94 protein-coding genes (2 of these 94 cut by a window edge) are annotated in these 115343 nt (G+C 49.9%); 40 read left to right on the forward strand and 54 right to left on the reverse strand.

Annotated features, from left to right (window positions below; translation table 11 throughout):
• From J3999_RS01930 to J3999_RS01975, 10 genes are all read right to left on the reverse strand, one after another.
• Positions 1–579: the 5' portion of a response regulator gene (locus J3999_RS01930; protein ID WP_208126298.1), read on the reverse strand. 3654 nt of this gene lie to the left of the window's left edge; the window shows 579 of its 4233 coding nt (coding positions 1–579); its start codon is at positions 577–579; its stop codon lies off the left edge, out of view.
• A gap of 21 nt (positions 580–600) precedes the next feature.
• Positions 601–1701: an HD domain-containing phosphohydrolase gene (locus tag J3999_RS01935; RefSeq protein WP_243755238.1), complete on the reverse strand. Its 1101-nt coding sequence runs from the start codon at positions 1699–1701 to the stop codon at positions 601–603.
• A 180-nt stretch (positions 1702–1881) separates the two neighbouring features.
• On the reverse strand, positions 1882–4440 hold the full coding sequence (locus J3999_RS01940) for a methyl-accepting chemotaxis protein (protein WP_208126299.1): 2559 nt from the start codon (positions 4438–4440) through the stop codon (positions 1882–1884).
• 258 nt (positions 4441–4698) lie between these two features.
• Positions 4699–5763, reverse strand: a complete 1065-nt coding sequence (gene fba / locus J3999_RS01945; RefSeq protein WP_208126300.1) for a class II fructose-bisphosphate aldolase — start codon at positions 5761–5763, stop codon at positions 4699–4701.
• Between the two features lie 152 nt (positions 5764–5915).
• Positions 5916–7361, reverse strand: coding sequence for a pyruvate kinase (gene pyk, locus J3999_RS01950; protein WP_208126301.1), 1446 nt, complete (start codon positions 7359–7361; stop codon positions 5916–5918).
• Positions 7362–7581: 220 nt separating this feature from the next.
• Positions 7582–8760, reverse strand: a complete 1179-nt coding sequence (locus J3999_RS01955) for a phosphoglycerate kinase (RefSeq protein ID WP_208126491.1) — start codon at positions 8758–8760, stop codon at positions 7582–7584.
• A gap of 258 nt (positions 8761–9018) precedes the next feature.
• The gene (gap, locus tag J3999_RS01960) at positions 9019–10020 is read right to left on the reverse strand and encodes a type I glyceraldehyde-3-phosphate dehydrogenase (protein WP_173286431.1); all 1002 of its coding nucleotides are present in this window, start codon (positions 10018–10020) and stop codon (positions 9019–9021) included.
• 218 nt (positions 10021–10238) lie between these two features.
• Entirely contained in the window at positions 10239–12227 is a 1989-nt protein-coding gene (gene tkt / locus J3999_RS01965; protein WP_208126302.1) for a transketolase, read from the reverse strand.
• Positions 12228–12676: 449 nt separating this feature from the next.
• Positions 12677–15874, reverse strand: coding sequence for an efflux RND transporter permease subunit (locus J3999_RS01970; RefSeq protein ID WP_208126303.1), 3198 nt, complete (start codon positions 15872–15874; stop codon positions 12677–12679).
• Positions 15871–17103 (reverse strand): efflux RND transporter periplasmic adaptor subunit, encoded by a 1233-nt coding sequence (locus tag J3999_RS01975; RefSeq protein WP_208126304.1) that lies wholly within the window; start codon positions 17101–17103, stop codon positions 15871–15873. Before J3999_RS01975 ends, J3999_RS01970 begins: the two co-directional genes overlap by 4 nt.
• Positions 17104–17356: 253 nt before the next feature.
• Here J3999_RS01975 and J3999_RS01980 point away from each other — a divergent pair, with 253 nt between their 5' ends.
• The 5 genes from J3999_RS01980 to J3999_RS02000 all read left to right on the forward strand — a co-directional run bounded on the left by J3999_RS01980 (position 17357) and on the right by J3999_RS02000 (position 22093).
• Positions 17357–17926 carry a DUF3365 domain-containing protein gene (locus J3999_RS01980; protein ID WP_208126305.1) on the forward strand — a complete coding sequence of 190 codons (570 nt, stop codon included), beginning with the start codon at positions 17357–17359 and terminating at the stop codon, positions 17924–17926.
• 199 nt (positions 17927–18125) lie between these two features.
• Positions 18126–18833, forward strand: coding sequence for an ABC transporter ATP-binding protein (locus J3999_RS01985; RefSeq protein WP_208126306.1), 708 nt, complete (start codon positions 18126–18128; stop codon positions 18831–18833).
• A complete protein-coding gene (locus J3999_RS01990) occupies positions 18830–20071 on the forward strand; it encodes an ABC transporter permease (RefSeq protein ID WP_208126307.1) in 1242 nt (413 codons plus the stop codon). Before J3999_RS01985 ends, J3999_RS01990 begins: the two co-directional genes overlap by 4 nt.
• Before the next feature lie 19 nt (positions 20072–20090).
• On the forward strand, positions 20091–20840 hold the full coding sequence (locus J3999_RS01995) for an outer membrane lipoprotein-sorting protein (protein ID WP_208126308.1): 750 nt from the start codon (positions 20091–20093) through the stop codon (positions 20838–20840).
• Positions 20837–22093, forward strand: a complete 1257-nt coding sequence (locus tag J3999_RS02000; protein ID WP_208126309.1) for a hypothetical protein — start codon at positions 20837–20839, stop codon at positions 22091–22093. The genes J3999_RS01995 and J3999_RS02000 overlap by 4 nt, the downstream gene beginning before the upstream one ends.
• Positions 22094–22104: 11 nt before the next feature.
• Here J3999_RS02000 and J3999_RS02005 read toward each other — a convergent pair whose 3' ends face one another.
• The 4 genes from J3999_RS02005 to J3999_RS02020 form a co-directional block, all read right to left on the reverse strand.
• A complete protein-coding gene (locus tag J3999_RS02005) occupies positions 22105–22437 on the reverse strand; it encodes a multidrug efflux SMR transporter (protein WP_208126310.1) in 333 nt (110 codons plus the stop codon).
• 32 nt (positions 22438–22469) lie between these two features.
• Positions 22470–24143 (reverse strand): cation:proton antiporter, encoded by a 1674-nt coding sequence (locus tag J3999_RS02010; RefSeq protein WP_208126311.1) that lies wholly within the window; start codon positions 24141–24143, stop codon positions 22470–22472.
• 52 nt (positions 24144–24195) lie between these two features.
• Complete coding sequence (locus tag J3999_RS02015; RefSeq protein ID WP_208126312.1) at positions 24196–25446, reverse strand: multifunctional CCA addition/repair protein; 1251 nt, start codon at positions 25444–25446, stop codon at positions 24196–24198.
• Between the two features lie 87 nt (positions 25447–25533).
• A complete protein-coding gene (locus tag J3999_RS02020) occupies positions 25534–26490 on the reverse strand; it encodes an NAD(P)H-binding protein (protein ID WP_208126313.1) in 957 nt (318 codons plus the stop codon).
• Positions 26491–26641: 151 nt separating this feature from the next.
• Between J3999_RS02020 and J3999_RS02025 the strand changes: the two genes are divergently transcribed.
• On the forward strand, positions 26642–26938 hold the full coding sequence (locus J3999_RS02025; RefSeq protein WP_208126314.1) for a YcgL domain-containing protein: 297 nt from the start codon (positions 26642–26644) through the stop codon (positions 26936–26938).
• A 90-nt stretch (positions 26939–27028) separates the two neighbouring features.
• On the forward strand, positions 27029–27640 hold the full coding sequence (locus J3999_RS02030; protein WP_208126315.1) for a superoxide dismutase: 612 nt from the start codon (positions 27029–27031) through the stop codon (positions 27638–27640).
• Positions 27641–27728: 88 nt separating this feature from the next.
• Here the strand turns inward: J3999_RS02030 and J3999_RS02035 are convergent, their stop codons facing one another.
• A complete protein-coding gene (locus J3999_RS02035) occupies positions 27729–28595 on the reverse strand; it encodes an SMP-30/gluconolactonase/LRE family protein (protein WP_208126316.1) in 867 nt (288 codons plus the stop codon).
• A 205-nt stretch (positions 28596–28800) separates the two neighbouring features.
• Here J3999_RS02035 and J3999_RS02040 point away from each other — a divergent pair, with 205 nt between their 5' ends.
• Positions 28801–29427: a LysE family translocator gene (locus J3999_RS02040; protein ID WP_208126317.1), complete on the forward strand. Its 627-nt coding sequence runs from the start codon at positions 28801–28803 to the stop codon at positions 29425–29427.
• A gap of 90 nt (positions 29428–29517) precedes the next feature.
• Positions 29518–30075, forward strand: a complete 558-nt coding sequence (locus J3999_RS02045; RefSeq protein ID WP_208126318.1) for a thioredoxin family protein — start codon at positions 29518–29520, stop codon at positions 30073–30075.
• Positions 30076–30125: 50 nt separating this feature from the next.
• Here J3999_RS02045 and J3999_RS02050 read toward each other — a convergent pair whose 3' ends face one another.
• A complete protein-coding gene (locus J3999_RS02050; protein WP_208126319.1) occupies positions 30126–30962 on the reverse strand; it encodes a DUF2726 domain-containing protein in 837 nt (278 codons plus the stop codon).
• Between the two features lie 269 nt (positions 30963–31231).
• On the opposite strand from J3999_RS02050, the gene J3999_RS02055 reads away from it, so the two are divergent.
• Positions 31232–33436, forward strand: a complete 2205-nt coding sequence (locus J3999_RS02055) for a TonB-dependent receptor (RefSeq protein WP_208126320.1) — start codon at positions 31232–31234, stop codon at positions 33434–33436.
• A gap of 124 nt (positions 33437–33560) precedes the next feature.
• Here the strand turns inward: J3999_RS02055 and J3999_RS02060 are convergent, their stop codons facing one another.
• From J3999_RS02060 to J3999_RS02075, 4 genes are read right to left on the reverse strand one after another with little or no spacing between them, the layout of a single operon-like run.
• Complete coding sequence (locus J3999_RS02060; protein WP_208126321.1) at positions 33561–34691, reverse strand: glycerate kinase; 1131 nt, start codon at positions 34689–34691, stop codon at positions 33561–33563.
• 21 nt (positions 34692–34712) lie between these two features.
• Complete coding sequence (locus J3999_RS02065) at positions 34713–36506, reverse strand: sugar phosphorylase (protein WP_208126322.1); 1794 nt, start codon at positions 36504–36506, stop codon at positions 34713–34715.
• Positions 36507–36545: 39 nt separating this feature from the next.
• On the reverse strand, positions 36546–37757 hold the full coding sequence (locus J3999_RS02070; RefSeq protein WP_208126323.1) for a glycosyl transferase: 1212 nt from the start codon (positions 37755–37757) through the stop codon (positions 36546–36548).
• A gap of 2 nt (positions 37758–37759) precedes the next feature.
• Positions 37760–38641, reverse strand: coding sequence for a mannosyl-3-phosphoglycerate phosphatase (locus J3999_RS02075; protein WP_208126324.1), 882 nt, complete (start codon positions 38639–38641; stop codon positions 37760–37762).
• A 315-nt stretch (positions 38642–38956) separates the two neighbouring features.
• On the opposite strand from J3999_RS02075, the gene J3999_RS02080 reads away from it, so the two are divergent.
• The 5 genes from J3999_RS02080 (at position 38957) to hisI (ending at position 43887) form a co-directional block, all read left to right on the forward strand.
• Entirely contained in the window at positions 38957–40213 is a 1257-nt protein-coding gene (locus tag J3999_RS02080; protein WP_208126325.1) for a DUF3419 family protein, read from the forward strand.
• A gap of 24 nt (positions 40214–40237) precedes the next feature.
• The gene (locus tag J3999_RS02085) at positions 40238–41332 is read left to right on the forward strand and encodes a GNAT family N-acetyltransferase (protein ID WP_208126326.1); all 1095 of its coding nucleotides are present in this window, start codon (positions 40238–40240) and stop codon (positions 41330–41332) included.
• 24 nt (positions 41333–41356) lie between these two features.
• Positions 41357–42247 carry a UDP-2,3-diacylglucosamine diphosphatase gene (locus J3999_RS02090; protein ID WP_371811838.1) on the forward strand — a complete coding sequence of 297 codons (891 nt, stop codon included), beginning with the start codon at positions 41357–41359 and terminating at the stop codon, positions 42245–42247.
• A 105-nt stretch (positions 42248–42352) separates the two neighbouring features.
• Positions 42353–43432 carry a 3'-5' exonuclease gene (locus J3999_RS02095; protein ID WP_208126327.1) on the forward strand — a complete coding sequence of 360 codons (1080 nt, stop codon included), beginning with the start codon at positions 42353–42355 and terminating at the stop codon, positions 43430–43432.
• A gap of 53 nt (positions 43433–43485) precedes the next feature.
• Entirely contained in the window at positions 43486–43887 is a 402-nt protein-coding gene (gene hisI, locus J3999_RS02100) for a phosphoribosyl-AMP cyclohydrolase (protein WP_371811849.1), read from the forward strand.
• A 63-nt stretch (positions 43888–43950) separates the two neighbouring features.
• Here the strand turns inward: hisI and truD are convergent, their stop codons facing one another.
• The 4 genes from truD to J3999_RS02120 all read right to left on the reverse strand — a co-directional run bounded on the left by truD (position 43951) and on the right by J3999_RS02120 (position 48236).
• Entirely contained in the window at positions 43951–45093 is a 1143-nt protein-coding gene (truD, locus tag J3999_RS02105) for a tRNA pseudouridine(13) synthase TruD (RefSeq protein WP_208126329.1), read from the reverse strand.
• Positions 45094–45181: 88 nt separating this feature from the next.
• Complete coding sequence (locus J3999_RS02110) at positions 45182–45634, reverse strand: hypothetical protein (RefSeq protein WP_208126330.1); 453 nt, start codon at positions 45632–45634, stop codon at positions 45182–45184.
• 112 nt (positions 45635–45746) lie between these two features.
• On the reverse strand, positions 45747–46715 hold the full coding sequence (locus J3999_RS02115) for a Tim44 domain-containing protein (RefSeq protein ID WP_208126331.1): 969 nt from the start codon (positions 46713–46715) through the stop codon (positions 45747–45749).
• Between the two features lie 114 nt (positions 46716–46829).
• Positions 46830–48236, reverse strand: a complete 1407-nt coding sequence (locus J3999_RS02120; RefSeq protein WP_208126332.1) for a diguanylate cyclase domain-containing protein — start codon at positions 48234–48236, stop codon at positions 46830–46832.
• A 231-nt stretch (positions 48237–48467) separates the two neighbouring features.
• Between J3999_RS02120 and J3999_RS02125 the strand changes: the two genes are divergently transcribed.
• Together J3999_RS02125 and J3999_RS02130 are read left to right on the forward strand one after the other, a co-directional pair.
• Complete coding sequence (locus J3999_RS02125) at positions 48468–49514, forward strand: hypothetical protein (RefSeq protein ID WP_208126333.1); 1047 nt, start codon at positions 48468–48470, stop codon at positions 49512–49514.
• A complete protein-coding gene (locus J3999_RS02130; protein WP_208126334.1) occupies positions 49514–50314 on the forward strand; it encodes a hypothetical protein in 801 nt (266 codons plus the stop codon). The genes J3999_RS02125 and J3999_RS02130 overlap by 1 nt, the downstream gene beginning before the upstream one ends.
• Positions 50315–50431: 117 nt before the next feature.
• On the opposite strand, the gene J3999_RS02135 is transcribed toward J3999_RS02130, so the two are convergent.
• Positions 50432–51016 carry a methyltransferase gene (locus tag J3999_RS02135; RefSeq protein WP_208126335.1) on the reverse strand — a complete coding sequence of 195 codons (585 nt, stop codon included), beginning with the start codon at positions 51014–51016 and terminating at the stop codon, positions 50432–50434.
• A 155-nt stretch (positions 51017–51171) separates the two neighbouring features.
• Here J3999_RS02135 and rep point away from each other — a divergent pair, with 155 nt between their 5' ends.
• The 7 genes from rep to J3999_RS02170 all read left to right on the forward strand — a co-directional run bounded on the left by rep (position 51172) and on the right by J3999_RS02170 (position 61338).
• Entirely contained in the window at positions 51172–53208 is a 2037-nt protein-coding gene (gene rep / locus J3999_RS02140) for a DNA helicase Rep (RefSeq protein WP_208126336.1), read from the forward strand.
• Between the two features lie 16 nt (positions 53209–53224).
• Positions 53225–54430: an iron-containing alcohol dehydrogenase gene (locus tag J3999_RS02145; protein WP_243755239.1), complete on the forward strand. Its 1206-nt coding sequence runs from the start codon at positions 53225–53227 to the stop codon at positions 54428–54430.
• Between the two features lie 186 nt (positions 54431–54616).
• Positions 54617–55339, forward strand: a complete 723-nt coding sequence (locus J3999_RS02150) for an OmpA family protein (protein WP_208126337.1) — start codon at positions 54617–54619, stop codon at positions 55337–55339.
• Positions 55340–55627: 288 nt separating this feature from the next.
• Complete coding sequence (locus tag J3999_RS02155) at positions 55628–57826, forward strand: type I secretion system permease/ATPase (protein WP_208126338.1); 2199 nt, start codon at positions 55628–55630, stop codon at positions 57824–57826.
• Positions 57826–59211 (forward strand): HlyD family type I secretion periplasmic adaptor subunit, encoded by a 1386-nt coding sequence (locus J3999_RS02160; protein WP_243755240.1) that lies wholly within the window; start codon positions 57826–57828, stop codon positions 59209–59211. The genes J3999_RS02155 and J3999_RS02160 overlap by 1 nt, the downstream gene beginning before the upstream one ends.
• 379 nt (positions 59212–59590) lie before the next feature.
• Positions 59591–59980 (forward strand): response regulator transcription factor, encoded by a 390-nt coding sequence (locus J3999_RS02165; protein ID WP_173286531.1) that lies wholly within the window; start codon positions 59591–59593, stop codon positions 59978–59980.
• 38 nt (positions 59981–60018) lie between these two features.
• Positions 60019–61338, forward strand: a complete 1320-nt coding sequence (locus tag J3999_RS02170) for a TolC family outer membrane protein (protein ID WP_208126339.1) — start codon at positions 60019–60021, stop codon at positions 61336–61338.
• Positions 61339–61464: 126 nt separating this feature from the next.
• On the opposite strand, the gene J3999_RS02175 is transcribed toward J3999_RS02170, so the two are convergent.
• A complete protein-coding gene (locus J3999_RS02175; RefSeq protein WP_208126340.1) occupies positions 61465–62571 on the reverse strand; it encodes a TRAP transporter substrate-binding protein in 1107 nt (368 codons plus the stop codon).
• Positions 62572–62728: 157 nt separating this feature from the next.
• Here J3999_RS02175 and J3999_RS02180 point away from each other — a divergent pair, with 157 nt between their 5' ends.
• Positions 62729–65422 carry a methyl-accepting chemotaxis protein gene (locus J3999_RS02180; RefSeq protein WP_208126341.1) on the forward strand — a complete coding sequence of 898 codons (2694 nt, stop codon included), beginning with the start codon at positions 62729–62731 and terminating at the stop codon, positions 65420–65422.
• A 77-nt stretch (positions 65423–65499) separates the two neighbouring features.
• On the opposite strand, the gene J3999_RS02185 is transcribed toward J3999_RS02180, so the two are convergent.
• From J3999_RS02185 to J3999_RS02195, 3 genes are all read right to left on the reverse strand, one after another.
• The gene (locus J3999_RS02185) at positions 65500–66429 is read right to left on the reverse strand and encodes a DnaJ C-terminal domain-containing protein (protein ID WP_208126342.1); all 930 of its coding nucleotides are present in this window, start codon (positions 66427–66429) and stop codon (positions 65500–65502) included.
• A 439-nt stretch (positions 66430–66868) separates the two neighbouring features.
• Positions 66869–69052 carry a TonB-dependent receptor gene (locus J3999_RS02190; protein ID WP_208126343.1) on the reverse strand — a complete coding sequence of 728 codons (2184 nt, stop codon included), beginning with the start codon at positions 69050–69052 and terminating at the stop codon, positions 66869–66871.
• Positions 69053–69145: 93 nt separating this feature from the next.
• Positions 69146–69394 carry a hypothetical protein gene (locus J3999_RS02195; RefSeq protein ID WP_208126344.1) on the reverse strand — a complete coding sequence of 83 codons (249 nt, stop codon included), beginning with the start codon at positions 69392–69394 and terminating at the stop codon, positions 69146–69148.
• 446 nt (positions 69395–69840) lie between these two features.
• Between J3999_RS02195 and J3999_RS02200 the strand changes: the two genes are divergently transcribed.
• On the forward strand, positions 69841–71004 hold the full coding sequence (locus tag J3999_RS02200; protein ID WP_208126345.1) for a hypothetical protein: 1164 nt from the start codon (positions 69841–69843) through the stop codon (positions 71002–71004).
• Between the two features lie 154 nt (positions 71005–71158).
• Entirely contained in the window at positions 71159–72151 is a 993-nt protein-coding gene (locus J3999_RS02205; RefSeq protein WP_208126346.1) for a hypothetical protein, read from the forward strand.
• A 29-nt stretch (positions 72152–72180) separates the two neighbouring features.
• Here J3999_RS02205 and J3999_RS02210 read toward each other — a convergent pair whose 3' ends face one another.
• From J3999_RS02210 to uvrD, 4 genes are all read right to left on the reverse strand, one after another.
• A complete protein-coding gene (locus J3999_RS02210) occupies positions 72181–73443 on the reverse strand; it encodes a TlpA disulfide reductase family protein (protein ID WP_208126347.1) in 1263 nt (420 codons plus the stop codon).
• On the reverse strand, positions 73444–74253 hold the full coding sequence (fetB, locus tag J3999_RS02215; RefSeq protein WP_243755241.1) for an iron export ABC transporter permease subunit FetB: 810 nt from the start codon (positions 74251–74253) through the stop codon (positions 73444–73446).
• A gap of 2 nt (positions 74254–74255) precedes the next feature.
• Positions 74256–74879, reverse strand: coding sequence for an ATP-binding cassette domain-containing protein (locus J3999_RS02220; RefSeq protein WP_243755242.1), 624 nt, complete (start codon positions 74877–74879; stop codon positions 74256–74258).
• Between the two features lie 280 nt (positions 74880–75159).
• On the reverse strand, positions 75160–77418 hold the full coding sequence (gene uvrD, locus J3999_RS02225; protein WP_208126348.1) for a DNA helicase II: 2259 nt from the start codon (positions 77416–77418) through the stop codon (positions 75160–75162).
• 391 nt (positions 77419–77809) lie between these two features.
• Between uvrD and trxA the strand changes: the two genes are divergently transcribed.
• The 5 genes from trxA (at position 77810) to hemE (ending at position 82042) form a co-directional block, all read left to right on the forward strand.
• Positions 77810–78124, forward strand: coding sequence for a thioredoxin TrxA (trxA, locus tag J3999_RS02230; protein WP_173286553.1), 315 nt, complete (start codon positions 77810–77812; stop codon positions 78122–78124).
• A 118-nt stretch (positions 78125–78242) separates the two neighbouring features.
• Positions 78243–79499 carry a transcription termination factor Rho gene (rho, locus tag J3999_RS02235; protein WP_173286555.1) on the forward strand — a complete coding sequence of 419 codons (1257 nt, stop codon included), beginning with the start codon at positions 78243–78245 and terminating at the stop codon, positions 79497–79499.
• A gap of 133 nt (positions 79500–79632) precedes the next feature.
• Positions 79633–79887 carry a type B 50S ribosomal protein L31 gene (locus J3999_RS02240; RefSeq protein WP_208126349.1) on the forward strand — a complete coding sequence of 85 codons (255 nt, stop codon included), beginning with the start codon at positions 79633–79635 and terminating at the stop codon, positions 79885–79887.
• Positions 79888–80037: 150 nt separating this feature from the next.
• Positions 80038–80868, forward strand: a complete 831-nt coding sequence (locus J3999_RS02245; protein ID WP_208126350.1) for a thermonuclease family protein — start codon at positions 80038–80040, stop codon at positions 80866–80868.
• 109 nt (positions 80869–80977) lie between these two features.
• Positions 80978–82042 carry a uroporphyrinogen decarboxylase gene (gene hemE, locus J3999_RS02250; RefSeq protein ID WP_173286561.1) on the forward strand — a complete coding sequence of 355 codons (1065 nt, stop codon included), beginning with the start codon at positions 80978–80980 and terminating at the stop codon, positions 82040–82042.
• Between the two features lie 109 nt (positions 82043–82151).
• Here the strand turns inward: hemE and J3999_RS02255 are convergent, their stop codons facing one another.
• Together J3999_RS02255 and mutY are read right to left on the reverse strand one after the other, a co-directional pair.
• Positions 82152–82421: an oxidative damage protection protein gene (locus J3999_RS02255; protein ID WP_208126351.1), complete on the reverse strand. Its 270-nt coding sequence runs from the start codon at positions 82419–82421 to the stop codon at positions 82152–82154.
• A 21-nt stretch (positions 82422–82442) separates the two neighbouring features.
• Complete coding sequence (gene mutY, locus J3999_RS02260) at positions 82443–83522, reverse strand: A/G-specific adenine glycosylase (RefSeq protein ID WP_208126352.1); 1080 nt, start codon at positions 83520–83522, stop codon at positions 82443–82445.
• 83 nt (positions 83523–83605) lie between these two features.
• Between mutY and trmB the strand changes: the two genes are divergently transcribed.
• Positions 83606–84352 (forward strand): tRNA (guanosine(46)-N7)-methyltransferase TrmB, encoded by a 747-nt coding sequence (gene trmB / locus J3999_RS02265; protein WP_208126353.1) that lies wholly within the window; start codon positions 83606–83608, stop codon positions 84350–84352.
• Between the two features lie 44 nt (positions 84353–84396).
• Here the strand turns inward: trmB and J3999_RS02270 are convergent, their stop codons facing one another.
• The 13 genes from J3999_RS02270 to rph form a co-directional block, all read right to left on the reverse strand.
• Complete coding sequence (locus J3999_RS02270) at positions 84397–85749, reverse strand: O-antigen ligase (protein WP_208126354.1); 1353 nt, start codon at positions 85747–85749, stop codon at positions 84397–84399.
• A gap of 195 nt (positions 85750–85944) precedes the next feature.
• Positions 85945–86655 carry a hypothetical protein gene (locus J3999_RS02275; RefSeq protein ID WP_208126355.1) on the reverse strand — a complete coding sequence of 237 codons (711 nt, stop codon included), beginning with the start codon at positions 86653–86655 and terminating at the stop codon, positions 85945–85947.
• A 22-nt stretch (positions 86656–86677) separates the two neighbouring features.
• Complete coding sequence (locus J3999_RS02280; RefSeq protein ID WP_208126356.1) at positions 86678–87409, reverse strand: tyrosine-protein phosphatase; 732 nt, start codon at positions 87407–87409, stop codon at positions 86678–86680.
• 11 nt (positions 87410–87420) lie between these two features.
• On the reverse strand, positions 87421–89802 hold the full coding sequence (locus J3999_RS02285; protein ID WP_208126357.1) for a polysaccharide biosynthesis tyrosine autokinase: 2382 nt from the start codon (positions 89800–89802) through the stop codon (positions 87421–87423).
• 45 nt (positions 89803–89847) lie between these two features.
• Positions 89848–90612 carry a polysaccharide biosynthesis/export family protein gene (locus tag J3999_RS02290; protein ID WP_208126358.1) on the reverse strand — a complete coding sequence of 255 codons (765 nt, stop codon included), beginning with the start codon at positions 90610–90612 and terminating at the stop codon, positions 89848–89850.
• Positions 90613–90690: 78 nt separating this feature from the next.
• Complete coding sequence (locus J3999_RS02295; protein ID WP_208126359.1) at positions 90691–91830, reverse strand: outer membrane beta-barrel protein; 1140 nt, start codon at positions 91828–91830, stop codon at positions 90691–90693.
• Positions 91831–91927: 97 nt separating this feature from the next.
• Positions 91928–92461, reverse strand: coding sequence for a hypothetical protein (locus J3999_RS02300; RefSeq protein WP_208126360.1), 534 nt, complete (start codon positions 92459–92461; stop codon positions 91928–91930).
• A gap of 172 nt (positions 92462–92633) precedes the next feature.
• Positions 92634–93788: an AsmA family protein gene (locus J3999_RS02305; RefSeq protein WP_208126361.1), complete on the reverse strand. Its 1155-nt coding sequence runs from the start codon at positions 93786–93788 to the stop codon at positions 92634–92636.
• A gap of 103 nt (positions 93789–93891) precedes the next feature.
• On the reverse strand, positions 93892–95091 hold the full coding sequence (locus J3999_RS02310) for a hypothetical protein (RefSeq protein WP_208126362.1): 1200 nt from the start codon (positions 95089–95091) through the stop codon (positions 93892–93894).
• An 88-nt stretch (positions 95092–95179) separates the two neighbouring features.
• Positions 95180–96328 carry a radical SAM family heme chaperone HemW gene (gene hemW, locus J3999_RS02315; RefSeq protein ID WP_208126363.1) on the reverse strand — a complete coding sequence of 383 codons (1149 nt, stop codon included), beginning with the start codon at positions 96326–96328 and terminating at the stop codon, positions 95180–95182.
• Between the two features lie 8 nt (positions 96329–96336).
• Positions 96337–97572, reverse strand: a complete 1236-nt coding sequence (locus J3999_RS02320) for a multidrug effflux MFS transporter (RefSeq protein ID WP_208126364.1) — start codon at positions 97570–97572, stop codon at positions 96337–96339.
• Positions 97569–98174 (reverse strand): RdgB/HAM1 family non-canonical purine NTP pyrophosphatase, encoded by a 606-nt coding sequence (rdgB, locus tag J3999_RS02325; RefSeq protein ID WP_208126365.1) that lies wholly within the window; start codon positions 98172–98174, stop codon positions 97569–97571. The genes J3999_RS02320 and rdgB overlap by 4 nt, the downstream gene beginning before the upstream one ends.
• 21 nt (positions 98175–98195) lie before the next feature.
• Complete coding sequence (rph, locus tag J3999_RS02330; protein WP_208126366.1) at positions 98196–98930, reverse strand: ribonuclease PH; 735 nt, start codon at positions 98928–98930, stop codon at positions 98196–98198.
• A 91-nt stretch (positions 98931–99021) separates the two neighbouring features.
• Between rph and J3999_RS02335 the strand changes: the two genes are divergently transcribed.
• The 5 genes from J3999_RS02335 (at position 99022) to adk (ending at position 104768) form a co-directional block, all read left to right on the forward strand.
• Positions 99022–99915 carry a YicC/YloC family endoribonuclease gene (locus tag J3999_RS02335; protein WP_243755243.1) on the forward strand — a complete coding sequence of 298 codons (894 nt, stop codon included), beginning with the start codon at positions 99022–99024 and terminating at the stop codon, positions 99913–99915.
• A 240-nt stretch (positions 99916–100155) separates the two neighbouring features.
• Positions 100156–100371: a hypothetical protein gene (locus J3999_RS02340; protein ID WP_208126367.1), complete on the forward strand. Its 216-nt coding sequence runs from the start codon at positions 100156–100158 to the stop codon at positions 100369–100371.
• Positions 100372–100618: 247 nt separating this feature from the next.
• Positions 100619–103129: a penicillin-binding protein 1A gene (locus J3999_RS02345; RefSeq protein WP_243755244.1), complete on the forward strand. Its 2511-nt coding sequence runs from the start codon at positions 100619–100621 to the stop codon at positions 103127–103129.
• A gap of 12 nt (positions 103130–103141) precedes the next feature.
• The gene (locus J3999_RS02350; RefSeq protein ID WP_208126368.1) at positions 103142–104026 is read left to right on the forward strand and encodes a fructosamine kinase family protein; all 885 of its coding nucleotides are present in this window, start codon (positions 103142–103144) and stop codon (positions 104024–104026) included.
• 94 nt (positions 104027–104120) lie between these two features.
• The gene (gene adk, locus J3999_RS02355; protein WP_208126369.1) at positions 104121–104768 is read left to right on the forward strand and encodes an adenylate kinase; all 648 of its coding nucleotides are present in this window, start codon (positions 104121–104123) and stop codon (positions 104766–104768) included.
• Positions 104769–104852: 84 nt separating this feature from the next.
• Here the strand turns inward: adk and J3999_RS02360 are convergent, their stop codons facing one another.
• The 6 genes from J3999_RS02360 to J3999_RS02385 form a co-directional block, all read right to left on the reverse strand.
• Positions 104853–105155: a DUF3240 family protein gene (locus J3999_RS02360; RefSeq protein ID WP_173286588.1), complete on the reverse strand. Its 303-nt coding sequence runs from the start codon at positions 105153–105155 to the stop codon at positions 104853–104855.
• 3 nt (positions 105156–105158) lie between these two features.
• Complete coding sequence (locus J3999_RS02365; RefSeq protein WP_208126370.1) at positions 105159–108260, reverse strand: efflux RND transporter permease subunit; 3102 nt, start codon at positions 108258–108260, stop codon at positions 105159–105161.
• 3 nt (positions 108261–108263) lie between these two features.
• Positions 108264–109403 (reverse strand): efflux RND transporter periplasmic adaptor subunit, encoded by a 1140-nt coding sequence (locus J3999_RS02370; RefSeq protein WP_208126371.1) that lies wholly within the window; start codon positions 109401–109403, stop codon positions 108264–108266.
• A 54-nt stretch (positions 109404–109457) separates the two neighbouring features.
• Positions 109458–110678, reverse strand: a complete 1221-nt coding sequence (locus J3999_RS02375; protein WP_208126372.1) for a TolC family protein — start codon at positions 110676–110678, stop codon at positions 109458–109460.
• Between the two features lie 97 nt (positions 110679–110775).
• The gene (locus J3999_RS02380; protein ID WP_208126373.1) at positions 110776–112131 is read right to left on the reverse strand and encodes a sensor histidine kinase; all 1356 of its coding nucleotides are present in this window, start codon (positions 112129–112131) and stop codon (positions 110776–110778) included.
• A gap of 1 nt (position 112132) precedes the next feature.
• A complete protein-coding gene (locus J3999_RS02385) occupies positions 112133–112819 on the reverse strand; it encodes a response regulator transcription factor (protein WP_208126374.1) in 687 nt (228 codons plus the stop codon).
• 637 nt (positions 112820–113456) lie between these two features.
• On the opposite strand from J3999_RS02385, the gene J3999_RS02390 reads away from it, so the two are divergent.
• Positions 113457–114566 carry an efflux RND transporter periplasmic adaptor subunit gene (locus tag J3999_RS02390; protein WP_208126375.1) on the forward strand — a complete coding sequence of 370 codons (1110 nt, stop codon included), beginning with the start codon at positions 113457–113459 and terminating at the stop codon, positions 114564–114566.
• A 1-nt stretch (position 114567) separates the two neighbouring features.
• Positions 114568–115343: the 5' portion of an efflux RND transporter permease subunit gene (locus tag J3999_RS02395; RefSeq protein ID WP_208126376.1), read on the forward strand. Its footprint extends 2326 nt past the window's final position; 776 of the gene's 3102 nt are visible here — the first part of the coding sequence; its start codon is at positions 114568–114570; its stop codon lies off the right edge, out of view.

A 115343-nucleotide genomic window follows, 5' to 3' on the forward strand; every position in this document is an offset into this window, starting at 1 on the left:
CAGCAAGCGGTGCAGTTGATTATTCCATCTCAGAAGATGGGCGATAAACTGCATCTTAACGGTAATCGAACGCTCGTTAATCGGCAGATTTAAAAACAAGCGCTCCATGCGGTTGATCAAATCACTGCGCAGAATATCGCTATGATAGTGAAGCGATTCAATTTCGCTGAGACAAGGATCGGTTATCGGACAATCCCATATCAGATGACGGATAGCGATAAAGTCCAGAAAATACCTTTCCAGAGCCATCAGATCAGCGGTCTCATAACTATAGTCACGAGTGCTATCCAGAAACGCCTGATAGCTTGTATCCGTTTGATCCATAAGACGCTGCAATTCGCTTTTCGGAACACTGCTGCGATTTAACAGATAGGTTGTACTGCGACCATCCTCAAAGGAAATCGTTTGATTGAGGTTTAGAAGAGCGTCAATCGTGTGATACTTGCGGTCAAACTCAGCCTGCTGAATTAGTCCTTTCCCCAAGAACCAGACCGCAGCGCCACCCATCACCAAGGTCAATACCACAATCATGAACAGGCCCGACTGTATCTGCTTTTGTGTATCCTGCAAATAACTCATCTATTTATTCCGTTCCAGCATTCAAAGCAACTCTTCGGTAATCGCTGCAACCTTCTCACCGATATTCTTAAAACACTCCGTCAGTCGCGGATCAAAATGTGCTCCGGCGCCCTCTTCGATAATCGCCAACGCCTCCTGATGGCTAAAGGCTTTTTTATAAGGCCTTTCTGAACGTAAGGCATCATAGACATCGGCAAGCGCCATCAGCCGACCGCTGATAGGAATAGATTCGCCCTGCAGACCCTGAGGGTAACCGCTACCATCCCATTTTTCGTGGTGCGTCAACGCAATCTCCTGAGCGACTTCAAGAAAACCGCCATAAGAGCCCATCTCACTTGTAGCCGCTTTGAGGATATCCGCGCCGCTCTGGGCATGCTGTTTCATAATATCGAATTCTTCCGGCGTCAGTTTGCCCGGCTTGAGCAGGATATGGTCGGGGGTTGTTATCTTGCCGATATCATGCAGCGGGGCCGCCTGAACGATCAGATCGCGAGTATTCTGATCCAATCCCATATGCGGGTACGTTCGCTCCACTTCTTCAGCCAGCATCTGCACATAGGACTGAGTTCGCTTGATATGATTGCCTGTATTCTCGTCACGGAATTCGGCCAAGGAGATCATCACCGTCAAGGTTGCCTGTTGCAGTTTGAACAGATCTGTCAGCCGTTGATTCAACTTCTGCTCCAGCATCTGATTCTCATCGCGCAGTTTCCGATGATAATCACCCAGTTCCAGATGCGTTTTGATTCTCGCCAACAGGATATCGGGATTGATCGGTTTTGGAATGAAATCGCTTCCGCCTTCCTGAAGTGCCCGCTTCTCGTCTTCAGCCGAAGTCTTTGAGGTAATGAAAATAACCGGAATATCCCGCCACGCCTCATGTTCCTTAATACGACGGCAGACCTCATAACCGTCTATATCCGGCATCATTACGTCCAACAGAATCAAATCCGCCAATGCCTTTTCCGGAGACTTCTCAAGCAGGCTCAATACCTTTTGGCCGCTGTTAGCCAGCTTAACCGTGTAGTGCCCCTTGAGACACTCATTCAGCAATGTAAGGTTGGCCGGTGTATCGTCAACACAAAGCAGGGTTTTTGTGGAGGCCAAAGGAGCGCTTCCCATAAAAGTTTTCTCTCTAAACCTTAGTAAATCAATACAAATCCTATCACAACCTTAAACTCTACAGGGGTGTTGATTGAGGTTGCTCACCCGGTAAAACCGGGTTGCAAACAGACAAAATGCCGGTAATCGCGATTACCGGCATTTTGTCTGCAGAACCATGAACCTTTGCAGGATAGTTCGTTAAAACTCACTCCATTCGGCACCGTCATCGGCTACCGGCGCAATCACTTTTTGAGCGGAAGCTGTCTCGACCGGTTTCACCCGTTTATCTTCAACTAATGCCGGCTGCGGTTTACGTTTCTCGATTGCTGGCGGAGCCAGCATTTTCAATTGCTGCGAGTCGATTTTGAAGAACGCCATATCCTGGCGCAGAATCTCCGACTGTTCGGTCATACTGGCTGCGGCGGCAGATGTTTCTTCCACCAGAGCCGCATTCTGTTGCGTTACCGAATCGATCTGACCGATGGCGCTATGCACCTGATTAACGCCCTGCGCCTGTTCTTCGGACGCCTGAGCAATATCCGAAATCATTTTCGAGAATGATTCAATTTCCTGATTGATCTGATCCAGCATCTCGCCCGACTGTTTCGCCAAATGACTCCCCTGATCGATTCGATTGACGCTTTCTTCAATCAGCGACTTGATCTCTTTGGCCGCTTCGGCGGATTTCTGCGCCAAGGAACGCACCTCTCCGGCCACAACGGCAAAACCTCGCCCGTGTTCTCCGGCACGCGCCGCTTCAACTGCGGCATTCAGCGCCAGCAGGTTCGTCTGGAAAGCAATACCGTCAATCAGATTGACGATATCGCCGATTTTATGACTTGAATCCTGAATCTCGCCCATAGCCTCAATGGTGCTTTGCATGACCTGGGAACCGGCATTCGCCTTATTCTGCACTTCGACCGCAACCTGACTGGCCTGCTGGGCGTTCTTGCTGTTGCCCTGAACCGCGGAATTCATCTCGTTCATGGTCGCAGAGGTTTCTTCCAGAGCTGAGGCCTGCTGCTGAACGCGATCGCTCAGATCCATTGAGCCTTTTGCGACTTCATCCGCCGCGCCGGCGACAATATGCGTTGCATTCAACGCCTGTGCCACCACATCCGCCAAACGGCTGATCGAGCTGTTAATCGCCTGCTTGAGGGTATCCAGCTGGCCGTGATACTCATTGGTAATCTGGTGCGTCAAATCCCCTTCTGATTGCGCGACGACCAGGCGGGTAATGTCGTTGATCGCTTTTTCCAAAGCATCCATCGACAAATTAATGCTGTTCTTCAATTCATCCAGCTGGCCTTGCGCATCGGCATTCACACGAACCGTAAAGTCACCCTGCTGCATTTGATGCATAACGTGTGAAATATCCGAAATAATTCGGTTCATACGCTCCATAGTCTGGGCGGTGTTATCCATAATCTGTTTGAACTGGCCCTGAACATTGGCATTAACCTCAATGTCAAAATGACCGCGATTCATCGCATCAAGTGCGCCGTTGATTTCCTGCATGGTGCTTTCAATCGAGTTGACCGAGGTATTGACGCCTTGCTTCAGGTTGTCCAGATCACCCGAGACATTGACCTGAATGCGTTTAGAGAAATCACCCATGGCCAGTGCCGAAACAACCTGATTAGCCTCGTGCAACGCTTCCTGAATCGCCATTAGCGTCATATTCAACTCTTTGGAAATCTCGCCGATCTCATCATTTCTCGACTCATCCGCGCGAATATCGAATCGACCGGTTGTAGCAATCTCTTTAAGCGTGTTTTGGATAGATGCAATGCCGGTACCGATCAAACGCGGGATCACAATCGAGATCATAATCGCGAAGGCCGTAATCAGCAGAGCAACCCAGATGGTGATATTAAGAATATTTTCATTGTTTTTCTGGATCTGCGGGCCAAGACGATCCTGATTCTGCTTCGAATGCTGCTGGATCGCTGCCGCATCTGCGCCTACCATTTCGCCCAGACGCGTCAGCTGATTATGACGAATTTCATTGCGTTTATTGATGGTCGCATAGAGGTCGTTCACACCTTGACTGTAAACCTTGATCGTGGCAATAAGCCCTTCTAGTTTTTCTTTGCCGATCGGAGAGGCAATCTCGGAGATCAAGTTCTCGATCTGTCCGGATAAGACCGCAAATTCCTGCTGAACTCGATCCATATCCGCTTGTGAGTTCGATTTAATGAATTTCGCCGTATAAAGACGAGCCAGCAGCAAAGTTCGCAAACTTTCCGCAGAAGCGCCCTGAACTTCAAAAACCATATTCTGGTAAGAAGAGCGCATAATCGCAGTCAGCGTCTGCTCCATTGTCTTACCGTTCGCATCCAAGACATTGTCGACGATGTCATTTCGCTTCAACATCAACTGATGCACCTGTTCAAACGAAGCCTTAAAAGAGTCGACATCGCTTCTAAGCTTGTCGAACTCCTGTAATTGCTGTTCTGTAGCCGCGACCGCTTTCGCATCGTCAATGGCCTTACTGACCTTCTGATAAGCCTGCTCGAATGTCTCTATATCGCGATGCTCATCCTGCAACAGGTAATCTTTGGTGGTCATGCGCATTTCAAGAACATTGGAAGCGATAATCCCGCTGTTCACTGATGTTCTTGCCATTTGGCGATAGTCGGCAAAGGCATCGGAACTTTCCGAAACTTTAGTGTAGTTAAAAATAGAGTTGGCAATAATGACCAGATTAATGGTGATAAAACCTGCAATCAATTTGCCTCTTAATGTTTTCAACATAAGCTTCCTAAAGGTTATCAATTTAAAACTTCAAGTATGCTATCTTCCCGAAACGGGCGGATACAGCTTTTCAGTGAAGAGATGAATGCAAAATAAACTCACATCAACTTTTAAAGCATGCGCTATTTTGGCATGTCTTTCGCCGTTCTTCACCCAATACCCCTACATTTTGTATAAATATTTTTTGTAGGCATAAAAAAACCCGGCAAATACTGCGTATTTGCCGGGTTCTTACAAGAACTAATTAAATAATTTTAATTAGTTTACTTTCTGATCAAGAGAACCAGAAGCGTAACGAGCTTGCATCTCTTCTAGACCAAGAGACTTGATCTTAGACGCGTGACCCGCACAACCGAATGCTTCGAAACGCGCTTTACAGATTTCCATCATCGCGTTTTCAGCCGCATTGTAGAACTTACGAGGGTCGAAGTTAGATGGGTTCTCAGTTAGGTGCTTACGGATCGCACCAGTAGATGCCATACGTAGGTCAGTATCGATGTTTACTTTACGAACACCGTGCTTGATACCTTCGACGATTGCTTCAACAGGAACACCGTAAGTTGCACCCATATCACCACCGTAGTTGTTGATGATTTCTAGCCACTCTTCTGGAACAGAAGAAGAACCGTGCATTACGATGTGAGTATCAGGGATACGTGCGTGGATCTTAGCGATCTGGTCGATCTTAAGAACATCAGCAGATGGCTTAGAAGTGAACTTGTAAGCACCGTGAGAAGTACCAACCGCAACCGCAAGAGCGTCAACGTTAGTATCTTTAACGAACTGAGCCGCTTCTTCAGGATCAGTCAGAAGCATAGAGTGATCTAGCTCTTCATCAGAACCGTGACCGTCTTCTTCACCCATCTTACCAGTTTCAAGAGAACCTAGGCACCCTAGCTCACCTTCAACCGATACACCACCTGCGTGAGCGATCTTAACTACTTCAGCAGTGATTCCAGAGTTGTACTCGTAAGAAGCAGGAGTCTTCATGTCAGCTTCTAGAGAACCATCCATCATTACAGAGGTGAAACCTGACTGGATAGCGCGTAGACATACGCCAACATCAGAACCGTGGTCTTGGTGCATAACAACAGGAATGTGTGGGTACATTTCAACTGCAGCCGCAACCATGTGACGAAGCATTGGCTCACCAGCGTACTTACGAGCACCAGCAGAACCCTGAAGGATTACTGGAGAGTCACAAGCATCCGCAGCGCGCATAATTGCACGTACTTGTTCCATATTGTTTACGTTAAACGCAGGCATACCGAAGCTGTTTTCTGCTGCGTAATCCATTAATTCACGAAGTGTAATCATCGCCATGTGCGAGACTCCTCTTTATTATGGCCAATTAACTTAAGTTAAATCAGGCCTGTTACAAGTTAAAAAATTTTAGCTATTCTAGCAGGCTTTAAATTCGCCGCCAAATAATAAAGTCACTGCACACCGCAGCGTGCAGAACCGTTTAAAAAAGCTTAGTCAACCTTGACGATTTCCATCAGATTGGTTCCGCCCATCTGGCCGCGGTTCTCTCCACGGGTAAACAGAACCATATCGCCGGTTTTTACCAGCCCATGATATTTAAGGTGTTCAATCGTCGAGTTACGGACACCCTTATCATCTAAACCGTCATAATCAATCGATGATGGATATACGCCACGGTAAAGAGTAACTTTACGGCGCGTAGCGATATGCGGTGTCAAGGCAATGATCGGCTTACCGGAAGAGATACGCGACATCAGTAGCGCCGTATTACCGGATTCTGTCAAAGCCGCGATACATTTCACATCGAAATGGTTGGCCGAATACATCGCTGCCATCGCAATCGTCTCATCAACAGCAGTGAACGACTCGTCGATACGGTGTGTCGATTCACGCGCAGAACGCTGTTTTTCCGCTTCGGTACAGATACGCCCCATGGTCTCGATAACCAGGCTTGGAGAACGACCGGTTGCCGTTTCGCCGGAAAGCATAACCGCATCAGTTCCGTCCATAACGGCGTTCGCGACGTCGAAAACTTCCGCGCGCGTCGGGATAGCGTTTTCGATCATGGTTTCCATCATTTGCGTTGCCGTAATGGTTACACGGTTTAGCTGACGTGAACGTTTGATCATTTTCTTCTGCAGAGCAGGAAGCTGAGCATCTCCGACTTCAACCCCAAGATCGCCACGAGCGATCATAATGACGTCAGACGCCAGAATAATTCCATCCAGAGTAGCATCATCAGCAACCGCTTCGGCACGTTCGACTTTAGAAACGATTGCACAGTTAAGACCGGCTTTCTGCGCCAAAGAACGGCAGTATTCAACATCTTCCGCAGAACGAGGGAAAGAAAGTGCCAAGTAGTCGGCATTGATTTCCGCTGCCGTAATAATGTCTTCTTTATCCTTGTCGGTCAGGGCTGCTGCTGATAGACCACCACCGGAAAGGTTAATCCCTTTATTGTTTGAAAGGGTTCCACCAACGATCGTTGTCGTGTTGACACGTTCACCTTCTACATTATCCACTTCAAAAACCAGACGTCCGTCATCCAGAAGCAGTTTATCGCCCGGCTTAACGTCATACGGAAGGTTTTTATAAGTTAGACCGATTTCATGCTGATTACCGTCGGTATTGCCAACATTGTTATCGAAAGCGAACTTGTCACCCGGGTTCAAAAAGATTTTATCTTCAGCAAAACGGGTAATACGGATTTTAGGTCCCTGAAGGTCAACCAGAACACCGACTTCGCGATCATACTTCGCAGCCAGTTCACGAACGCGCTCGGCGCGCGCCTTATGCTCTTCCGGATTCCCGTGAGACATATTGATACGGACCACATCCAGTCCGGCCTGAATCATTCTCTCCAGTTCACCTTCACGATCCGTTGCAGGCCCTAGAGTAGCGACAATTTTAGTTCTTCTTAAACCATTACTTGGCATTTGAAATGATTTCCTTTATAAAAAAGCTGCTTGGTATTTCCTTCTTTGCTGAAAGATGTCTCGCGAAATAGATTTACCGCCGAACAGCCACAGCCAGTATAGGCTGGGGTCTTTGGTAAAATTACTTAACGAGCCACCCTTTTCGTTCAGAATCCAAGACAGGGGGATTAAAAATAAAATGAACCAGGCCGCAAAAGCGGCCCGGAAAGATTAAGCTAAATTATTTTTTAGCCGCTTCTTCAAGCATCGCTACTGCAGGTAGTTTTTTACCTTCCAAGAACTCAAGGAAAGCACCACCACCGGTAGAGATGTAAGATACTTTATCAGCGATATCGTATTTATCGATCGCTGCAAGGGTGTCACCACCACCCGCGATAGAGAATGCTGAAGATTCAGCAATCGCCATAGAAACAGTCTTAGTACCTTCACCGAACTGATCGAATTCGAATACACCTACTGGACCGTTCCATACAACTGTACCGGCGTTCTTGATAATTTCAGCAAGTTCAGCTGCTGAATCAGGACCGATATCAAAGATCATATCGTCTTCAGCCGTGTCTGCAACATTCTTAGTTTCCGCAGCAGCCGTTTCAGAGAACTCTTTACCGCAAACAACATCAGTTGCTAGAGGGATAGCCGCACCGCGACCTTCCATGATTTCGTTCAGTTTGTTACAAGTCGGGATCAGGTCTTCTTCATATAGAGACTTACCAACTGGGTTACCGGCAGCTGCAATGAAAGTGTTCGCGATACCACCACCAACAACTAGCTGATCAACTTTCTCAGATAGAGACTCAAGAACAGTCAGTTTCGTAGAAACTTTAGAACCACCAACGATAGCAACTAGAGGACGCGCTGGGTTGTTTAGCGCTTTACCTAGAGCATCAAGCTCAGCGGCTAGAAGAGGACCTGCACAAGCTACTGGAGCGAAAGCACCTGCACCGTGAGTAGAAGCTTGCGCACGGTGAGCCGTACCGAAAGCATCCATTACATAAACATCACAAAGTGCTGCATATTTTTTAGATAGGTCTTCAGCGTTTTTCTTCTCACCAACGTTGAAACGAACGTTTTCTAAAAGAACAACTTCACCGTCTGCAACTTCAACACCATCAAGGTAATCTTTAACTAGACGAACTTCTTTACCTAGTTTTTCAGAAAGGTTTGCTGCAACTGGCGCTAGAGAAGCCGCTTCATCATATTCACCTTCAGTTGGACGACCAAGGTGAGACATAAGCATTACTTTAGCACCTGCATCCGCTGCCATTTTGATAGTAGGCAAAGAAGCACGGATACGCGCATCAGAAGTAACTTTACCGTCTTTAACTGGTACGTTCAGGTCTTCACGGATAAGAACGCGCTTACCAGCCAAATCTAGGTCAGACATCTTAATTACAGACATGTTGAGTCCTCTTTCATTAAAGTTAAAACCACTGGAACCAGCGGCATTTGGATTTAAATAAAAATTAAATTTGCTTTTCAATTCTCGGCAGGAAAACTGACAAGCAAATTTAATTTAGAGCTAGATAACTCCAGCCCTAAATCAACACGTTCGTTCAATAGTGAGGTGAGTTCAAGGCAGACCGAAGGAGTTTACTGTAGTAAACGACTGGCAGGTCTAACAAAGAAATCACCCACTACTGGGCGAACTCAAACTAAATTAGTTTGAGCCAACGTGACGAACAACACGCATCATGTTACAAGTGTAACCGTACTCGTTGTCGTACCAAGCAACTACTTTAACGAAAGTAGGATCTAGAGCGATACCTGCAGTTGCGTCAAAGATAGATGGGTGAGAATCACCACGGAAGTCAGTAGAAACGTTAGCTTCTTCAGTGTAACCAAGAACACCAGCTAGCTCACCTTCAGAAGCCGCTTTCATAGCAGCCTTGATGTCTTCCATTGAAGTTTCTTTTTCTAGTTCAACAGTTAGGTCAACTACAGAAACGTCAGAAGTAGGTACACGGAAAGCCATACCAGTTAGTTTACCGTTTAGAGCAGGTAGTACTTTACCTACCGCTTTAGCCGCACCAGTAGAAGAAGGGATGATGTTCTCTAGGATACCGCGACCACCGCGCCAGTCTTTCATAGAAGGACCGTCAACAGTTTTTTGAGTTGCAGTTGCAGCGTGAACAGTCGTCATAAGACCACGCTTGATACCGAAGTTGTCGTTAAGAACTTTAGCAACTGGAGCAAGACCGTTAGTCGTACAAGAAGCTGCAGAAACGATCGCCTGACCAGCGTATTCGTTGTGGTTTACACCGTAAACGAACATTGGAGTAGCGTCTTTAGAAGGCGCTGACTGAACAACTTTCTTAGCACCTGCATCGATGTGCGCCTGACAAGTTTCTTCAGTTAGGAAGAAACCGGTACATTCGATAACTAGATCCGCACCAACTTCGTCCCATTTAAGGTCAGCTGGGTTACGCTCAGCAGTGATACGAATAGTTTTACCGTTAACGATTAGGTTACCGTCCTTAACTTCAACAGTACCGTCGAAACGACCGTGTACTGAGTCATACTTAAGCATGTATGCCAGGTACTCAGGATCTAGTAGATCGTTGATTGCTACAACTTCGATGTCTTGGAAGTCTTTAGCCGCTGCACGGAAAGCCATACGACCGATACGGCCAAAACCATTGATACCAACTTTAATTGTCATTATCGTTTTCTCCAAATTACACCACACTGAATTTAGCGTGGTTTCTTTCTTTAAAATAAAAAGTGTTTGTTAGCCGACAATTTGTTTTTCAAAATCATCCACCAACTTTAAATTCTTAATTCGCTGCTAGAGCTGGCGAATTCCAGGCGGGCTGCAGGAGTGCATTGAAATACACGACTGCCAAGCCCAACACCGAAGTCGCCGCTCCAGCAGATGAATTATTTACCTAGAACTTTATTACACGTTGCTACAACGTTCTCAACAGTGAAGCCGAACTCTTTGAACAGTTCTTCAGCCGGAGCAGACTCACCGAAAGTAGTCATACCGACAACATCACCGTCTAGGCCAACGTACTTGTACCAGCAGTCTTTAATACCAGCTTCAACCGCAACACGCTTAACACCAGGGATAAGAACAGAGTCTTTATACGCTTGATCTTGTTCGTCGAACGCATCAGTACATGGCATAGAAACAACGCGAACGTTTGCATCTAGAGCTTCTGCAGATTCAACCGCCAGGCCAACTTCAGAACCAGTCGCGATGATGATTAGATCTGGCGTACCTTCGCAATCTTTCAGTACATAACCACCTTTCTCGATCAGCTTGACCTGCTCTGCAGTACGAGCCATAGGCGTTAGCGCCTGACGAGAGAAGACAAGAGCCGTCGGAGCGTTACCGCGCATCATGGCAACTTTCCAAGAAACTGCAGATTCAACCGCATCACAAGCGCGCCAAGTCTGGAAGTTAGGGATAACGCGCATAGTCGCCATCTGCTCAACCGGCTGGTGCGTAGGACCATCTTCACCCAGACCGATAGAGTCGTGAGTGTAAACATAGATCGTACCGATCTTCATTAGAGCCGACATACGTAGAGCGTTACGCATGAATTCCATGAACATGAAGAAAGTACCACCGAATACTTTGAAACCACCGTGAAGAACCATACCGTTCATCATGTGAGCCATACCGAACTCGCGAACACCCCATGACAGGTAATTACCGTTGGCGTTTTCTTTGTTGACCTTAACCATCTTCGACCAGTTAGTCAGGTTAGAACCAGTCAAGTCAGCAGAACCACCGAACATTTCCGGAAGGATTTCACCCAGTTTCTCGATTGTTTTCTGAGAAGCCTGACGAGAAGCCAGCTTAGGAGACTCTTCCTGAGTTGCCGCGATAAACGCATCCATTTCAACTTCGAAGTTAGCTGGTAGTTCACCAGACATACGACGTTCGAATTCCGCTGCTTCAGCAGGATATTCCGCACGGTAAGCTTCAAACTTAGCATTCCATTCCGCTTCGTCTTTAGCACCTTGCTCTTTATGATCCCAACCAGCGTAGATATCTTCTGGAATTTCGAAAGGCGCAGCTTTCCAGCCAAGCTCTTTACGAACTAGATCGATCTCATCGTCACCCAGTGGCGCACCGTGACAAGAGTAAGTACCGCACTTGTTAGGAGAACCGTAACCGATAACAGTACGAGTACAGATCAATGAAGGCTTGTCAGTAACTTTTTTCGCTTCTTCGATTGCCGCGTTGATCGCGTCAGCATCGTGACCGTCAACATTAGGAATAACGTGCCAGTCGTATGATACGAAACGACCAGGAACACCTTTCTCCATCCAGTCACCGATGTTACCGTCGATAGAGATATCGTTGTCATCCCAGAAAGCGATAAGCTTACCAAGACCTAGAGTACCGGCCATTGCACACGCTTCGTGTGAAAGACCTTCCATCAAACAACCGTCACCCATGAATACATAAGTGTGGTGGTCAACGATGTCGTGACCAGGCTTGTTGAATTGAGCCGCTAGAGTACGTTCAGCGATCGCCATACCTACAGCGTTAGTAATACCTTGACCTAGAGGACCAGTCGTTGTTTCGATACCATCTGCATAACCGTATTCCGGGTGACCCGCAGTTTTAGCATGTAGCTGACGGAACTGCTTGATGTCATCCATGCTCAGGTCGAAACCAGTCAAGTGAAGTAGAGAGTAAATAAGCATTGAGCCGTGACCGTTGGATAGTACGAAACGGTCGCGATCCGCCCACTTAGCGTTGGTCGGATTAAATTTCATGTGGCTATTCCACAGTACTTCAGCGATGTCCGCCATACCCATCGGTGCACCTGGGTGACCAGAGTTGGCTTTTTGAACCGCGTCCATACTTAAAGCGCGGATAGCGTTAGCTAGATCTCTACGAGTTGCCATAGATTTTCCTCAATTTTTATAGAAAAAATTCGGTTATTGCGGTGCCTGTTTAAAAGAGTTTCACGGAGATTTTCAAGATCTCTAGGCTGACCACAGGATAAATTTGGACGCATATTCTCTCTCAAATTGAGTCAATCATCAAGTTTTCTTAATTAATGCAAACAACTCAGTAGATTTTATCCCTTAGTAAAATTCATTAAAAATCAGCCATCTAGACCGACTAAACTTTCAGGGTGCGTCCCATTCTTATGAAAAAACAGCCCTCATTATGCTCCCGTTAAATGACTAAATGATGAACGGCAGATGACAAAACGTCCTCACTTCGCCCCACCATAAATAAAAAAGCCCTGAAACAGACGGCTGCAAAACCGCTGATTCAGGGCTTGTTTAAACTACCAATGCAACAGGGCTTGCCGCCCCGCACTCATTTCCCGAACTCAGACACCGGTTCAACCGGCTGATGCCGACTGCGGGTGCATCTGATGACTTTTCCCTTGCGCTTTCAATAAAAACTGTTCATAAATAGACAGCATGGCCGGCAAGACCAGCAGAATCAACAGCGTCGAAAACATCAAACCGAACGCGATCGCCGTCGCCATCGGTATCAGGAATTGCGCCTGCAAAGAAGTTTCAAACAGCAAAGGCGTCAGACCGCCGATGGTGGTCAGAGAAGTCAGCAACACCGCCCGCACCCTTTGCACCGCAGCCTCTTCAAGAGCCTCATTCACCGCCAGACCAGCGGCGCGCAACTGTTTGTAGAAACTGACCAAAATAATCGAGTCGTTGACCACAATCCCCGAAAGACCGAAAAAGCCGAACAGGGAAAGAATCGTCATATCGATTCCCATCCACCAGTGTCCCAGGATCGCGCCGACCAAACCGAAAGGAATCGCCATCATCACCACCAGCGGCCATCCGTAAGAACCGAACACCCAGGCAAGAACAATATAAATCATCGACAACCCGATCAGCAGACCGATCTTCATATCATTCATCGCCTCCGCCTGATTGGCATTCTGCCCTTCAAGCGAATAGCTAATGCCGTATTTAGCCTGCAACTCCGGCAGAGTCGTCTGTTGCAACGTTTCCAGAATACGGTTGGCGTTGTTTACGGTTTTATCTACTTCACCAATCACGGTTACCGCCAGCAGACCGTCAACATGGCGCATTACATCGAAACCGCGCTGCGTTTCCCAGTTGGCGACAACACTTAAAGAAACCCGTTCACCGTTCGGCGCAACAACCTGCATCGAATTCAAGGTTCCCAGAGTAGCCTGTTGCGCGCGGGGATACTGAACCCTCACCTCAACTTCATCTTCGGCATCGGTAAAAATCTGCACCAGACGACCGGAGAACGCATCCGATAACTGACGTCCCAAAGAGAGATAAGTAAAGCCAAGCGCTTCCCCCTGCGGGGTCAATTCATACAGCAGCTGATCGCGCCCGAACGGAAGATCGTCACGAATCGCGCTTACGCCTTGAATCTGCGTCAGCACCTCCTGCAGCTCAATCGAGGCTTCTTTCAGCTTCTGCGGTTCGGCACCCGTTAAACGAATGTCGATATCACTCCCTGGAGGCCCCATTCGCGGCGCTTCGATAGTCAATACATCCAACCCCGGAACGGTTCCCGCCTTCTGTTGCCAGACGCGAATAAACTCGGCATTACGCGTCTTGCGCTGATCCGGCTCCGACAGTTCGATATTAATCCCGGAAAAGTTCGGGCCGCTCTGGCGTGAAGTTTTGTTGTAATGCACCACGGCCACTTTGAGAATTCCCGGTTCCAGTTCGCGCTCAGTCTCCAATAACGCCTGATACAGCTTTTCGACATAATCACTGGAAACATCCGACGGGGTACCGGCAACAAAACGCGCATCCGCCGACAATTTAGTCGATTCCGGAGACGGAAAGAAAACAAAACCTAAGCGCCCGCCCGCCAGCAAAGCAATGACAAAAATCATCATTGCCAGAGCACTGCTGATGGTGATACTGCGGTGCGCCAGACACCAGCGAATAACCGAACGGAACTGGTGATGACGGAAATGATCGATTGCCGAATCCAGTTTATGGCGCACCGAACCGTCTTTGGCCGGCTCCACCTTATGCAAGGCATGACGAAGATGCCCGGGAAGAATGGTAAAGCTCTCCAGCAAAGAGGCGAAAATCACCGCAATAATGACCAACGGAATGGCGAACAGAATATTCCCCATTTCTCCGCCGATCATCATCAGCGGCAGGAAAGCCGCCACGGTTGTCAGCGACGATGCCGTTACCGGCCCGAGCATACGGTGTGCGCCGCCCTCTGCAGCCTGTAATGCCGGCTCGCCGCGCTCGTGGTGCGCCAGCGCGTCTTCCCCGACCACTATGGCGTCATCGACGATAATCCCCAAGGCCATAATCAGACCGAACAGACTGACCATATTGATCGATCCACCGGCCAGATACAGAATCATCAGCGTAGCCATAAATGAAACCGGAATCCCGACCGCAACCCAGAAGGCAACCCGCCCGTTCATAAACAGATACAGAATCAAGACCACCAGAAGAAGCCCGCCAACCCCGTTATTGACCAGCAGCATAATCCGCTGATTAACCAGCGACCAGGTCTCGTCATATACCTTGAATTCGACGCCCTGTGGCAATTGCGGCTCGGTTTGCAGCAGCCATTCCTGCATGATTTTCGACGATTTCAACGTATCGCCGCTTTCCGCTCGTTGCAACTGCATTTCGATTGCCGGATAACCGTCCACCATAATATAAGGCGCATCTTTTTGTGGGCGGCGGTCAATCTCGGCAATATCCCCGAGCGTGATCTTCTCCAGATTCGAAGTCACTATCGGTGTCTGCGCAAAAGCCATCTCATCGCGCTTCTGCTGCAAAGCGCGCAACTCGCGCACACTGTCGTCATCCCCGACAGTCCCGGCCGGATAATCGCGACTCATCGACGACAGTTGATTACCGATCCCTTCCAGAGAGAGTTGATACTGTTCCAGCTTCTGCTGCGAAACTTCCACCGACATTTCTTCGATCGGCAGACCGGTAAAACTGATCTTATCGATCCCGCGATCGAGAAGCTCCCGCTCGAATCGGCGCACCAGCGGCCGAAGCTCTTCAAGCGAGCCGTTCTGATTGATCACCAGCAGACGTGCAACCGGTTCATAACGGATAATCCGCTCAATCACCGGCACCTGGATATCCTGCGGCAAGTTGCGCAATTCGCTGACCCGCTGATTGATCTGATCGATCGCCTCGATCATGTCCGTTCCCTGCTTGAATTTCAGGGTAACCGTCGACAGCCCCTGTGCCGAGGTTGAACTCATCTCGTCGAGGTTATCCAGATTACGCAGCACCCGCTCAATCGGGTCGGTTACGCTTTTTTCGACATCTTCGGCGTTCGCCCCCGGCCAGACAACGCGTACCGATGCATAATCCAACTCAAAATTCGGAAAGAACTGTACATTCAACTTCATCAGAGCAACGATCCCGGCCAGAATCATTACCAGCATCAACAGGTTCGGAGCCACTTTATGGCGCGCAAAAACCCCGATCATACCGTGCGATTTAAAGCGTTTCTCCGGGATTTCGAAATCGTGATCGATATCATCCTCGCGCGGGGACGATGCCTGGCTTAGCGTTTCCTTATCGCTCATTGCGACACCTCAGACACTTTCAAACCATTAATTGCATTCGGCAGATGCGTCGTCAGCACCTTAACGCCATCCTGTAATTCGGCGGAACCAATCAAGGCCATCAATTTACCATTGCGCATCACCTCACCTTTCAATTCGACCTTAATCGAACGTAGACGCTCGTCCTCAATCAAATAAACCCGATCATTGCCGTAGATCGCGCTATAAGGAACCGCCGCCACCTGATGCATTGCCCGACCTTTAAAATACACTTCCATCAACTCTCCCGGACGTTTGCTGTGCAAAGCATCCGGCATGGAGAAATACGCATCGACGCCGCTGGTTGAAGCCTCACCGGCCAAACGCAACAAATTCAGTTGCAACGGGCTGCCCGCGATTTCGTATTCGGCAATCAGACTCTGTTGCGACAAAAGCGCTTTTTCCGCCTGCGCCAGACTGCTCACCGGCAGCTTCGCTTTCAGCTCCATACTCTCCAGCGCGTAAAAGCTAACCAGTAGCGACCCGACATTGACTCGGTCACCGGCACTGACATTCACCTCTGCGATGCGCCCGTCAAATGGCGCGTAAACTACTCCGCGCTGCTGATTGAGTTTAGCCTGATCCAATGCCGCCTGCGCTTTTTGCAAACGCGCCTGAACCTGAGACATTTGCGAATCGCTCTGTTCTACCGCCAACTGCACGCCGACTACCGTATACTCCTGTTTGACGAGCGCTTCCTTAGCGGCATCCACAACCGACTGCGACGCCAGATTCTTTTGCAACAAGGTTTTTGCGCGCTGCAAAGCCTCCTGCTTTAAAGACAAGACTTTCTGTTCGTGCACTAAACGCTTTTGATTGGCTTTGATGGTCAGCTGCTGCAGTTTTAGCTGCGCTCTGGCATCCGCCACATCGGCGCGTGCCTGATCCACCGGCAAACGCAAATCTTCGGAAGAAAGCGCAACCAGCAGTTCTCCTTTCTTAACCTCATCCCCCGGCAGAACTGCAACCTTTTCCACCACGGCGGAAATCGGTGCCGACGCTTTAACCAAAGCGTTCGACTCCACCACGCCATATAAGGTCTGCACCGCAGACAGATTCTCCAGCGATACCGAGACACCATTAACCATCCACACTTTCTCTTTCACCTCAACCGGCGGCTGTTGCGGTTTGGAGTTTTTCATATAAATAAAAAGCGCAATGGCAACGCCAACAAGAAGAATCGGAATCAGTCGTTTAACCAGTTTGTTCATGTGTTTTGCAGCCTCAAGCTCTTCAAACGCCGACGGATATGCGTTCACCGTTTAATTGAATGTTGTCTGTTAAGGGAATTTAAGTATCGGCTAATCATGCCTGATTTCTACGTAAAAATCGACACGCGTAAGCATAAACAAACCATAACAAAAAGTAATGAACAAGACATTGAGTTTTTTATTAGAGATTGCTAATATCCATTTATTAGATTTTCTTATAAGCCAATAAATATACACACCAGGAGACCTTCACATGAAAAAAATTCTGCTTACCGCATTAATCGGCGGCCTGACTCTCAATGCACATGCATCCGCAGTAAATAGCGACCTGCAAGAAGCGCGTCAGATGGCTAAAGAGTTCGGTGGACAACTTAAACCGGCCTTAAAGGGCGCGATGAAAGCCGGCGGCCCGATCGAAGCGGTTGCAATGTGTAACACCAAAGCGCCGGCCATTGCCAAGGCCGTCAGCGAAAAACACGATTGGAACGTCAACCGCGTCAGCCTGAAACCGCGCGGCGCAACGGCCACACCTGACGCCTGGGAAACGCAAACGCTGAAATGGTTTGAAGAACAGATCGCGGCCGGTGTCAGCCCGAAAACACTGGAAAAATTCGAAATCGTCAAAGCTGATGGCAAAGAAACCATCCGTTATATGAAACCGGTCATGACCGGCGGCGTGTGCCTGACCTGTCACGGCTCGGCGCAACAGATCCCAGACGGCGTCAAAGCCAAACTGGCGCAACTGTACCCTAACGATAAGGCGACCGGCTTCAAGGAAGGCGATATTCGCGGAGCCTTCAGTTTCCAGAAAACGGCCAACTGATCCAAGGACCGGACATCCGTCTGAAAAGTCAGATTCAAGCGAGCAAATTCGCTTGCGTCTGCAATACATATGTCCTATAAATCTTATCCAGAATCATCAAACCCTCACCCGTCTCAAGTTTCCGCTTCCCCCTCCCATTAGCGTGTGATTAAATCGGTTTCATATAACCGCAAAACAGCCTCTCTTTAGGAAGATATCGATGGATATTGTACAAGCCAGCAATCTGGTAAAACGCTATCTGGTTGGCGAACAGCAAGTGACCGCAATCCGCAACGCCAACTTTAATATCAAACAGGGTTCCTTTGTCTCTTTTGTCGGCCCCTCCGGCAGCGGCAAAAGTACACTACTCAATATGATCGGCGGACTGGACAAGCCAAGCGACGGAAAATTATTGATCAATAATACCGACATCAGCACCCTCAACCGCAAACAGGCGGCTAAATTCCGCGGCGAGCATATCGGTTTTATCTTTCAGGACTTCAATCTGATTCCGGTTCTGACCGTGGCCGAAAATATCGAATATCCGCTGTTGATGGTTCAGAACTGGCCGCTGGCCAAACGCCAGCAACGGGTTAAAACCCTTATGGAAGCGGTCGGCATAGCCGAACAGGCCAACAAATTTCCAAGCCAATTGTCCGGCGGACAGAAGCAGCGGGTTGCCGTCGCCCGGGCACTCGCTTCTCAGGCCAAACTGGTTCTGGCCGACGAACCCACCGCCAACCTCGACCATCAAACCGCTTTCCGGATTATCGATCTGATGAAACAGATGCGCGACGATTTCGGCACCACCTTTATCTTTTCGACACACGACAACAAAATCATGAATGCAGCCGAAAGCCTGTTTATGCTCGAAGACGGTGAAATCAGCGAGCATCGACAAACAGCAGCCGAAGGAGAGCGCGAATGAAAATCCTACGCATTGCCGGACGCAACCTTTGGCGTTATCAGCGTCGAACGCTCTTGACCACCCTACTGATTACGCTTGGGGTGGTAGCCATGCTACTGTTCATCAGCACCTCTGGCTCCTTTAAAAATATGATGATCGGGCAAATTACCGACTCAATGCTCGGCCATCTGCAGATTCACAAAAAAGGCTATGTATCCTCCATCGACAGCTTGCCGCTGACCATGAATATGAAACCGAAAATGGTGGACAAAGCCGAAGAAGCACTCGACGCCATTCCGGAAATCGAGGGTTGGTCACCGCGTTTGAAATTCGGTGCGATGTTCAGCAACTTTAACGAAACCACCAATATCCGCCTCAACGGCGTTCTGCCGGAAAGGGAAATTCAGGCCTGCCCGGACTTACCGGGACGCATCCTCGGCGAGCAACCGCAACAACTGGTCGAACCCGGCAAGATACTGATTCCCGAACTGATCGCCAAAGGACTCAAGGTTAAAGTCGGCGACTCCATTGTGCTTGTCGCCACCAACCGCGACGGTTCGGTCAACGGCATGAATTTTCAAGTATCCGGTATCCTTGAAGGGCTTTCCGGACCCGGCGGTCGCGACGGTTATCTGCACCTCGACGATGCCCGTGAACTGCTTCGTCTGGAGAGTAATGAAATCAGCGAAATTGCCATACGCCTCAAATCGCCCGAGCAGCAGAAAGCGGTACTGCAAAAACTGCAACAAACCCTCGGCACGCTCCAGAATCAACAGGGCAAACCGGCTTTCGAAATTCACAGCTGGGAAAAACTTTCGCCATTCTCCAACATCGCCAATATGATTGATCTGATGACTTTGTTTATCAAGATTATGCTGGTAGCGATCGTCCTTATCAGCGTAATGAACGTCATGATTATGGCGGTTTATGAACGCGTCCGAGAAATCGGAACTCTGGCGGCAATGGGCACCCAGCCGGGAACCATCCTCAAACTGTTCATTACCGAAGGGCTATTGCTCGGTATCGCCGGTGCGCTGATCGGCGTATTGATCAGTGCGCTGGTGATTTTCGGCCTGCAACAGGCGGAACTGAGCTTCTCATTCGGCCGCCAAAGCGGCTTGATTCTCGATCCGCAACTGGCACTCAAGGACGTTCTTTTCGCCTCGCTGATTGTCATCGCCGCCGCCGTAATCGCCAGTTTACAGCCGGCTTGGAAAGCGTCCAAACTGAACCCGGTCGATGCTTTGCGTCAAGTTTAACCTGTACGGAGCCCAATCGATGAAATCTCTGCTCATCCCGTTTTTGCTGCTCACAAGCAGCTTAAGTTTAATTCCCGTTCAGGCGCAGGATTCCACTGCGGCCAACGAACTACTGCTGGAAGTCGACCAACGCCTGCAGCCGCAAAGCTACGAAATGTACCGCAAGCTGATCAATATCGAACCGAACGGCAAACAGAAATCCTTTGTGCTGTACACGGTCAAAAAGGGTAAGGATAAAATGCTGGCACTGTTCCTCGACCCGGCCAGCGAGCGCGGACGTTCCAGCCTGCGTATCGGCGAGAATATGTGGCTGTACATTCCCAATGTCGGCAAGCCGTTGCGCATTACCAGCCTGCAGTCGGTAGTCGGCGGCGTTTTCAATAACTCCGACATTCTGCAACTCGACTACAGTGTCGAATACGACGCCACGGAGATGTTCGAAGAAGAACAGCACTACCTGCTGACCCTGAAAGCGAAAAGCCGCAGCGTTGCCTATGACCAGCTGAAAATGTGGGTCGACAAAGAATACAAAACACCACTGAAAATCGAAGCCTATTCGGCCAGCGGCATGCTCATCAAAACGCTGCACTACAGCAAAATCAAGGACTTCGGTAACGGCTATATCCGCCCGGCCATGCTGGAAACCGACAGCCCTCTGTATAAAGGCTACAAATCGGTGATGCTGTTTGACGGCATCAAGCCGCGCGAATTCAATGATGAGGTTTTCTCGCTGAATTATATGGACAAGGCCGGTGAGCTTAGAGAATGAGATTTGCACTTGCACTGCTGATCGCCCTGACGGCATTCAACAGTCAGGCGGAAGATTTCAGTTTCGACCTTCAGGCTTATCAGAAAAAGCCGTATGAGTTTTTCGGTCATGCCGACCTGATGACAACACATCTGCAAGTCGACGAAAACGCAGCCTTGAGCCGTTTAAGCTTTCGCGATCAATCACCGCAGGACTTTCAGCGATACTACGGAGAGCTGGAACTGAACGGCCTGTATCGTTTCGACAACAGTCTCATCAGCTTCCGCGGCTTGGGCAACTATCAGCACGACACCCTGCAAACGCTGAACGATCGCACCATTCAGGAACTTTACTGGCAACTTCAACCGACAACCTCATGGCAATTCGACATAGGCAAAAAAGCAGTCAAATGGGGAAAAGGCTATGCGTGGAACCCGGTTGGCTTTATCGAACGCCCCAAAAACCCGGACGACCCAGAGGTTAACCGTGAAGGTTATGTCATGCTCGGTTCGGAATGGACTCACAGCCTTAACGGATCAATCCGAAATATCAGCGGCGGCCTGTACGCCCTGCCGATAAGTGAAGCCGTCAACAGCGACCTGGACGACAGCGACACGCTTTTAATGGCAGCCAAGCTTTCACTGCTGATCGACATGACCGATCTCGATTTTTACCTGAGCCGTTCTTCGGAGAGCAAGAGTTCCCTGGGAATCAGTTTTGCCAGTAACCTTAGCAGCAATCTCGAAGTGCACGGTGACTTTGTCTGGCGCGAAGCCGTGGAGCGCCCTCTGCTGATGGATGGAGTCTTACAAAACCGCAGCGACTCCGAATTCCAAAGCCTGATCGGTTTACGCTATCTGGACAGCCGTGAAATCACCTGGATTCTGGAATGGCTGCATCAGCCTCAAGCCTACAGTACCGATGAAATGCGCACCTTCTATCAACTGGCCGCCAGCGAAGACCTAAATGACCTGCAACTGGCGCAACAGGCAAGAGCGGCCGGTTACGGCCTGAGCAATGCCGGACGCAACAGTCTTTATCTGCGCGCCAGCCTCAAAGACTGGCTGGACATAGTGTATCTCAATGCCGCGCTCACGCTTTTCTACAACCCGGAAGACCACAGCAGCGCCGTAACCCCGGAATGGGTCTATATCCCTTTGAAAAATCATGAATTGCGTTTAAGAGCGGGTTTTCTGCAGGGAAGCCGCTGGAGCGAATATGCTGAAAAACTGAGTGACCGCAAAGTCGAATTACGCTGGCGCTGGTATTTTTAGAGGATACTTTCTCAGTGTCCGGAACTTTTTGAGAAGAGATTAATCACCATGACACCGGCCAGAATCAAAGCGATCCCCAACATCGCCGCCGGGTCGAGCTTCTGATCGTACAGCCACCAGCCGATCACGGCAATAAGGACAATCCCCAGCCCGGCCCAGACCGCATAGGCGATACCGAGCGGAATCTGTTTCAGACTCAGCGAAAGGAAATAGAACGCGATTGCATAGCCGATTACGACCACCAGCGTAGGCCCTAAACGGGTAAAGCCGTCACTGGCTTTCAGTGCCGAAGTGGCAAAGACTTCAGCGACCGTCGCCAAAGCCAAAAAAAGCCAGTATTTCATATTCAATCCTTTGTTTCCGCTGATCTCTTGTATCAGATCTCAATATCAATCGGTTTTCGGCTGTTAAAAGCGCTCTCGAGCTTATCATAGAGCATCTCCAACGTATCGCCGGTGGCATATTCGGCCACAGCAATATGCAAATCCCCCAGACGATCCTTCAACTTATGGGCAAAAATGGTTGCCGCGTCAATGTCCGAGTAGGTAGCCAGAATCGCGTACCGCTGCGGCCCGAGCTTGCCGAAATAATCCGACTTCCTCAAAAAAGGCAGCACTTTGCGTTTAATCAGTTTGACATCCTCTGTCTCGAACGCCAAAAGCGCAAACGGTTCCAGATGACGCTGCGAACGCGCCATCTCTTTTTCGATCAGCTCTTCGAACACCAGGGCATTATAAGCCTGTGTCTTACTGTCTTTCTGCAGAATCTTTTTCAACTGCTCCTTGGCTTCCTGATCGGAATAGTGATGCCGGTCGTCCGCTTTGTCGAGTGCGAAACCGGCCGCATAATATTTCAGATAAGGAACCAGTAACCCGGTATAGACGAACATCGAGAGCATCACTACCCCGAGAACGATCGCCATAAAAGCCTCTCGATAGATAAAATCTTCGGGCAGAGCAAAGACCATAATCACCGCCAACCCGCCTTTCATTCCGGCCAGTGTCAATGCGCCGGACCAGCGAAAAGGATGTTTCTTCCACCAGATCAACGGCGAAATCATCAAAAAGCGAATTAATGTCGTCAAAACAAAGACCAGCAGAATTTCCAGATGATATTTCCACAGCAGCTGCAAATCGACCACACTGGCGATGGCGACAAAAATCACCCCGTTAGCAAAGAAACCGAGATAGTGCGCCTCCTTTCGGTAGGCGCGGAAATTGACCTCGGAAGCGCTTTCGCTGTTCAGAAAACCATACAACGCCGAAGCGTCGAGCTTTTTATAGTGGCCCTCCTTGTCGAACAGGTATTTGAACAACAGAATCGTGACCACAACGCCCATAATCCCGGATACGCCCTGATGCTCGCTGACCAGAAACGCCATACTGGCCATAATATACAGCGAGAGAAATTGTTCGACGCTGTCGGAGAAAAACTTGAACGCATAATAGCCCATCAGCCCGACCGCCAGCCCGATCAGCACCGACTCAAACAGCATCTTCCCGAAATTCAGCGTGAACTGCGAAAAGGCAAAATCATGCCCCGATATCAAAGGCAATGCGACAAAGAAGAAAATCATCATCGCTGTTATATCGTTAAACAGGCTCTCACCCTCGGCATACAGTTTGAGTTTTACCGGCAGCTTGAAATGCCCGAAAATCGATGTCACCGAAACCACATCGGTCGCCATTAAAGGAGCAAACAGCGCCAGCAGTACACCGATGGCAAAGTGATATTCCGGCAGCACCAGATAGGTGATGCCGATCGCCAGTGCAATCGACAGAATAACGGCTATCAGCGAAAGATAGGTGATGGCCGCCAGATTGTTTTTCAGCTCACTGCGCGACACGCCCAGAACATCGGGAATCAGAATAATCGGCAGCATCAGATAGACGATTTCAGGAAAAAAATCTCCGAAAGCCTGCAGATCGAAGACAAAATTGGCCAGATAAGCCAGAAAAATCGAACTTAAGGCAAAGGGAACCCTGAAACGCTCTTCAAAAAAGCGCGCCAGCAGCACCACTGAAAGAATCAGGGTAAACAACAGCAGCATACGGACTCCCTAAGAATGCCAAATTCCCTTTATCAGAAAAGGGTCTTTGTTATTAAACCCGATTTTCGTTGCGAATCAATTGAGAGATATTATGAATCCGCGTTTTTTCGATCTGCTCGGAAATCTCTTTACCTTGATACCCTTGCGCGATAATCGCTTTATTATCAACTTGGGAAGCCGCTTCCAGCACTTCCAGCCAGAAGGCCTTCTGCGGATAAGCCACTTGTTCATAGCCCAGACGCCCTCGCGCATCCGCCATACAGGCGGTGAGAATTTTCTCGAAGCCTTCCGCATCTTTATAGGCGCCGCAGTTCTGCAAGACTTTGTGATAGGTTTTCGGTTTCAGGTAAGGTTTACCCTCCTTATCCAACCCGTTATGAATCAGACCGTGATATTCGGTCACCTTAAGCGCAAACTGCTCGACCTTTTTCGGCACGCGATAACGCTGGCACAGCGCTTTAACCAGCGGGATACCGGCCGCTTCATGACCGTGATGTTTCGGCCAAAGCTCTTTTGGCGTAATTCCTTTACCGAGATCGTGCACCAGAGCGGCAAAGCGTACCGACAAATCGTCGCTTAACTGACAGGCCGACTCCAGCACCATCATGGTATGAATCCACACATCCCCTTCCGGGTGATGCTTCTCCGGCTGGGTCACACCGTGCAGCGCATCCAGTTCCGGGAAAAGCACGCCAGTGGCTCCGACAGCGTCAAGCACCTCGAAAAAACGGCTTGGCTGCGGTGAATTTAAGACCTTCACTACCTCCTGCCAGACACGTTCCGGCGTCAATTCGGCCAGTTCACCGCTGGCGGTCATCTCGCTCATGAGCAGCCGGGTCTCCTCGGCCAGTTCAAAACCGAAAGGTGCCAGTTTGGCGGCAAAACGCGCCACCCTCAACACCCGCAAAGGATCTTCGCTGAAAGCCGGTGAGACATGGCGCAGAATCCGCGCCTGAAGGTCCTTCTGCCCGCCGTAAGGATCGATAATCTCGCCATCTTCGCTACGGGCCATGGCATTAATCGTCAGGTCGCGACGGATCAGATCATCCTCTAAAGTCACCGAAGGATCGGCAAAAACTTCAAAACCGTGATAACCGCTGCCCTGCTTGCGCTCAGTACGCGCCAGAGCATACTCTTCATGCGTTTGCGGATGCAGAAAAACCGGAAAATCCTTACCGACCTGCTCAAAGCCTTTATCGAGCATCGCTTGCGGCGTCGCGCCGACGACGACCCAGTCACGATCATAAACCTCTATACCCAAAAGCGCATCGCGGACCGCGCCGCCGACCAGATAAACCTGCATCCCTAAACCTATCTAAAAACGGTGCTGAAAAATAAAAAAGCCGTCAAGTGACGGCTTTTGATGAAATCGTTGCGTCCTGTAAGAGGATCAGTCACGATTCGCGTACTTACGATAGCTATTATAGCGTTCGCGCTGATGTTTTGGCGCGGCGTAACCGGCAATCACCCACTCGATACTGGCCGGCTCAAAGCCGAAAAGCTCAGCAAACGACTGATCGGTCACGGCATCTTTCTTCAAGGTCAGCAACTGCGATTTATTCACCGACTTGAATGGCGCCAAACCGCCCAGAGCCGCCATAATTCTGGCATTCAGATTACACATCGGGAAAATCACCGCATCTTCGATCTGCATTTTGTCGGCAACCAGGCGACCAAGTTGTTTCAAACTCATCGCTTCATTACCGGCGACTTCCAACTTGTGACCGAAGGTAGCCGGATTTTTGATCGACGCGACCATGGCTTCGGCAAAATCTCTAACCCACAGCGGCTGAACTTCAGTGCCTGAATTTGCAACCATCAGCACCGGCATGCGTTGCAGCTGTTTAACAAACGGCGCGGTCGTATCGTCATCTTCACCAATCAGCAGACCGGCTTTGAAGACCGTAACCTTGGCATTTGCCACGGTATTCATATGGTTGTCCAGTTCGGCCAGCGAACCCAGCCAGCAGTGGCTGTCCTGTTCGGTGCTCGCGCCGATGCGCGACAAGCTCAGAACACGCTCGACTCCGGCGCTCTCCATAGCCGTTTTCAGCTTAAGAGAAACATAATCAAGATCGTCCTTCTCCACCAATTCGGTACCGGTAGAACGATCAGCAATCAGATTAATAACGATTTTCGAGCCCTTCAACAGCGCTGCCAGCGCCTCGGCATTATCATACGAATCCAGCTGAACAAGCTTGGTTTGCGGATAAAGAGCAAACTCGCGGAAACGCTCCGGACGGCGAACCACGACCTGTGTCTGATAGCCTGCTTTCGAAAGCTGATTCACCACCGCACGACCAACAAACCCTGTGCCGCCAAAGACGGTGACTTGATTTCCTAACATCTTTAAAATCCAATTTTATTTTTCAAATCCGCAAAGGATAATCAATCAGCCGCGTGTTGGTCAAGTATTTCATGGTCTCGACCTGCGGAAGTTTTTGGTACAATAGCCGGCTAATTAATTTAATAATTTCAGTGAAATAGGCTTTTTTATTATGCAAGCAATAAAAGTTTCTGCGTACCGCAGCCCGAAAAAAGAGGAGCTTTACCTCTTTGTTCCGCATGAGGATGGACTCGAGAAACTGCCTAAAGAACTTTTAGTAATGTTCGGCGAGCCGCAGCATGTCATTGACTTTGACCTGACCCCGGATCGTAAAATGGCGCGTGAAGATGCCGCCGAAGTTTATAAATCGGTAACCACCAAAGGCTTCTTTATGCAGATGCCCCCTACGGAAGTCGAAAAAATCAGCGACTACGCACCACCTCCGGAAAACCTGGACAATATTTATTAAAACAGCAAGGCTACGTGTATTTACAAATAGCAGACGCTAGCTACAATAACTATTCGACGTTTTAATTCACCGAGATAAAAGGAAACCATCATGGCATTTACGCTACCGGATCTACCTTATGATTACGATGCGCTGGAAGTCTCTATCGACGCGCGTACCATGGAAATTCACCACACCAAACACCACAATACGTACATCACTAACCTGAACAACGCCATTGCGGATACCGAATATGCGGACAAGTCTCTGGAAGAACTGGTTAAGAATGCCGGATCAATTTCTCCTGCGGTGCGTAACAACGGTGGTGGTCACTGGAACCACGCTTTCTTCTGGGAAGTTATGACCGGCGACAGCATGGGTACACCAAGCGGCGCTCTGGCTGACGACATCAACGCGACTTTCGGTAGCCTTGATGCGATGAAAGAGAAATTCAACACCGCCGGTGCAACCCGTTTCGGTTCAGGCTGGGCTTGGCTAACCGTTTCTGCAGACGGCAAACTGGAAATCTCTTCTACGCCGAATCAGGACAACCCGCTAATGGACGTTGCCGAAACCAAAGGGACGCCTATTCTTGGTCTTGACGTTTGGGAACACGCTTACTACCTGCGTTACCAGAACCTGCGTCCTGCATACATGCAAGCGTGGTGGGATGTCGTCAACTGGAACAAGGTTGAAGAGCTGTACACTGCCGCTAAGAAGTAATTCCAAGCGACTGCGAACACCAGCAGACAGAACCCGAAAAGCCGGATTTCACTCCGGCTTTTTTATTACTGCGAAAAAGTCTGAATCCTTAATCCTGCAGATCTCTGATCCAAACTTTGTTCTCCATAAACGACGGAATCAACACTCGGTTGCGCTGGCTGTCCAGCCCCAGATCCGCAGGCGATTGCATATCTTCAAACAGCGTTTTCGGCGCCTTGCCATCCTGCCATTGCAGGACGGCCTTGGCGGTCCAGCTTGAGAAAATCACTTTTCCGGTGACATCTTCAACCAGTCCGTCCAGACGGTTAAAAGGCATTTTTTCGCTGCGCAACAGCTTCCCTTTAAGATCGAAGTGGTGCACGTCCCCGCTACCGATGGTCACCATCAACAATTCGTCATTCTTTTCCAGAATCCCGTTCGGACGCCCCAAATCCATATCCTTGACCAGTGTCGTCAATTCGCCCTGCGGGCTGATATGATAAATGGCATCCTTGCCGTTCGGCTTAAAGCCTTCCTTGACGCCACTGTCCGTCACCCAGACACCGCCTTGCGAGGCCGGCGTCACACCGTTCAGAAAGCCGGCATCCGGTACCGGAATTTCCAATAGTGGCTTACCTTCCGGCAAAGAGAAAATGCGCACACGGTCGATATCGGCCACATACAGACGGCTGCCGATCGCCACCATACCTTTAGGCGCATTCAAGACCACTCCATGCTTGCCGCCTTCGACCCATTTCAGCTGCTCCACTTCCCCCTGAGGATTCAGCAAGGAAATAAAGCCGTTATTATCCTTGCCGAACGGACTGCCGTTAATATTGGCAACATAATAACGATCCGTCTTAACCGAGTACTCGACAGACTCCGGCGTCGCGAAACCGACATTTTCAACGGTCATATCGGCATTCGCCGCCAGCGAAAAACAGCCACAAAGCAACCCCAGCCATAATCGTTTCATAAGAGATTCTCTCCAAAATAATCCTGTAAATCGTGCCATTGCAATAATACGTTTTTTTACGCAAAACTGAACAGTTATTTTACTTCCATTTGATCGCGTCAACAGCATGCGCAGAATCGCGCGTATATCCCCGCTATAATAAAACCCGACCGGCCCGAAAACGCAGCCGCACAAGTTTTTTGAACATTCAACAAAGGCGAAAACCTTGCTACCTCCAGAGATATTGATTCCTTTCATTGTCGCTTCGGCCCTGCTCAGTATCGCGCCCGGCCCCGACAACCTGTATGTCCTGACTCAGTCCGCGCTTTCCGGGGCGAAAAACGGCTTAATCATTACCCTTGGACTCTGTACCGGGCTGATCGTGCATACCACTCTGGTTGCCATCGGCGTGGCGGCGCTGATACAAGCCTCGCCCACCGCCTTTACGTTATTAAAAATTATCGGTGCGCTCTACCTTCTCTATCTCGCGTGGCAGATCCTCTCCTCTCCGGCCGCCAGACTCTCCGGCGGCAAAACGCAGTCGTTAACGCCGTTTCAACTGTACCGCCGCGGCATATTAATGAATATTTCCAACCCGAAAATTCTGGTCTTCTTTCTCGCCTTTCTGCCGCAGTTCGCCTTGCCGCAAAACGGGCCGCTTATGCCGCAACTCTTTCAGCTCGGCGCGCTGTTTATTGTGGTCGGATTTATTATTTTCAGCGTCATTGCATTCTTATCCGGAAGACTGGGAGACTGGCTCAAACACTCCCCCAGAGCGCAGCTTTATTTGCACCGTATCGCCGGCGCGGTATTTATCGCTCTGGCGATTAATCTTCTCGCCGCTCAGGTATAGCTTCTTCAAGCGGCTATCAGCAAAGTGCTTTGTCATTGAATTTGCAATAAAATGCCACTAACCCAACACTTTAAATCAGGAGAGTGACAAATGGTCAGCTTAACAACCCCGGTCTGTGAATTCGGCAAAGACGCCATCGACTTTAACCTGCCCGGCGTAGACGGTCAGAACTGGACACTGGAAAAAGCCAAAGGAGAAAACGGTCTGCTGGTGATGTTTATCTGCAACCACTGTCCGTATGTCAAAGCGATTCATAAACGACTGGTCGAAGACACCCGCATCCTGCGCGATGAATACGGCGTTAACTCGATCGCCATTATGTCCAATGATCCGAACGAATACGCCGAAGACTCTTTCGAGAATATGAAAAAAGTCGCCGAGCAGTGGGATTTTCCTTTTCCTTATGTGATTGACGAAACTCAGGAAATCGCCAAAGCCTACGGCGCGGTGTGCACACCGGATTTCTTCGGCTATAACGCCGAGTTGAAACTGCAGTATCGCGGACGCCTGGACGAATCGCGTAAAGAGACGGCACCGGAAGGCGTACGCCGCGATCTTCTGGAAGCCATGAAACAAGTTTCCCAGAGCGGACAAGGCCCGCTGGAACAGATTCCATCTATGGGCTGTTCGATTAAGTGGAAGAAATAAAGCTTGTTTTCTAGTTCTTTTAGCAGTTCGGCTAATATATTCTTTATAGATTAGTCGAGCTCTCTAATTAATTCTTCAAAAGACTCCACAGAAATTTGCTCTCCTAATTCCGCTCTAATCCGGTAAAGCTTTACATTAGATTTTCGAAAAATTGAATCTTTCATTTCATCTCTTTCTTTAGCTTTTTCATTGTCATGAAAAACACTATCCAATTCAAAAAATTTAATTGGAAAATATTCTTTTGCTGGATCAAAGATAACGCAATCAACCATTCCTCTAAAAAAATATTCTCTTTCATTTAAACTCAATTCATTTTTAATTAAATTGAAATCTAGAATCGCATTTAAAGCCACATTTGGATAAGGGAAAAATGATGGAAACACATTTTTTACCGCTTGAAAAAAATTTTTCTCTTGTTGCGACTTGAACAGCTTAATTACTTTTGAAGTATCTGTAACAGTAGTTGACGTTTGTTTAATATTTGCCAAACCATCGTTATAGTAATTCTGTTTGCGAGCCCGAGTCATTATCTTCTTAGCCAACTCAAGCCTATGCTGGTGTTCTTTAGCTAGATCCACCGCCAACTCAAAATTTAAATTCAGTAAAGCTTCTAGTCTTGCTATCAAAACATTATCGGCAAATTCTTGATTAAAAGGATTTCCTTGAATCACCACTAGTTGTGATGGCCATTTGAGCAATACTTCTTTCTCTTCATCAGTTTTTGTATTAATGTCATTAATAAATTGTTCTTCAAAAACTTTAATTGCTTGAGCTATTAAAGGGTCTGAAGTTGTCATAACTTCTTTAGAGTTTTGATACATGAGTTCAGCAAACGCCTCCCAGTCTTTATCAAAGACCAAACCATACAAATATTCTCTATCCAACATCATTAAACCTTTTTAAGACAAACACGAATAATATACATCATATAAATTACTGCATTATGTACTAGTCCAATAAACGCAGAACCTGGTTGGAGCAAAGTAGAAAGTTAATAAAAGAACGAGTGCAATAACGAACCTCTATCGGCATCAAAATTTCAGAAAAACGACTTATAACGCCCATTAAACCTACTTGTGCGACAATTTGTCACAGGCAATTTTGCTCGTCTCCCGGTACAATTCCGCCATCTGATTAAACTTACCGAAAAAAGACGATGAAAAAAAAGTTACTCGCTTCCCTGATTCCTTCTTTAATGGCGACTTCGGCCTTTGCTGCGCAGGATCTGCCGGCAATCACCGTTGTTGAATCCTCAGAAAATTCTGAAATCAACCAGAGCAATATTTCCAAAGAAGCCATTCAATCCGGCATCAGTTCCAGCAGTGACCTGACTGATATTCTGAGCGAATCGCCAAGCGTTTCGGTCAATCAGGCCGGCGGTATCTCTGGCTTCCCGGTCATCCGCGGCATTGCCGACAACCGCTTGAACGTTCAGTTAGACGGTATGCAGCTTGTCGCTTCGTGCCCAAACCATATGAACACGCCTCTGTCTTATGTCTCTCCGACACAGGCGGAATCGATTGAAATCTATCCGGGAATCACCCCGGCCAGCGTCGGCGGCGACAGCATCGGCGGAAGTATTCTGGTCAAAACCGAAGACCCGGTATTCGCTCCGGCCGGCGAACAGATCACCCAGGGTGAATATGGCGGTTATTTGCGCAGTAATGGTCAGGCGAAAGGCGCAAACCTGACTGTAACCACCGCCAGCGACAAACTGAATCTGACCTACAAAGGCTCTTACGCGGAGTCGGGCAACTACGATGCGGCGAGTGATTTCAAAACTTTCACGACCACAACCAACCCGGCTGCCGGCACCCTTTTCACATCCGGCACCGAGGGCTCAACAACCGATAAAGACGAAGTCGCCGGAACGGCCTACAAAGTCATGAACCACAAATTCAGCATGGCCTATAAAGGCGATGACAGCCTGTTGACCGCAAGTGTTACCAAACAAAACACGCCTTATGAGCAGTATCCTAACCAGCGTATGGATATGACGGCCAACGATAGCACCAAACTCAATGTCTCTTTCGACAAATCCCTGAACTGGGGTGAAGTTCATTTGCAAGCCTATAACGAACAGGTCGATCACGAGATGGCGTTTATGGATTATAAAATCCAGACCCAGATGCCGATGGTGACGGAAAGCACGACTAACGGTTTCAAACTGTCTGCCGACCTGCCTTTAAGCGCAAGCAGCGACCTGATTGTCGGTACCGAAATCCAGCAGTTCGCTCTGGATGACTACTGGGATCCGAATCCTGCCTCAGCGGGGATGAGCCCGAATACGTTCTGGAACATCAACGACGGTACCCGCGACCGTTACGCGCTTTTTGCAGATTGGGAAAAACAGCTTGATAGCGCATGGAAAACCCGTCTCGGAGCACGTTTCGAGCAGGTTCTGAGCGATGCCGGCGATGTTCAGGGTTATCATGACAGCGATACCTTCACCAAACCGAACAACCAGGTTGTGACCACCAATGAACTTACGGAATCCGAAGTATTCAATGCCTCCGACCGTTCCAAAACCGATAACAACCTGAACCTGACGGCTCTGGCCAGCTATCAGCACAGCGATACCTTTGATCTGGATTTCGGTCTGGCACGTCAGGTGCGTTCGCCTAACCTGTATGAACGTTACACCTGGTCAACCTGGACCATGGCGGCAGTCATGAACAACTTCGTCGGAGACGGCAACGGCTATGTCGGTGACATCAATCTGAAACCGGAAGTCGCCTATACCGTCAGCGCCAATCTGGACTGGCATGCAGCAGACCGTAGCTGGAGCCTGCAGGCTATGCCGTATTTCTCCTATGTTGAGGATTATATCGATGCGCTGGCGCTTACCAGTTTCGATGGTTTTAACGTTCTGCAATACACCAACCAGACCGCGCGTATTTACGGCGTCGATATCGCTGCAAACACCCATATTGGCAAAAATTCATATGGTGACTGGAGCGCGAAAGCGAAAGTGAATTACGCGCGCGGCGAAAACCTCGACAGCAACGACAATCTGTACAACATTATGCCGTTGAATGCGACGGTGACACTGATGCAGAAAATCAACCGTTGGAGCAATGCGCTTGAAGTGGTGATGGTGGATGCCAAAGACAGCGTTTCGGATGTCCGCAACGAACTTGATACTGCGGCCTATACGCTGGTAAACCTGAAACTGAGTTATTCGGTTAAACGTTTCCGCTTCGATATTGGCGTCGATAACCTGTTCGACAAGGCCTACGACCTGCCGACCGGTGGTGCCTATACGGGTGAAGGTAAAACCATGTCGATCAGCGGTGTTCCGATGTTAGCCGTACCGGGCGCAGGACGCAGCCTGTATCTCGGGTTTAATGCCAAATTCTAAAGCAGGTTTCGGATGAAACCTCTGAGGAAATAAAAGCACAAACAAAAAACGGCACTTCATGTGCCGTTTTTTTTGTTTTCGTTGACGCGGAAATTTTCGCCGCACCCGATGCACAGTATCCGATCTACTTTAGATTCATTAAAGGCAGCAAATTCTGCAGGCATGCGGCAAAAAGCGGTTGGGCATTCGTCATCGCATCCACTTCATGCATCGGCGTATTGACGATACTGAACAGCGAGGTAAAAGCCTCCAGCTCACTGACCCCGAGACTGCCGCAGATACCGATACACGGAATATCCCGTTCCTTAGCCATTTCGGCAATTCGCATCGGCAGCTTACCGTAAGCGGTCTGCTCGTCAATCCGTCCTTCGCCGGTAATAACCCAGTCAATCGCTTGACCGCCTACGGCTTCCATCGCCTGGTCAATCTGCAAACTCTGCCGCAAGACCTCGAAACCCGGTTCGATTCTGGCATCAAGAAGACCGATAAAACCGGCGGCCATCCCACCGGCTGCGCCCGCTCCCGGAAGATCGCGAACATCTCTGCCGGTCTTATGCTGAATAACATTCGCCCAGTTTTCCAGCCCTTTTTCCAGAATATCGAACTGCTGCGGCTGCAACCCTTTTTGCGGGCCGAAAACTGCCGTCGCGCCCTTGTCGCCTAAAAGCGGATTGGTGACATCGCAAGCCAGTACCCACTCAATCTCCAGAAGATGCGGAGGAATGTCGCCGACCTCGGCAACCTGTCCGAGCCCTTGCCCGCCAAGCATCACTTCCTTGCCCTTGGCGTCAAAGGCGGAAATCCCCATAGCGCTTAAAGCCGCGGCGCCGCCGTCGTTGGTCGCGGAACCTCCCAGACCGAGAATAATCCGTTTCGCTCCCTGCTTGATGGCCGCCAAGATCAATTGCCCCGTTCCCAGACTGTGGGTCTGTAAAGGATTACGCTCGTCCGGACGAATTTTCGGCAGACCGCTGGCCTGCGCCATTTCGATAATCGCCGTCTGTGTTTCCTGCTGCCAGCCATAGGCCGCTTTGATTTTACGCCCCAGAGGATTGCTGACCCAGAGCGTTTCACGACTTGCCAGACCGGCGGTCACATAAGCATCGACAAACCCTTCTCCGCCATCTGAAAGCGGCAGACTGATCACTTCGGTCTGCGGCGCGTAAGCTTCGATCACCTGAGTGGCAATCTGACAGAATTGCGTGGCGCTCAGAGAACCTTTAAAACTATCCGGCGCCAGTAGAATTCGACTCATGTATCCCGTAACTCCCTTTGTTTAACTCGTTGAGAGTGCCCAAAGTGCACTTTCTCCGTCTATCTGTTCCGGCATCAACCATAACGACTGATAAGGCTGTAGAACGAACTTGTCGCTCTGCGACTCGACCATTGTCGCATCCAGCAGATTGACCCAGACCGGGTGTTCGTTAAAGCCGTTGATCTGCGAAAGATCGAGCATCTGAATATCGGATGTCAGGTTATGAATCGCCAGTATCGGGAATTTTACGTCATCTCCGGCGCGCCACAAGGCAAAAAACTCTTTGCCGAGATCCAAAATCTGTTGCGGCGTATTCGGATCAAAGGCTTTGTGTTTTTTACGCAGGGTCAGCAGTCGGGTCAGACGCTTGATCACTTCGGCATTCGAACTGCGCCCGCTGTCGATCAGCGCCTGCAAATAAGGGTATTCCCATTTTCGGCGGTTAATCGAGCGTGTTCTTCCGGTTTTTTCGACCCCTTCGTGGTCGTTCGGTGTCGCCACCAGTGAATGGATATAAAACGCCGGAACCCCTTGCAGACACATCATGATGTTCTGCGAACAGATGAAGCGCTCCACCTGCCACTGATCAGGTCCGTTACTGTTATGCGTCTCGCGCAAAGCGCTGAAATAGGTGATATTGATCTCGTACGGACTCTGGCTGCCGTCCGGATTACTTTTCATCGAAACGAAGCCGCCGAGACGATGCATATTGGTTACCAGATCCTCGACCTCTCGCTGCGGCAGGATACCCTCTACCGGACGCAGACCGATCCCGTCGTGGGAGGCGGTGAAATTCAGAAAAGTACAACCTTCCGGAGGCGGTTCAAGATTGAACGCCCAATCGGTCAAATAATTTCCGTCACCACGGTGCAGCGCATGCAGAATCAGCGGCGCCAGACTGAATTGATAGACCATATGTGCCTCGTCCGACTCCCCGAAATAGGAGAGGTTTTCAATATGCGGCACATTGGTTTCGGTCAGAATAATCGCATCCGGCGCAACCATCTCGACCAGATCGCGCATCAGCTTGACCGCCTCGTGTGTCTGCGGCAGATGGATACAGTTGGTGCCGATCTGTTTCCACAGGAAAGCGATCGCATCCAGACGAATAATCCGCGCGCCCTTACTGACGTAAAACAGCAGAACCGAAAGCATTCTCAGTAATACCAGCGGATTGGCAAAGTTCAGATCGATCTGGTCGGCACTGAAAGTCGCCCAGACCTTTTTGCGTCCGCGATGAGTATAGGCGGGAACCAGCAGCGGGGTATTCCGCGGCCGCGTCACCTGCGACAGATCCGGCTCGCCTTCGACTTCGATAAAGAAATCGGTATAGGGTGAATTATTGGCCTTGTAGTCGGTAAACCACAGACTTTCGCGCGAAACATGATTGATCACCAGATCGAACATCAGATTATATTGCTGACTGATCTCGTCGACATGTTCCCAGTCGCCCAGATCGGGATCAACCATACAGTAATCGATGACCGAAAAGCCGTCGTCGGAGCTGTACGGAAAAAACGGCAGTATATGCACGCAACTGATCGCACCTTTAACATGCTCGTCCAAAAAACGCTGCAAAGTCGTTAAAGGCATCTCGCCTTCCTGTAAGAAGGTATCTCCGTAGGTAATCAATACCGCATCGGTCTGATCCCATTTCGCTTCTTTGTGCGGGGTTCTTTTGGCCTGCTTGGCCAATAGCTCGATAATGCCTTTATAAGCAATCTCGACCTTGACAGAGTCTTGATAAATCGCGTCCAGACGTTTTTTGATCCGGTCCAGACCGGAATCTGCGCTGAGGTCTCGAGGTTCTGTCATAGGCCCACCTTATCCTTTATATGCAATGAAAATCTGCGGTTACTGGTTATCCAATTCAACCGCTTCGTAAAGTTCTTCCAGAATGGTCGGACAGGCACTGGTTACCCGGTTCCAGTTCGGCAGGAATGGTCGTTCCTCGGTGTTATCTAGGAATATATCTCCCGCAGCAAGAATACTGCGCGCAAACAGTTCAATCGCTTGCTCTTCGGCATGCAGATCGAGCGCCAGACCGTTCATCTCCGCATCAAAGGCATAGCTTTCCAGCTGATCCAATGCCGTACGCAGATAAACGGCGCGCACCGAACGCATGGTTCCGCGCGAGAAGACATGCCCGCGTGTCGCCAATTTTCTGAACAGCGACTTGGCAATGTCCTGACTCATTCGCGCCAGTCCCTTATTCTGATCATCCAGCGACAGTTCCTGATGCTTGTGATCGTAAACATCGGCAATATCGACCTGACAGATGCGGCGGTTGGAGAAATTACGGCGCATCTCCGCCAGCACACCCATTTCCAGACCCCAGTCGGCCGGAATACGCATATCCTTCAGTGCATGCGTATGAATGGCAAATTCGCCCGCCAACGCATAACGAAAACTATCCAGATAAACCAGCAGCTCGTCCGGCCCTAAAACATCCTCCAGCGCGCGCAAAAGCGGCGTTACCAGCAATCGCGCTACGCGTCCGTTCAATTTGCCTTCAGCGTGTCGGGCATAGAACCCTTTGGAAAAGACAAAATTAAACGTGGGATGCGCGACGGGGTAGAGGAGACGTGCGAGTAGGTCACGTTGATAAGTGATAATGTCACAATCGTGTAACGCAACCACATCCACCTGCTTTGCCGCCAACACATAACCATAACACCCCCAAACATTGGTTCCTTTTCCAGGTTCGGTCGGTGCCAACTCCATTGCCTTGAGCTTATTCATGACCTTTTGCAAGCGCGGTCCGTCGTTCCATAAAATCCGATGCTCCTGTCCCAGGTCGGCAAAAAAGCCTTTGGCAAACTCAAACTGCTTTTTGTCGGCCCGATCCAGACCGATGACGATCTGGGAAAGGTAAGGAACTTTAGAAAGTTCACTGACGATGTTTTTTAAAGCGGGTGCTTCTAATTCACTAAATAAGGAAGGCAAAATCAGCCCCAGCCGATTCTGTTGAGAAAACTTTAGCAAATCCGATTCCAACTCTTCGATTTTACGGTCGGTTAAGTTATGGAAAGTGGTTACTGTTCCGTTTTGAAAAAAATCACTCATAGCTATTGCCTCTCAAGCTGGCTGTTTAATGGAATTAACAGGTGCTGCTGAACGACCTCCGCCCAACCCTCAGGAGCGGGATTATCGGCCTCAAAAGCACCTTTTTTATCAATTTTCAGGGTATTTCCTTTGTGCGCCGGAAGAATCAGACTTAAATCGGCCTCTTCCAGCATGCGTCGATCATTCTCTCCGTCACCCAAAGCGACGATATAAGGCGAACGACCGAAGACATTGAATGCCGTGTTCTGCACTCCGCTCTCAAATGGCGCTTTTCGGGCGCTTTCGCTGCTTTCGATGACCCATTTAAGTGCGCTTGCCTTATCATGGTGCGACATCACATGATAAAAACGTCCGCCTTTCAGCAATCGCAGACCATGCTCCTCTAATGCCTTTTTAAATTTTTCCAGATTCGCTTCACTGTCCTGCCAGCTGATCGGCTCGCTTACCGCGCGACGCTTCGCCATCGCGGCCGATTCGTAATCCAACGAAGTGGAAGCCATGACCTCTTCGACCGAGCAGTCGCCGAACCCGGTAAAGCGCCAGCGGTATTGCTCGCGAATCTGCCCAAGAATTGTGCGAATCTCCGCGTAATCTCGACCCAACAGATACTTCTGTTGCGGGTCCTCTTTGGAGAAATAGATCACCCCGCCATTCTCCGCAATAAACGGCGGCTGCAGATCAAGACGATCGAGCCATTGGCTGATTTCGGCAAAGGTTTTACTGGAATTCAAGATCAGCGGAATCCCGAACTGTTTAAGCTGTTCGATCACCGGCAGAACAGGGGCATATTGATAGTCGTGGTGCCCCAGTAAAGTTCCGTCCAGATCGGTAAAAACATAGACGCCGCTTTCGGAAATGGAATTTACATAATTAAACTGATTCATAGCCGAACCCAAGCAGTAGCCATGCCATAAATTTCGATATGCCCGGAACCGCAGCTTTAAATAGGTGCAAAACGCCTGTTTTTGGTGCGCAGCAGAGGCATTGATTTTTACACTCTAACAGATTCGCGAGATAAAAAGTCATCAGGAAGAAAACTATCTTATGGCTAAGCGTTTCTGTCATTTTACTGTTACCTAAGCTTCACTCGATATTCACTTATCCCGCCGGTCGACCTCCTAACATAAGCTTGGATTTTTCAAGACAGTGCAAGTACACGGAAAAATCCTCTCCGAGAGGCACACAATGCAAGGCTAGCTATGACCAGCACCACTATCGACAAACCAATCAAAACCAAATCGCTTTTGAGAAAAGCCGTCGTCAACAGCTCCGTATTCAGTCGTAAAGGTTTGCTTGACCGACTTTTTACCGCCTGGTTTGACCGTCTTGTCTATCCGCAGATCTGGGAAGATCCCGAAGTCGATATCGCCGCACTTGAACTGGATCGAAATTCAAGCGTTTTCACCATCTCTTCCGGCGGCTGCAATGCCTTGAACTATCTGACCGAAGATCCTGCATCGGTTACGGTGGTGGACTTAAACGAAGCACATATCGCGCTGATTCAGCTCAAAATCGCCGCACTGCGTCACCTTCCGGATGCGGAAAGCTTTTATCAGTTTTTCGGCCGAGCCGATACGCCCGAAAACATGGAACTTTACCGGCGTTACATCCGCCCTTATCTGGACAATAAAACGCGCTCTTACTGGGATAAAAGAACCGGTTGGCGCCGTCAGCCGCGCATTGCGATGTTTAGCAAAGGCTTTTACCGCTTCGGATTGCTCGGGCAGTTCATCGGCTTGATTCATTGGCTCAGCAGACGTCTCGGATATGACATCAGCCTCGTTATGCAGGCTCGAAACCGTACCGAGCAAAGAGAGTTGTTTGAAAAACACGTCGCGCCGGTTTTCGACACCCGTCTTTTACGCTGGTTGAGCAATCGCCCGATGGTGCTTTACAGTCTTGGCATCCCGCCTTCGCAATTTGACGAAATGGCGCAGGATTCCAAGCAGCAACAGCAAGGAATGCACGAACTGCTTAAGGATCGCGCCCGCAGTCTGGCCTGCGACTTTGCATTGGAGGAAAATTATTTCGCCTGGCAGGCTTTCGCCCGCGAATACGATCACGAAAAACGCATTGCGCTTCCCCGCTATCTCAAGGCGCAGCATTTCGAACACCTGAAAAGGGCTTGCCAGAAAATAGAGGTCTACCACCAGTCCATGACCGAACGGCTGCAAGCCATGCCGAATCAGAGTCTGACCTCCTACCTTCTGCTGGATGCACAGGATTGGATGAATGCACAACAGGTGAACGCTTTATGGCAGGAAATCACGCGCACCGCCAAACCCGGTGCGCGTGTGGTGTTCCGTACGGCGGCAACGTCGTCGCCGCTGGAGGAAAAACTTGATCAGCAGCTGCTGCAACAGTGGCAGACCGACGCACAGAAAAACGCTGACTGGACGCGCCGCGATCGCTCGGCGATCTACGGAGCAGTTTTCGTTTATCACAAACAGGCCTGACATCCCCAACAGACAAAATCCGTTATGAGCATTCAACCACAAGATTTTCATACATTGCGTTTTGTGCAGCTATACAACAGCTTTGATCCGGGACAGGCGATCCGCAACGTACAAACCGAGCTGGACATTTTCCATCACGAAAACCTTCTGTTTCCGGTCAGCTATAACGAAAGCGAGTACCATAACAGCTACATCTGCTCCTTTCATACCGCCTATATCGACTATGCGCGGGAAGAGCTGCAACTGATCAAATCACCGGTACAGAGATGGCTGCTGCACAAAGCCTCCTATCTGGCGTCCGTCTGGTTGAAAATGGCGCATATCAACCACAGCGTCTGTCTCAACAACTGGCTCTTTTCGACCAACCCCCTGCCGTCGCTTTCGGCTCAGGAAGTTTTTGCGATTACCCATAAACTGGTGCTGCAAAACCCGTTTCATAATCTGACAATCCGCTCTCTGAATGCAAAGCACAATGGCGAACTGATCGAGCACCTCACAGCCCAAGGCTGGCTGATGCTTCCGGCGCGCCAAGTGTATCTGTTCCCCAAAAACGGCGACTGGCAGAAACGGAATAATGTCAAAAACGATCAACGACTGCTGCGTAAAACCGCGCTAACCCTGCTTCAGCCGCAAGAACACTGCAAAGCGGATTTCAAAGAAATCGAACAGTGTTTTCACCGCCTTTTTATCGACAAGCATTCGCAGTTTAATCCGCAATACAGCGCACAGTATCTGTGGATGCTGCACCGACAAAACCTTATGGAATTTTTCAGTTTTCGGGACAGTGCCGGGAGAATTCTGGCCACTCTGGGCGTTTTTACCGAAAACGGCGTAATGACGGCTCCGATCGTCGGCTATGACACCCATGCGCAGAAAAAGCTCGGACTCTACCGTCTGGTCATTGCACAACTGTGCAAACTCGCCATGGAACGGCAACTCGATCTGAATCTGAGTTCCGGAGCCGGAGAGTTCAAACGCAACCGGGGAGGTGAAGCGACGATGGAATACACCGCTCTATACTGCCGCCACCTGCCTTTTAAACAGCGTTGGCTGCTGCACAGCTTCAGCAAACTACTGAACCGCTACGCCCCTAAACTGTTTACCGAAAACCAAATCTAATTTCAGCTTTACGAGAGCCCGCTTATGACACAGTCGCAACAAACCGATACTCCTCTCGACAGAGAACATTGGCTCGCTTCGGCAATGGCCGAAGAGCCGCGCACGGAAAACCTCTCCGACGAGCCGACACGCTACCGGACGATCTGGATTTCCGACTGCCACCTCGGCTCCAAAGGCTGTAAAGCGGACTTTCTCAGCGACTTTTTGAAACAGCACGACTGCGAGAAACTGATTCTCAACGGCGACATCATCGACGGTTGGCGCATGCGCAAAAAGATTCACTGGCCTCAGGCGCACACCAATGTCATCCGCCGCATTCTTACGCGCGCCAAACGCGGCACTCAGGTGATCTATATCACCGGAAACCACGACGATATGCTGCGCCGTTATTCCGGCATCGATTTCGGCAACATTCATCTGGTCGATGAACACGTCCATATCACCGCCGACGGCAAAAAACTGTGGTGCGTTCACGGCGACCAGTTCGACGGCGTGATCCAGTGCCATCGCTGGCTCGCCTTTGTCGGCGATTTTCTGTACGAGACTGTCCTGACCTGGAACCGCTGGTTCAATAAAGCCCGCGCCCGTCTCGGCTTCGGCTACTGGTCTTTATCGGCTTATCTCAAACACAAGGTCAAACGCGCGGTAAACTTCATCTCCGACTTTGAACACGCCGTCGCCAAAAGCGGCAAACAGAAAAAAATGGACGGCGTCGTCTGCGGCCATATCCATCATGCCGAAATCCGTGAGATGGAAGACGGCGTGATGTATTTCAACAGCGGCGACTGGGTTGAATCCTGCACCGCGCTGGCGGAGGATTTCGACGGCAAGATCCACCTGATCCGCTGGATCGATATCGATCATCAGAGCGCCAAACAGCTCACTGCACAACAGACTTCCGTCGAAGCGGCTTAGTCTTCGGCGGAAATTGCTTGCAGCAGAAGCGAATTCAGATAATTTTTGCACGCCAGACTGTTAGAATAGGGCCTTTGTTTTAAGTCACTACAAATCGCTATCCAAATGAGCAATGCACAACTAATCCTGATTGATAAACGTAACCAACCGCTCAAAGAGTATATTGTTGCGGTTGCCGCATCCGACGGCCTGAATATTAAAGGCGTGGAAATTATGGCTTCGCCGGCCAAAGGCGAAACCTCTTTGCTGAATGCACAGGTGATTATCCCGCCTCTGGAACAGCACGACTTTAATCTGAAAAAGCTGGTTAAAGAAACCTTGAAAGCCGTCAGCGTCAAAGACGAAATCATGGACATCGATACCTTTATCGAGCGTTGCTCGGAAGATGAAACGGTGCGCGCGGCTCTGAAACGCTCGGTTTCAAAACTGAGCAAAAAGATCGAAGAACTGCTTAAAGAATTCCTCGATTCCGAAGTGATCCCGTTGATTCTGGAACGCCGTAACGATGCACTGTACAAGCTCAAAGAGCATGCCGAAGAACTGAAAGGCAAAAAAATCGTCTGCATCGATATTGAAGCGACCAATATTTCGACCGACCCGGAAGCGGACATTATTCAGCTTTCCGCCTGCGACGGCGAAGGTAAAGAGCTGTTTAACCAGTTGATCAATCCCGGCTACGATATCCCGGAGAATGAGAAACACAATATCACCACGGAAATGGTCGTCAACGAACCGCTTCTGGCTCAGGTCTGGGATCAGATCCATGACACCTTGCGCGATGCTGATGTAGTTCTGGCGTACAGTACAGAAAGCGATTTCATGTATCTGGAGAAAAGCGCCGAAAAGAAAATGCTGCGCTTTGAACTGGACTACAACACCTGGCTGGATGTCGCCGAGCTGAGCCGCGACCTGAACGGCGCCATTCGCTGGCACTCCGAACGTATGTACTGGTTCTACAAAACGCCGAAACTGACCGACGCTTACGAAAAAGTGCTCGGCAAGCCTTTCCCGGGTGACGCACACGATGCACTGGCGGATGCTCAAGCAACCGTCGATCTGTTCAACGCCATGCTGGACAAAGGCCGTAAATCGCAGATCGGCGAGAAGAAAAAACCGAAACAGGTTAAGCAGGAAATCACCAACAATCCGTTTGCCGCCGCTTTCGCGAACGCCAAACGCAGCTGATTTCAGGAACCGTTATGAGTGATATCAATTTCAAGCAACTTGAAAAAGCCAAAATGGGCGAGCACTTCGACTGGCAGGATCTGAAAGACAAGGTCAAATTCGATCAGGACGGCTTGATTCCGGCCATTGCCCAGCAGTACGACAGTAAAGAAGTACTGATGATGGCGTGGATGAACGAGAAGTCTCTACAGGAGACTCTGCAGACCGGCCGCGTCTGTTACTGGTCGCGTTCGCGCCAGAATTACTGGCGCAAAGGGGAAGAATCGGGACAGATTCAGGTATTGAAAGAGCTTCGCTTTGATTGCGACGGCGATGCCATCCTGATGCTGGTCGACCAGACCGGGCCGGCCTGCCATACGGGCCGCCGCAGCTGCTTCTATACGTTGGTGGAAGGCGATCAGGCAACCATCACTTCCGAACCGCTGATCGCGCCGGAAGATCTGTATAAGAAATAATTGAAAACAGTCGCCAATAATCTCTGCACATAAAAAAAGCCGCTATTTTGCGGCTTTTTTATTTTAAGCTTCGGCGGATTGCTCGTTGTCGTTATAGACGCGCACAGGTTCTTTGGCAATCAGTAACTCGCGCAAAACCATAGTAGCGAAAGCCCCGGCCGGCAGAATAAATTCCAATTGCAGATCCAGACTTTGTTCGCCGTTTTGCGAATTGACCGGCAGCCACTGCCACTGCAGTTCCTGCGGCATCAAGCGCAGAGCACGCCGATCCGCCTTCACGCCCATTTTAGCCAGACCTTCGCTCCAAAGCGCAAAATCCGCCAGCCAGTCCGTCTGCATCTGCAGAACCTCTCCCTGCGGCTGCAGGAGCCCTTTCGCTTCCTGACCGATCAGCAGACCGCTCGGGTGAATATCGCCCTCCGCAAGACGCTGCGGCAGATTGTCCGTGCCGTCATCCGCAAAACAGCGACTGGATCCCTCAAGTTGAAACACATCCCCTGCCAGATAACGGTTCCAGTTTCCTTGTTCGACACGTTCGCTTACATAGCAGTTAAAGGCCCATGAGCGCAGCGCCGAAAGATAGAGGCTCTTCTTATGTCTCGGCACCCTCTGGCCGCCTTCAATCATCTGTAATGCTCCGGGAAGGTTGTTGCCGTTTTTGCCGAAACGCTGCGGGCCGAAATAGTTAGGGACGCCTTCGCTCTTAACGGTTTCCAGACGTGCGCTCAGTTCATCGATTATCTGTCCCAGATCCTGCTCGCCAAGCGATTGCAGGTCACGCAGGCGGATAATAAAACGATTACCGCTAAGCCCGCCTTTTTGCAGTTTGCGATTATGCCGCGAGGATTTAATCAATTGCACCTGAGGGTGCGGCCACTCAGCCCAATCCGGATCGCTTTTGCCCGGTAAATGCACGCTGAGCCACTGTCGGGTAACAGCATGCCGATCCTTCTGTCCGGCCATTCCGACCGCTGAACGGGATACGCCGGCCCATCGGGCGATTTCTTTAGCCAGCCATTCGCTGTTCTCGCCGGTTTTCTGCAAGTAGAGCCACAGATGCTCGCCTTCACCGCTCAAAGTGTACGGATTCATTTCCTGAACCTGGAAATCATCCGGCTGTTGTTTAAAAACCGCCTGCTGCTGCGGAGGTGAAATTGCATAGGCGAGCCGGGAAAAATCGGCCTGGTCAATCGTTGGCTTACTCATAATTCTTTCTTTACTCAAATAAAAACCCCGGACGTCTGGGGCTACCAAAAGTCCGGGGTTGTATTTTAAAGCTTAAAGGCCGACCGGCTTAGAGATTATTGAATACCTTTTCGGCAATCGGCGGTTCTTTGCCTTGCGGCTTTTCGTTATAGATCTGAATCAGCAGCTGGCGTACATTGCCCGGCACCATATAATCCTTAATTAAAGCCCGCGCATCGATCGGAGAATCTTTATTGATATACAGATAAAGATTGCGTACATAACAGGGGTTATCCGGATCGGACGCCATAGGTTTAAGAAGCCCGTCGCCTTCGAGCTTAAGGTTCTCCTTAGAGATAATCACCATCTTGTGATAGTAGGTTGACGTCAAAGGTTTATCGAAACAGACTTCAAACAGACGGTCGAAATTACCGGAGCCGCGATCCATCGTATCAACCATTTTGGCGCTGACAATTTTGACCGGTTCTTTCGAACATGCAGTCAAACCGACCACCCCCAAAATAAAAAGCGCACCGATCAGCCATCGTTGGGAAAGATGCATACCCCCTCCTGATTTTTCAAATAAACACGCTAGCATTTTACGGCCTGCAAAATAAAAAAGCCTTAAAACGTATTTTAAGGCTTTTGCATAAGAGGGGTAAATCGGCTGCGGATTAGCGAGTTTCCTGCTGAATCCCCGCGACCTGCCAATTGCCTTCACCCTCCTGTAAACGGCGAATGTGCCATACTTCGCTGAAGGCGTGCGCCCCTTCACCGGCGCTTTCTTCAATAAAGCCACTGTAACGTACGCTGACAATAAAATAATTGTCCTCAATCACCTTATCGGCAATTTCGGCGTAGACTGAATCGACACCCGTCTGATTATCACCCGGCTGAACACCTTCCAACTCTTCGCTCAAAGCCTTAAACAGTTCAGGCGTACAGTAACTCTCAAGCGCCGCCATATCAACGTCGTCCCAGGCCTTTTGCAGCGCGATAAAATGGTCTTTAGCCGCTTCGATAAAGCCTTGCTCGTTAAACCATTCCGGCATCTCCGTCACCGGCTGCGCTTTATCCGATGGCGCTTCTCCACTCAAACCTGAGCCGATAATCGAACCGCCGGCATTCGGGTCATAAGGAGCATGGCTGTCACGCTGTTGAGTCTGCATTGATGATTCCGGTTGCGCAGGCTGTTGCGGCTGATATTGGTCACGCTGATAGCTTTCATAAACAGGCTCTTGCTGGGCCTGCTGCTTTTTACGCGCGAACATCTGAAACAGAATAAACGCGATCAGCGCAAATAGAAGAATATCCAGAATCTGGATACCTTCAAAGGCGTCACCGAAGATCATCGCCGCCAACAGGCCGCCAACCGCCAGACCGGCAAGCGGACCCAACCATTTGGCAGCGCCGGATTTTGCAGCCGTCGTGCCCGCAGCAGCGCCTGCGGTCGTGCCGGCAGTCTGAGTGGTTTTGCTGTCGGTCGTGGATTTCTGAGTATAAGACTTCGGTGTAATCTGTTTGCTGTAGCCCAAACTTTTACTGCTTCCCAGACGTTTCGCTTCCGCCGTTTGACTGATCGCAAACAGCAGTGCGAATACGCTTATCATCACCAACCAAAAACGTGTACCGCTCGTACTCATCAAGAACTCCATTTAAAATTTTTATGAACTTACCTTAATGGCATTGTACTTAATTTTATAAGGATTTCATCAAATTCTATAAACTCAGTTTATTACAACGCCATCACGGGTCATTCAAGCAAATTTAAAACGGTTTTTGCCGGCCTGCTTCGCGGCATACATTGCCTGATCGGCAAGCTTAAGAAGCGTTTCCGGATCGGACGCATTCAGCGGATAAAGGGCCACACCGAGACTGCATGACAACTTGATCGTATGTGAATTGAGCACAATCTCGTCCTCCATCTCCTGCAAAACCCGTTGCAAATAGGGTTTAAGCTGCGCTTTATCTTCGAGATCTTCAATAACCGAAATAAATTCATCCCCGCCCTGGCGGACAACGGCATTTTCACGCCGCGTGATATTCCGCAGACGGTCAGCCAGAATCTTCAACACTATATCGCCCGAGTCATGTCCGTACAGATCATTAACCTCTTTAAATCCATCCAGATCGATAAAGCAGACGGCGACCAATTTATCATGCCGCCATGCTCGTGCCAGCGCTTCGAGAATTTTCTGTTTCATGGCGTTACGGTTGAACAAACCGGTCAAAGGGTCATACAGCGCCATTTGCGAAAGCAGGCGCTCGCTCGCCCTTCTCTCTTCGAAGAGCACTCCGAGAATCAGCGCCAGAAGAATTAAAGAAAGCACAAAATAATTCAGTTCGACCAACTGCTCAAAACTTCCTTCTTTAAAAGGCCCGAAACCTTGATATGTCTGATACAGAATGGTCACTGTCAGCACATTTACGGCAAACCCCGACAGGGCCACGCCTTTCTTAGCGGCAATCAGAATGACCAAAGGCGTCATCAACGCCAGTATCAATACAAAATTGGACGCAATTTCATAACGGGTAAGCAGGTAAGTCGTCGCAGCGAAAAACACGCCGATTGCCGCCAACTCGATTCCCTTATGCCGGCCACCTCCCGAACTGAAGGCAAGCAGCATGGGCACGAGCAGAATTTGCCCCATGGCATTCCCGAACCACCAGGACAACCAACTTACCGGATAGCTGTCCCAGAATAAAACGCCGCTGGAGACTAAAGAGAGCGTTCCGAGAGTGGCGCTAAAAGGCTGCAGGACAAAAAGGATCAACAGCAGAATGCCACCCAGATCGCGCATGGTTTCCATCTTGCGATCAAGTTTCAGCAGCTGGAACAGAGCGATCGCAATCCATGCTTCCAGGGTATTGGTAATCGAGACGGCAAGACAGGTTTCCGGAAGCAGGCCGTTATGCCAGGCAAGTGCCAATTGCCCGAAGAATATTCCCGGAAGAATGCGCTTCCCGAAAATCAGCGCGCCGGCCAGAGCAAACCCTTCTGCGGCAAAGATGACAATCGTAATAATGCTGTGTTCGTACGAGAAAGCAAAGCTGAGTTTACCGGAAACAAAATAGGTCACCGCCATCAACAGATTTAAAACCAGCAAACTGTAAACCGGTTTATCGCTTCTGTTACCGATCAGGCCTTGAACTGCTTTTAACACCCACCTTTCTCCCGCTTCGAGACAAATAAAAAGTCTAGCACTGCCTATTTGACTGTACTCTATTTACAATCAACAAAAATGCACTTATTTATCGGCAAAATCTAAAGATAAATAAACTTCGCGCACACAACAAATACGTAAATCCAGTCGATTTTTGCTTGAGTTTATCGGAATTAACGGCAATGATTCTATAAGCGAAGAGATCACAAATGCGCTCATAGGAGGGGTTACGTGTTATCAAAAAAACATTCTTTAATTAGAGGTCTGGTTTCGACGGGGCTGTTAATCTCTCTTGCCGGCTGTGGCGGCGGTGGTGACGGATCGTCTTCGATTGCCATACCGACCTCGGCGGAAGTAATCATCACCTATGAAAACTCCGAAGCCGTCGCCAGTTCGGCACTCGATGCGACTTATGGCACAGTGGAAGTCTCCGGAACCTACGGCGACTTGATTCCTGTCGGCGCAGAAGTCCAATCCAGCGAAGAGAGCGTTGAATTCAATACCAATCAGGAACTCTACAAACTCTTTAAACTGACTGCGGAAAAAGCCAACTTGCCAAGCAATTCCACTGCCGTCGGCGGAGAGGTTTCGAACATCGATAACTGTGACAGCGGCTATATCAGTGTCAGCGGGTATGTGGCCGACGACACCTATCCGTTCGAAACGGCCGGCGATTATGCCTATGCAACTTTCAATAACTGTTATTTCACCGACTTCGGAACCTATAATGGCGAACTTTATTTCAGACTGGACAGCTATTCAGACAGTCTGATCGAGCTAAGCATGGAGCTGACGGACTTCAGTTTTGAAGATGATCTGTATAACTTCAGATTGCAATCCGGCAACCTGTTCACGCAAACCGCACTTTCCCATTTTGACGATTATGGCGATCCGGGCATCATCAACTCCACGGCGACCGGTGACCTAAGCGTTACTGAAGACGGCCTGACACACACTCTGGCCCATAACGACTTTCTGACTATTTACGAAGACGGCGTCACTCTCAACGAAGCCTTTTATGCCCGATACAGTGCCTACGGCCTGACCTCCTACATGCTTAACGGTCAGGGCATTGGAGCGATTGATATCAATACCCTGATTCCTTTCGAAGAGGGGTACGATTATAACTACCCCATTCAGGGACAAGCCGAGATTTACGGAGCCTTGGGACAAATGCTGATGACCGCCAATCCCGACGGAACCATCACGCTTGATATCGATTCGGACGATGACGGCTTCTATGAAACGACTAAGACCGTCAATTGGGAAGTTCTATAATGCGGCACTCTCCCGGCCACACGAAGGTGTATGTGGCCAAACGCTTTAAAGTGAAGCACTTATTTTACGGCTTCCTGCTTGCATTAAGCGCCTTTCCGGCACGAGCGGAAGTTCAAATCGGCCCTGCCCTGCAGTATTTTCATCTGGAAGAAAGGGACGACGACGGACATTTTCTGGACAGCGAAAAAGGCTTTTTACCGACAATCGATCTCTCGATGCAGACCGAGAGCCTCGTCGTCAAAGCCTCCTTTGCAAAAGCGGACATCGACTATTCCGGCCAACTGCAAAACGGAACGCCCTATTCAACCGATACGGAAACGACCCTTTTTGATATCGCCGTGCTCTATAAACTCCCTATCGCCTGGAAAGCGGACTATGCTTTACATGCCGGAATGGGATACGCGTTTTGGAAAAGAGACATCACCTCAAGCCGAGAGAATGTTCTTCCGCTCTACGAAGAATACCGCAATCCATATCTCAACCTTTCGGCGCGGATTCCGCTCAAAAATATAGCTCTCAATTTGGGAATAAAGCACCATTTCAACGCCGAAATGGCTTTGGAGATACCGGACACAGGACGTGCCGATCTGGATTTACCCGACAGCAATGAACTGATTATCGGACTCGATTACAACATCGCAGCGCAATGGACGCTGTTTTCGCAATACAGCTATCAGCTCGTATCCCGTTCGCAAGCCTTCCCGCTCAAAAACAACGCGGGAGAGGTCATCGGCCTGGCGACCGAGCCGGAACACGATCTGCAGAAATTTCTGATCGGCGTGAAGTACGCATTTAAGTAAAAGCGAATAAGAGACCTTTTCTTCGCAAAAACCCGCAACCCACTTTTAACATACCTCTCTTTTCGGCGCGTGGAGCGCTCAAAGGAGACGCTCGCCCGTGCACCGTCGGCAGTCGATTCAGGATTCTTTAACACATCTGGAGATAGTGTAGTCCTTGCCCTGCTTAACTTTCTCGTAGTTACCGAAAACTTCCTTGAAGTTACGCTTCATATAGTCGCGCAATCCGTTGATAGTGACCACGACCAGTTGTCCACCCGGGGCCAGCTGCTGATGAATATCGTGCAACATAATGCTCAGCATTTCTTTGCCGACCTTGGCCGGAATATTGGAAATCACCGTGGTGAACTCCAAATCCTTGGGCACATTACTTAAACCGTTGGACAGATACGCCTTAGCGTGGCTAAGGTGGTTCAATTCGGCATTCTTATTGGCATATTCGACCGCGACAAAGTCCTTATCCACCATATGCACCTCGCCTTGTGGCGCACTGGCGGCAATCGCCAACCCGATCGGCCCGTAACCGCAACCGATATCCAGCGCAACTTCATCTTCCTTGATCTCCAGATAGCGCAATAGCAAATCCGTCCCGGAATCAATTTCACGCGGGCTGAAAATTCCCCAGGTGGTGGCAAACTTCAAAGGTTTGTCCATCAGCTTCGCTTCAATATGTAAGTCCTGTTTGAGTTGTTCGATTGTTGCCACGGTGTCCTATCCTAAATGTTTTTTTCGCGCCGAATATTCAAGGCGGTTCAGAGAAAATTTGCTAGAATATTGTACTCTTTATTTCCCAACTGTGCCTGCGGCTTAAGCGCGACGGCACGGCAATTCCGACAACCATCACGATTACTGTTTTTCAGATGCACGGATTAAACGACAGACAATTACAAGCGGTACTGCATATTGATACGCCGGCACTGGTTCTTGCCGGAGCCGGATCCGGAAAAACTCGCGTTATCACCGAGAAAATCGCGCACCTGATCCGCAAGCATGATTACCAGCCGCATCACATTTATGCGGTGACCTTTACCAACAAATCCGCCAAGGAGATGAAGGAACGTGTCAGCAAACTGCTCAAGGACGACAACAGCAAGGGGTTGAATGTTTCGACCTTCCATAACCTGGGGCTGAATATCATCCGCCGCGAATATAAAGCGCTTGGTTATAAATCCAACTTCAGCATTATGGATGCCGCCGACGCGGGCCAGATCCTCAAAGAACTGATGCACAAACAGAACATCGATCCGGAAGTGGTTGACGGCGTGCAGTGGGATATCTCCAACTGGAAGAATGCCCATATATCGCCGGAAAAAGCGCTGGACATGGCCGAAGACAATCAACAGCAGGCGCGAGCCATCCTTTATCAGGTATACCAGAAACAGCTAAAAGCCTACAACGCCGTGGATTTCGACGATCTGATCGGCCTGCCGGTTAAACTGTTCAACGAGCAGCCACAGATTCTCGACAAGTGGCAAAACCGTGTCCGCTATCTTCTGGTGGATGAGTATCAAGATACCAATGCCGCACAGTACGAGCTGGTCAAACAGCTGGTCGGAATTCAAGCGCGCTTCACGGTGGTAGGCGATGACGATCAGTCAATCTACGCTTGGCGCGGTGCCCAGCCGGAGAACCTGGCGCTGCTGAAAGAGGATTTCCCGTCTCTGGAACTGATCAAACTGGAACAGAATTACCGCTCCAGTAACCGCATCCTGCAATCAGCGAACAAACTGATCGCCAATAATCCGCACGTGTTCGATAAAAGCCTCTGGTCCGAAATGGGCCAGGGCGACCATTTGCGCGTTATCTCCTGCGCCAACGAAAATCAGGAAGCGGAACGTGTGGTTTCGGAAATCATCCTGCACAAATTCAAACACCGCACCAAAAACCGCGATTACGCGATTCTATACCGCGGCAATCATCAGGCGCGACTGATCGAGCGCGCACTGCGCGAGAATAATCTGCCGTACGTCATTTCCGGCGGCAAATCCTTCTTTGACCACGCCGAAATCAAAGATGTGATGTCGTATCTAAAGCTGATCGTCAACCCGGATGACGACGCGGCATTCCTGCGCGTGATCAATACACCGCGTCGCGAAATCGGCGCCTCGACGCTGGAAAAACTGGCGACCTACGCAACCAACCGCGGCATCAGTCTGTTTGACGCAACCCAGGAATTCGGTCTGACCAATGTCCTCGCCGACAAACCGTTGCGCCGAGTACAGCTCTTCGGCGAACAGCTGATGAAATGGATCAAGGAAGCCGACGCCGCCCAAGGCGAAGAAGTCGTGCATTTTGTACGCGGCCTGATTGAAGAGATCGAATACGACAATTGGTTGCATGAAACGGCCACCACGCCGAAAGGTGCGGAAAAACGCATCAATAATGTCCGCGACCTGATTCTGTGGATCGAACGGATTATTAACAAAGCGTTGGAAGAGGACGGCGAAGAGAAACGGCTGTCGACCATCGTGACCCATATGACACTGATGGACATGATGGAGCGCAACGAATCCGAAAAAGAACATGACATGATCAGTCTGATGACCTTGCACGCCTCGAAAGGCCTGGAATTCCCGCACGTTTTCCTGATCGGCATGGAAGAGGAACTTCTGCCGCATAAACAGAACCTGGAATCTCCGGGGCTGGAAGAGGAACGTCGTCTGGCCTATGTTGGCATTACCCGCGCCAAACAGACGCTGACCATGACCTACGCCAGCAAACGGCGAAAATACGGTGAAGACATGGCCTGCGAACCGAGCCGGTTCCTGCACGAACTGCCGCAGGAGCTGCTGCATTGGGAAGGCAAACCGGGTGTCGTGATCAGTGAAGAGGAAAAACTCAAACACGGTAACGAAAATCTGGCCAGCTTAAGATCCATGCTCTCCGGCGGCGCTTAATCCAGGAACAGAATAAATGAATGCACAACCGATGATCTCCCCTTTCGAATACGCTCCGATGCCGCACCTGTATTTCGGCTGGGGAATTCGCCAGCAATTTTTGGCTTCGGCTAAACAGCAATACCACCGAAGCGTCGTGCTTATCAGCAGCCGCTTTCTCGCCAAACCGGGACAGTTTGCCGCTCAAATTAAAGAGGAACTCGGCCAGCAATGCCAGGTACAACTGTTCGAAGTCAGCGGAGAACCTTCTCCAGAGTTGGTTGATCGGATCGTCAGCCAGTGCCCGCGCGATTGCGAGGCCGTTATCGCCATCGGCGGCGGCAGCGTATTGGACGCAGCCAAAGCCGTAGCCGGATTGATTCCCTCACAAACCAGCGTAATGGATTATCTGGAAGGCGTCGGTGCCGGCAAACCATTTAACGTTGAGGTCTGTCCATTCGTCGCGATTCCGACCACTGCCGGAACCGGCAGCGAAACGACCAAAAATGCCGTTTTGTCGCGCATCGGAGAATTCAAAAAGTCGTTCCGCGATAATAAACTGCTGGCCAAACAAGCCTGGCTCGATCCGGAACTGCTACAGACCTGTCCCAAAGAAATTCTGTACGCCACCGGCATGGACGCCTTTACACAACTGCTGGAAAGCTATGTCACCCTCAAAGCCAATCCGATTAGCGATGCACTGGCCTGGCAAGGCATGCAAAAGTTTCTCGGCGCTTTCGAAATGATCGACCATGGCAACGAGGAACAGCGAAAAAGCGGCTATGGAAATCTTATGCTGGCCGCAACCCTCTCTGGAACCACCTTAGCCAACGCAGGTCTGGGAGCAGTCCACGGACTGGCCGGACCGATCGGCGCCTTTTTCGAAGCGCCACACGGAATCGTTTGCGCCAAACTGCTAAACCCGATTACCCGGGCCAATATTGAAGGCCTGCAACAGCACACGTATCAAAGCTTTAGCCGGCCGATTCTGAGCAAATACGCAGCAGTAGGACGCCTGGTAAGCCGAAACGCCGACTTGAAAGATGATTCGGCACTGGAATCTCTGCTTAATTATCTGCAGACCTTAAGTGACACCTATGCGCCGCAAGGCTTAAAACAATATGGATTGAACAGCCAAAACATCGATCCGGTTCTGGCCAATTGCCGCAGTGGAAGTATGCTCGGCAACCCCTTGGAATTAACGGACTCAACCCTGCGTCAGGCAATAATCAACAGTTTATAAACTCGCCTTATCCTATTTAGAATTAATTTTTTTCTAAAAAGGGCTTTTGTTACATAACAGACTTTGCGTTTTAAACAACAAAACGTGTATGATGGTTAGAAATTAAGATTCTATACCTGTATACGTAAAAAAATTAAACACTATCACTATATTATCTAAATCTAACAAATTGAGAGACGGATACTCATGAAAGTTCAGAAAAACGCATTCAAACTTGGCCTTATCGCAGCGGGCGTTGCGTTTGCTACGGCATCTTATGCCGAGGGCAATGCCATGAAAAGCTTAAACAGTAATGACGTTGAAGCCATGGTTCAGTTCTATGACGATATGGATCAGGATGGCGTCAACGACGCGCAGGATCATTGCCCGAACACTGCGATGGGCGCATCGGTTGATGCCAACGGTTGTACTCCGGTCGCGCAACCGGAAATGAACACCGTCATCGAAGAAGTCACTATCTACGAGCCGGTTGTTGCCGAAAAAATTGAAGCTCCGTTACCTGAACCGGTATTCACTATGAGCAGCACTTTCTTCGACCTGGATAAAGCAACTCTTCGCGCCGACCAGATTGGTGAACTGCGTGCGAATTTGAGCAAACTGAACAGCATGAAACCGACCGACAATCTTCTGATTATGGGTCATACCTGTGATCTTGGTCCGGATGCATACAACATGCGTCTTTCATGGCGTCGAGCCAACACGGTTCAAAAATTCATCACTGCTGAAATGCCAAATCTTGCAGATCGCATCTATATTGTCGGCCGTGGTGAAAAAGAACCAATGGTTGCCAACACCAGCGAAGCAAACCGCAAACAGAACCGTCGCGTCGAATTGCGCGTCCTTCCAGGCAATCAAATCCTGCCTTCGGATGCAACGAAAATGATGCCGTCATCCATGGCGAAACGTTAACATTTTCTTGTACAAATAAGCAGAAAAAAGCCCCGAAACAAGCGTCTCGGGGCTTTTTTTATTTGAAGGCATCCAGTTATTGCACCCCTATCAAAAAAATCAATATTTGATATAGCAACATAAAGTTAATTAATCGCAAAAAAGCGTCGTAAAAGTTGCAACTATTCCTCTTACATCTCTTTTCCTGCGCCCTTAATTTGCTATACTTGCCTGCATAATAAAAATAAATGCAAGCTTGACTCGATCAGGCTTCTATCATTCCTTATCCGATAAGAAAGACATTATCCCATGACAATAAATTCAGAGGCTAAGGCGACAAGCGAAGCAGCAAACGCATCGCAGCAAACTAAAATTAACGCCACTCACATTGAACTCAAGAGCCCTCTTCTAGATTGCTTGGTCATATACACCAAACTCAATCGCAAACCTTACACTAAAGATGCTCTGATCTCGGGCCTTCCGATCAAAGACGATAAAGTTACTCCGGAAATTTTTCAACGTGCGGCCGAACGTGCCAATCTGAATGCCGCTTTCAAACAGCGTCAGCTTGAAGACATCTCCAATTTGGTTCTTCCGTGCATTCTGATTCTCAAAGATAAGCAGGCGTGCATACTCGAAAGCATCGATCCGAATAAAGGGCTGGCAGAAGTTATACTTCCGGATGCAGACCATGGTAAAACCGAAATCGATCTGGAAAACCTGAAAGCCAACTACACCGGCTATGCTGTGTACCTGACCAACCGTCACAACTTCGATAAGAAGCAGGAAAACCTTCTCGGCTTTGAAGAAGGCCACTGGTTCTGGAGCACAATCTGGAAATCCAAATCCATTTACCGCGATGTATTGATCGCCTCCTTCCTGATCAACCTGTTTATTATCGCCACCCCGCTATTCATCATGAACGTCTACGACCGTATCGTGCCGAACAATGCGGTTGAATCCCTCTGGGTTCTGGCAATCGGTATTTCGGTGATCTACCTGTTTGACCTGACGCTCAAATACTTGCGCTCGTACTTCCTCGAAGTCGCTGGCAAGAAAAGCGACATCCTGATGTCCTCCAAACTGTTCGAGCAGACACTAGGGTTGACCATGCCGAATCGCGTCGGCTCCATCGGTGCGTTTGCCAATATCCTGCGCGAGTTCGACAGCATTCGTAACTTCTTCACTTCTGCGAGTGTGACCGCCATTATCGACCTGCCGTTTGTCGTCATATTCCTGCTGGTCATCTATTACATCTCCGGCTGGATCGTTCTGGCCCCGATCGCCATCATCACCATTATTATGATCTACAGCTTTATGATGATGGGGCCGATCCAGCGCAGTATCGAAGCGACCTACGAGGCCAATAACGAAAAAAACGCCATTCTGATCGAAACCTTGACCGCAATGGACACCATTAAATCGATGGGTGTTGAAGCCCGATCGCAGTGGCAATGGGAGCAAGCCGTCGGCGAAATCGCCCGCGTCAGCTTGAAATCCAAAATGCTGCAGGCCTCAATCGGCCGTGCGACAGAGTTTTTATCGCAGCTCAGTACCGTCGTCATCATTATCGCCGGCGTTTATATGATCACTGAAGGCGATCTGACAATGGGTGGACTGATCGCGGCCGTCATGCTGAGCCAGCGTGCTGTCGGGCCGATGGGACAGTTTGCTAATTTGGCGACCTCCTACCAACAGACTCGCACCGCACTGAACTCTTTGAACAGCCTGATGGAAAAAGAGATCGAACGTCCGCGCAACAAACGCTTTATTCAGCACTCGAAGTTTGAAGGAAAAATCGAGTTTATTAACGTCACTTTCACCTACCCTGGCGATAGCAAACCAGCCTTGAGCAATGTCAGCTTCACCATTCAGCCCGGCGAACGCGTCGGGGTGATCGGACGCATCGGCTCCGGAAAATCGACGATCCAGAAGCTGATTCTCGGCTTTTATCAACCGAATGAAGGAAGCATTCTGATTGATGGCATTGATATCACCCAACTCGACCCGGCTGAGTTGCGTCGCAATATCAACTATGTTCAGCAGGATGTCACACTGTTCAGCGGCGATGTTCGCGACAATATCGCATACCGCGCGCCTTTTATCGAAGACAGCCGAATTATCGAAGCAGCCCGCATTGCCGGTGTGGATGATTTTGTCAAACGCCACCCGGCCGGCTACAGCATGAAAATCACCGAGGGTGGGAAATCGCTCTCCGGCGGTCAGCGTCAGAGTATCGGCGTTGCGCGCGCACTTTTGGTTGATGCACCGATCTATATGCTCGACGAGCCGACCAATGCAATGGATGCGAAATCCGAACAGATTTTGATCGAACGTTTGAAAGAAAACCTATCCCAAAACACCCTGATGGTCGTTACTCATAAAATGAGCATTTTGCAATTGACTGACCGATTGATGGTTATGGAAAACAGCAAACTGGTTGCTGACGGTCCGAAGTCAACCGTTCTTGAAGCGCTTAAAGCGGGCAAAATACAGAAGAGTAGCTAATGATGAAAGTAACCGATATTAAGAACGCTCTCAAAGCCGTCAAAAAGGATAAACCTCTGAAGGACGAAATTCAGGAACAGGACATCGAATTCATGTCCAGCCTGAGCCAGGCCAGCCTGGAAAAACCGACGATACGCTCCCAGCTGGTCGTTTGGATCATGCTTCTGGTTGTCATCTGGCTCATTGTTTGGGCTAGCTATGCAGAACTGGACAAAATTGTCCGTGGTGACGGCAAAGTCGTACCGTCGACTCAGATCCAGGTAATACAGAACTTGGAAGGCGGTATTGTCGAAGACCTTTTCGTTCATGCCGGTGATAAGGTTGAAAAAGGGCAAACCCTTTTGAAGCTGGATAACACTCAGTTTGCCAGTTCGTTCGGAGAAAGCGAAATCCGTGAAGGACAACTGGTCGCTCGTGCCCAGCGTCTCGCTTCGGAGGCGAACGACAAAGAGTTTCAACCACCGCAAAGTTTCAGCAATCCGAAAGTACAGAAACTTTTTGAACGCGAATACGAGCTTTATAAAGCACGGCAGAAACAGCTCAAAAGTAACGACACCATTATCGTCGAGCAGATCGAACAGAAAAAGTTCGAGCTGCGCGGCGCACTTGATCAGCGCTCACAGCTTAAACGCTCTTTGGAACTGATTACCAAAGAAGTTAACCTGATGCGCCCACTGGTTAATCAAGGGGTCGCATCCGAAGTTGACCTGCTGCGTATGCAGCGCGATCAGAATGAAGTACTCTCCAAGCTGAAGGATGTCGAAAGCTCTATTCCTCAGTTACGTTCGGTGATTACCGAATACAGAGCGAAACGCGTAGAAGCCAAAGAAGACTTCATGAATCAGGCTCAGGAAGAGCTTAACGACGTGCTTGCCGAAAAAGCGCAGCTGGAAGAATCCAAAATCGCCCTTGCCGACAGAGTTAAGCGCACCGACGTCAAATCACCGGTACACGGAACTATCAAGCAGCTGTTTGTTAACACGATCGGCGGAGTAGTACAGCCGGGGAGCGATATCGTTGAGATCGTTCCGGACGACGACACTCTGGTTCTGGAAACGAAAATTTCGCCGGCGGATATCGGTTTCCTTTATCCGGGGCTGCTGGCCAAGGTGAAATTCACGGCTTACGACTTTGCCATCTATGGCGGCCTGGATGCCAAGGTAATCAGTCTTTCAGCCGATACCATCACGGACGAAGAAGGCAACAGTTTCTATCTGGCAAAGATCGAGACCGTACGTAACCACCTGGGAAGCGAGCAAGACCCCTTGTATCTTCTTCCTGGTATGACTGCCAATGTCGATATCATCGTCGGGAAGCATACTGTCCTGGATTACATTCTTAAACCAATTATCAAAGCAAAAGATCTGGCATTAAGAGAGTCATAATGTTTTACTAGTAAATTAAAAATCCAGAAAATATGCTTATTAATAGATTCAATTAGTGATTTTGCTTGATAAAAGATAACATCCATTAACTCTGGGTTTAAAATCCGGTTGCATATGGCACAATTTTACATTTAGAATAACTTACATCATATTATTGGCGACCAATTGATAGATGAAACCTCTATTGCTCTATATAAAAGATAAAAATGCGCTAGAAAATTGGGTTTCAACTTGTTCCGGAGAATGTTTAACCTTAAACAATCTAGATGAAATAGTTGACTTTCCAGCACAGGATCAATTAATTTTTATCCAGATTGATGATACGGCGCCAACTGATGAAATCATCAGATTAGCCAAACAGGGATACGGAGTGGTTGCCTTGAGCAATACCCCGAATGATGCGGAAGGCATTAAGTTATTCCAGAACGGCATAAGAGGTTACGCCAACACTTTTGCCGCGAAACAAAGAATTGAACAAATTGTTGCGACGGTAAAAGCCGACAGCGTCTGGCTGGGACCTTCGATCATGCAGGCGATTTGCCAATCCCTGATGGTCAATCAGGAACCGAAGGACGAGTGGAAAGATCCGCTGACCGAACGTGAGATTGAAACCACCGAATTGGTGTTACAGAGCAAAAGCAATCGTGAAATTGCTGAACAACTTGGGATTACAGAAAGAACCGTTAAAGCGCATTTGCGTAATGTTTTCGAAAAATTAGAGGTCACGGACCGACTTTCTCTGGTTTTGAAAATTAAAAACTGGCCTTAAACATTTTTAAAGATTTTGCATTGATAGAGACGATGACTATGAACAAACGCTTTCCTAAACTACTTGTCGCGCTAAGCAGCGCTCTTGCCCTCAACAGCTTTGCAACTTCAGCGCAGGCAATCGAGCTGGTACCAACGGTTGAAGACGCAATTTTGCACAGCCCTGAATTCAGACAGCAAGTCAAAGAAAAACAAGGTGTTGAAGCTGACTTAAGAGGCGCTGAAGGCGGTTGGTTGCCATCTGTAGACCTGGGTGCCGGTATCGGTAAGGAAAAACTGGAAATCGAAGGCCAGGAAGAAACCGACCTGGATCGCAAGGAAGCCTCGATCAGCCTGACCCAAAACCTATTTGAAGGTTTCGGTACACAAAATGAAATCAAACGTCAGGAAGCGCGTTTGGAGTCATCTAAATTCGCAACCAAAGCGGCTGCTAACAAAGTCGCTCTGGATATGGTTTCAGCTTATATGAACCTGCTTAAAGAACAGCAGCTTCTTAACCTGGCCGAAGAAAACAAACTGACGCACGAGCGTATTCTGGATCAGATCGTTCAGCGCAGTCAGGCCGGTGTCGGAAACCAGGTTGAAGTCGATCAGGCAAAAGCCCGTCTAGCCTTGGCTAACGCTAACGTTACCGCAGCTAAAAATAACTATCAGGATGTACTGACTCGTTTCCACCGTGTTCTTGGCCGTTTCCCTGACAGTGACCTGATCAAACCAAACATGGACATCACGATTCCAAACACGTTGGAAGAAGCGATTAACACCGCTCTAATGCAACATCCTACGTTGCGTTCAGCCAATGCCGACATCACCAGCGCACGCGCTCAGTATGCTACGGCTCAAAAACTTTACTACCCTCGCGTAGATGTCGAAGTCATGCAGACTTTCGACGAAAACATCAACGGTATCGAAGGGAAATATGAAGACTTTCAGGCAATGCTTCGCGTTCGTTACAACCTGTTTAACGGTGGTAAGGATCAGGCAGTTGTCGACCGTGCAGCGGCAGACATTTACCAGTCTGCAGAAGTACGCAACAATACACGCCGTGAAGCGATCGAGAACCTTCGTTATGCATGGGAAGCAACAAACTTCCTGGGCGAACAGCTAATCTTCCAACAACAACAGATCGATTCCACTCTGGAAACATTGAAAGGTTACCGCCAGCAATTCAGCTTGGGTCGTCGTTCTCTGCTTGACCTGTTGAACACTGAAGACGAATACATTCGCGCTAAAATTGCCCTTGTTACCAGTGAAAACGATTACATGATCGCAAAATACCGAGTTCTGAACGGTATGGGTTCATTGGTTGAAGCCCTAGGCATTCAGTTGAACTACGAAAAGGCTCCTGAACAGAAATAATTCCTTTCTGTCAGGACAATAAAAAAGCCCTCATATGAGGGCTTTTTTATTTGTCAGAATTGTCTTCTGCTCCGATCGCTGAACCAGTCGATGACTGATGCAGCGCATAAAAGCAGTGGCAATAGCCTATAACGAACGCGCTTTCAGGAAAGCCCCTTCAGATACGGCCGTCCATTGAGAAACCTGCTCCTTAAAGGCTTTCTGCGAAGCCCAGACTTTCTCTGACAACGCATCCGTCTTGGCGGCTTCCTCAATCACCTGTTCGGAAATTTTCTTCAACTCGATAAGCACTTCATCCGGGAAGTGGCGCAGTTCAACCTTATGCTTATTAATAAGCGTCTGCAACGCCTGCTGGTTACGTGCCGTATATTCAGCCAGCATATCGGCATTAGCCACCTTAAGCGCATTGCGCACGATGCTTTGAAGATCTTCGGGCAATTCGTTGAATGCTTTCTCGTTAATCATGCACTCCATCGTCGTCCCCGGCTCGTGCCAGCCCGGAGTGTAGTAATATTTCGCCACTTTATAGAGCCCGAACGCCAAGTCATTGTATGGTCCGACCCACTCGGTCGCATCCAAAGCACCGGATTGTAATGACGGGAAAATCTCACCGCCCGGCAAAGTGACCGGAATGCCGCCGGCTCGCTTCAAGACTTCGCCACCCAGTCCCGGCATACGCATTTTCAGGCCTTTCAAATCCGTAAGAGAATTGATTTCTTTGTTAAACCATCCACCCATCTGAGTCCCGGAATTGCCACCCGGATTCGGAATCAGACCGAAAGGTTTATAGGCTTCTTCCCAAAGTTCCATACCTCCGCCGTAGTATAGCCAGGCATTCATTTCCTGAGCCGTCAGACCGAAAGGTACTGACGAGAAGAAAGCCGCTGACGGAATTTTTCCTTTCCAATAGTATGCGCCGGCATGACCTAACTGGGCATTGCCCTGGGAAACCGCATCGAAAACCTCAAAAGCGCCAACCAGCTCGCCGGCCCCGTAAACTTTAACCTTGATTCGGCCTCCGGACATCTCGTTAATCAGCTTCGCGATATTATTAGCGCCGGTTCCCAGCCCCGGAAAGTTTTTCGGCCAGGTGGTAACCATTTTCCACTCATAGGTTTTCTGTGGCTGCATCGCCTGAGCAGCCTGAGTATTTTCATCACCAGAACCACAAGCCGTTAACGCCGTGGCAGCAGTTGCGCCCGCCACAGCACCTAAAAACTCTCTACGTTTCATGTGTTTCTCTACCTTTTTATCAAAAATCAACCGTGCCATTTTAAGCAAAAAAATAAGGTGAAATAAGTTTTTTGGCTTTGTTACCACTCAGCCCATTAGCGTAGTTGTTCGAAAGACATATAATAACCATACTTTTAAAAATGGATTGGGCATCACTATGAAACTGCTCCCAAAACTGATCATCAGCTTCCTTCTTATCGGTTTAATCCCTCTGTTTATTTTCGCTTCTCTGGCCATCCACAAAGCCGATCAGGGACTAAACACTCTCGCGGTCCAACAGCTTGAATCGGTGCGAGATAACAAGAAAGCTTCCGTTCAAAGATACTTCGAAACCGTCCGTCGTGAGGTGCTGACCCTTGCCGATACACAGGTTATTCTGCAAGCGATGTTTTATCTGCCCCCCCAGGTCAAAAGCTATCAGGCGTTGGCCGACGGCCTGAGCGACAACGACAAACAAGCTATTCGCGAGAAACTAAGCGCTAAACTCTCTTCGGAAGCAGACAGTGATAAAGATAAAGCCTGGCTTAGAAGAGCGGTTTCTCAACTTGATGATATTGCCCTGTTGATGCAGGGCGACTATATCGCCGGCAACGAAAACCCCAAAGATCAACGCTGGAAACTGCTGAAAGGAGCCAGCAAGTCCGCCTACCACGCCATTCACGCATCAATGCAGCCGGTGGTGCACAAATTCATCACCAACAGCCACTTCAACGATCTCTACCTGCTTGATAAAGACTCTGCCCGCGTGCTCTATTCCGTCAGCAAACAGGGCGACTTCGGGATCGATCTGCAACAACCGAACTGGCAAGCCTCCGCACTGGCCCAAGCGTGGCAAAAAGCTCGCAATCTGGGCGAAGGCCAAACCACTTTTATCGATTTCAGTCAATACGCCCCGGCCGGCAAAACGCCTGTTGCATTCATGGTCGCACCGGTCGTATTTGAAGGGAAAAAAATCGGCCTGCTTGCCGTTGAGTTTACCTATGAGGAACTCAATGCCATTATGAGCGATCGTTCGGGAATGGGCAGCAGTGGCGACAGCTTTATTATCGGCAGCGACGGACTGATGCGCACCGATGCCAGCCTCGACCCTAAACACAGCGTGCTCCATGCCTTTACCCATCAGAATGAAACCGGCGCTCACCATACTCTTAAGTCCGCTTTGCAGGGCGGCAGCGGCGTACAAACCGGCAGCAGCTTTCAAGGCACCGAAGTCATCAGCGCCTACGCGCCTCTGAAAATTGAAGAGACTCAATGGGCACTGGTCACAGAGATGTCGCAAGAAGAAGCTTTTGCCAGCTCGGAAGCGCTACAGAAATCGACTTGGTGGATGGTTATTGTCGGCCTATTGCTTATCAGCATTGCGGCCTACCTGATTGCCCGCAGCATTTCGCGTCCGGTGCAGGATTTGGTCGAAACCATGAAAAATATCCAGCAAAGCGGTGATTTCAGCCAACGCCACCCGGTATCCGGTAAAGATGAAATTGCCGAAGCGGCTCAAGCACTGAATCATCTGATGCAGAGTCTGGATATGGCCTTCAAAGAAATCCGTCTTGTCATGCACTCCATCAGTCAGGGGCAATTCAATCTACGGGTCAACAGCGACCTGCATGGCGATTTGTCGGATCTAAAAGAGGATATCAACCTCTCAGCGCAAAGCGTGGAAATAACCATGCAAGCCCTCTCGGAAGTCATGCTCGGTATCGCCGAAGGCGATTTCTCGGTACGTTTGGATCAAAACGTAAAAGGAGAACTTAAACAACAGGTTGATAACGCGATGCAGCAGATGGATGTTGCCGTGAATACGATTTCCGAAGCGATGGAATTCGCGGCGAAAGGCGAGTTTTCGCACCGCGTAACCGGTGATTTGAAAGGCGACATGGAGAAGTTAAAACATTCGGTCAACGCCTCACTGGAAGAAATAGAAAAAGCGATTGATGAGATCACTCAGTCGGCAAAAGCCATGTCGGAAGGCGATCTCACCCGCATGGTCGAAGGCCAATATGACGGCGAATTGCAGGAACTGCAAACGGCATTGAATCACTCTATCGACCACTTGTCAGAAATGGTCGCAACCATCCGCAACGCCTCCGATGAAGTCACCCGTGGCGCAGACCAGATCTCTCACGGCAGTATGGACCTGAATGAACGCACGCAAAACCAGGCCGCCGCACTGGAACAGACCGCGTCATCAATGGAAGAGATGACCTCTTCGGTGCGCAGCAACTCGGACAGTGCGCAACAGGCTTACCAATTGGCTGAAAAAGCGCAAGACAAAACCCAGCAAGGGGTTTTGATCATGAATCAAACCATTGAAGCGATGCACGGTATCGAAAGTGCCAGCGAACAGATCAGCAATATTATCGGCCTGATAGACAGCATCTCTTTCCAGACCAACCTGCTGGCGTTAAATGCCGCGGTTGAAGCTGCCCGAGCCGGTGAAGCCGGACGCGGTTTTGCCGTCGTCGCCGGAGAAGTCCGCAATCTGGCAGGAAATTCGGCCGATGCCGCCAACCAGATCAAACAGCTGATCGACAACACCGTAGAGCAGATTCACAAAGGAACCGAACTTGCCGGACAGTCCAGCGAAGCCTTACAGGACATCCGCTCGGCCATTCACGAGGTCAACGAGCTGATTGCCAGAATCAATCAATCCAGCTCGGAACAGGCGACAGGCATTACCCAGGTCAATCAGGCGATCAGCAATATCGACCAGACAACCCAGCAAAACGCCCATCTTGTCGAATCACTCTCGGAGTTCTCCGGCGATGTCGACCGCCAGTCCAAAGCACTGCAGCAGACGGTTTCCGGCTTTGCTATCAATCTAAACCGCCGCCTTCCGAACAAGTCGTAAAAAAGCGCTGCACAAAAAAACGCACACCAGACTCTTCCGGCGTGCGTTTTCACTCAAACAGAAGCGCGCAACAGTAATTACACTGACGACACATCCTCTTCTCGAGGGTTAAATGCCATAACCTCAGCCATCTGCTCATACAACGCTTTGGCCTGCTCTGAATCCGCCGGCGGCGTATGAATTTGGATCACCACATACTGGTTTCCCGGTTCCTTGCCTAACCCGCGACCTTTCAAGCGCATTTTCGCCCCCGACTGCGTGCCCGGTGCAATCGACATCTTGACCTTTCCTTTCAGAGTCGGAATTTCCACCTTGGCACCCAAAGCGGCCTCCCACGGGGTAACCGGAAGATCAACAATTACATCTTTGCCGTCCACTTTAAAACTCGGGTGCTTCTGCAGATTGATTTCAATAATCACGTCACCGCGCGGACCGCCATTCACGCCCTGAAAACCTTTTTCCTTAACGCGTATCTTCTGGTCTTGCAAGACTCCGGCCGGAATACGCACCTTAATCGGCTTGGTATCATACGAATGACTGCGCGAGCTGGAGACGCCGGTTTCGACGTTGATTACACGCTCACAGCCTTCAATGGCCTCCTCCAGACTGACCATGACTTTAGCGACCTGATCATCTCCTTTACGAGGACGCGCCTGACGCTGGCCGCCAAAGCCGCCCGCACCACCGAAACCACCGGCACCGCCGCCGAACATATCGCCGAAGATATCACCGAAGTCGGCCCCGCCGAATCCACCTTCGCCACCGAAACCGCCGCCAAAACCTCCGGCACCGGCCTGCTGATAATTCGAACCAAACTGATCGTACATATTACGCTTTTCCGCGTCGCTCAAAGTTTCGTAGGCTTCGGAGATTTCCTTAAACTTGGTTTCATCCCCGGTCTTCTTATCCGGATGGTATTTCGCCGCCAGCTTACGATAGGCTTTTTTGATTTCCGCATCACTGGCCGCACGCGACACACCTAAAATCTGGTAATAATCCTTGCTCATTCAAGCTCCTTAACGAATTCTTTTTCTGCCCGCATATATAAGGACTCTCTAAACAAATTTCAAGGATTCTGTTCTACTGGCATCAATATTGCGTTAACAATCATAAAACATTCACAAAATGTCAGTAAAATTCAATCCAATTTGCCTGAGATCCACTTCTTTTTTCAGGAGGCGTTTATGTCAAACCCCAATTATATCCTGATTGCCAGAGGCCGTAAGCACCTGACTTTTAAAGCAACCCACTCCAATTACCAGTATCTTGAGGAAATCGGAATCTTAATATTGAAACAGCCAAAAAGCAGCTACTTGCGATATGACATTTTCCAAACAGAAAACGCCACACTTGCACTAACTTCTGCATAGTACGCCTCTTTTTTGGGCAATAAAAAACCCCGGAGCGAAATCGCACCGGGGTTCAAAGTAAATCTACAAGACTTTTTTAGAAATCCACGCGCAGATTCAACTTGAAGTTTCGTCCTTGGGCCAGAGTATACCCTTTATAGGTATCCAGGAAATCCACATAGGACTTATCAAACAGATTCTCGACCGCCAGATTCATATACAGTTTCTGGTTCTGCGAACCTTTAATCATCGCCGAGTAACGCAGATTCCAAAGAGCATAGGCATCGGTTGAAGCTCGCCCGATCGACATATTGTCGAACTGCGAGAAAGGTTCATAAGCACCGGCCGAGTCTTTATCCGCCACCAGCTTGGTTTCCACAGTCCATTTCTGTCTGGTAAAGCCGTTCCAGTCCGCCGGTAGATAACTGTTCTGAACCAGCATATTATGCGCCGGAATCAGAGGAAGATCGCGAGAATTGTCTTCATCGCGCCCCTGAATCCACTCCAAAGCCAAAGACGACTGCCACTGCTTGTTCCAGCGGTGATCAATATTGAATTCAAAACCGCGAATAACCGCATCCGTCTGCTGTGCCTGCATTTCCGGCAAAGCGCCGCCCGAATCACAGGCGACGATTTCACCTTCATTTGGCGAACCTTCCGACCCGCGACACAACCCGGTATTTGCCAGATAAATATAATTATCGACCCAGTTCTGATAGGCTGTCGCCACCATACGTGTGGCGCCGTTGTCCCAGCGTAAAGACAGATCGGTATTCAAAGCAGTCTCTTCTTCCAACTCAGGATTCCCGATCTGATACGCCTGAACGCCTCCGTGCTCACCGCCGGCATAGAGTTCGAAAATGCTCGGCGCACGGAAACCGCGGGCAATATTCCCGGCCAGACTCCAACTATCGTCCAATCGGTAGGTCGCACCGAGAGATCCGGACCAGACGGCGAAATCACGTTCATTATTGGACTCGTCAAAAATCCCCGCTTCTTCGGTAAAGTGTTCATTATTACCGTCTACCGGCGCATACACATGATGCCAGTCGTAGCGCGCACCGATCTGTACCAGCCAGCGGTCGTAATCAGCCTCTTCAAACAGATACACCGCCTGCTTGCTGACATCGGCGCTCGGCGTCAAATGCCCGGATAACAGACGTTGCTCTTTTTCACTGAATTCGACACCGATCTCACCCTCAAAATCACCGAATGACGGGTGCTCGGCAGCCATTTTCAAGTCATGGCGTTTTACTTCCAGATTGAGGTAATGGTCTTCGCCTTCATCCTGAGCCATGGTTTCATACGGCAAATCATGCGCCGCTTCACGCTTGTTAAGCGTATAAACCCAGGATGGCTTTAAAATCCAGTCACCGGAAAAAATTTCCGCGCTCAACTGGGTTTCCTGATTGCTCAACTTCTGTCCGGTCGGCAAAGCCTCAAATGCACTATTCGGCCCGTCCGCCTCAATACCCAAATAGTTCTGCTTCGACTGCCAAAGCTGGTGACGTAAAGTGATTTGCCCCCACCCCTGACGCCAGCCTAAACCGATATTCGCTGCCCGGTTTTCGAAATTGGTATAGGGGACCGTACCGACAAACAGTGGACGATCGTCGGCCGGCGAGGCCGGAGTCGGACTGACAGCAGTATCCGCATTCGGAACTTTGAAATCGTCCGCTTTGCGGATACTGGCACCGGCGCTGATGGCAAAATCACGCGAGCCGGCACCGACTTTGGTTCCGACATGCATCTCGTCATTATTACTATTGAGTTCAAAGTCCACTTCACCGTGCTGTTCCTGCTCGAACGGCAGCGGGTCGGACAATACATTGACCACGCCCCCCAAGGCTTCCGAGCCGTAAAGGACACTTTGCGGCCCGCGGATCACCTCAATACGCCCGGCAAGGTAAGGATCGACATTCGGCAAATGACGTGTTCCATACGCTTGATAGTCGGTGCTGCTCCCGTTCGACAAAACTTTTACGCGCTCACCGGTCATGCCGCGAATCACAGGCTTGCCCGACTGTGGGCCGGCCGACAGGTTATTCACCCCCGGCGTCTGCGACAGCATTTCACCTAGAGAGCCGCTTTGCAAAGCACGTTTCGTCTCTTCATCCACTGCATCAATCTGTGACGGCACTTCAAAAGCCTCATGCTCATGAATCGGTGACGCCGATACGGTAATGTTTTCCAGAATGGTGTTGATTGCCTGATCTGCATAGACAGACACAGGCATGCCGCCGGCCACCGCAATGGCCAGCGTTAATCGATTTAATCTCATCTTTCGTTTCCTGAATCAGTTGATTTTGTACGCAATCCTCCCTGAACGATACTGCCTCAGGTGCAGCAGAACGGGGTCTTTACGTGTGAAAAATTACGGATTCAGGCGTGGTGGCGCGCGGACGGAATAGGAGGCATAAGCCCTAATTTGAACGACAAACGAATAGAGCGTCGGAAGATATTCCGGCGTCGAAAAGCCGGGAGCCAAGAAACTGAAAAAGGCACTGTGAACTCGCGGTTCGGAAGCCTGATCGAAGGCATCGCAGTACGCAGAGTGCTCATGGAAAGGATGAACCTCGGCGTGAATAACCGCCGCAGTCTGCGCCAATACAAATAGCAACAAAATCCATTTCCAAAAACGGAATGGATTTAAGAAAAATCGCGATTGCAGCGTTGGCGAAGCGGCTTTAGAGAGTTCCATTCTTTGGATTATAAAGGAATCTTTGTTAAAAGCAGCCCCGTAATCTGCAGAAACCGCCTTTCACTGCCTACAGAAATTTATCCTCTGAGAGGATGTTTATAAAAAAAACTAATTATCCAAGAAAAATTTTAAAAAATCTTTTCACTTCCTGAATATAGATAAAACCATCCTTAGCCTTTACTATGCCCTACGGTAAGCAAAGCTTACTAGTAAGAAATATCACCTTTTATTTTTTTCATTGGGTGGCCAGAATTTTATTTCCGGCGCTTTCTTCACGGCAAGTTTGCGAGCCCTAAATCGGCAAACGATTTAGAAAATATATCAATAACTTATTAACAATAAATAATACAGACGAAGGATAATAAACCATGGCAATGCTATTTACAGGCACTCCATTTGAAACAGAAACTCCTGAAGGAACGTTTTTTAACAATTTTCCCGGTGAAGCAGCCAATCCGCTTGGCGGGTTGGGAATGCTAACCGGCCTTATCACTTCAGGTATCGGTGAGTCACCTTTCTCAGGCTTCGGAGAGATGCCAACACCGTCCATTCCAGGAATGGATGGTGCCGGGCTTCCTGGCCTTGATTCTCTGACCGAAGCTGGACTGCCGACAGCAGCCGAACTGGGAGACAGTATTCTGTCGGGTGTGACCGGCGGCTTCGATCAGGCACTGGCGACTTTCAACGGAGATGTACTGGGAGCGGTTACCGGCGGCATTTCCCAAGGGGCTGCAGCCTTTGCCGGAGGACTTGAGGTACTGAACACCGAGGTTATCGGCGCAATTCCGGGTGCGATTGAAACACTGAGCGAGAATATGGGACCTTTACAGGAAGCTCAAACAGCCCTTCTAGGCCTTCCTGCTCAAGGAACAGGTATGTTTGTGGAAGGCATCAGCAATGCAGCGGGAACCATCTCCTATGCCGCAACGGCCGTTGGAAGCCTTCCGCAAATCGCTAGCTCCGTTATCGGTTCAGTAATCTCCACAGAAGACGGTTCGGCACTGCCGCAAATGGTTAACGCCGCAAACGAAATCGTGACTACGGCAGCAACAACGTCTGGATCCATTGCGACACTGACCCAAACACTGTTCGACGCATCCGGCATGATCGATGTCCAAGGCACGCTAACCGGCATTACCGAGAGTTTTGATCCTGAAACCGTCGCAACCGCATTTCAAGATTCTGCGACAGCCGTAGTCACCAGTCTGGAAGGCCTGGCAAGCATGCCTGAAAGCATGGCAGGCTTCGGTCAGGAACTGATCGCCAGCTTTCAAGAAACCGGCGGCTATTTAAGCGATGAATTCTTTAGCGGAATTATTGATCCAGAAGCACCTGAATCCGGATTGATCGGCAGCTTCATCGCAGAGGCAACCGCGCCGGCACAAGCATTTATCGAAGGGATGAACCCGATGGCGTCCGCACCTGGCGATATGGGCAATCCTCTGGAAGGACTGATGGGCGCATTCGACGGTTTACAGCCACCTCAAGGCTTCAATCCGGCTCAATCTTTCCAGGACTTCTTCGCCGGCTAATATTTAAGCCTTAGAGAAGACGTTCAGAAAGGCGTAATTTCATATTACGCCTTTTTATGCTATCTAGCGTTTAAGTAATACCTTATCGAGATATGGCATTACTTAAACGTTACAACGACGCCATGTCGATTAGACCACTCAACCGGACATTACTATGCCGACAGCCATTTTGAACCAAAATATCGCCGCGGTCTCGGAGCTTTTCGAGAGACATCTGAATAACCTGCAAAACACCGAACTGCTGGAAAATCATTTACGCAACCTGCAAAACACCGAACTGTTAGAACGTCATTTAGACAATCTGCACAGTCTGCTTCCTTCCGAAATGGAGCCACCTTCCGACCTGCCTTCCTTTGACACACTGATCGAACCGTTGAATAAAGCACCGGAAACACTTGTCTCTCTGGCTGAGGCGGTATCTGCTGAAGCTTCGAACATTCTGGGTGATAAAACGGATCCACAAACCGTAACTGAAGCGCTTAACCAGCTGGGCGAAATCAACGGGCAAGCAATGGAAGCAATCCAATCGGGAATCGGTTACTTCACGCAAATACTCAATCCGATGAGCGCCGCTTTAATCGACATTGCCAGAACCGATCTTAAAACGGTACCGGTATTAATTGATGAACAGATTACGCCGCAGGTGACACAGGTATTCGAAGTCTTAAATGAGCTTGCCCCCGAATTCCAGCAGAGCCTTCTTTCATTATTCTCGGCAATCCGTACCAGTACTGCCGACTTTCAGCAGGCCGTTGAAACAGGCTTAATCACTTTGCCGCAATCGATCGCCAAAGAGTCTGTCGCAATGCTCGAAACAGGTCTGCAATCGGTCGATTTCATCGGACAACAAATGCTGCCCGTAGCGAATGCAGCTTTGCAGACTATGCTATATGAATCAACCGAACCGACGGCGGCTTTTATTGACAACCAGCTGAATCTGATTGACGACACCGCAGGTGTACTGGTAACAGATGATGTTTTACAGGCGCTGGAACCCCTTCCGGGGCAGGAATTATCCTCGTTTATTACACAGGATAATGGGTTTAATAATGCCGCTGCCAAACTTTCAAGTCCCGCAGACGCAGGCGAATTTTTACTGCTGGCGAGTCAAGCACACACTCCGGTTTGGGAAGCGCTTATCAATTGAGAAAACCTCTGCGATGGAGCATTTCGTCTCTATGGACGTGCCGAGACTGAAGCTTGCTGCAACAGCTCTTCGAGTTTGTGCAAGTGATGCTCGGCCTGCCAATCAGTACCACCGAAAAGCGCAAAACGGATAATGCCCTCGGCATCGATTAGGTAACTGCTTGGATAAGCAAAGACTTTCCAGTCTTTTACCGCCTTTCCTTCAGGGTCGAGCAGAATAGGGAAATTCAACTGATGTTGACGGTTGAAAGCCTGCACCGTTTCGCGGTCTTCTCCCAGATTGACCGCGAGAATTTCAAAAGGCCGGTTTTTCAGCTGTTGTTTCAAGGCCGCCATCGACGGCATTTCATGCACGCAAGGCGGACACCAGCTGGCCCAGAAATTCAGCAAAACAACCTTGCCTTTAAGCTGCTGCAAATCGACCGTCTCGCCCTGCAGACTTAGCAGCTGTAACGGCAGGTTCTGAGCACCCTGATAAACACTTAACTCCAAGGAACGCGTTGCTTGCGGGAGAGCCTGTGCACTTGCTTTATGAATCTGTCGGGACTCGGCCAGATAAGGAAGCTGCCAATGCATGGCATCGATCAACTGTTCGGCGAGCCGATCCGCTGCCTGCTTCTCGCGCGGCAAGGCATCCGGGCGGAAATAGAAACGGTCTCGCAACTCCGGCATCAACTGAATAAAAACATCGCTGCCCTGAAGACTTAGTGTCTCCTGCAACTCCAGCAGATGCCAACGCCACGGAGAGAGTTCCGCCTGCAATACCGATATGGGTAAATTCGCATTGCTGACCTGCGGCCAGTAATCGGCCGATTTCCCCGGTTCCGGCGTATTGAGATAGAGGTTGGGATTGATCAGCAACAGACCGACCTGGCTGAGCGGCTCGGCACGCTGATAAGCTTCCAAAGCCTTTAATGCTAGGATACCGGCCCGGTTCGGGGCAAGAATCCACAAAGGTTTCTGCTCGTCATGCAAGCGCTCGATCAGAATTCTGATCCAATCCGCCGGTATTTTCTCGAACGCGCTGGGGGTCGGCGAGAGGAACAGCGCTTCATAAGGATCCAGCATAGTCACCGCAAATCCTTTGTCCGCCAGTTGCTCGGCGATTTTTCGTTCCTGACTCAGAACGCCGTATTCCGACGGCAACCACAGGATCTGCGCCTGAGCGTCCTCCGGACGCAATTCGAAAAGCGGGATTTCCGCATCGCCTATCTGCTCAAGACGTCCCTGCCAGTCGGCCGCCTGAGACGCCCCCAGCCAAAACAAACACATGAACAGATAAACGATACGCATCTATTTTTTCGCCTTTTCAAGAACACTCAAGTGTAAGCGCTGGCGCTCGTCAAACAGCTTTTTGGCCGCCATCTCTACCGCAATCAAAGTCCCTGCTGCCGTCGATGTCGCGATCAACAGCATGATCATAATCTGGTATTTGACCGCTTCCATCGGACTGGCTCCGGCAAGGATCTGCCCGGTCATCATGCCCGGCAGAGAAATGACCCCGGCCGCGACCAGCATATTGATCACCGGAATCATCGAAGCGTGCAGACTTTGCTGCTTAATAAACTTCATCGACTCTTTGGCACTGTAACCCAATGCAAGTTGCGCCTCGATCTTATTTTTAAGCTGTTTGGTATTACGGGTCAAGTTATCCAGACCGACGCCGATCGCCGTCATGCTATTACCGAGCAGCATCCCGAGAAGCGGAATGGCGTATTGCGGCTGATACCAGGGATCGGGCTGAATGACCAGAGTCAAGACGGCGACCAGCAATACCAGTGCGGTAACGGAAAGGGACATAAGCCCGATAAGAATGCTGCTGTACTTCTGAAAACGGTACTGCTGCCGCTTGGCAATCTCATAACCGGCCGCCAGCAGCATAATCAATCCCACCAGCGCAACCCAGATCGGATTATCGGCATAAAATACCCAGGTAAGCCAGACCCCCATAAAAGAGAGCTGCGCCACCGCCCGCACATTGGCCCAAAAATATTGACCGACATGGGTAAACCCCTGCAACCATAAGATACCGCCCATCAATGCTACCAGCACGGAAAGCATGGCCAGATCCCAGTAACTGATCAGAATCATCTGCGTTTCCATACTTAAGCCTCCTGCGCCTGCGGTGACGTTTTCTGCAGTTCTTCGATGGAACAGCAATAGGTCGGACAAGCCAACCGGTCTCTTTGCGCCTGATCGTGACTGATCCAGATCGCGGCTCTTTGCCCCTGCTGCAAGTAGTCCTGCAAAAGCGTTTCCACCTGCAAAGTACTGTCCGGATCCAGATTGGCACTGGTCTCATCCAAAAGCAAGACTTTCGGTTCAAATGCCAGCCCTCTCAGCAACGCCAAACGCTGCTTTTCGCCACTTGAAAGCTGATCCGGATGCTGTTGCAGAATCGTGTCATTCAAGCCGACTTGCTGCAGAGTCTGCGCCGACGGCGATTGAATAAAATGCTCACCGACCGTTTCCATCCACCAGGCCGTTTCCGCCGAAAAATACATAACCTGACGTCGCCAAACCGGGGCCGGCATAGAATCGGCCGCCAGCTCCTCAAGCAAAACCTTGCCATCATGCTCGATCAGATCGGCCATCGCTTTCAGCAATTGCGATTTACCGCTGCCGGAAGGCCCGTACAGCAACCATAGCTGCCCGGCGCCAATCCGCCAGTTAACCGGCTGGCGCATTCCCGGCGCCTGTAAGTCAGCGATTTCCAATAAAGCTTGCATCAATTTCCCACTTTATTTAATTCTAGAACACTTTGAAGTTTAGCTAATCAAGGCGCTCGGAGCGCGGTTTATAAAGCACATCCATGTGCTTTACCCCTTTGGGGCTTACGTTCAAAACCGTTCCAGACGTTTTTGCAGTCACTCTAAATAAGCGACGAGCAAAACCAGACCTTAAAATTCTAGAACACTCTGAAGTTTTGCTAATCAAGGCACTTGAAGCGAAGTTTAGCTAGACTAAATGAGCGCCAAGTAACACAGAGTAGCAAAACTTCAGGAAGTTCTAGCGTTTTTCCAGGCGGGCGTAAGCCAATACCAGCCACTTGCTACCGAACTCGGTAAAATTCACATGAATCCGCGCATGCTCACCGCTGCCTTCGTAATTCAGCACGATGCCATCCCCGAATTTGGCGTGGCTGACTCTTTCACCGATCTGAAAACCGGTTTCATTTTGTCTTGCACTCGAAGTAAAACCGGCTGAACCTTCACGCTCCATCGTCGGTTGCACGCGTCCGGAAAGACGCACTTCCTGAATATACTCCGGCGGAATCTCTTTAATAAAGCGTGACATCACCGGGAAAAACTCGGAACCGTGTAAACGGCGGCGCTGGGCAAAGGTCATAATCAGCTGTTTCTCGGCACGGGTAATACCGACGTACGCCAGACGACGCTCTTCTTCGAGACGCGCCGCATCCTCCTGCGACTGCTGTGACGGGAAGAGGCCTTCTTCCATACCGATCATAAACACCAGTGGGAACTCCAATCCCTTGGCCGAGTGCATTGTCATCAGTTGCACGCAAGACTCCCACGCATCTGCCTGCTGTTCACCCGCTTCCAGTGCCGACTGCGCCAAGAACTCTTCCAGAGTACTCTGTTCGGGATTATCAATAATGGTGTTGCCGTCCAACTGGACGGACTCATCCTCGGCGGCCATAACAGCCTCTTCCGTATTGATTCCCGCAGCCGTCTGCTGTTTGGCACGATTGTCGAATTGCGCGGCGGCGCTGATTAATTCATCAAGGTTTTCCAGACGGCCCTGCCCCTGCTCCGATTGATCTTTTTCAAAGTGCGCCTGCAATCCGGACAGAGAAATGGTTTTGACGAACTGCTGCTCAAGATCCTGTTCGCGCAAAGCGTCCTGGAGCTGCTCGATCAGATCAATAAAACCTTGAACCGCCGTCTTTGCTCGCGCTTTTAAACTGTTATCAAGCAGCATTTGAGAAGCCTGCCACAGCGATATCTGCTGATCGCGAGCCACCTGCCGGATCGAATCGGCGGTTTTCTGACCGATACCGCGCGGCGGGTGGTTATAGACACGTTCGAAAGCGGCATCGTCTTCACGATTCACCACCAGACGCAAATACGCCAGTACATCCTTAACTTCGGCTCGGTCATAGAAACGCAAACCACCATAAACACGGTACGGAATCTGCGCCTGCATCAATGCCTGCTCAATCATCCGCGATTGCGCATTGGAACGGTACAAAACCGCGATTTCATCACGCTGTCCACCCTGTTCGACCCAGTTTTCAATCCGCGACGTCACATAGCGTGCCTCGTCAAACTCGTTAAACGCCTCATACAGAAGGATCGGATCCCCCTCTTCGCCGGCACTCCATAACTGTTTGCCCATACGGCTGTCGTTATGCGAAATCAGTGCATTGGCCGCTTTCAGAATCGTGCCGGTCGAACGGTAGTTCTGCTCCAGACGGACCATCAGCGTGCCGGCAAAATCCTGATCGAACTGACGGATATTTTCTACCCGCGCTCCGCGCCAGCCGTAGATCGACTGATCGTCGTCGCCGACCACAAACAGCTTGCCGCTGGCTCCGGCCAGAACCCGCAGCCAGGCATATTGAAGCGTATTGGTGTCTTGGAACTCATCAACCAGAATATGCCGGAAACGCGCCTGATAGTGGCCAAGGATATGCGGCTTCTTCAACCACAGTTCATGCGCACGCAACAGCAATTCGGCAAAATCCACCAGACCGCCGCGCTGGCAGAGTTCTTCATACTCCTTATAAATTTCAACCAGTTTGGCGACATAAGGGTTATGACCGATTTCGATATGATGCGGGCGGCGCCCCTCTTCTTTTTCACCATTAATAAAAGCCTGCACCTGTTTGACCGGCCATTGCGTCTCGTCCAGATCCATTGCTTTCAAAAGCCGCTTCAAAACACGCTTCTGGTCGTCGGCATCGAGTATCTGGAAATTATTCGGCAGATTCGCGTCCTGATAATGCTGCCGCAAAATTCTATACGCAATGCCGTGAAAGGTTCCCATTGTCAGACCACCGGCCTGCTGTCCGATCAGGTTTTCGACACGCCCGCGCATTTCGTTGGCGGCTTTATTGGTAAAGGTCACTGCCAGAATATTGTACGGAGAGTAGCCCATAACTTTGGTCAGCCAGGCGATGCGATGCACCAACACCCGTGTTTTTCCACTGCCCGCTCCGGCCAGAATTAAACCGTGACTTTCATCCAGCGTCACCGCTTGACGCTGGGCATCGTTTAAATCATCTAAAATAAAGGAGATATCCATTAATCTTTATCGTCCGCTTGGAAGCTTTTTTACCCGTTTATCGGGTTGTTTGAATAATTCGTATATCCTACGCCAATTTGATCCATTTTTCCGCCTTACTCTGTGCAAATACACCTTAATAAGGAAGCGTAGAAAATGCCCGCAAACAGCAAAAAAATTCCAACGATATCTCTTGCTATTTAATTTTAAATAATGTAATAATTAACAAATTCAAAAAACTTCATTGATTCAGAGACTCTAAAAAACGCTCGTCTTTGAGTCTTTTTAAGTCATTTCAGACAAAAAAGCTCCGCAACTCTTTCCCCTATTTTGCTTTCAAAACCAAAAATTTTGGGCGAGGTGTATTTGCGCAAGGAGCTAAATAAAAGTATGCAAGAGAGAAGGAGAAAACATGATTTCTACAAGCGACGCGAACTTTGAAGCGGAAGTGCTACAGTCAGACGTACCGGTACTGGTCGACTTTTGGGCAGAATGGTGTGGCCCGTGCAAAATGATCGCGCCAATTTTGGATGAAATTTCCACTGAGTTTGAAGGTCGAGTAAAAGTTGCCAAACTGAATATCGATGAAAACCCGACAACTCCTCCTAAATACGGTGTACGCGGTATCCCGACCTTAATGTTGTTCAAGAACGGTGAAGTGGACGCAACTCAGGTCGGCGCACTATCAAAATCTCAACTGGTTAAATTCCTAGACGATAACCTATAAGAATTTTCTTGCACTTCCGGGCACCGCTCGGGAGTGAACCCTTCACAGACACATCCTATACGACTGCGACTGCAGCTTCCCAGCTACACGCTCACAATTAAACAATCGAAATTGAAGTATGCATTTATTAGATTTAAAAAAACGTTCAGCAGCAGAACTTATTGACCTAGCAAGCTCAATGGGACTGGAGAATCTTGCCCGTTTACGTAAACAGGACATGATTTTCGCCATTTTGAAAGCACATTCCAAAAATGGTGAAGACATCTATGGTGAAGGGGTATTGGAAATTCTGCCGGATGGCTTTGGTTTCTTAAGAACCGAAGACAGTTCTTATCTTGCCGGTCCGGACGACCTTTATGTTTCGCCTAGCCAGATCCGCCGTTTCGGCCTGCGCAAAGGGGATACCATTCAAGGTAAAATTCGCCCGCCGAAAGAAGGTGAGCGCTATTTCGCCCTGTTAAAGGTTGAGAAGATCAACTTTGAAGATCCAGAAGTCGCACGCAAGAAGATTGCTTTCGAAAACCTGACGCCTCTGCACGCCAACGAGCGCCTGCGTATGGAATTGGGTAACGGTTCGACCGAAGACATCACTTCGCGTATTATCGACATCGCAGCGCCTTTCGGTAAAGGTCAGCGTGGTCTGATCGTCGCGCCGCCGAAATCCGGTAAAACCGTGATTCTGCAGCAGATGGCCCAGTCTATCGCGGAAAACTATCCTGACTGTTACCTGATCGTACTGCTGATCGACGAACGTCCGGAAGAAGTTACCGAGATGCAGCGTACCGTCAAAGGTGAAGTTATCTCCTCGACCTTCGATGAACCGGCTGCTCGCCATGTTCAGGTTGCGGAAATGGTTATCGAAAAAGCCAAACGTCTGGTTGAACACAAAACCGACGTAGTCATCCTTCTGGATTCGATCACCCGTCTGGCACGTGCTTATAACACCGTGGTTCCGGCTTCCGGAAAAATCCTGACCGGTGGTGTCGATGCCAACGCTCTGCATCGTCCGAAACGCTTTTTCGGTGCGGCACGTAATATCGAAGAAGGCGGCTCTCTGACAATTATCGCCACGGCACTGGTCGATACCGGTTCCAAAATGGATGAGGTTATCTTTGAGGAATTCAAAGGTACCGGTAACATGGAACTGCACCTGTCGCGCAATATCGCCGAAAAACGTACCTTCCCTGCGATCAACATCACCAAATCCGGTACCCGTAAGGAAGAACTGCTTATGGATCAGGACGAGTACCAGAACATCTGGGTACTGCGTCGATTCATGGGCGGCATGAACGAAGTCGAAGCGATCGAAACGCTGATTGATCAGATGAAAGTCAGCAAAACCAACGGCGACCTGTTCGAGGCGATGAAGCGATAATTGTCGAAAAACCGCCTCATGGCATCTAAGCCGTTGATTCTTTTTACTTAAACTAAAAAAGAAACTTGCATTTACGGATTGAATCCATATAATGCATTTTTCTTTCGAAATTAACTATTAATGGACCGTCATCATGAAAGCAGACATTCATCCAGAATATAAGGACGTAGTTTTCCAGGACATCTCTACTGGTGAGACTTTCGTTACTCGTTCGACTATTGAAAAAACTTCTGGCGAAACCATTACTCTAGACGGTAACGAATATCCGCTAGTTCGTATTGAAGTTTCTAGCGCTTCTCACCCTTTCTACACTGGTAAGCAGACTCTTGTTGATACCGAAGGTCGTGTTGAGAAGTTCAAACAGAAGTTTGGTCGTCGTCGCGCTTAATCGCCGAAACGATTCGACTTTTGTCAAAAGCGCGGTTTATACCGCGTTTTTTTATGCCTGCAATTTCGCAAACCGGCATGCAAAAGTGGCAAAAGGCCCAAAAACTGCTTAAAGTAACAGCACTATTGAAATGAATTCACCAGGTTGAAAATGCACACGAAACCAAGGTTTACCAATCGTCTTCTGCTGACGTCATTACTGCTCTTCACTTTTCTGCTGACCAATCAAGCCAGCGCACAGGAAAACTGCCGAAATTTTGAGCCGGATGTCTGGGTGGAAGCGCAATATGCCATCAACGGCTCGACCATTATCGTCCAGAATCAACGCGTACACCTGATCGGCCTGTATGCCCCGCAAAAAGCGCGCACCTATAAATTTCACACCCCCGGTGAACCGCTCGCCAAGGCGGCTCAGGAACATTTGAACACCCTGCTGGCCAACCATGATCTGCAGATCGGAGTGGTCTACGATAAAAATCAGGTCGACAAGAATCGTATTCAGCAGGCTCACGTCTTTTTCAAAAACGGCAACAGCCTGAATCAAGCGATGCTCCGTTCCGGGTATGCCATCAACCGTACGCAAAACGACAACACCCGTTACGCCGACTGCTATTATGCAGCGGAGCAGCAAGCCCGCCAGGAAGGTTATCAACTCTGGGATCAGCTTAAGAAAAATCCGGACAGTCACTTTCCTCTGGTCAAAAGCAGCGAGATCACCGATCAGGACCAGGGCTTTCGCATCGTTCAGGGCAAAATTCTTGAAGTCAGCCAGTCATCGACAAATTACATCCTGAATATGGATACCACCGGCATTCGTATTCCGAAAAAAGCCTGGGACAAATTCGACTACGCCAAGCTGCAGGCGCTCAAAGGGCAAACCGTTGAAGTGCGCGGCTATGCTTACCTCTATAAAGGCCATATGTATATGGTGATTGACCACCCCTATGCCTTTGATGTCTTCAGCCCTCTTAAGCAATCTTGAGCGCAAACGCCAGCGATCGCAAACCTCCACACTATCTAAAGTTTTATAACAGCGCGCTTTCGGCTAGAATAGTCTGATTTTCAAACAGATACAGAGAAAGGGCCTAGCAATGGCAGAACTACAAAACGACCGCTTCTTACGTGCTTTATTAAGAGAACCTGTTGACCGCACACCGGTATGGATGATGCGTCAGGCAGGTCGTTACCTGCCAGAATACCGCGCAACGCGTGCCCAGGCAGGTTCGTTCATGGATCTGTGCCGCAATGCCGAACTCGCCTGCGAAGTGACGCTTCAGCCGCTGGAACGCTTCCCGCTGGATGCCGCGATTCTTTTCTCGGATATTCTGACCATTCCGGATGCCATGGGCCTCGGGCTGCGTTTTGAAACTGGCGAAGGTCCGGTTTTCGACAAGCCGGTTCGTTCGATGGCGGATGCCAAGAAATTGTATGTTCCGGACATGGGATCGGATCTGGGCTATGTCATGAATGCCGTCAGCACCATCCGCAAAAACCTCAACGGCCGCGTGCCACTTATCGGTTTCTCCGGTAGCCCTTGGACGCTGGCGACCTATATGGTTGAAGGCGGATCAAGCAAAACCTTCTCGAAAATCAAAGCGATGATGTATGACGAGCCGGCGACACTGCACCACATTCTGGACGTTCTTGCCGAATCGGTTATCCAATACCTGAACGCACAGATTGAAGCCGGCGCCCAGGCAGTACAGATTTTTGATACTTGGGGCGGCGTACTGACCCCACGTGATTACAAAGAGTTCTCACTGCAATATATGCACAAGATTGTTGACGGCCTGAAACGTGAAAACGAAGGTCGCAAAGTGCCGGTAATCCTGTTCACCAAAGGCGGCGGACAATGGCTGGAAGATATGGCTGCGACCGGCTGCGATGCACTGGGGCTGGATTGGACCACCGATATCGACGTTGCACGTGAGCGCGTTGGCGACAAAGTTGCCATCCAGGGGAATATGGATCCGTCCATGCTGTATGCTTCACCGGAACGCATCCGCGCGGAAGTCGGCTTTATTCTAGAGAAGTACGGTAAAGGCTCCGGTCATGTCTTTAACCTCGGGCATGGTATTCACCCTGAAGTCAAACCGGAACATGCCGAAGCCTTTATTAAAGCGGTGGTGGAGCTATCCCCTCAATATCACAAATAAGTTAGACAGAGATTGCCGTCCTCGTGACGCTTTCAGTTTGCCTAAAATAAAAAAACGCCCGAAGGATTCATCCAACGGGCGTTTTGCATTTTGCCGTAGTGATTCAGTCTTATAAGGCCTTGAATTCCTCTGGCATATCAACATCTTCATCGTTGAAGAGAAACTTCTGCATCTCTTCCATCAGGAAGCTGCGCGCTTTCGGATCCAGACTCGACAGACGGTATTCGTTAATCAGAATCGTCTGCTGTGCTAACCATTGCTTCCAGGCTTCTTTGGAAACACTATCAAAAACTTTCTGTCCCAATTCGCCCGGAAACGGCGGAAAGTCCAGACCATCCAATTCTTCACCCAATTTGACACAATGTACTTTGCGAGACATCATTCTCTCCTAATTTAAAGCTTAATAATTCTGCAATTGCGCAACCAATTTCTGCACCGGAGCCGGCAGGCCGATCTTCTCCTGAGCCAGCTCTTCGAGCCTGACCCAGCGACCGGCCCCTCCTGCCGGATAATCGCCCTCCGTTTCACCGACCGCCAGTTTTTGCTGAGCGAAAACCGGCGTAATATCCAGGTGATAATGCGAAAAGGTATGCCTGAATGGTTCCCATTTTAACAAACTTGTCTGCGAACCGAGCCGGCTTTGCGCTTTGTCTTCACACGCCTGCCAGCTTTGCATTTCCGGAAAAGACCACAGGCCGCCCCAGATCCCCTTTTGCGGGCGCTCTTCCAACCATAAACTACCGTCGGATTTTTGCAGCATCACCAGATACGCCTGCTTGACCGGCTTCTCTTTTTTCGGCTTTTTCCCCGGATAGTCGGTGACATTACCGGCCTGCAAGGCGCGACAGCCTTCGGCGACCGGACAGATTTCACACTGCGGTTTGGAACGGGTACAGAGGGTTGCACCGAGATCCATAATCGCCTGAGTATAATCGGCAAAACGCTCTGCCGGCGTATGCTCATCGGCTTTGTGCCACAACCAGTTTTCGGTCTGCTTCTCGCCCGGCCATGTTTCCAGTGCATAGAAGCGTCCCAGAACCCGTTTGACATTGCCGTCAAGAATCGGATGTCGCTCCCCGAGTGCAATCGATAAAATTGCACCTGCGGTGGAACGACCGATACCCGGTAACGCCATGACCTCTTCCAGAGTAACAGGAAAGGCTCCGTCATACTGTTCCACGATCAATTGCGCCGCCTTATGCAGGTTGCGGCCGCGCGCGTAATAGCCCAAACCGGCCCAGTGCGCCAGTACAGTTTCCTGCTCGGCGGAGGCAAGCGCCTGTACCGTCGGAAAACGCTGCATGAACTTTTCATAGTACGGAATCACCGTTGCTACCTGAGTCTGTTGCAACATGATTTCCGATACCCAGACACGATAAGGGTTGATCGCTTTCTGCCACGGCAGGTCGTGACGGCCATAGACGTCAAACCATTCCAGTAAACGTCGGCTAAACGCCTGCGACTCAAATGCGTCAGTCAAATGTTTTCTCCCGTTTTCGGCTATACTATGCGGCAATTAAAACAGCGCTATTGTAAAGCACCTTTCTTTTAGGAATCAGAAAGATGAGCAAAGAGACTGAAAACCAAAATACCGAAACAGACCAGCAACAGACGACAGAAAATGCCAAACCGGAAAAATACTCCACTCGCATCCGCAGTTTTGCCCTGCGCCAGGGCCGTCTGACCGCCTCCCAGGAAAAAGCTCTGAATGAACACTGGCCGGAGTTCGGCCTGGAAGTGAAAAACGGCATGCTGGATTTTACCGAAGTATTCGGTCGCCAGGCACCGACCATTGTCGAAATCGGTTTCGGCATGGGCAAGAGTCTGGCGGAAATGGCTGAGGCCAATCCGCACAACAACTACATCGGTATCGAGGTGCACAAACCGGGTGTCGGCGCTTTGCTGAAACTGATCGAAGAGAAACAGCTGAGCAATGTCCGCATCTTCAATCATGATGCAATCGAAGTGCTGGAGCAGTGCATTCCAAAGGACTCGTTGGACGGCGTTTACCTGTTCTTCCCGGATCCTTGGCACAAGAAGCGCCATCACAAGCGCCGCATCGTCCAGCCGGCATTTGCCGCCACCATTGCCGAACACCTGAAAATCGGCGGCCAGTTCCATATGGCGACCGACTGGGAAAACTATTCGGAACATATGATGGAAGTCATGTCGGAAGCGCCCGCTTATCGCAATGTCAGCGGCGATGGCCAATTTACTCCGCGTCCGGACTACCGCCCCCTGACCAAATTCGAACAGCGCGGTCACCGTCTCGGCCACGGCGTCTGGGACCTCATCTTCGAACGCATCTAATCGTGCCTAATAAAAAGCCAGCTTGTATGCTGGCTTTTTAGTCTTTACGATCTCCGTCTTCTTGGCGAGAGATGGGTATAAGAGAGCAAGGAAATTGCGCACACAGCCATAAACGTCAATGCATTGGCCGGTATGTGCAGATTAAAATCGGTTAATGAATGTATCAGTATCCCCAGAATCGCCATAGAACTGCCAAAACCGATACCGCTACGGTAATAGGAGCGGCGGTTTCGTAAACTCTTTATCCCATACCAGAACGATAATAAAACAAAGGTCATCAGCGGCAAGGCGCCGAATAAACCATACTCAATCAAAAACTCCAGATAATCATTATGGGCATGGTCAACACGCCCACCGAAGTTTGGGCCCGCCAGCGGGGTAAACGCCGTCTCGTAACTTCCTGCGCCAATCCCCACAAGCGGTGATTCTTTGAGAAGCGCGACACTTTTCTGAAAAATCGGGCTGCGCAGATCATTAATATCCACCAGCATTTTCCCTTCCTGCTCAGTGAGGGAAATTTCCGTATGCAACAGGCGCTCTTTCAGTCGCTCAAGTCCGAAATACTGACTGATAATAATCAGATCGATCACCACAAAACTGATCAGTAATAAACTGTTTCTTAACCGGTGCTCACGCAGAGTAAAAATAAACAGAGAACCTATGATCACCAACCCGACAAAAAACGCCGTATTCCCCATTCTTGAATGCGACATGACAAGCCCGATTACCATAATGACCAGTGCCAGACGAATTTTCATTTTTGAACTCACCAGAAGCGCCATAAAATTGCGCCAATTCCAGGCTCGTCCATCGCGAAAAGCCAGCATCAGACCGATCCCCAACGAAATCGTCATCACCAAATAGCCCGCCAGATGGTTGCGATTTACAAAGCTTCCCGATGCATCATGCAAGTAATAGGCTTTGGAATAAAACAGACTGTCCATTGCCCCCAGTACCATACTGGTTCCGTAAAAAGCCTGGAATACCCCGCTGATGACAATCACTGCGATCAGCTTTGTTAGAGCATTTCGTTGATAAAAGTGCGCTAATAAAAGGATAAAAAACAAGCTATAGCTGATCCCAAGCAGCAAATACTCGAAATGCTGAGCAGGATCATACGACCATCCCAGCGCCCACTGTAAAGCGACCCATAATTGAGTCAGGGCAAGCAAAGTTCCCAACACCTTAGCCGGAGAACGCAGTGAGAGAGGAGAAGAGGTTCGCAGTCGATCAAGCGACCAGATCAATGCCACGCCACACACCCAAAAGATCAGAAAAGCCGCAGCCCAACCGGAGTTACTGCCCTGCGGTAAAGGAGCCCATAACAGTAACCCCAATAAAAGCCACTGATTCAACCGAAAAAGCCGGCTTTCGTTTTGAAGAACATCCGAATTCAATCTAATCCCTTTGTAAAATCTCTATTGACAACTTTTGAGTCTAGGCAAGCACACTAAATAAATGGCTAGAATTCCTGTACAACACGCAGAGAATATCGTTTTGCATATGAAACAACTCTTTCGGTTTCAATTTTGCAGACAAAAGTTACTTCTCATTTCTACTGGGAAAGCATAAGGATGCAGAATCAAAAAGCCTTAATTACAGATTTTCTCAACCACCGGATGCTCAATTCGAACCCACTGACTGTAGCGGCAGAAGTCAGGCCTTGCATCACTTTCTTTAACCAGTTCGACTATAAGATTCATCGCATGAAAATGTGTTTGCAACAGCCATTTAAGATCGGTTAGAAGCCAGGCTCTCTGCCTTAGTGAAAGGTTTTTCCAGTAAGGAATCATTAATTTCAGCTTCTGTAAACGAAGACGGGTGTTCTGCCCCTGCAAGCGGTTCAGGTTTTCAAAGGCTTGAATAAACTGAATATCATACTCTTGGAGTTGCAACTTGGTTTCCATGAAGCTAAGCCAAGCATAAGGTCGTTTTGGCTCCTGCCGTAACTGTTTTTGATAAGCGTTTTGCGCCTGCTCCAAAAACACCGATATCTGTACCGGGTTCTGTCCACCGACTTGCAACACATAGGATTTCCACTGATACAACTTACCTAGCATGCCGTATACTTTTGGATTATCGACCGGTAGCCAGAGCGTGGCTGATTTTAACAGCTGTTCTGTAGAGTTCAGTGTCCGGGCGGAGGGTAAAGAATCCACGCTCCAACTCTGAATTTGCTTGTCCGCAGAACTCAACATTGCCGAGGCAATCAAATAGTGAAAAACCACTAGCATCAATCCGCACAGAATCATAAACAGCAACCCGTTTCGTAACAGGCCGCTCGTCACCCTAAATCTTCGCACTCTATATTTCCATCCAGAATGCCTAAAGACCGGAAAATTTTTCGCGGCTAATCTTTTTGGGATTGCTGTAAAGCAATTTTTCGACGCCTTCATTTCCGACCAGCGTCTTTGCGTACTTAATCGCCTCGCTGAAAACCGGGGGCCGGTAGCGGATATTATGTGCATCACTGGCCATCACAGTGATTTTATCTTCCATTAGAAAACGAGCCGCAGTCTCCTTGACCTTGGTACCGAACTGACCGGTAATCGCCGTCGCAGTCAGCTGAGTTAAACAGCCTAAATTAAGAAACGTATCCAAAAGAGCAGGGCGCTCAATAAAACCTCGGTTTCTTTCTGGATGGGCTATCATCGGCACATAATTCTGATCCAACAGCCACTCAATCATGGCAATAGCACCATGCGGAACCCGATCCGATGGAAACTCAATCAGCAACACCTCCTGGTTCTCCCAGTGACCAAGCACCGGTAGCTGTTTCTGTTTAACCAAAGGAATAATTTCTGCAGCGAGACGGATTTCAGCGGCAGCCGCAACCTTTAAAGGAATCGTTTTTTCTTCAAGTCCTTTACGAAACTTCTGCAGGGCATCTGAAATAGAAGCCTGATCATTATTAAACCGTCCGATATGAATGTGTGGCGTACACACCATATGAGTGATACCACAATTGACAGCCTGTTCCGCCATCTTCAGAGCATTCTTCAGATCAATGGCTCCGTCATCGATTCCCGGTAACAAATGGCTATGCAGATCGTACATTCTTCTGCCCGTCACGCGTTACTGCTGTAACCGTAATAATCATAATAGCCACCGTAGTAGTCACCCTGTTTTTGCGACTTCTTAATATCAACTTGGTTCAAAACCACTCCCTTAAGCGGAGCATTATTCTGCAGTAGTTGTCCGACACCTTTCGTGACGATATCCACAGGGGTTACTCCTCCTTTAATCACATAAATCATCTTGTCGGCATAACTTCCCAACACCAGAGCGTCACTGACGGCCTGAACAGGCGGGCTATCGATGATAATGCGCTGATAGGTTTCACTTAACTGATCAAGAGTGGTTTTAAAGCGATCATTCATCAGCAACTCAAGAGGATTCGGCGGCACATTCCCAGCCGGCATCACATCCAGACCGTCAATCGGATAAATGGTCTCTTCGAGTTCAGAAGTGCCCGCCAACAGGTTTGCCAGCCCCGCTGCCCCGACTTCCAACCCCAAATGTTTGCCGATATTCGGACGACGCATATCCGCCTCAATCAGCAGTGTTTTTTCCATGTGACTGATCGCAAATGCCAGATTTGCCGCCGTAGTGGTTTTCCCTTCTCCCGGAATCGAAGAAGTCACAACAATCTTTTTATAATCGTGTTTCAGGGAAGAGAGCATGACTCCGGTGCGTAAAGTATTAACCGACTCGGAGTAAATGCGATTCTGTTCTTTATTGTAAAGCTGAACCAGCGGATTGTGCTTACGCCCGGTTTTGACCAGTGGTAAAACGCCCAGAACCGGAAGATTCAGTTTGGCTTCCACTTCTTTTGTCGTTTTGAAAGCGTTATTTAACATCTTTAATAGCAGAACCAAACCGCTAACCAACATCAAAGCAAGCAAAGCTGCAGTCACCACAATAAGCTTTTTCTTCGGTTTAACCGGAGCGGACGGCGTCAGGGCTTTATCAATAATATGCGCCCGCACATCCAGCTGCATATCCGACGTTGCAGAAGTCTCCTTCAATCGGGTCAAAAAAGTGTTATACAAAGCTTGATTGGACTCCACTTCGCGCTTCAATTCGTTTAATCGGTATTCATTGGCCGCTACTTTTTTAATTTGCGCCTTATTGGCCCAAACGGCTCTAGCCAATGCCTTCTCATTGGCTCGGGCTACTTGGTAATTCTTCTCAATTCCGGCGACAATCTGTTCAACCTTTAGTTTCAGCGCCGATTGTGCTGATTCGAGTTCTTTTTGTGCAGCCTTCATTGCCGGGTGTCTGCTACCATATCGCTCCGATAACTCGGACACCTTGGATTTGGCCTTAACCTCTTCTGCAATAAAGTTCTGAATCAGCGGATGGCTCAGCACCGCGGGAATTGATGCCAGCGCTTCCCAACCCTGAGATTTGGTATCGCGCACCTGAATATACTGGCTTTCTGCTTCGGCACGAGCAGCTTTGGCCGCCACCAATTTTGAATTCATTCCGGACAATTCATTGGCGGAAACGGTTACGATTCCGTCCAGATCAATCAACCCCTTCTCTTTTTTAAAGGCTTGAAGCGCACCTTCGGATTTTGACAGTTTTTCTTTCAATTCCACCAAGCGTTCATTCATCCAGCGGGTTGCTTCGGTAGCCGCATTCATCGCCGCATCCATTTGGCTATTGATATAACTTTCCGCAACCTTATTTGCAGCCAGTGCCGCGGTATGTGGATCACTCATCTCGACACTGATATCGACCATCTGGCTTTTTTTAACCGGTGCGACCGAAGTGCGATTCATAAACGCGGTCACGACTCTTTCAAAAATTTCCGAATCGGTCATCGGCTTTGGCGGTGCAACGAAACTCAATAAAAACTGATCTTTCCAAGCAATCAGACCGCCCCACATAGTAACGGCTTCCTGCTCTGCCGCCTCTCCCTCTATAAATACAATGTCATCAGGAGCAAAATTCTCCTCAGAGGCAATCGGTAAATTTCCGTCAAAACTCTCCAGTGCAGCATCCGAAACCAGCCAGTTCAATACAAAACTGTGCCAATTAAACAGAGACTTCGGTCGCTGCGTCGGATCAAACTCTCTGTGTTTAACCAGGTTCAGTTCACGTACGACCCGCTCGGCAACGCCTCTGGATTTAATTAATTCGAACTGTGTATTGAGATACTCGCTACTTTGATCAATTCCATATAACTCTTCAATCGATACGACCTGAGATTTTTTCTGCTCGATCTGCACTGTCACCGTCGCCTGATAGACCGGTTCCATTTGCGAAACAATCAATATCGACAAAACAGTAATTAACAGGGTAAAAGAGACAATCGTCCAGCGTCGCCCCCAGAGAGTTCGCCAAAGCCCCTGTAAATCAATGGCATCCGCTGGATAGCCATTAAAACTTTGCGGCAATTCGTTAAGATTTGTTTGCTGTAGAACGGATGAGGTTTGATTCATATTATGTATTCGTTATTTGAGTCTTTGCCAAAGTGCAAGGCAAGATTAAAAGAAGCCTTCACCGACAGTAATGGAATCGCCCGGTTGAATCGGATCGTTCATTCGAATCCAGTATGCGGTTTTAGTCTCATCGCTGTCATGAATCACACTGATTTTGCTCTCTGAGGCGCGTTCCGTCAGACCACCGGCCAGAGCCGCTGCCTGTGCGACCGTCAATCCCGGTTGAAACGGATAACTTCCGGGCTTCTCGACTGCGCCGGTAACAAAGATTTTCTTGTATTCCAGAACCATAATATTGTCGCCAGGACTGACAACAGTATCCATGGAGGCTTGAATTTCCGTCTGACTGAGATCCGTCTCACTGATAACAGTAATCCGGTCTTCGGAAGCAAACTCGTTCAGTCCTCCCGCCAGAGTCGTTGCACGGCGCACAGTCATGCCCGGCTGATATGGGTAACCGCCTGGCCCATTGACGGCTCCGCTCACATAAATCTGCCGATACTCCTTAATACTTACGGTGATTTTCGGATCTTTCAGAAACCCGTCTTTTAACATTCGAATCAACTCCTGCTGGAGCTGCCTAGCGGTCAGTCCCGCCGCATCGACATCCCCTATAAACGGATAGGCGAACTGGCCTTTTTCATTTAACTTTAAAGCGTCAAAACTTAAATCTTTTTCCCCAAAAACACTGATGGAAATTACATCTCCGGATCCCAGATTATAATCCGCACTAATGCTCTCACTGGCTTGAGATAAAATCGAAACGCTCAGGCCAATTAAAATCATCAGGAATTTAATAAACTGATTCATGCTTTCCCCATAGCTAAAAAAGTTCGAAGCTACACTTTGCAAGGCAACCTCTTCCCCTTCATCAAGATCAAAAAACAATTAAAATGAAGCGCTAAGACCTGCAAATACCTGTTCTCGATCGTAGTCATAATCAATATCCGATGAATTCTGATCGCTAAAGATATAGCCGATGCCGATATCCATCCAGCGACGAACCTGATAATCCAGACGGATGCTGAAATTACGTGCATCGTCATTACGACCATTAGAATATTCTTTGCTGCTGTATGCAGCCATTACATTAGATTGGATCCGGTTCCCCCAGTCATGCCGCCAATCCAGAGAGTTTTCTCTGACATCGACCGAGCTAGCGCCATAATTACCTTCATCAATGCGTTGTGATGAACTCAAAGTAAAGGTCGAGTAGGTTCGCGGCTGCCAAGTAATCTGCGCTGCCCAATTCACCAGTTCGCTTCCATCCATTGCGGAATCATCAAACTCTTTACGCTCATAACCAATCTTCACTTCACCGCTTGTCTTAGCGGTCGCCTCCCAGCGAACACCAATACGGCCTGTATAGTTTGCACCGTCTTTATAACCGGCAGAAATATAATGGTGCTGTACTATTTGCGCTTCAGCTAACAGCCGCGTTGTACCAGCTCCGCGCACAGAAAACAGTAAATTCGCTGCACCGGAATCTCTTTCCAAAGCCGCATTAATCTGGTCTTGAGCACGAATATTGTCCATACTCAGACCGAATTCCAAATTCCCCGTAGCACTTGGCGCACCGTAAACATAAACGGCACCGAGGTTAAAGTTTTTCATCTTATCTGTCTCACCAACCTGAGTCGCATTCGCAATATTTTCAGTTTTATTCAAGCCGGTACTGACTTTCAGATTGTTCCGCACATCAAAGGCATAGGTGGAATTTGCGCTAAACGAGTAGTCCGTTAAAGGGTCAACCGAATCTTCTTCGTAAATACGACGACTGTAGGAATAAAGTGCACTGAAAGTCGATTTTGCCGAATCCATATTCAAGGCGAGCTGCGGATTAATCGTTGTGACTTTTGATGACAGTGCATTTTGCGTTGCGCGTATATTATCGTCGTATAGATAGGACAGATTTAATGTCGGTGTAAAAGAGACACCGCTGGATCCGAATGACGCCGGCTCCAAAGCGTAAGAATGGCTGCTGGCAAACGCGCAAACAGCCAAAGCCAAAGGTTTTTTTAAGAACATAGAGAGCACCCGATATACAAAAAAGCCACCACCTTCACCCGAGAGTGACTTTTTAATCTATTTAATTTTTTCTTAATTTCTTAACAGAACAGTTAAGTTAGTTAGGACTGACGGCTCCACCGCCTCCTCCAATACTAGGAGGATTCACAACGGCAACAACACTATTTGCCGGACCGGGGTTTTGAGAAGGAGCATCCTGTGCAGGCGTCTCCTGAGCCTGTTCCGCCGGATTGACCTCTGCCAGAACTTCTTGCGCCTGCTCAGGACCGGCTGCAGTAGGATCGGCTTCAATTGCAGCCGTCGCGACGGCGATTTCCATTTGCGGAGCCGCCTGAACAATCGCTAGAGAAATCTGTTGAATCAGATCAGGCTTGGCCTTTGCGATCGCTTGGACAATTGCCTGAACCTGCGCTTCAGCACGATCCTGTCCCTGCTGTTGCGCAATCGATTGTGCAATGGCCGCCATCACATCCGCAAGTTGCTCGTCTGACGCACCTTTAACCTGATTCGCCTGTTCGGATGTCAATTCGACACCGGCATTCTGTAAAGCAGAAAGAGCTGCTTCATCCGCCATAACCGGATTGGAAAGCAACATTAAACCTAATGCCGCACTTAAAATTGTTCTTCTCATCCTTCACCTCTGCCATTCAGACTTTCAATAGGGTTCAACAATATAAGTAGATATGAATACGAATTATATACGTAAATTTATTTTACTCAACAAGAGAGTAAAAAATTTCACATTTTTTTAACCTATTGAAAACACATCATTTTTGACATGCAGAGATTTCTGTTCATTTTCATCAGGACTCAGGAACTGTTAAGGCTTCGGGCTGATATGGTTCGATCAAGATCTCCTCGCCTATCCAGCTCCAGCGGAATTCGCCGTTCACCTTCTGCCATTTCGGATCGTCTTTCTGAGCCAGAGGCAGGGCCAGATGTTTGGACCACAACGGCAAATCAATCTCTTTGGCTTTCAATTCGCCTGTAATATCCAGGGCCGCTCCGAAGCGTCCGCTGAAATTGGTCTGCAGTTTACCGTTCAGCCCTTCGAGATTAAGCTGCTCCATCTGCACCCGCTTCTGAGCCAGATCGACTTTCATCGCTGAACCGGATGTCGTCAAATGCGCTTGCGGTACTGCAAACTCTTCCGGCAATGAAACCGTGACAACGCCCTGCCAGTCGGAAAACAGATAATTCTGCAACTTCTGATCCATCTCGAAATTCGACGTTATGCGAAAATTCACCGTTCGCGGCGACAAACTGTGGTGATACTGAAAATCGCTGCGAACTTCAAACGGCTTGTTTGCCTGAAGATTGAGTGCAAACAGATTTACTTTCTCCAGGTTCATTCGATAGTTTTCCTGCTGCTCACTCAGGTTAATACAGCCGTCACTGATCACCAGACTCTGCAGACTCCATGCATCCGTGTCGCTCTGTGCCGAAGCATTCGGTGTAAAGAACGCATTCAGCGGCAATGGTTGCACGCCGTTATCAGAAACTTGGCGCTGAGCAGGTAACAGCGGAAGCAGATTCGACAGAGCCGGAAGATCCGACCAGTTATCCTGTCCGTCAGCGTTACGTAGCAGATTCAGCGTTGGTCCGACCAGCTCGACACTCAGAATTTCCAGTTTCTTATGCAGCAGCAGAGACCACATCGACAACTCGACTTCGACACTTTTCATGCTGAACTGAGGAGTTTCGGGATCAAAGCCCTGCGGCTGCGCCAGAGAGGCCTTACCGACCGAAAAAACAAACGGCATTACAGAAACGTCAATACTTCCCTCGATCTTGAAATTCCGACCTGTGTAGTCGGAGACCTCTTTTTCGATTTGCGGTTTATAGCCGTTGAAATCGATAAAGTTGATCGCCCCCAAAAACGCCAGAAAGATTAACATCGGAATAATCGCCAGTATCAGTACCAGACGTTTAAACCATTTTCTTGCCATTGCAGTCATACAGCCCTCATGTTCCTGTGTTTTTTTATTTAGATGCACTTTATTATGCCGAAAAAAAAGCCATGCATTGCATGGCTTTTTACGCTCAAGGAAGATTCAATCCTTAGAAACCGTAATAGACACCGATTTTGGTAAAGAAACCGTGACCGTAGTCAGGTTTATCATTAATCAGGTCTGCTGTTTCGCCCTTACCGGTTGAGCCCAGAGCAAAACGCGCCATCCAGTTTTTCTGGTCGCTGAATCCGAAAGGCACATCCAGGTTCATCTGACCGAAAAGATTGGTGGTCGCATCTGCAGTCGAGATATCGTCCGCTTTATCCATATATTCCAGACCAAGGGTCGCGTTCATGGTTGCAAAACCACCCAGATCGGCCAAGGTACGATTCACACCAAGAGAGTAGCTCTGATAAGGATGCCATTTGGAATCTTCGCCCGCCAAAGCCCCTTCGATATAGTTGGTGTGCGCACCCAGCTCGACACCGTAAAGACTATTAATGCGGTAGTGATATTTAAATGCACCGCCTTCATTGCCGTTTAGCTGATAGGTGTCGTAACCGATAAAGTGTTTTGCAGGCCCTTTTTTCTTGACAACAGATGACTTGCTGTTATCCGACGCATTGAACTGATAACGCATCCCCAGAAGGAAGTGCACGGCGGTATTGCTCAGTTCAGTCGAACCGTTTTCCAGATCGATCTTGGCATTCGGAGAATAGGTCAGTTTCACTTCCGGAACCAGCGCCCAGTTTTTGTTAATTTCGAACGATTTTTCCGCGGCAACCTGTACCGATGGCCCTGCTACCTGATAGCCTTCGCCGATAGGAAGTGCGCCACCGCCTTGCGTGTAGGTTTCAGTATTACGAACCGTAATCTGCGGATGCGCCAGAACGAAACCGGCACCGGCACGAACCGCGTAGCCATCGCCCATTTCACGTTTCAGGTTCAGATAGAACAGGTTAAAACCGTCGGTAATTTCATAGTGCTGAACATCGGCCGGAAGGTCATCGATATAGATCTTCTGGTGAATATGTTCGAATTCCAAGGCATAGCCTTCCCAGTTACCGTGCAGGTTTTTACCGATTTTCACCGCATAGTAAGGAGGCGCTGTAAACGGCTTAGTCTTCAACTCGGCGTCTTTGATTTCAATATCGCCACCGGTATCTTTAATCGTGACGTCTTCGTTCATGCTGATCGAACCGCCAAGAGAGCCGGTAAAATACCAGTCGCTCAATTCTTTCGCCTGAGCCGATCCGGCTGAAAATACAGCGACACCCATCACCGCCGCCAATACTGTTTTAAGCTGCATACCCACCTCATTTACAATGCTGTTTTCCCGCCTACCTGCAACTAACAAATAAGCAAAGACTTAAATAAAAACAAAATTTTAGCAAATTTTACAGAAACAAACTGACTACATTATTCAGATAGGTCTTACCGCTCTTAGTCAGAATCAATTTATTGTCCTGTATTTGCGCCCAGTTATGCTGCTGCATGGTTTGCAGATGCGGCTGTAACACCGATAATTCCAAGCCCGTATGCTGCGTAAACAGACTTAAGTCAAAACCATCCTGCAAACGCAAGGCATTGAGCATAAATTCAAATAGCAGCTCGCCTTCGTCCACTTCGGTAGTACGCCCCGGATTCGGCTGTTTCATGGTCTCGACATAGCCTCCGGGCGATGCCGGCATCTGAGTGCGCAGAACTCTACCTTCGGGTGCCATGGTGATTTTGCCGTGCGCTCCGGCGCCCAGCCCGATATAGTCGCCGAAGCGCCAGTAGTTCAGATTGTGCCGGCACTGATGACCCGGCTTGGCGTAGGCGGACACTTCATAATGCTGATAGCCGGCTTCGGCAATCACTTCCTGGCAGGCTTGCTGCATCTCCCACGCCAGATCGTCGTCCGGCAGTGGCGGCGGCTGTTTATAAAACGGCGTGTTCGGTTCCAGCGTCAGCTGATAATGCGAGAGATGCGGCGGCTCGAAATCCAGCGCCTGCCGAACATCCTCAATCGCCTGCTGCAGAGACTGCTGCGGGAGCGCAAACATCAGATCGAGGTTAAAGTTGTCGAAACCGGCATCTTTGGCCGCCTGAATCGCTTTTTTCGCTTCCTGCGAAGAATGTATCCGCCCGAGCGCCTTGAGTTTATCGTCGGCAAAACTCTGAATTCCCATTGACAATCGGTTGATCCCGGCCTGACGGAACATAGCGAATTTCCGGTAATCGACCGTTCCCGGATTGGCTTCCAGCGTTATTTCGATCTGCGGCGAGAAACCGAGCAAGGCTCTGGCCTGAGACATAAACTCGTTAATGCCCGCTTCGGAAAACAGGCTCGGCGTCCCGCCGCCGAAAAAGATACTGCGGATCGGTCGCCCCCAGATCATCGGCAAAGTCTGCTCCAACTGGCGCAACAGGGACTGGACATACTGCGCTTCATCAATCTCCTGTTTGAGGGTATGAGAATTGAAATCACAATAGGGGCACTTTTCGATACACCACGGATAATGCACATAAAGGCTTAAAGGAAGCGGCTGGGTAAAATTCAAATTCCCTCCTAAGAATTCTGCGAAGCGGCGATGGGTTCGAAACTCGAATGCGTCTTCAACCAACGCCAGATAACAAGGGCGCTCAGCAGCATCAACGCTTGAGAAACCGCCATCATTAACAGACTGTCGTGGACCACCGGAACAATCAGCGAAGTCACCAGCCCCGCGGTCCCCATCTGAACCAGACTTTGCAGCGAAGCCGCCATACCGCGTTTATCCGGCAGGCAATCCAGACCGAAAACCGTCAGACCGGGATTGGCCAGAGCGAAGCCAACTGCATATACACTCAAGGGCGCGATTACCCAGAACGCCTGCTGCATCGACAGACTCTGCAGCACGACATTCAGAGCGATTGCCGACAATGCCAGCATAAAGGCCAGATTGACCATCGACACTGCGGCAATACGATGGGCCAGACGATGCGACAGCCAGGAACCCAGAAGGATGCCGCCGACCATCGGTAGGAACAGAATCCAGAAATCCTGCTCCTGAAGATGCAGGTGGTCGAAAATCAGACTCGCTGAAGAGGCGACATAGATAAAAAAACCGCCGATTAACAGCCCCTGAACAATAACTAGACGCAAAAACAGCGGATGACGCAGACTGTGCACATAAGAGCGCGTCAGAAAACGCGGATGTATCGACTGTACCGATTCCGGAGCCTGCGTTTCCGGAATCTTCAGCGCAAAAATCGGCAAAATCAAAAGCGCAAAACCGGCCAGAAAATAGAACACCGAACGCCAGCCGAGGTGGGCATCCAGCCAGCCGCCGATAATCGGTGCCAGCGCCGGCGCCAGAGTAAACAGCATCATCACGACGGCGAGCGCTTTCTGCGCTTCGGGGCCGCGGAAAAAATCGCGGATCATCGCCCGGCTCGCGACCACACTACCGGCTGCCATTACGCCCTGCAACGCACGACCGACCAGCAACCAGAAGTAATCTTCAGCCAGGGCGCACAACAGCGCCGCCATAAGATATCCGAGCAGACTCAGCAGCACTACACGCCTGCGCCCGAAGCGGTCGGCCAGCGGTCCCCAGAGCAGTGTCGAAACGGCAAAAAACGCCAGATAGACAGACAGACTTTGCGTCAGCCATTCGCGACTGACGCCCAATTCCGCTTCGATTGCCGGAAAAGAGGGCAGATAGGTATCAATCGAAAAAGGCGCCAGCATACTGATCAAGGCCACCAGAGTGATCAGCCACCAGGGCGACAGCACGCTATGCCGGGCCTGCATCGACATCATGCGCCTCGTCTTAACTGCATCAAGAGTGCATTCAACGCCTGAGCGCGATGGCTGATCTGATTTTTCTGCTCTTTCGGCAGTTCGGCCGCGCTTTTACCGAGTTCGTCGACCCAGAAAATCGGATCATAGCCGAACCCGCCGTCGCCGCGTTTGGCATGCAAAATTTCACCATACCAGCGCCCCAGACCGACAATCGGCGTCGGATCTTCGGCGTGCTCCACATACACCATGGCGCAGTAATAACTCGCCTGACGCGCACCTTCCGGCACACCTGCAAGCGCTTTCAGCAGCTTCTGCAAATTGCTTTCATCGCTGACCTGCGCCACTTCGTCGGCCGAATAGCGTGCCGAATAGATCCCCGGACGCCCTTTCAGCGCATGCACCTCGATTCCGGAATCGTCGGCGATCGCCGGCAAGCCGGTTTTCTGTGCGGCAAAACGCGCTTTGAGAATGGCATTTTCGATAAAACTCAGGCCGGTTTCTTCGGCTTCTTCACTGAAAAACTCGCTCTGCGCATGAACCTCCCAACCATAAGGGGCCAGAATATCACTCATCTCTTTAAGCTTGCCGGCATTGCCGCTGGCTAAAACGATTTTTTGCATTTTTCGAGCCTCTCCCCGTTTTTACTCGGCAAGCGCCTGACGCTGAATTTCAGTCAATTCGGCAATCCCTTTGCGTCCCAGCTCAAGCATCGCCTGCAGCTCATCCATCGAGTAAGGCGCAGCTTCCGCCGTCCCCTGTACTTCGATAAACGTGCCTTTATCGGTCATGACCAGATTCATATCGGTTTCCGCATTCGAGTCTTCAGCATAGTCCAGATCCAGCACCGGCGTCCCCTGATAGACACCGACCGAGATCGAAGCGACTTGCTGAATAATCGGGTTCTCGGCAAGCAGTCCTTTTTCGATCAGATGCTCGATCGCAATCGACAGAGCGACAAAGCCGCCGGTAATCGATGCGGTGCGCGTACCGCCGTCGGCCTGAATGACATCGCAGTCAATGTGAATGGTGCGCTCGCCCAGACGGGTTAAATCCACAGCTGCGCGCAATGAACGTCCGATCAGACGTTGAATTTCCTGAGTGCGCCCGCCTTGTTTTCCGGCGCTGGCCTCACGGCGCATACGCGTCCCCGTGGAACGCGGCAACATGCCGTATTCGGCGGTGACCCAGCCTTGCCCCTGCCCGCGCAGAAATGGCGGCACTTTTTCCTCGACACTGGCGGTACAGATCACTTGCGTATCACCGAACTCGATCAGAACCGAGCCCTCTGCATGTTTGGTAAAGTGTTTGGTAATTTTTACCGCGCGCAGCTGATCGGCCGCGCGGCCGCTCGGGCGAGACCCGTTTATGTCCGTCATCCTGTATCCTTTTTGATCAAAACGTATAGAATGGCTGGATTATAAACGATTCCCTCCCATCTTATGGACGCAAACCCTGAAAGGAGTCTCAATGAATACGACCGCCAAAGTTTACAGCATGACAGCGTTTGCCCGCAGCCAACAGCTGTTGAACAGCGCGTATTATCAGGGGCAATTCAGCTGGGAACTGCGCTCGGTCAACCAGCGCTATCTGGAAATCAATTTCCGCATGAACGACAGTCTGCGCCATCTGGAAATTCCGATCCGCGACAAGCTCAAGCAGCACTTCGCGCGCGGAAAAATTGACGTCAGCCTGAGCATCGCCACGCAAAGCGCGCAAGCGTTGGTCATTAACCGGCAATTACTCGGCTCACTGAATCAGGCGATCGGCGAAATCCAACAACATCTTCCCGAAGCGACCCACGTTAATCCACTGGAACTTCTGCAATGGCCCGGCATACTTAAGGAAAACAGTGACCGCGAGCAACAGGAACAACTCGATCAAATCCTGCTCGAAGCACTGGACGAAACCATCTCTGAGCTCAAAGCGCACCGTGCCCGCGAAGGCGAAGCCTTAAAGTCGATGATTCTGCAAAGATGCGACCTGATTGAACAGCAACTGTTGGCCCTGCAGCCTCTGATGCCGGAAATCCAGCAGTCTCAGGCCGATAAACTTCGTCAGCGATTGCTCCATCTGCAGGCACAAGTGGATGAACACAGGCTGCATCAGGAGGTCGCTTTGCTGGCACAAAAGACCGATGTGGCCGAAGAGCTGGATCGGTTACAGGTACAAGTGAATGAAGTACGCCACGTACTGGAGAGCGGGCAGCCGATCGGACGCCGACTGGATTTTCTGATGCAGGAACTCAACCGCGAAGCCAATACCCTCGGCTCGAAGTCGGTGGATGTACGCACATCGCAGGCCAGTGTAGAGCTGAAAGTCTTAATCGAACAGATGCGCGAACAGGTGCAGAATATCGAATAGTTTCTCAATCCCCAAAACCGCTCCAAACAACCTATTACGACGATGCCAGAAATAATTGCACAACATTTCTTATGGCCTGACATAACAAGGACTTATCGCCTTGCCCCCGCCCTTTGGCCCGCAAAGAAACAGGCAAATAGAAACTTACTTCAAATCAATCCGAATGATTGAAATTTACCCCTAACAGCAGTATAGTTTCGCTGCGTAATAAAAATATTTCTTACTGAGGCGCAGGAAATTATGAGTAACTTAATGAAAATGCTACTGGTTTTGGCCATCACAGTAGTCATTCCTCTAGCGGTTCTACTTGGTATTTGGGCAGATATTCTTCCTCAATCACTACAAGTAGCTATCGGGCTTGCAGGAGTTATTCTCGCAATCGTTTATATCGTAGGCGGGAACTTAGTCCTAATGTGGAGCGACATCAAAACAGGTCGTTATTCTAAAAAATCCTGATTCAGGGTACGGAATAAACCACATAAAAACCGGCTTTACGCCGGTTTTTTTATGCGCAAAGTGCGCCGCATATCGCCATCCTTCTTCCATAATTTGTCCCCATTCCGTAAAGATAAAAAGCTATAATCAGAGTCAAAATTTTCATTATTGACCTTGATCGTAAAAGATCTGAAAACAACATAAAAACCTGACCAAAAGTAACTGAAAGACCTACAGCAGGCAGGGAAATACAATTTTCGAGTAAAGAATGAGCGAATCTAAACCGCAAATCACTTCTGACAATGAAATGCCGTCCGTGGGCTCGGCCAAAGAAATTATGGGTGCCGACTCGGACGCGTCCTCTCCGGAACAGCCTTCCGAGAACAAACCGTCATCCGAGAAGCTGCCTAAAAAATCTTCCGGACGCCGCCTGTTTAAATGGTTTGTCTGGTTCAATTTTGTCGGTGCATTTTTCGCAATCCCTCTAGCGGCCGGGCTTTTCTACTACCTGACCATCTACCCGACTCTGCCGGAAGTCAGCGAACTTAAGGAAGTTTCCTACCAGGTTCCTTTGCGCATCGAAACGCAGGACGGCAAGCTGATTACCGAAATCGGCACCAAAAAACGTGTTCCACTTGAGTACCCGGAAATTCCCGAACGCATGACGCAGGCGATTATCGCCGCCGAGGATGAGAGTTTCTTCGAACACAACGGTGTCGACTTCAAAGGTCTGGGACGCGCAGTTTATCAGCTGATCACTACCGGCGAAAAGAAATCCGGCGGCTCGACGATTACCATGCAGGTAGCCCGTAACTTCTTCCTTTCCAAAGAGAAGACCTATCTGCGTAAATTGAATGAGATCATTCTGTCCTACAAGATCGAAAACGAACTGTCCAAACAGGAAATACTCGCCCTCTATCTGAACAAGATTTTCCTTGGTTACCGTTCCTACGGTGTTGCGGCTGCCGCACAGACTTATTACGGTAAACCGCTTGCCGAATTGACTCTGGACGAGTTTGCGATGATTGCCGGTTTGCCGAAAGCGCCATCGGCCTACAACCCGATCCGCGATGCGGAAAGAGCCAAATTGCGCCGCAACTATGTTCTGCGTCGCATGAACGAATTGAACTTTATTACCGAACAGGAAATGCAGGAAGCGCTGGCGGTCGAAGTACATGCCGAGCTGCACGGCCCGATTATTGAAGTCGAAGCGGACTATGTTGCCGAACAGGCACGCGCCTTTGCCTTGGAGAAATTCGGAGAAGAAGCGTTGCAGAACGGTCTGACTATTGTTACCACTCTGGACAGCCGTCTGCAGCAACAGGCGAGCATTTCGATCCGCCACGGATTGCAGGAATACGAACGTCGTCACGGCTATCGCGGAGCCATCGAGCAGATTGACCTTGCGGAATTTCAGGACGATCTTCCGGCCTTGATCACTAAACTGCAAGAAGTCAGCAACTACGGCGACCTGCAGGTTGGTGTGGTCACCGGCTTCAACAAGCAGGGTTCAGACGTTCTGCTGGAGACCGAAGAAGCCGTTCAGATCGACTTTAAAACAATGGAATGGGCTGCGCCCTATATCGACGTCAACCGCAAGGGGAAAAGCCCGAAATCGGCTAAAGACGTGCTTAAGGTCGGCGATGTAATCTATGTCCAGAAACTGGACGACCAGTGGCAACTGGCTCAGGATCCGCAGGTCGAATCTTCGCTGATTTCCATGGACTCACACAGCGGCCGTATTCTGGCGATGGTTGGCGGTTACGACTATTTCCGCAGTAAATTCAACCGCGCCACTCAAGGAAAACGTCAGGTCGGTTCCAATATCAAACCGTTCCTGTATTCGGCGGCCCTGAACAGCGGTATGAGCGCTGCCAGCACGGTAAACGATGCTCCAGTTGTCTTCCATGACCGCAATCTGGAAGACTACTGGCGTCCTGAAAACTACTCCGGTCAGTATTACGGCCCGACCCGTCTGCGCAAAGCGCTGGCTTTGTCGCGCAATCTGGTTTCGATCCGTCTTCTGCAGCAGATAGGCATTAATAACGCGGTCGATTATTTCCAGCGTTTTGACTTCCCGCGAAGTGAAATCAATGCGCATAAAGACCTCTCTCTGGCTCTGGGAAGCGTCGAACTTACGCCGCAGGAAGTCGCCCGCGGCTATGCGGCTTTCTCTAACGGCGGTTTCCTGATTACCCCTTATCTGATCGACGAAGTACGCGACTTCAACGGGGATACCCTGTATCAGGCGGAACCAAACCGAGTCTGTAACGAACCGAGCTGTCTGGGCGAAAACAGTCCTCCGCGCATTATCGAAGAACGCAACGCCTACATTATGACCAGCATAATGCAGGATGTTATTCACTACGGCTCCGGTAAACGTGCCCGCGCTCTGAAACGCGAAGACATCGCCGGTAAAACCGGAACCACTAACGACCAGAAAGACGCCTGGTTCTCCGGCTTCAATCCGAATATCGTCACTACGGTCTGGGTCGGTTTCGATCAGCCATCGACTCTGGGTCGCTATGAAGTCGGCGGTCGCGCCGCTCTGCCGATCTGGATGGAATATATGGGCGAAGCACTGAAAGATCAGCCGAACGAACCTTTCAGCATGCCGCAGGGCATCGTCGAAGTACCGATCAACAAGGATACCGGTCTGGCGGTACCGCACGGCACTCCGGATGCCTTATACGAGATCTTCCGCGAAGAGAACGCTCCGGAAGTGCCGAAAATCTCGCAACAACAGATCGAATCGATCACCGAAGAGTTATTCGATTAGGGAGACGCGACTATGAACTGGCAGGATTTTGCAGAAACGCTCTCCGAGCAACTCGGGCAAACCATTCAGATTCATAGCGCCACCCCGGTGTCCGGCGGCGATATCAGTCAGGCTTACAAGCTGCATACCAGCGCCGGTAATTTTCTGCTGAAAACCAATCGCGCCGAATTTGCCCAGCTTTTCAGCAGTGAACTGCACAGCCTGCAGAAAATCGCCGACTCGCACAGCATTCTGGTGCCGAAAGGGATCGCCAGCGGTCTATTCGACAACAGCGCCTGGCTGCTGCTCGAGTTCGTTGAAATGACCTCCCATGGCGACGACGCCCAACGCGGACGCGACCTTGCACTGATGCATCAGCACCTCAATCGCAGCGCCAAGCCTTTCGGTTGGGATGAAAACAACTTTATCGGTCTGACGCCGCAATACAATCACTGGCATAAAGATTGGGTCGAATTTTACGCTCAACAGCGCCTGACGCCTCAACTGGAAATGGCCGAGCGCAACGGCATGCACCCGGCGACTCTCGACAGCGGTTACCGTCTGATCGAATCACTCGATTTCTGGTTTCAGGATTACCGACCCAAAGCCTCTTTACTGCATGGCGATCTCTGGGGCGGTAACAGCGCTTTTACCCGCGGAGGCGATGCCATCATTTTCGATCCGGCCAGCTACTATGGCGACCATGAAACCGATCTGGCCATGACCGAACTTTTCGGCGGCTTTTCGCAGGCTTTTTACCGGGGTTATAACGAGGTTTTCACTATCGACAGTGGATACCAAAGCCGTAAACCGCTGTATAACCTGTACCATATCATCAACCACTTCAACCTGTTTGGCGGTCATTATCAGCAGCAGGCGGCCAATACGATACAGTCCTTATTACATCAGGCGGGCTGATCGAAACCCGATCCTCCGGATAATTTTGTACCCTCGCGCAAAGCCCGTATAATAGTCGGATTTTCGAAATCCATTAAAACTTTAGGAAACTGCCATGAAATGCATTCTTCTAGGCGCACCAGGGGCCGGTAAAGGTACTCAAGCGCAATTCTTGACCAAAGAGTTCTCCATTCCGCAAATCTCGACCGGCGATATGCTGCGTGCGGCAATCAAAGCCGGCACCGAACTGGGTCTTAAAGCGAAAGCGGCCATCGACGCCGGCCAGCTGGTTTCCGATGAGATTATTATCGGCATGGTTAAGGAACGTATCGCCGAAGACGATTGCGCTAACGGCTTCCTGCTGGATGGTTTCCCGCGTACGGTTCCACAGGCGGATGCATTGGCCGAAGCCGGCGTCAGCATCGATGCAGTCATTGAAATCGACGTTCCGGACGAAGTGATTGTCGAACGTATGTCCGGTCGCCGTGCTCACCTGGCATCGGGCCGTACTTACCACGTCGTTTACAACCCGCCAAAAGAAGAAGGTAAAGATGACCTGACCGGTGAAGAACTGGTTCAGCGTGACGACGACAAACCGGCGGTGGTTCAGGATCGTCTGCGTGTCTACCACGAGCAGACTGCGCCTTTGGTCGGGTATTACAAAGATGCCGCCAGCAAGATCGAAAGCCTGAAATACATCACCATTGACGGTACTCAGGCGATCGACACAGTTGAAAAAGAGATTCTAAGCGCGCTGAAATAATCCGCTGACTGTTTCTCTTTACGAATAAAAAAGGCGCTCAATTTGAGCGCCTTTTTTAGTTGCGGAAACCGCTTCGCCGTCGCTTTACAGCCAATCCGGCTCAAGCAGCGGCATTAGCTGCACCTGAATCCCCCCTCGCGGAAGCTGCTCGCGGATATGCAGGTAAATCGATTTCGACTGCTCACAATCGACCGTCACTTCCAGCATCGTCTTGTTTTTATAACCCGACACCTGTTCGCTGATATTTTCCAGCGGATAAGTGTGCGCCTGCACCGGCAGAGCGACAAAGGTCAACTGCTCCTGTGGATAGCTTAAAAGCGCATCCGTGACGCTGTCGTACAGCTCGGAATCAAACTGCAGACGTAAAATACATTGTTTAAATTCCATAGCTTATTGTCCTTCCTGAGTTGCTTGATCACAACATTTAACCGGATTGAAACGACGGTAGATAATCGGCAATATCAACAGTGTCAACAGGGTCGAGCTGATCAGTCCGCCGATCACCACGATCGCCAGCGGACGCTGTATTTCCGAGCCCGGGCCTGTGGCAAACACCAGCGGAACCAGACCCAGCGCAGCAATCGAAGCGGTCATCAGAACCGGGCGCAGACGGCGCATGGCACCTTGCACCACGACCTTGCCGATCTCCATCCCTTCCGACAGCAGCTGGTTGAAGTAACTGATCATCACCACCCCGTTCAGAACCGCGATACCAAGCAGTGCGATAAATCCGACCGACGCCGGAACCGAAAGATATTCACCGGTTATCCACAGGGCCATAACGCCACCGATCAGTGCGAATGGCACGTTCGCCATAACCATGACCGCCTGCGGAATCGAACCGAAAGTACTGAACAGGATCAGGAAGATCAGCACCAGTGCGATCGGCACCACAATACTCAAAGTCTGAGCGGCACGCTGCTGATTCTCGAACTGTCCGCCCCACTCGAAATAATAACCGGCTGGAATATCCAGTTCTTTAGCCTTGGCTTTGGCCTCTTCAACAAAGCCGACCAGATCGCGACCGGACACATTACTGACTACGACCGCAAAACGCTTACTTTGCTCACGCTGGATCGAAACCGGCCCTTCAACTTCTTGCGCATTCACCAGCTGGCTCAACAGAACCGTCTGCATACCAAACGGACTGTTGACCGTTACCGGCTGCTGCAGCATGGCATTAATCGAACTTTTCTTATCCTCGTCGGCACGCACCATTAAAGGAACACGGCGAATTCCCTGATAAAGGTAACCGACTTCCAGTCCGTTGATCTGTACGCGCAGCATTTCTTCCACCTGAGCGACGCTCAAACCGAGTCGGCCCGCCATCTGATGATTGACCTGCAGCTGCAGATAACGCAGACCGTCGTTGGTCGGTGTAAAAACGTCCTGAGCGCCATCGATTCCCTCAACCATGGTCACCATTTTCTTGGCCACTTCATTCAGCTCCTGAGGGTTGTCACCGAAAATCTTGATCGCGACATCACCGCGCGCCCCGGTCAGCATTTCATCGACACGCATCTGAATCGGCTGCGTAAAGGCATAATTCACGCCCGGAAAATGACTTTCCAGGGTCTGACGAATCACCTCGATCAGTTCGTCCTTCGTCTCCATGCGCCACTCTTCTTTCGGCTTCAAGACCAGAAAGGAATCGGTATCATTCAGACTCATCGGATCCATACCGATTTCATCGGAACCGACACGGGCGACAATTCGAGTAATCTCCGGCACTTCCTCCAGCAAAGCGGCCTGAATGCGACGATCCAGTTCCGTCGAAGCGTCCAGACTGACCGACGGATTCTTCTCGATCTGCAGAATGACATAGCCTTCGTCCATTTCCGGAATAAAGGTTTTACCGACCTGAGTAAAGCCGATCACAGCGACGACCAGAGCGATCAAGGCACCGCCGACGACCTTCTTGTCATTCGCCAGACTCCATTTAAGAGCCGGCTGGTAGAAGGCGCTGATTTTACGGATCAGCCACGGCTCCTGATGCGAAGGCTTGCCGAGAATGAACGACGCCAGCGTCGGAATCACCGTCAGGGATAGCAACAGAGATCCGCCGAGCGCAAATATGATTGTTACCGCGACCGGAACAAACAGCTTACCTTCCAATCCTGACAGCGTCAGCAACGGCAGGAAGACCGTCATAATAATCAGGATCCCGGAAATAACCGGCACCGAGACCTCTTTCAAGGCACGGAAGATGATATGCATCTTCGGTAATCGTTGCCCCTGATGCAGCGCTTTTTCCTGGTGGGAGACGATATTTTCAACCACCACCACGGCCGCATCCACCAGCATCCCGATGGCAATCGCCAGACCGCCAAGCGACATCAGGTTGGCGGAAAGACCGAACCAGCGCATTAGAATAAAGGTTGTCAGAGCCGCCAGCGGCAGGATCAGCGCCACCGTCAGCGCGGCGCGCACATTCCCCAAAAAGACCAGCAAAACCAACAGAACCAGCACTACCGCTTCAAGCAATGCTTTGGAAACCCCGTAAATTGCGGTATTAACCAGATCGCTTCGGTTATAGAAAGCACTGACCTCGATTCCTTTCGGAAATGCCGGTTCCAGATCGGCTAGTCGTGCCTGAACGCCTTCGACCACATCGCGGGCATTAGCGCCACGCAGCGCCATAACCAACCCCTGCACCGCTTCGGATTTACCATTCTGAGTTACCGCGCCGTTACGATAGATCGAATCAATTTCAACCTTAGCGACATCGGCCACTCGGATCGCGGCACCGTTTTGATAAGCGACCACCAGATTTTCGATGGTTTCAATCGATTCCAGATTACCCTGAGTTCGAACCAGAAGAACTTCTTCACCCTGATTCAATCGCCCGGCACCATCGTTGCGGTTATTTTCCTGCAATACCTGGATCAAACGATCCAGCCCGATCTCGCGCGCCGCCATTTTCTGATAATCCGGCTTAACCGCGTACACACGCGCCAATCCGCCCAGAACGTTGACATCGGCAACGCCCGGAACCGACCGCAAGGCCGGACGAATCACCCAGTCGAGCAGGTCGCGTTTTTGCATATTGCTCAGGCCATCGCCTTCGATGGTAAACATAAAGACATCACTCAGAGGCGTCGATAAAGGCGCCATACCGCCGGTCACGCCGGGAGGCAGATCGGCATTACCGAGACGTTCCGCCACCTGCTGTCGCGCCCAATAGATATCGGTGCCCTCTTTAAAATCGAGCGTAATATCCGCCAGCGAGTATTTCGCCAGCGAGCGCAAGACTTCCTGTTTCGGCAGTCCGAGCAACTCCAGTTCCAACGGCGCAATCACGCGCTGCTCGACTTCGGATGGCGTCATCCCCGGCGCTTTGAAAATCAGCTTCACCTGCGTCGGAGAAACATCCGGAAAGGCATCGATTGGAATCTTCTGGAAAGCTTGCCAGCCACCGCCGACAACCGCCAGAACCAGCAGCAGAACCAGCGTCCGCTGCACTAAAAAGAACTGTAAAAATCGACTTAACATAGATTACTCACCCTGCTCTGCGTCGCTTTGTGACAGGAAAGCCAGTTTGATTGCCGTCGTACCGTGCGAAACAACCTTCGGTGCACTCAAAACGTCGCTCTTCTTGCTTGAGAAGTACAGATAGTCGCCGTCAATCTGGCGAATCTCGATCGGCAGACTTTCAACCTGGTTCTCGGCTGTCTGTAAAAAGACCACGGCCTGTCCGTCCAGCTGAGCAACCGCATTGCGCGGAGCGCGGAATGTTTGTTGCCCCGGCATCATGAAGCGTACCTGTAACGCCTGTCCCGGAAGGATTTTCGCTGCGGAATTATCCAGCAGAACATGCACTTCGACTTTCTGCGTCAAAGGGTCAACCATCTGCTCGATATGATGAACTTCCCCGATTTGCGAATAGCCTTCTACCGAAACCTGCATTCCTTCGTTCAACTTGGCGACGAATTCCACCGGCACCAACACATTGAGCATAATCGGATTAACCGGCCCGAGCGCGAAAAGCTTCTGATTCTGCTCGACTCTTTCGTTAAGACGCACCGCCACTTCGAACAGAGCACCGTCGATTGGCGAAACAATCGATAACTGCGTGCCTTGAACCTTGTTCGTGCTCAGCAGACGTTCAATTTTGTCAGCGGCGAAACCGATCAATTTCAGCGTTTCCACTCTTTGAACTTTGGCTGCCTGCAGACGACTGACTTCCGCCTGAGCCTGCTGCAACTGTTTGGCCGAAGCCACTCCGCTGTTATGCAGCTGCTTGGTACGTTTCAGCGATTGATAAGCCAGATTCAATTCCGCGCTGATACCGAGTAACTCGCTCTGAATCGCCGCCAACTCTGCACTGTCGAGCGTAGCGATCTCTTCACCCTTGACGACCTGACCGTGCACCTTATTCAGGCGAACGATCTTTCCGCTGACCGGACTGGAATAATTCTGCACCTCTTTCAAAGGCATCATCGCCTCGGCCTGAAAGAGAATTGACGGAACCATTGAGGACTTTTCCGCCTGAGCGGTTTGCACGCCCATCGCTTGCCATTGCTGAGCATTCAACGTTAACGGGGTTTGCGCCAGTGCGCTATGACTGGCCAAAAGAGAAACGAAAGCCAGAGAAAGCCCCAATCCCTTTGCTTTGATAATGTGATGAACTGTCATTCAAGACTCCTGAAATTTGATCTGTTACTAAATTCGATTCTAAATTCGGCTTAATTAATTCGAACTGAGACTGTGGCCGTAGATTTGATTCAACTCGGCCGTTGCAAAGCCCAACTCGACTTCGGTCGTAGCCAACTGACGTTGAGCCATTAGAAATTCCTGCTGCACCCGCAAAAGCGATTCAATGGAAACCGCCCCCAGCTGATAGGCTTTTTGCATCATCTGCAGCTTTTCCTGATTCAATTGCAAATTCTTCTGCCAAAGCGACTGTTGTTTCTGCAGATCGAAAAGTCGCTGTTCGCCGCTGACCATTTTCTGTTGCAGATCCAGTTTGGCCTGCGCCAGATTGACTTTCTGCTCGGTCAATTTTTCGCGTTCCATGGCAATGGATACCCGGCGCTGCTGATCCAGGCCGAGCGGTACGCTGAACTCGGCAATCAAAGTACTGTGATCGGTTCCGGGGTTGCTGTCATGCTTGGCCCCGAAATAAAAGCTCGGTGGCGCGGTCTTGCGCGATTGGGCGACAGACAGCTGCGACTGGGCAAGATTCTGCTGCGCTTGCAGCCATTTCAGCTGAGGATGCGCTGTTTCATCAAGCTTGGCCAGCAGTTTCTCTTCCAGATTTTGCGGAAGGTTTGCTTCCTGAGTCCACAAAGTGAATTGCTGCTGCGCCAGTTGCAGCTGATGACTGACCGCTTCAAGCTCGGCTTCCTGTTTGACCGTCTCGCTTTGCGCCAGAAGACGTTCCAGCTGCGTTGCATCACCGGCCTGATATTTCAGTTCGACCTTCTGCTGCAGCTCTTGACTTTGCGCAAGCGCTTCTTTGGCGGTAGCGAATTGAACCTGAGCCCGTTTCAACTGCCAGCTAAGCTCGCGAACCTTGGCCGAAGCCTGCCATCGCAGATAGGTTTGCTGAATTTCGGGAAGCGCCTGATAAGCACCGGCAACGTCATTCAGCGGCTTCTGTCGACCCGGCAACTGCAAGGCCGCCGAAGCGCCGACTTCGTAATTACGCAGATCATCGTTGCTCATCAGCGCATCGTTTTCATAATGCAGCGTCAATTCGACATCTTCGGAGATCCAACGCTCGGACTGTTTACGATAGGTTTTGGCCAGATCCTGCCAATCCTGCTGCTTAAGCGTCTGCGGCTGCTGCTGCAAAACCTTATCGATCAGACCCGCATAGTCGCCCGAGACCGTACTGTCCGCCAGAACCGGAGCGGACAATAAGGCTCCGGAGAGAAAAATAGAAAAATAACGTTTCCAAACGTACATAGACATCGATCCTGTTTCGGTAGTTTGAGGCTAGCCTAAACGGCCAAGCTGAAATAAACCTGAAAATAGAGCAATTTCAGGAGGATTCTGGGAAAAATTATGAATTCGCAGCGAGCGAGATCTGTGAAAAACGGATTGTCACCTTAAGACCGCCCAAATCGGAATGCGTAAGTTCGAGCTCCGCTTTGTAGGCACTGATTAGCTGTTTGACAATCGACAGCCCGATACCGTGACCGGGTTTGCTTTCATCGGTGCGATAGCCACGGTTGAGCAATCTTGCCAACTGAGCGTCGGAAACGCCCGGCCCGTCGTCTTCGATAACCAGAGTCTGGCCGTCGAAAGCGCAGTGAATCTTGCTGTGCGCCCATTTATAGGCGTTATCCAGCAGGTTTCCGAATAATTCGAAGGCATCTTCCTGTTCGATCAGCAGAGTGGCGTTTTCTTGCACGTCGCATTCAAACCGGATCGACTTGTTCGGATAAAGCCGGGCAAAACTGGCTTGCAGATCATCCACCAACGGCGGCAGCGCCAAAGGCTGAATAATCTGGTTATGCGCAAAGCGTTCCGCTTTCAACTCGCGTTCAATCAGTTCCAGAATTCTCTGGCTTTGCTGTCTCAAAAGCGTTTTTAACTCCGGCTTATCCCGTAATGCAGGGTCTTCAAGTAATTGGAAAATCAGGTTCAGCGGCGTTTTCAGACTGTGCGACAGATTGCTGTTATGCTGCCGCGACTGCTCGAACTGCAAACGCGACTTCTCTAAAGCGAGATTGAGGCTGTGTAACAGAGAATGCACCTCCTGCGGCAGATCATCCTCTCTCAGCCCGAGCGACTGACCGAGACGGAACGCCTTGAGTTCCTCCTCAAGCGGAGTCAAACGTCCAAAAGCGCGTCTTAACAGCCATTTATGTAAGAAATACAGGCTCAATAGCGCAACCAGCGTCAGAAACGCGAACAAAAAATCGTAGCGCAAGACCATTCTCTGAATCGGCTCGTGGTTTTCCGCTATATAGATGCGCACATCCTGACCGTCCTTATGCAGCAGTTGCGAACGAACCAGCACCCGCTGCTCGGCAGGTCCTTTGGTTTCATACACATCTACCCGATCGTTGCTGGGCCGCATATAGAGTCGAAAATCGCCCAGAGAAGGAGAGAAAAAGCGCTGCTTGGGAGTCTGAATCGCGTAATAATGACCGGAGTGCGGGGTCAGATAGATCGGGCCGATACTGGCGGAGCCCATCCACCAACGTTCATTCCGAAAAACCAGATGTTCTTCGACCAGATCTTTATCATGCTCAAGACGCGTCAGAAGATACGATTCACTAATCGTATGCAACGCCGTTTGCGACAGCCACCAGAAAACTGTGAAAATCGCCACCAGGCTCAAGGTCAAGGTGAGAAAAAGCTGTCCTTGTATGGATCGGGATGCGATCTCCCGCGTCTTGAAAAATGCCATTCTAAGATTCCCCGCCTGTATCCGGAACGAACTTGTAACCCAGACCCCGCAAAGTCTGAATAGCTTCCTTGCCGAGCATTTTTCGCAGTTTGCGCACATAGACTTCAATCACGTTCGACTCCCGCTCCTGACTGTGGTCGGAAATACGCTGTAAAAGCTGTTCTTTGGATAAGACACGATGCGGATTTTTAAAAAACGCCTGCAGCAGACGGAACTCGGTCAGCGTCGGCACCACTTCCTGATCACCGACCAGCAGCGTTTTAGCACTCAAATCCAGACGATAGGGAGGAAACTCCAGAACATCTTTCATTTCCACTTTCGCAGCCCGACGCCCGAGCACTTCAACGCGCGCCCAAAGTTCTTCAAATTCGAACGGTTTGGCCAGATAGTCGTCCGCACCCAGCTTTAAACCTTCCACCTTTTCCTGCCACGAACTGCGGGCACTGAGGATCAGCACCGGCGTGTGATTGTTTGGCCCCGCCCCGCTGCGCAGCTGCTGCAGAACTTCCAGCCCATTGAGATCCGGCAAACCGATATCCAAAATTACGACATCGTAGGCAAACTCCTGCAGATAATAGAGACCTTCGCGAGCGGTCTCAGCCGTATCGACCAGCGCCGCTTTCGAAGTAAACTGTAACTGCAAACGCTCCTGTAACAGCGATTCATCCTCAATAATCAACAGCTTCATTATTTACCGCTCTTCTCTCTATCCCGCCACTCTCTATCCCGAGAGACCTCATCGACGGTTTTAGATTCCCGCCGCAAGCGAAAGCTTAGCAGAATAATCGATCCAAGTAATCTTCCTACCAGGAATGGAATCAAGCGGTCTTTGCAATTCACCTTCTTAAACAGTGCGTTTTCGACATATAAACAAAAATAAATATCTGCTAAGCGCCTTGCTCTTCATCCTCAAGACTCTATTCAGCTTTTTACCCGAAAAAAACCGCTTTTCACTCTTGCCAAGCCCGAATAAAGCTGATTAAATACGCGTTATATCTTCTTGGGAATAACGACTGTTGCGAGTCGTTTTCGCTGTAAACTCCTTCCCATTTAGGTATCAAGATATCTTTATCTGTCATTTTTGAAGAGTTAAATATTGACGACCGCCCGGTAGAGGAATCTGCCGGGCTTTTTTTATTCTTCCCGCCAAATTCGTTCTCTGCCTCGGCAATTCACACAAAGCGCTTGCTTTTTCGCTATCGCTGTTTCATATTTATTGCACATTCCAATGATAATAATAATGATTCACCTAACCGCTTCAGAGGATTCAGGGCTTGTCCTTCGCTAACTTATTTTTTTACCGCTCCCTTTCCGCTTTCCGGTTTATGCCGCTGTTCGTTAGCCTGCTTGCTTTGACAGCGGTCGCTTTCGGCACTCCCGCCTTGGCACAGGAAAACAAAAAACCGCCGGTCAGCGTTATAGCCTATCCTGTCGAATCCGAGACCGTTCCGCAGACATTACAGCTGCTTGGGCTTTTACAGGCCAAACAGGCGGTTGAAATCCGTTCTACCGTTACCGAAACGGTACTGACTCTGCCCTTTACCGAAGGACAGAAAATCGCTCGCGGCGAGGTCATTGCCGAACTCAACAAGCAGGAAGAATTGGCCGAACTGAAACAGGCCGGAATTATCGCCGCCGAAGCGAAACGCCAGTATCAGCGTGCAAAAAACCTGAAAGGCCGCGGCAATATTACCGAAGCGACGATTGATGAACTCAAAGCGCAGTGGCTCAGCGCCGAAGCGGAGATCGCCATTATCGAAGCCAGAGTGCAGGACCGTACCCTGCGCGCGCCTTTCGACGGTCAACTCGGGTTTAAACAGGTCCACCCCGGCGCTCTGGTCAATAACAATACCCTGATCACCACTCTGGACAGTACCGAACAGATGTATCTCGACCTGCAGATACCCGACCGTTATATCGAACAGATTCGTCTTGGTCAGCAGATCGCGGTCAAACTCAATGGCGGCACTCTCTATCACGGCGAGATTCACGTCATTAATCCGCGCATTGATCCGCAAAGCCTGCTGTTGCAGGTTCGCGCCCTGATTGACAACCCGGACGGTCTGTTAAAAAGCGGCATGCAGGTTGCCGCGCAGTTGAATCTGGGTTCCGAGCGTCAGCTGCTGGTGCCGGAAACTGCAATTTTGATGCAAGGCGAAAAAAACTTTGTCTACCTGATCGCTAAGGAAGAGAGCGAGTCGAAAACCTTCGGCGTGCGTAAACAGCCGGTCGAGCTAGGCAAACGCTATCAGGACCGGGTACAGATTCTCGAAGGCGTCGCGGATGGCGATACCGTCATCAGCCAAGGCATCTTCAAAGTTTCGCCGAAGGGTCGAATCCGCATCAAAGCCTATCAGCAACAGCAACCGCTGATTGAACTGTTACACGGCAAGCCGTTAAGCGTGCCGGGCGGCAAATCCGCAGCGGAGAACTGATATGTGGCTTTCCGATACTTCGGTCAAACGCCCGGTTCTTGCGTTTGTGGTGTCAATGCTGTTGCTCGCTTTCGGCCTGCTCTCGTTCGAGCGCATGAGTCTGCGCGAATACCCCAATATCGATCCGCCGATCGTCTCCATTAACACCGATTACCTAGGCGCTTCCGCCAGCGTCGTCGAGAGCCGTATTACCAAAGTGATCGAAAACCGGATTTCCGGCGTCTCCGGGATCGAATACATCGAATCCTCTTCCGAAGACGGGCGTTCGCGGATCAAGGTCGAGTTTTCACTGGATCGGGATATCGATGCCGCCGCCAACGATATCCGCGACCGCGTTTCCAGAGTCCTCGATAATCTTCCTCAACAGGCCGATCCGCCGGAAGTGGTCAAGGTCGACGGAGACGAAAACGTCATTGTCTGGTTTAACCTCGCCAGCGACCGCATGACCGTCAGCGAGCTGACCGACTACGCCGAACGCTATATTGTCGACCGTTTCTCGGTACTGGACGGCGTTGCGCGGGTACGTGTCGGAGGCGGCCAGTCGTATGCTCTGCGCATCTGGCTCGACCCGGTCAAACTGGCCCGCAACGATCTGACCATTGCGGATATCGAAACCGCCTTGCGCAACACCAATATCGAATTGCCCGCCGGGAGCGTGCAAGGCGATCAGGTGATGCTGACGGTACAAATCGCCAGACAGCTGGCCTCAGTCGAAGACATCGAAAACTTGGTATTGAAACAGTTTGCTACAGGCCGCATCACTTTGGGTGAAGTGGC

The organism is Thiomicrorhabdus sp. 6S3-12, from assembly GCF_017571475.1.
In the GTDB taxonomy this organism is placed as follows: domain Bacteria; phylum Pseudomonadota; class Gammaproteobacteria; order Thiomicrospirales; family Thiomicrospiraceae; genus Thiomicrorhabdus.

Excerpts from the sequence above, each read along its gene's own strand:
- truD (WP_208126329.1), bottom strand. The coding sequence starts at position 45,093 with ATGAGTAAGCCAACGATTGACCAGGCCGATTTTTCCCGGCTCGCCTAT.
- rph (WP_208126366.1), bottom strand. The coding sequence starts at position 98,930 with ATGACGGACATAAACGGGTCTCGCCCGAGCGGCCGCGCGGCCGATCAG.
- J3999_RS02300 (WP_208126360.1), bottom strand. The coding sequence starts at position 92,461 with ATGAGAAGAACAATTTTAAGTGCGGCATTAGGTTTAATGTTGCTTTCC.
- J3999_RS01975 (WP_208126304.1), bottom strand. The coding sequence starts at position 17,103 with ATGAACAAACTGGTTAAACGACTGATTCCGATTCTTCTTGTTGGCGTT.
- J3999_RS02170 (WP_208126339.1), top strand. The coding sequence starts at position 60,019 with ATGAACAAACGCTTTCCTAAACTACTTGTCGCGCTAAGCAGCGCTCTT.
- J3999_RS01955 (WP_208126491.1), bottom strand. The coding sequence starts at position 8,760 with ATGTCTGTAATTAAGATGTCTGACCTAGATTTGGCTGGTAAGCGCGTT.
- J3999_RS02350 (WP_208126368.1), top strand. The coding sequence starts at position 103,142 with ATGAACTGGCAGGATTTTGCAGAAACGCTCTCCGAGCAACTCGGGCAA.
- J3999_RS01980 (WP_208126305.1), top strand. The coding sequence starts at position 17,357 with ATGAAAAAAATTCTGCTTACCGCATTAATCGGCGGCCTGACTCTCAAT.
- J3999_RS02390 (WP_208126375.1), top strand. The coding sequence starts at position 113,457 with ATGCCGCTGTTCGTTAGCCTGCTTGCTTTGACAGCGGTCGCTTTCGGC.
- rdgB (WP_208126365.1), bottom strand. The coding sequence starts at position 98,174 with ATGCAAAAAATCGTTTTAGCCAGCGGCAATGCCGGCAAGCTTAAAGAG.
- J3999_RS02185 (WP_208126342.1), bottom strand. The coding sequence starts at position 66,429 with ATGAGCAAGGATTATTACCAGATTTTAGGTGTGTCGCGTGCGGCCAGT.
- J3999_RS02305 (WP_208126361.1), bottom strand. The coding sequence starts at position 93,788 with ATGACTGCAATGGCAAGAAAATGGTTTAAACGTCTGGTACTGATACTG.
- pyk (WP_208126301.1), bottom strand. The coding sequence starts at position 7,361 with ATGCCAAGTAATGGTTTAAGAAGAACTAAAATTGTCGCTACTCTAGGG.
- J3999_RS02220 (WP_243755242.1), bottom strand. The coding sequence starts at position 74,879 with ATGCAAGCTTTATTGGAAATCGCTGACTTACAGGCGCCGGGAATGCGC.
- hisI (WP_371811849.1), top strand. The coding sequence starts at position 43,486 with ATGGGCGAGCACTTCGACTGGCAGGATCTGAAAGACAAGGTCAAATTC.
- J3999_RS02340 (WP_208126367.1), top strand. The coding sequence starts at position 100,156 with ATGAGTAACTTAATGAAAATGCTACTGGTTTTGGCCATCACAGTAGTC.
- gap (WP_173286431.1), bottom strand. The coding sequence starts at position 10,020 with ATGACAATTAAAGTTGGTATCAATGGTTTTGGCCGTATCGGTCGTATG.
- J3999_RS02310 (WP_208126362.1), bottom strand. The coding sequence starts at position 95,091 with ATGCAGCTTAAAACAGTATTGGCGGCGGTGATGGGTGTCGCTGTATTT.
- J3999_RS01995 (WP_208126308.1), top strand. The coding sequence starts at position 20,091 with ATGAAATCTCTGCTCATCCCGTTTTTGCTGCTCACAAGCAGCTTAAGT.
- J3999_RS02280 (WP_208126356.1), bottom strand. The coding sequence starts at position 87,409 with ATGTACGATCTGCATAGCCATTTGTTACCGGGAATCGATGACGGAGCC.
- J3999_RS02200 (WP_208126345.1), top strand. The coding sequence starts at position 69,841 with ATGGCAATGCTATTTACAGGCACTCCATTTGAAACAGAAACTCCTGAA.
- J3999_RS02050 (WP_208126319.1), bottom strand. The coding sequence starts at position 30,962 with ATGTTGGATAGAGAATATTTGTATGGTTTGGTCTTTGATAAAGACTGG.
- J3999_RS02030 (WP_208126315.1), top strand. The coding sequence starts at position 27,029 with ATGGCATTTACGCTACCGGATCTACCTTATGATTACGATGCGCTGGAA.
- J3999_RS02000 (WP_208126309.1), top strand. The coding sequence starts at position 20,837 with ATGAGATTTGCACTTGCACTGCTGATCGCCCTGACGGCATTCAACAGT.
- J3999_RS02010 (WP_208126311.1), bottom strand. The coding sequence starts at position 24,143 with ATGCTGCTGTTGTTTACCCTGATTCTTTCAGTGGTGCTGCTGGCGCGC.
- J3999_RS02025 (WP_208126314.1), top strand. The coding sequence starts at position 26,642 with ATGCAAGCAATAAAAGTTTCTGCGTACCGCAGCCCGAAAAAAGAGGAG.
- J3999_RS02035 (WP_208126316.1), bottom strand. The coding sequence starts at position 28,595 with ATGAAACGATTATGGCTGGGGTTGCTTTGTGGCTGTTTTTCGCTGGCG.
- J3999_RS02295 (WP_208126359.1), bottom strand. The coding sequence starts at position 91,830 with ATGTTCTTAAAAAAACCTTTGGCTTTGGCTGTTTGCGCGTTTGCCAGC.
- J3999_RS02365 (WP_208126370.1), bottom strand. The coding sequence starts at position 108,260 with ATGTTAAGTCGATTTTTACAGTTCTTTTTAGTGCAGCGGACGCTGGTT.
- J3999_RS02210 (WP_208126347.1), bottom strand. The coding sequence starts at position 73,443 with ATGCGTATCGTTTATCTGTTCATGTGTTTGTTTTGGCTGGGGGCGTCT.
- J3999_RS02370 (WP_208126371.1), bottom strand. The coding sequence starts at position 109,403 with ATGACAGTTCATCACATTATCAAAGCAAAGGGATTGGGGCTTTCTCTG.
- J3999_RS02045 (WP_208126318.1), top strand. The coding sequence starts at position 29,518 with ATGGTCAGCTTAACAACCCCGGTCTGTGAATTCGGCAAAGACGCCATC.
- tkt (WP_208126302.1), bottom strand. The coding sequence starts at position 12,227 with ATGGCAACTCGTAGAGATCTAGCTAACGCTATCCGCGCTTTAAGTATG.
- J3999_RS02150 (WP_208126337.1), top strand. The coding sequence starts at position 54,617 with ATGAAAGTTCAGAAAAACGCATTCAAACTTGGCCTTATCGCAGCGGGC.
- J3999_RS01970 (WP_208126303.1), bottom strand. The coding sequence starts at position 15,874 with ATGAGCGATAAGGAAACGCTAAGCCAGGCATCGTCCCCGCGCGAGGAT.
- J3999_RS01990 (WP_208126307.1), top strand. The coding sequence starts at position 18,830 with ATGAAAATCCTACGCATTGCCGGACGCAACCTTTGGCGTTATCAGCGT.
- rho (WP_173286555.1), top strand. The coding sequence starts at position 78,243 with ATGCATTTATTAGATTTAAAAAAACGTTCAGCAGCAGAACTTATTGAC.
- adk (WP_208126369.1), top strand. The coding sequence starts at position 104,121 with ATGAAATGCATTCTTCTAGGCGCACCAGGGGCCGGTAAAGGTACTCAA.
- J3999_RS02020 (WP_208126313.1), bottom strand. The coding sequence starts at position 26,490 with ATGTTAGGAAATCAAGTCACCGTCTTTGGCGGCACAGGGTTTGTTGGT.
- J3999_RS02385 (WP_208126374.1), bottom strand. The coding sequence starts at position 112,819 with ATGAAGCTGTTGATTATTGAGGATGAATCGCTGTTACAGGAGCGTTTG.
- J3999_RS01940 (WP_208126299.1), bottom strand. The coding sequence starts at position 4,440 with ATGTTGAAAACATTAAGAGGCAAATTGATTGCAGGTTTTATCACCATT.
- J3999_RS02130 (WP_208126334.1), top strand. The coding sequence starts at position 49,514 with ATGCGGCACTCTCCCGGCCACACGAAGGTGTATGTGGCCAAACGCTTT.
- J3999_RS02320 (WP_208126364.1), bottom strand. The coding sequence starts at position 97,572 with ATGATGTCGATGCAGGCCCGGCATAGCGTGCTGTCGCCCTGGTGGCTG.
- fetB (WP_243755241.1), bottom strand. The coding sequence starts at position 74,253 with ATGGAAACGCAGATGATTCTGATCAGTTACTGGGATCTGGCCATGCTT.
- trmB (WP_208126353.1), top strand. The coding sequence starts at position 83,606 with ATGAGCAAAGAGACTGAAAACCAAAATACCGAAACAGACCAGCAACAG.
- J3999_RS02055 (WP_208126320.1), top strand. The coding sequence starts at position 31,232 with ATGAAAAAAAAGTTACTCGCTTCCCTGATTCCTTCTTTAATGGCGACT.
- J3999_RS02075 (WP_208126324.1), bottom strand. The coding sequence starts at position 38,641 with ATGAATCAGTTTAATTATGTAAATTCCATTTCCGAAAGCGGCGTCTAT.
- J3999_RS02380 (WP_208126373.1), bottom strand. The coding sequence starts at position 112,131 with ATGGCATTTTTCAAGACGCGGGAGATCGCATCCCGATCCATACAAGGA.
- J3999_RS02090 (WP_371811838.1), top strand. The coding sequence starts at position 41,357 with ATGACACAGTCGCAACAAACCGATACTCCTCTCGACAGAGAACATTGG.
- J3999_RS02245 (WP_208126350.1), top strand. The coding sequence starts at position 80,038 with ATGCACACGAAACCAAGGTTTACCAATCGTCTTCTGCTGACGTCATTA.
- J3999_RS02065 (WP_208126322.1), bottom strand. The coding sequence starts at position 36,506 with ATGACAGAACCTCGAGACCTCAGCGCAGATTCCGGTCTGGACCGGATC.
- J3999_RS02115 (WP_208126331.1), bottom strand. The coding sequence starts at position 46,715 with ATGAGTACGAGCGGTACACGTTTTTGGTTGGTGATGATAAGCGTATTC.
- J3999_RS02360 (WP_173286588.1), bottom strand. The coding sequence starts at position 105,155 with ATGGAATTTAAACAATGTATTTTACGTCTGCAGTTTGATTCCGAGCTG.
- J3999_RS01935 (WP_243755238.1), bottom strand. The coding sequence starts at position 1,701 with ATGGGAAGCGCTCCTTTGGCCTCCACAAAAACCCTGCTTTGTGTTGAC.
- J3999_RS02205 (WP_208126346.1), top strand. The coding sequence starts at position 71,159 with ATGCCGACAGCCATTTTGAACCAAAATATCGCCGCGGTCTCGGAGCTT.
- J3999_RS02345 (WP_243755244.1), top strand. The coding sequence starts at position 100,619 with ATGAGCGAATCTAAACCGCAAATCACTTCTGACAATGAAATGCCGTCC.
- J3999_RS02190 (WP_208126343.1), bottom strand. The coding sequence starts at position 69,052 with ATGAGATTAAATCGATTAACGCTGGCCATTGCGGTGGCCGGCGGCATG.
- J3999_RS02145 (WP_243755239.1), top strand. The coding sequence starts at position 53,225 with ATGAATGCACAACCGATGATCTCCCCTTTCGAATACGCTCCGATGCCG.
- J3999_RS02060 (WP_208126321.1), bottom strand. The coding sequence starts at position 34,691 with ATGAGTCGAATTCTACTGGCGCCGGATAGTTTTAAAGGTTCTCTGAGC.
- J3999_RS02175 (WP_208126340.1), bottom strand. The coding sequence starts at position 62,571 with ATGAAACGTAGAGAGTTTTTAGGTGCTGTGGCGGGCGCAACTGCTGCC.
- J3999_RS02240 (WP_208126349.1), top strand. The coding sequence starts at position 79,633 with ATGAAAGCAGACATTCATCCAGAATATAAGGACGTAGTTTTCCAGGAC.
- J3999_RS02180 (WP_208126341.1), top strand. The coding sequence starts at position 62,729 with ATGAAACTGCTCCCAAAACTGATCATCAGCTTCCTTCTTATCGGTTTA.
- trxA (WP_173286553.1), top strand. The coding sequence starts at position 77,810 with ATGATTTCTACAAGCGACGCGAACTTTGAAGCGGAAGTGCTACAGTCA.
- J3999_RS02005 (WP_208126310.1), bottom strand. The coding sequence starts at position 22,437 with ATGAAATACTGGCTTTTTTTGGCTTTGGCGACGGTCGCTGAAGTCTTT.
- J3999_RS02070 (WP_208126323.1), bottom strand. The coding sequence starts at position 37,757 with ATGAGTGATTTTTTTCAAAACGGAACAGTAACCACTTTCCATAACTTA.
- J3999_RS02375 (WP_208126372.1), bottom strand. The coding sequence starts at position 110,678 with ATGTACGTTTGGAAACGTTATTTTTCTATTTTTCTCTCCGGAGCCTTA.
- J3999_RS02155 (WP_208126338.1), top strand. The coding sequence starts at position 55,628 with ATGACAATAAATTCAGAGGCTAAGGCGACAAGCGAAGCAGCAAACGCA.
- J3999_RS02095 (WP_208126327.1), top strand. The coding sequence starts at position 42,353 with ATGAGCAATGCACAACTAATCCTGATTGATAAACGTAACCAACCGCTC.
- J3999_RS02110 (WP_208126330.1), bottom strand. The coding sequence starts at position 45,634 with ATGCATCTTTCCCAACGATGGCTGATCGGTGCGCTTTTTATTTTGGGG.
- fba (WP_208126300.1), bottom strand. The coding sequence starts at position 5,763 with ATGGCGATGATTACACTTCGTGAATTAATGGATTACGCAGCAGAAAAC.
- J3999_RS02015 (WP_208126312.1), bottom strand. The coding sequence starts at position 25,446 with ATGCAGGTTTATCTGGTCGGCGGCGCGGTCCGCGATGCGCTTTTGGGT.
- hemE (WP_173286561.1), top strand. The coding sequence starts at position 80,978 with ATGGCAGAACTACAAAACGACCGCTTCTTACGTGCTTTATTAAGAGAA.
- uvrD (WP_208126348.1), bottom strand. The coding sequence starts at position 77,418 with ATGGATATCTCCTTTATTTTAGATGATTTAAACGATGCCCAGCGTCAA.
- J3999_RS02335 (WP_243755243.1), top strand. The coding sequence starts at position 99,022 with ATGAATACGACCGCCAAAGTTTACAGCATGACAGCGTTTGCCCGCAGC.
- J3999_RS02255 (WP_208126351.1), bottom strand. The coding sequence starts at position 82,421 with ATGTCTCGCAAAGTACATTGTGTCAAATTGGGTGAAGAATTGGATGGT.
- J3999_RS01985 (WP_208126306.1), top strand. The coding sequence starts at position 18,126 with ATGGATATTGTACAAGCCAGCAATCTGGTAAAACGCTATCTGGTTGGC.
- rep (WP_208126336.1), top strand. The coding sequence starts at position 51,172 with ATGCACGGATTAAACGACAGACAATTACAAGCGGTACTGCATATTGAT.
- J3999_RS02160 (WP_243755240.1), top strand. The coding sequence starts at position 57,826 with ATGATGAAAGTAACCGATATTAAGAACGCTCTCAAAGCCGTCAAAAAG.
- J3999_RS02285 (WP_208126357.1), bottom strand. The coding sequence starts at position 89,802 with ATGAATCAAACCTCATCCGTTCTACAGCAAACAAATCTTAACGAATTG.
- J3999_RS02085 (WP_208126326.1), top strand. The coding sequence starts at position 40,238 with ATGAGCATTCAACCACAAGATTTTCATACATTGCGTTTTGTGCAGCTA.
- J3999_RS02080 (WP_208126325.1), top strand. The coding sequence starts at position 38,957 with ATGACCAGCACCACTATCGACAAACCAATCAAAACCAAATCGCTTTTG.
- J3999_RS02290 (WP_208126358.1), bottom strand. The coding sequence starts at position 90,612 with ATGAATCAGTTTATTAAATTCCTGATGATTTTAATTGGCCTGAGCGTT.